Source organism: Rhodococcus zopfii NBRC 100606 = JCM 9919 (genome assembly GCF_001895025.1).
Lineage (GTDB): Bacteria > Actinomycetota > Actinomycetes > Mycobacteriales > Mycobacteriaceae > Rhodococcus > Rhodococcus zopfii.
Map to the genome: position 1 here is coordinate 115,344 of NZ_BCXI01000001.1, position 115,343 is coordinate 230,686.

Consider the following 115,343-nt stretch of genomic DNA (forward strand, 5'->3'; position numbering starts at 1 on the left):
GCTGGGCGGGATGATCACCAGCGTCGCGCCGGCGCAGAACGCCTTGGTCAGCTCGAAGATCGACGCGTCGAAACTCGGCGAGGCCAGATGGGAGACCCGCGCCCCGTGCGTGATCGAGAAATGATGGCGCACTTCGGCATTGAGATTGGTCATGCCGCGGTGGGCGACAACGACGCCCTTGGGGCGGCCGGTGGATCCGGACGTGTAGATCAGGTAGGCGGGGTGGTCGAAGTGCAGGGCCGTGATGCGGTCGGCGTCGGTGACCGGATCCGCCGAGACGGCGGACAGCCGCGCGCGGACCTCCGGGTCGTCGAGCACCAGCCACGGCACCGTGTCGGGCAGCCCGTCGCGGTGCGCGGCGGTGGTCAACCCGATGGTGGCGTGGCAGTCGGTGAGCATGTAGCCGATGCGCTCGGCCGGATAGGTCGGGTCGACGGGCACGAAGGCGGCACCGGACTTGGTGACCGCCCACACCGCGGCGACCGACTCGACCGACCGGGAGATGCCGAGCGCGACGAAGGTTTCCGGCCCGGCCCCCGCGTCGATCAGCACCCGGGCGACCCGGTTGGACCAGGCGTCGAGTTCGCCGTAGGTGACGTTGCGGCCCGCATAGGACAACGCCACCGCGGCCGGCACGATCGCGGCGACCGAGGACAGCAGTTCCGGCCACAGCTGCGGGGACACCGGCGGCAGGCCCCGTGCGGGCGCGAGCGTGGCCAATTCGGTGGGGGTGACGATCTCGATGTCGCCGATCGGGCGGTCCGGTTCCGCGACGATCGCGGTGAGGATCCGCCGGAAGCGGTCGGCGAAGGAGACGACGGTATCCGCGTCGAACAGGTCGGTGGCGTAGGTGAACGCCGCCCGTAGCCCGGCCGGTCCGTCCCCGCCGGTGGTCTCGGCGATCGCCAGTTGCAGGTCGAAGTGCGACAGGGCGGGCTCGAGGTCGAGGACCGTGGCGGTGAGGCCGGGCAGGATCACCTCGGGACGGGCGATGTCCTGGAACTCGAGCAGCACCTGGAACAACGGTGAGTAGGCAGTGGAACGGGGCGGGTCGAGAACCTCGACGAGCCGCTCGAACGGGATGTCGGCGTGGGTGAAGGCGGACAGGTCGCTGCCGCGGACGCGGTGCAGCAGATTCGTGAACGACTCCCGGTCGTCGACGCCGGTGCGCAGTACCACGGTGTTGACGAACATGCCGACCATGTCGTCGAGGGCACGGTCGCCGCGGCCGGCGACCGGGGTGCCGACGACGATGTCGGTGGAGGTGGACAACCGCGCCAGCAGCACCGACAGCGCCGCGTGCACGACCATGAACAGCGACGCGTCGTGGGTGCGGGCCAGGGTCAGCAGCGCGCGATGCGTGTCGGCGTCGACGGTGAACGGGATGCGGGCGCCGCGTTGGCTCTGCTGCACCGGCCGCGGCCGGTCCAGGGGCAGCTCCAGCAGTTCGGGGACCGCCTCGAGGTTCTCGCGCCAGAACGCGAGCTGTCGTCCGGCGGTGGAGTCGGGGTCGCTGTCGTTGCCGAGCACCGCGTGCTGCCACATCGTGTAGTCGGGATACTGCACCGGCAGCGGCGTCCACTGCGGGGCCTCGCCGCTGCTACGGGCGGTGTAGGCGGCGATGACATCGCGGGCCAGCGGCAGCATCGAGAAGCCGTCGGCGGCGATGTGATGGACGACGAGCACCAGAATGTGTTTGCGCTCGTCGACGGCGAACAGCTGCAACCGCACCGGGACCTCGGCGGCGACGTCGAAGCCGGCGGACACCACGGCGTGGATGTCCGGGGTCGGGTCGGCCGGGTCGGTGACGGCGGTGACGGTCAGCTCGGGCAGGGCCGCGGTCGCGGGCACCACCACCTGGGTGGGGCCGTCGTCGGTGAGCGGGTAGCGGGTGCGCAGCGAATCGTGGCGCAGAGCGACGTCGGCGAGCGCGTGACGCATCGCGGACAGATCGACGGTGCCGCTCAGGCGCAGCGCGACGGCGATGTTGTACGCCGGGGATGTGGTGTCGAACTGGTTGATGAACCACATGCGCTGCTGGGCCGGGGACAGCGGAATCTTCTCGGGCAGGTCGACCGGGTGCAGCGGCGGCCGCGCCGGACGCAGCGCGGTGTCCGCGCCGAGCTCGAGGCGGTCGGCGAGCGCGGCGACGGTGGGGCTGTCGAACAGGTCGCGCACCCCGATGTCGGTGCCGAAGGCGGCGGAGATCCGCGCGGCCAGCCGCATGGCGAGCAGGGAGTTGCCGCCGAGATCGAGAAAGTTGTCGTGGACGCCGACGCGGTCGGTGCCGAGCAGATCCGCGAAGATCGACGCGAGCAGTTCCTCGACGGTGCTGCGCGGTGCGGTGCGGTCGGCGGGCGCGGTCGGCTCCGGGACCGGCAGTGCGCGGCGGTCCAGTTTCCCCGTGGGGCCGGTCGGCATCCGCTCCAGCACCGTGATGTGGGCGGGCACCATGTAGTCGGGCAGGCGCGCGGCGACGAACGCGGTCACCGCGGCGGGATCGAGACGCTGCCCGGCGGCTGGCACAACATACCCGACGAGCCGGTCGTCGGCACCGTGATGGACGAGGACCGCGGCCTGCGCGATGTGTTCGTGGGCGCGCAGCGCCTGTTCGATCTCACCGAGTTCGATGCGTTGCCCGCGGAGTTTGACCTGGAAGTCGCTGCGGCCGAGGTAACGCAGCGCCCCGTCCGCGCGCCACGACACGAGGTCGCCGGTGCGGTACATGCGTTGACCGCCGCCGTGCGGGTCGGCGACGAACCGGTCGGCGGTCAGGTCCGGGCGGGCCAGATAGCCGCGGGCCAGTTGGATGCCGGACAGATACAGTTCGCCGACTGCGCCGACCGGCACCGGTTGCAGGCGCGTGTCGAGGACGTGGACGCGGGTGTTCCACACCGGGGTGCCGATGGGGACGTCGCCGGTATCGGCCGCGGTGACGCGCCAGGCGGTGACGTCGACGGCCGCCTCCGTCGGCCCGTACAGGTTGTGCAGTGCCGCGCCGGGCAGCGCGCCGCGGGCGGCGGCGGCGGTCTCGGCGGGCAGCGTCTCGCCGCTGCAGAACACCAGCCGCAGCGAGGTGCAGCGCTGCGGGTCGGTGGCGGCGACGAACACCGCGAGCATCGACGGCACGAAGTGCGCGACGGTGACGCCGGTGGCCTCGATCAGCCGCGCCAGGTAGGCGGGGTCGCGATGCCCGTCGGGGGCGGCGACGACCAGCCGCGCGCCGGTCTGCAGGGGCCAGAAGAACTCCCACACCGACACGTCGAACGTGGCGGGGGTCTTCTGCAGCACGGTGTCGGCGGCGGTCAGCGGGTAGGTGTGCTGCATCCAGCGCAACCGGTTGACGATGGCGGCGTGGGCGACGGCCACGCCCTTGGGCCGGCCGGTGGAACCGGAGGTGTACAGGACGTAGGCCAGGTCGGTGGGGCGTAGCGGCGCGGTGCGCTCGGCGTCGGTGACCGGGGTGTCCGCGTAACCGCGGGTGTCGAGCCGATCCAGGTACACGATGTCGGACCCGTCCGGCAGGTCGGCGTGGTCGGCGGTGGTGGTGAGCACGCAGACCGGGGCGGCGTCGGCCAGCACATAGTCGAGTCGGTCGGCGGGATGCTCGGGGTCGAGGGGCAGGTGGGCGGCGCCGGCTTTGGTGGCGGCGTACATGCCGACGAGCAAGTCGATCGACCGGTGCATGGCCAGTCCCACGATGCTGCCGGGTCCGGCCCCGAGGCCGGTGAGGTGGCGGGCGAGGCGGTTGGCGCGGGCGTCGAACTCGGCGTACGTGAGGGTGGTGTCGCCGAAGGTCACGGCCGGGCTGTCGGGGCTGCGGCGGACCTGGGCGTCGAACAGGTCGGCGAGGGTGCCGCCGATGCGGGGGGCGTCGGTGGCGTTCCACTCGTCGAGGATGCGGCTGCGTTCGGTGGGGGTGAGCAGGTCGAGGTCGCCGATCGGGGCGTCGGGGGTGTCGACGGCAGCGGTGAGCAGCCGCACGAACCGGTCCGCGAACGCGGCGGCGGTGGCACGGTCGAACAGGTCGGTGGCGTAGGACAGGGCCCCGCTGAGCGCGACCGGGCTGCCGTCGTCGCCGGGCACCTCGGTGAGCAGCAGATGCAGGTCGAACTTGGTGGTGGCGGTGCCGATCTCGGCGACGTCGACGGACAGTCCCGGCAGTGTCAGGTGGGCGGCCTCGTTGTTCTGGAAGGCGAGCATCACCTGGAACAGCGGTGAGTACGCGGCGGAGCGGCCCGCGGCGAGGGTGTCGACGACCAGCTCGAACGGCACGTCGGTGTGGTCGAAGCTGTCGAGATCGACGGCGCGGACCGCCTGCAGGTGTTCGGTGAAGGAGGTCGCGCCGGACACGGGGGTGCGCAGGACGACGGTGCCGACGAACATGCCGACCAGGTCGTCGAGGGCGCGGTCGCCGCGGCCGGAGACGGGGCTGCCGATGCTGATGTCGTCGCTGCCGGTCAGGCGGGCGAGCAGCGCCGCGAGCGCGGCGTGCACCGTCATGAAGGGGGTCGCGGCGTGGGTCTGTGCGGTCGCGGTGATGCGCCGGTACAGGTCCGGTTCGATGTCGAAACGAACCGTGTCGCCACGGAAGGACTGCTGCGGGGGCCGTGGCCGGTCGGTGGGCAGCGACAGCAGTTCGGGGGCGCCGGCGAGGCGGTCGCGCCAGAAGGCGAGCTGGCGGGCCGCCACCGATTCGGGGTCGTCGGGGTCGCCGAGCCAGTCGCGCTGCCACAGCGCGAAGTCCGCGTACTGCACCGGCAGCGGCTCCCACGCCGGCGCGTTGCCGGCGCTGCGTGCCAGGTAGGCGGACATCACGTCGCGGGCCAGCGGCGCCAGGGAGGCACCGTCGGCCGCGATGTGGTGGGCGACCACCGCCAGGACGTGCTCGTCGGGTCCGAGCTCGAACAGCGCGACCCGCAGGGGCAGTTCGGTGGAGACATCGAATCCCGTTGCCGCGCAGGTCGTGACGGCGGTCTCGATCCGGTCGGCGGCGACCGGGACGGGAACCAGGCCGGGCATCGCTTCCGGGGACCGGACGACCTGGACCGGGCCGTCGGCGGTGGCGGGGAACACTGTGCGCAGCGACTCGTGACGGGTCACCACGTCGCGGACGGCGGCCGAGAGGGCAGCGACGTCGAGCCGGCCGGTCAACCGGATCGCCATCGGGATGTTGTAGGCGGCCGAGGCGGTGTCGAGCTGGTTGACGAACCACATGCGCTGCTGCGCCGCGGACACGGGAATCGGGTCCGGGCGCGGCCCGGCGACCAGCGGGGGCCGGTCGACGGCGCCGGCGGCGTGCAGTGCCGCCGACAAGGTCCGGACCGTGGGCGCCTCGAACAGGGCCCGCACACCCACGTCGGTGCCGAGCGCGGTGTTGATGCGCGCCAGCACCCGGGTGGCGACCAGCGAGTTGCCCCCCAGGTCGAAGAAGCTGTCGTCGATCCCGACCCGGTCGATGCCGAGCTGATCGGCGAACACCTCGGCGACGGCACGTTCGGTGTCGGTGGTGGGGGCGGTGAACTCGGCGGCGGAGGTGAACACCGGCTCGGGCAGGGCACGACGGTCGAGTTTGCCGACCGGGGTCAGCGGGATCTCGTCGAGCACCGTCACCGCGGCGGGCAGCATGTGCGCCGGTAACCGGCTGCCGACGTGGGCGAGCAGGTCGGCGACGTCGACGGTGTGCCCGGATTCGGGCAGCACGTAGGCGGCGAGCAGGGTGTCGCCGGACGGCGCGGTGTGCCCGAGGGTGACGGCGAACGCGACGTCGTCGTGGTCGGTGAGCACCGCGTCGATCTCGCCGAGTTCGATGCGGAATCCGCGGATCTTCACCTGGAAGTCGGAGCGGCCCAGGTATTCGGCGTTCGCCCGGTCGCCGTTGGATCGCCACCGCACCACGTCGCCGGTGCGGTACATGCGGGTGCCCGGGGCGCCGTAGGGGTCGGCGACGAACCGGGTGGCGGTCAGTCCCGGCTTGTGGCAATAGCCGCGGGTCACGCCCGGTCCCCCGATGTACAGTTCGCCCGCGACCGTGGACGGCAGCGGATGCAGCCGCGCGTCGAGGACGACCTCGTTGACCCCGCACACCGGGGTGCCGATGGTGATCGGCGCGCCCGGGGTCATCGGGGCGGTGATGTTGACGACGATGGTCGTCTCGGTCGGTCCGTACCCGTTGTACATGCGGCAGTGGGGCGCCCAGCGGGCCACCAGCTCCGGTGGGCACGCCTCCCCCGCGACCGTCACGACCTCCAGGTCGACCGCCGCCGGGTCGACCGAGGCCAGCGCGGCGGGGGTCGCGAACGCGTGGGTGACGTGTTCGTCGCGCCAGATCCGGGCGAGTTCGTCGCCGCCGTACACGGTGGCCGGCACGATGACGAGGGTCGCGCCGATGCTGAACGCGGTCATGTACTCGAAGATCGAGGCGTCGAAGCTCGGCGACGAGAAATGCGAGACCCGGGCGGTCGGGGGCGGCGCCAGCCGGTTGTGCAGCGAGGCGGACAGGTTGGCCAGCCCCCGGTGGGGGACGACGACGCCCTTGGGTCGGCCGGTGGAACCGGAGGTGTAGATCACGTAGGCGGGGTGGTCGACGTGCAGGGCCGCGCGGCGATCGAGGTCGGTCAGCGGCAGCGGGGAGGCCGCGGCGACCCGCTCCCGGAATTCGGGGCCGTCCATCACCAGCCACGGCACGGCGTCCGGCAGGTTCTCGCGGTGCGCGGCCGATGTCACGCCGAGGACCGCACCGGAGTCGGTGAGCATGTACTCGATGCGGTCGTTCGGGTAGGCGGGATCGACGGGGACGAACGCCGCACCGGATTTGGCGACCGCCCAGATCGCGGCGACCGATTCGATCGACCGTGCCATGCCGAGGGCGACGAAGGTGTCTGGCCCCAGACCGGCGTCGATGAGGACCCGGGCCGCACGGTTGGACCATTCGTCGAGTTCGCCGTAGGTGACGGTGCGGTCCAGGCAGGACAGTGCCACGGTGTCCGGCACGATCGCCGCCACCGACGAGAGCAGCTCGTGCCACAGCTGTGGCGACATCGTCGGCCGTCCGCGCGCCGGGACCAGCCCGGCCAGCTCGGCGGGGGCGACGAAGTCGATGTCCCCCACCGGGGCGTCCGGATCGGTGGTGACCGCGGCCAGGACCCGGGACCAGCGGTCGACGAGTTCGCGGATGTTCTCGGCGTCGAACACCTCATCGGCATAGGTGCACTGCACCCGCAGGCCGGCGTCGGCGGGGGTGACGTGCAGGGCGACGTCGACCGGTGCCGACGCGGGAGCGGCCGGGTCGTCCCGGTCGGCGACACTCAACAGCACCGGGAGCACGAGATCCCCGGCCCGGGCCAGGGCGTCCGCGGTCACGTCGGCGTGGGCGAAGGCCTCCGCATCGGCGGCCTGAACCCGCGCGAGGACGGTGCCGAACGACTCGGCGCCGGACAGCGGAACCCGCAGGGGCAGCACAGCAGTCTCGGAGGGCATCCCGACGACGGTGTCCTCGGTGCCCGTCAGCCGGGCGAGGAGCACCGCCAGCGCGGCGTGCAGCACCCGGGGCAGGTGCTCCCGGCCCCCGGCCAGGTCGGCGAGGGCGGCCGGGTCGGCGGGCATCGTCACGTCGAGCCGGGCGGTGCCGGACCGATGCGCGGCACGGCGCCGCAGCGAGGGCAGTTCCAGGCGTTCCGGGGCGCCGGCGAGGGTGCGGTCCCAGAACGCGGCGGTCGCGGCGGTGCGGCGCACCTGCCGGCCGATCCCGGCGGAGTCCGCGTGGATCGCGTCGATCGCGGTGTCGGGTGCGGCCCGGACGAATTCGTCGAGCAGGTTCACGAACCGCCCGTGGTGCACCTCCAGCTCGTCCTCGTCGTACTGGTTCGGGTTGCCGCGGAAGTCGACGAACGTCCGGGCCGGGGTTCCGGACTGGTAGATGTTCACCAGCAGGTCCTCGACGGGACCGGAGGTCATGATGTGGAACTCGCCGCGGACCGGGCCGAGCTGGATCTGCTGATGGAACAGCATGATGTTGATCTGCGGCCCGGCGTATCGGCGGCCGTCGCCGGCCGCGCCGGTTTCGCGGCGCACGTCCTCGAGGCTGCAGCGCTGGTGTCGCAGCGCGCCGGTCAGTTCGAGTTGAACCCGCCCGACGAGGGTTTCGCGGGTGTCGTCGGGTTCGATGCGGATGCGCAGCGGCACCGTGTTGACGACCATGCCGCCGGAACGCCGCACCAGCGCGGTGGTGCGCGCCGACACCGGCAGGTTCACCACCACGTCGTCGTGGCCGGTCATCCGGGAGAGATAGGTGGCGAACGCGGCGGTCACCACGGCGGTGGGCGACGAACCGGCGGTGTCGTCGGTGACGGTCAGATGCCGCACCAGATCGTCGGGCAGGGCGGTTCCGGTCAGGGTGCTGCGCGCGGCGGTCGGTGCGGTGCGCCGGGCCAGGGTGGTGCCGTCGTCCATGCCGGCGACCCGGCCCACCCAGTAGTCGCGGTCGGCACCGAATCGGCTCGACTCGCGGTAGTCGCGATCCCATTCGTAGAGGGTCCGCAGGTCCGCGGCGCGGGACGGTTCCGGATCGCGGCCCTCGACCGCCGCGGTGTACAACTCGGCGATGCGGTTGACCATCGTCATCGCCGCGTAACCGTCGAGGGCGACGTGGTGAATCCTGCTGTACCACAGGTTGTGCCGGTCACCGACCTGCAGAATGGTCATGTTCACGAGCGGGTCGCGGGCCAGGTCCACCGGGGTGGCGTAGTCGGCGTTCATCCAGGCCTGTGCCGCGGCGAGCGGGTCGGGTTCGTCGCGGAAGTCGAGCAGCGGGATGTCGGTACTCCCGAGGGTGGGGTCGACGAACTGGTAGGGCTCGCCGTCGACCTCGATCACCCGGAGGAAGGCGGATTGGAACTCGCCGCCGGCGGTGTAGCCGGCGCGGCGCAACAGCTCGAGATCGAGGTCGCCGTGGAGATCGACGTACTGGGCGATGCAGATCGGGACGTCGGGTGCCAGTTGCTGAGCGAACCAGATCGAGCGTTGCGCGGAGGAGAGGGGGAAGGCTTCCGACGGCATCTGCTGAGCGTCATGCAACAGAATTCTCCCCTTCAAGAAAGCGATTCCGGAACGGGCCTGCTCGTCCCCCGACAAGTGGCAGGTCCGACCTCGTCGAATCGACGGTGGTGCTGCTCTCTCTGGTTTCGATCGTCCGCGCCCGCTGGTGGCTGTCAAGCCATTACCGCCGGGGACGCTCCCTCAAGCTAGACCATTGCCGGACTGCACGACGCAAAACCGGCACCGGAATTCACCCCCCACACGAGGACCGAAACCCAATCGATATTGGACCCGACATACCGGGTGCATTTTCCGTCACGTCTCCCGATTGATATCTCTATTCGGTAGCGATCGGATCACCGGATGATCTCGGAATTTCGAATTGTCGGTTTTGTGACGGAATGTAACGCGAATTTCCGTAGTGACAGCTCCCGCGGCACTATTCTCGGGCGCACCGGACCAGCCCCGCACGCGCGACCCGAAGGAGCACGAGATGCCGCGTCGATGGACCGTTCGATCGCTCTGCACCCTGTTCGCCGCGACCGTCGCCGTCGCTCTGCCCGCGCACGCGAGCGCGGAACCGGCGCCCCCCGGACTGGCACCCGACGCGCTGCGCGTGGCCGCCGCTACCGATTCCCCCGACTCCGCCGCGGCCGTCGACGCCCTGCTGGACGCGGCGAAGAATCCCGCCGGCCTCCTGGAAGACCTCCTCTACCCGCCGCGCAACACGCCCCAGCCGTTCATGGAAGCGGCCCCGACGGTGGGCCTCGGCTGCGGCGGAGGCTTCGTCCCCTTCGCGCAAACCGTCGGATGGGCGCAACCCGGCCCGAACGTCAACCCCGACGTCGCGATCGGTCAGCTCAAGATCTTCGTCTCCCCCACCATTCCGGTGCAGCCCGCCCGCTCCGACCTGACGTTCGTGTGGCTCAACATGGACAACTTCCGCGGCGGCATCGAAAAGCTCGACGACGCGATCGGCGGCGTACCCCAACTGTCGAAGACCGTGAACACCGGAACCGGCCCGGTGCTGTCCGCGCTGTTCGGTTCCGTCGAGTACGTCAACGGCACCTTCTGCCAGGTGATCTACACGATGGGTGGTTTCTTCGCCTGACGGCGAAAGCCGAGGCGGTTTCCTCGTGTGACGGGCGGCCTCCGCGTCCGGCGGCGACTAGCGCGGTCAGCGGATCCGCTCGGCGGCGCGGGCCACCCGCAACAGCTCGGCACACAGTTCGGTCAGTTCGTCGGTGCCCGCACCCTCGGCGACCGCGGTCGCGACGTCCTCGGCGGCGCAGCGCACCTCGAACGCCCGATCGGCCAGCGCCACGGCCTCCTCGGCCGAGAGCACCACCGCGTCCTCCGGCAGGCCCGTGCCGCGGGTCAGCGCGCGCTGCTCGTAGGCCCGCTGCCGGCACGAGCGGCGGCAGTACCGGCGCCGACGGCCCACCCCGGCGTCCGGGACCGGTCGTCCGCACCAGAGGCAACTCTCCGGTTTGCGCTCACGTCCGGTCATGGGCCGACACCTTACCGGCGCCGGCGAGCGGACCGGTAAAATGGTGCATCCCCGCTGCGCCGCGGGCTGCGGGAACGGATTCGGTCGCGTCGACGTTGTGCATACAGGACGCACCGACGCCCGGTCGTTCGTTTGCCGTCCGACGGCGAACCCCGGGCGGAGCACACAAGAGAGGACACCACCATGGCAGATCGTGTACTGCGAGGCAGCCGGCTCGGAGCGGTGAGCTACGAAACCGATCGGGACCACGATCTGGCGCCACGCCGCATCGCGCGGTACCGCTGCGACAACGGCGAGGAATTCGACGTCCCGTTCGCCGACGAAGCCGAGATCCCCGGCACCTGGATCTGCAAGAACGGTCTCGAAGGCACCCTCGTCGAGGGTGCCGCGCCCGAACCGAAGAAGGTCAAGCCGCCGCGCACACACTGGGACATGCTGCTCGAACGCCGTTCGATCGAAGAGCTCGACGAACTACTCAAGGAACGCCTCGAACTGCTCAAGACCAAGCGTCGCGGAGCCTGACCGCCGGTCTCGACCGAGCCGTCCGAAACCTCCTCCGAATGCCGCCCCCTGGAACCTCCCACGGGGCGGCATTCGTCGTCTTTCCCGGCGGTGTGTGAAGGCCACGACGCGGGCACGCCACAATACGATCAATCGAGGGCATCATGATCGTTTCGCGTGTAATTATGAGCGCACTCCGATCGATATTCGAAAGCGACGACACGTACCGTGCGAATCGGAAACTCCCGAGGGAATTCCCCGATTCGCGGCACCAGGGGGTGACGGCCGATGAACGACAGCCACGCACCGGAACCGGAAGCGGAACTCGCCAGGCTGCGCGCCGAATTGGACCACGTGGACGGGAGGTTGCTCGACGACGTGCGCGACCGATTGGACGTCATCTCCCGGATCGCCGATCTCAAACAGCGCCACGCCATCCCCGTGATGCAACCCGCCCGGATGCAGCAGGTTCACGAGCGCGCCGCGGATTACGCCCACCGCAACGGTCTGTCCACCGAATTTCTGCACGATCTCTACGCGTTGCTGATCGGTGAGGCCTGCCGCGTCGAGGACCGCCTCGTCGACGGCGACGACCCGTCCGAGCACCAGGACCTCGCCGACATCGGCGAGAACCGGAACTGAGGCCGCCATGCCCATCGACGCACGGCCCACCCGTACCCTGCTCGTCGACAACTACGATTCCTTCACCTACAACCTCTACAGCCTGCTGTCCGAGGTCAACGGCCTGCCGCCGACCGTGGTCACCAACGACACACCGTGGGATCACATCGACCCGGCACGATTCGACAACATCGTCGTCTCGCCCGGGCCCGGCCGCCCCGACCGGGCACGCGATTTCGGGATCAGCGCCCGCGCGCTGCTCGACGGCGGGCTCCCGGCGCTCGGGGTCTGCCTCGGCCACCAGGGTCTGTGCCACCTGTTCGGCGCACCGGTCGTGCAGGCACCCGAACCCGTGCACGGTCGCCTGGCCACCATCGTCCACACCGGGACCGGGCTGTTCGCCGGTCTGCCGCCGCGGTTCGCGGCGGTGCGCTACCACTCGCTGATCGTCGAGCACGTCCCCGACGAACTCGACGCGGTCGCGTGGACCGACGACGGTCTGCTCATGGGGGTGGCCCACCGCACCAGGCCGTTGTGGGGCGTCCAGTTCCATCCCGAGTCGATCTGCACCGAGCACGGCCGCGACCTGCTGGTGAACTTCCGCAACGCGACCCCCACCCGGGGCCCGATCGTCGTCGCCGGCCCGCAGGACCCGTCGCCGCCGGAACCCCGATATCTGATCGAAAGCCGTCGTCTCGACCGCAATCTCGACCCGCAGGCGGTGTTCGAGCGGCTCTTCGCCGACGGTCCGCACGGTTTCTGGCTCGACGGCAGCGCGGCGACCGAACCCGGATCGCGATTCACCGTGCTCGGCGACGGCTCCGGGCCCCGCTCCGAGTTCGTCACCTACAGCGTCGCCGAGACCCTCGTGCGCGAACACGCCCTCGACGGCACCGTCACCGAACACCACAGCACGTTCTTCGACCACCTCGACCGTCGACTCGCCGAGCGTCCGGTCGCGCGACGCGAGGATCTGCCGTTCGACTTCGGTCTCGGCTATGTCGGCTATCTCGGCTACGAGCTGAAGGCCGACGCCGGCGCCCAGCTCGTCCACACCTCTCCGACCGCGGACGCGGCGATGGTGTTCGCGGACCGGGCCGTGGTCCTCGACCACGAGGCCGGACACTGCTACCTGATCGCGCTGAGCGAGCAGCCCGGCGACGCCGCGACCCGCGCCTGGTTCGACCGAACCGCCGCCGCGCTCGCCGAACTCGCCGACGTGACCGAACCGGCCCCCGCCCCGCCGCCGCTGCTGCGACTGGACCGGGACCAGCCGATGCGGCTACGCCACGACGGCGGGCGCTACCTGGACCTGATCGCCCAGTGCATCGCCGAGATCCGCAGCGGCGAAACCTACGAGGTGTGCCTGACCAACATGGCCACCGTCGAGCGCAGCATCGATCCGCTGCGTACCTACGAATGCCTGCGCGAGATCAGCCCCACCCCCTACAGTGCGCTGCTGCAGTTCCCGGGACTGTCGGTGCTCAGCGCGTCGCCCGAGCGGTTCCTGCGGATCGGCGCGGACCGCGTCGTCGAGTCCAAACCGATCAAGGGCACCCGGCCGCGCGGTGCGACCGCCGCCGAGGACGGGATGCTGCGCCGGGATCTACGTGCGAGCGAGAAGGACCGTTCCGAGAACCTGATGATCGTCGACCTGGTGCGCAACGACCTGTCACGGGTGTGCGTGCCGGGATCGGTGCACGTGCCGAAGCTGTTCGACGTCGAAACCTACGCCGCGGTGCATCAACTGGTGTCCACCGTGCGCGGCACGTTGCGTCCGGACGTGTCCGCCGTGGACTGTGTGCGCGCGGCGTTTCCCGGGGGATCGATGACCGGTGCACCGAAACTGCGCACCATGGAGATCATCGACAAACTCGAGGACGGTCCTCGCGGCGTGTACTCCGGTGCCTTGGGATACCTGTCGCCCACCGGCGCCGCCGACCTGTCGATCGTCATTCGCACCATGGTCGCCACCGACCACGAGGTGAGCTTCGGGATCGGCGGCGCCATCGTCGCCCTGTCCGACCCCGGCGACGAACTCGACGAAACCCTGGTCAAGGCGGTGGCGATGCGACGCACCCTGTCCGAGACCCCGCCTGTGCCCGAAGATTCCGGCCGATGACCAGGGGTCCGGTGGTTGTGGCCGGCGGCGCGGGCGCGGTCGGGGAACTGCTGGTGACGGCGCTGCGCGCCGACGGCACCGAGGTGCTGGTCCTGGATCCGATGCCCCCACCGCACGACGACACCGCCCTGGCCGCGGACATCACCGCCCCCACCGGTCGAGCCGCCACCGCGCTGCGCGCCGCGCCCACCGTGGTGCTGGCCGTCCCCGAACCGGTGGCGCTCGAGGCGATCCCGGTGCTGGGCGAGCTGCTCACGCCCGGCACGCTGCTCGTCGAAACCCTGTCGGTGAAATCGGCGGTGCCCGCCGCATTGCACGCCCACGCCCCGCACGTGCAGGCGCTCGGCGTCAATCCGATGTTCGCGCCGTCGCTGGGGCTGGCCGGCCGGCCGGTCGTCGCGGTCGCGCACCAGCGGGGACCGGCCGTGGCCGGGTTCGTCGCCGATCTGACCCGCTGGGGCGCGCAGGTGGTGGAACTGTCGGCCGACGAACACGATCGGGTGACCGCGGCGACGCAGGCGCTCACCCATGCCGCGGTGCTGGCGTTCGGGTTGGCACTGGATCGGCTGCGGGTTCCGGACGTGGCCGCAGCGACCGCGCCGCCTCCGCACGTGTTGATGCGGTCGTTGCTGGCCCGGGTGGGCACCGGGGCGCCGGAGGTGTATCGGGACGTGCAAACCGGCAACCCCTACGCCGGCGCGGCGCGACAGGCCCTGCGCGCCGGGCTCGACGCACTCGACGCGGCCGTCGCCGCCGACCCTGCCGCGTTCGGAAAGCTGATGGACCGAGCGCGGCGACCCCTGGGCGACCGTATCGAGCGGTACCGTGAAACGTGCGCGCAGGTGTTCGCCGACCTGCCGCAGACGACGGACCGTCCGCCGCCCGGGGAGACAGGGGTGCCGTGATGGCAGAACCCGACATCACCTCGCTGCGCGCCCGGCTGGGCCCACCGTTGCTGCCCGACCACGACCCCGCCGATCCCGTCGAGAGCAGCGTGATCCGTGCCCTGACCAGGTCCTGGGGACTGCGTGCGACCGTCAAGAAACGGGAGCCCGCCCTCGACGACCTGTTCGACCCCGCGCTCCGCGACTATCCGGAGGTGCTGATTCCGTTTCACGCCCACCGCCGCTACCGGGACCTCGACGAACGGCGCCGTGCCCGGCTGCGTGCCTGGGCGTGGATCGCCTACAACAAGAACGTCGTCGACATCGAGCAGTTTGTCGTCAACCCCGGGTTCGCGTCCGTCACCGGCGACGCGCTCGGGATCGGACCGCACGACACCGTCGTGGTCGGGGTGATGCAGGCGATGGTCGACGAGCAGTACCACACGCTGATGCACCACAATGCGAGCGCGGTGACCCGCCGGCGGCGCGGCTGGGTGCTGCCGGAGTCGGTGCTGCCCGCCTCCCGGACCGTGCGCGCCCATCGGGAGGCGGTGGCCCGGGCGGAATCACCCCGCGCCGAAGTGTTGGTGCGGCTCGCCTTCACCACGGTGGCGGAAACCTCGATCAGCGCCTATCTCGGGTTGCTCACCGAGGACGACACGCTGCAACCGGTCAACCGCGCCACCGTCGCGCTGCATCGACGGGACGAATTGTGCCACTCGTCGCTCGCGGCGGAACTGCTCAAGATCGTCTTTGCCGACCTGGGAAGCACCGATCGGCGGGTGCTGCTCGACGCGCTCGCCGCCGGCATCGTCGCGTTCACCGGGAGCGACACCGCGACCTGGGCGGCGATCGTCGAACACGAAGGCATCCCCGGTGCCCAGGAGCTGATCGCCGAGACCTCCCGCGGTGGCGGCCGGGTGGTGCAGGACTGCAGCGCCATCCGGTCGCTGTGCACCGAACTCGGTGTCGCCGACGACCTGCGCGTCGACTGGTAACCTTCGCGCGTTCGGTGAACGCGACGCCGCGAACGATCGTTCGCGGTCGAGCAGGAGCTGCATCGAACGTTCGAGTGGTGAGAAAGGTCGTCAGTGAGCGAAACCCCGATCGGTCGGAGCCCGTCGACCGGTGGCCGCCCCAAGCAGTACGCGAACAGCGCCGAGCGGGCCCGGGCTTGGCGGGAACGCCAGAAGCAGCAGAAAGGCGGGTCCCCGGCGAGCCGGCCCACCGCGACGAGCGCGGGCGCCCCCGACACCGCCCGGAAGCCGACCGGAGAACCCCCGGCCGCCGTCCCACCGGAACGAACCCCCACCCCGCCGGTTCGGGTGCCCGACCCGGCTCCCTCACTGCCCCGGTCCGGGGACAGCGTTCTCCGCGCCGAGCGCGACGCCGCCCGGGAAGCCGCGGCCGAAGCCTGGAAGCGGGTCGGTGAGCTCGAAGCCGAGCTGCGGGAAGTGCGTGCGGAGCTGGCCGAGGAACGGGCCACCCACCTGGTCGATGCGCGTGCGCACATCGCTGAGCTGCAGCGGCAGCTCGAAGAACTCCGCCGCGAACGTTCGTGACGAGGTTGCAAACGATCGTTCGGCACCCGGTGATGCGAACGATCGTTTGCCGAGTAGGAACGTACGTACGTTTCGTTCGAACCTGATCGACCGCTCGCATCCGGTGCGGAGTCGAACGTTCGGGTTGGTCTGGTCCCCTCGGACCGCCGCCCGTCCGGTCGGTATACGCCGAACGCTCGTGGGGAGATGTCGCGGTCATGTCCTCCGAGGCGCCCCGGGCCCGGGTTTGCGGCAAACGGCACCGCGACAACGATCTCGACCGGCCCGGACGGTCCTCCGTCCGGAAACCCGTGCTGCGCATGTCGCCGGTGCGGCAGGCGCAGCGTTCCGAAGGCAGACCGTGCGGCCGGCCTGGCCCTGGAGATCCCCCGTGTCAACGGCAGCTGAATATCGGTTCTGGTCCACCCTTGCGTGGTGGCGCGACAGCACGGCGACGCGCGGGGCCCTGCCGGTTCCGCCTGGCAGACTGCGACTATGGATCGGAACCGAGGCACCGGAAACAACGGTCGCCACGAGTACTACAGCACCAGCGACATCGGTGAGGGATCATCGGCCGTCCGGCACGGTGACTTCGAACAAGCGGACTGGGACATGCGCTTCCTGTCCGCGGTCACCAGATATCTGTCGGCACGACCCTGGGACACCGGGGTGTACGAGATCGAACAGCTGAGCTGGGCGGATTCGATCATGACGTTGGTGGTGCGGGTCTGGGGTCGCGACGACTCCGGCTTGGTCGGCTGGCGCGAACACCTGCCCACAGTACGAGCAGGATTCGGATCCGCCGATCCGGAGATGGTCGCCGGAGCCTGGCACACCGGCGAGTTCTGTCCCTGCTACCTGCCGCAACCGTACTTGCCTGGTCCCGATGGTATTCACTGGATCGGCACGGGACGACCGTCTCATCGAGGTAGCCGGTAACGCTGACCGCACCGCTGGATCGTCACGGAACGTGGGTCGGAACCCCATCACGATGGCCATTGACAGGTCGGAGGTGGCGGAACTCGGTCCGGCACCTCCCACTCGATGCCACGGGTGACGAGCCGTGCTCCGGATGTCGGCGCACCGACAGCAGTCGAGTCGTCGTGTGCCCGGCCGGCGTCGGCCGGGCACACGCACGGACGGTCCCTCGCCCGGCTCGAACCGGTCAGTGGCGGCCGACGAGCCCGCGCAGCCTGACCCACCGGTTGCGCAGACCCCACACGGTGACCTTGAACAGGGCCTCCTGCACGATGTTGCCGCTCATCTTCGAGTCTCCGATGACGCGTTCGGTGAAGGTGATCGGCACCTCGTCGACGGTGAACCCGGCCTGCAGGGTCCGCCACGCCAGATCGACCTGGAAGCAATAGCCGTGCGATTCGATCGCGTCGAGGTCGAGGGTCTCGAGCACTTCGCGCCGGTAGGCGCGGTAGCCACCGGTGATGTCGCGGACCTTCACCCCGAGCGCGAGCCGCGAGTAGATGTTGCCGCCGCGGGAGAGCACCTCGCGGTGCCACGGCCAGTTCACGACGGTGCCGCCGGGCACGTACCGGGAGCCGAGAACCAGGTCGGCGCCGCCGTCGACCTTCTCGAGCAGCAGGTGCAGCTGCTCCGGGGCGTGGCTGCCGTCGGCGTCCATCTCCACCAGGACCGTGTAGTCCCGCTCGAGACCCCACCGGAACCCGGCGATGTAGGCGGCGCCGAGGCCGTTCTTCTCGGTGCGGTGCATGACGTGGATGCGGCCGTCGCTCGCGGCGGCCAGCTCGTCGGCGACCGCGCCGGTGCCGTCCGGGCTGCCGTCGTCGGCGATGAGCACGTGCACGTCCGGCAGCGCCGCATGCAACCGGCCGACGATCAGGCGAATGTTCTCCCGCTCGTTGTACGTCGGAATGATGACCAGGGTCCGGGCGCTCGGCGCGCTGTGATCCCCGGCCGGCGTCGCCGCTGCCATCAATGGTCCTCCCTGTCGAAACCGGCCTGGGCCGGTGATCCTGCGGTGCCGGACTCGGCCGGCTCGGTGTCGCGGCCGGGCTGTGGCCGTGACACCGTGGTGTGGTTTCGCCGGGCCCGCACGAGGGCGGCACCGGCGGCGGCGACGGCCCCGACACACAGAACGAGCTCTGGGATCGGGCCGAGCCGACTAGCCAGCGTAGTCGCCGTGCGCAACGGCACCTGCGCCACCAGCGCCGCCGGCTCGAACAGCGGGGTCTGTTCGAGCACCGAACCATCGGCCGCGACGATCGCGCTGACGCCGCTGGTGGCGGCCACGACGACGGCGCGGCCGTGTTCGACGGCCCGCATCCGCGACATCGCCAGCTGCTGATACGTCATCTCGGTGTCGCCGAAGGTCGCGTTGTTGGTGGGTACGGCCAACAGCTGCGCGCCCGCGTCGACCGCCTGGCGAAACGCCCGGTCGAACGCGACCTCGTAGCAGGTCGCGACGCCGATGGGGATGCCCGCGGCGCGCACAACGCCGTCGCCGTGGCCGGGCACGAAGTGGCCGGCGCGATCCGCGTACTCGGAGAACAACCGGAAGAACGACCGGTACGGCAGGTACTCCCCGAACGGCTGGATGATCTTCTTGTCGTGTCGTTCTCCGGGCCCGGTCTCCGCGCCCCACACGATCACCGAGTTGGTGGTGGTGCCGTCACCGTTGACGAGGACCGCGCCGACGGCGATGGGGGCGCCGATCGCCGCGGCGGCGGCGGTGATGTCGGCGGCCGCGTCGGTGTTGCGTAGCGGATCGATGTCCGAGGCGTTCTCGGGCCAGATCACCACGTCCGGACGCGGCGCGGTGCCGGCGCTCACGTCGGCGGCCAGTTCCAAGGTGCGGGCGACGTGGTTGTCGAGGACCGCCTTGCGCTGGGCGTTGAAGTCCAGACCCAGCCGCGGCACGCTGCCCTGGATCGCGGCGACCGTGATCGTGCGATCCCCGTCGCCGTGGGCGGGCAGCAGTGGCCACGCCGCCGCGGCGCACAGCGGTGCCAGGGCCGTCACGGCGGCGGCCCGCAGCAGCGGCCCGCGCCGCGGGGTGCGGCGGCACGCGGTGACGAGCGCGGCCAGGCCGGCGCCGATCAGCGCGACTGCGAAGGACACGAGCGGAGCCCCACCGACCGCGGCGAGGGAGACCAGCAGCCCGTCGGGTTGGCCGAAGGCCAGGCGTCCCCACGGGAAACCCCCGAACGGCACGGTGGCGCGCAGGTACTCGGTCAGCGACCAGCACGCGGCGATCCACAGCGGTGTCGCGGGCAGGGACCGCACGTGCACGGTCAGCGCCCCGAACAGCCCGACGAACAGGGCCTCGACCGCGGCCAGCGCCAGCCACGGCAGCGGCCCGACATACACCCCGATCCAGGGCAGCAGCGGCACCAGAAAGCCCAGGCCGGCGAGGTATCCATAGCAGAACCCCGCACGTCGATGCATTGGCCGTGTAATCAATACAGTGATGAGCAAGCCGATGCCGACGGGTGCGAGAAACCACAAGGGGCGCGGCGGGAAGCTCGCGAAGAGCAGCAGTCCGGCGACCACCGACAGCAGTGCTCGCACCGCCACCGTCCGCGCGGTCTGCCCGATCACCGGTCGTACACGATCCGGCCGCGGTGCACGCTGCGCACCAGCACCGGATCGTCCGTGCCCGGCTCGAGGTCCGGCAGCGGCGCCACCCGCGACCGCGGATCCGTCGACCACCGCTGCACGCTGTCCTTCGGGGCGCTGATCACCAACTCCCCCGCTTCCCACACCGCATACGACGCCGGCGCCCCCGGATCCAGGGTGCCCGCCAGACCGTCCCGGACCCCCCCGGCCCGCCACGCCCCGCGGGTGGCGGCGGCGAATGCGGCGCGCGGCGAGATGCCGCTGCCCGCGGTGTGGTGGTGGACGGCGGCGCGCAACATCGACCACGGCCGGGCCGCGGTCACCGGCGAGTCGGAACCGAACGCGAGGGACATCCCGGTGGAGGCGATACCCGCGAAGTTGTTCAACCCGGCCGCCCGGTCCGCGCCGAGCCGCGTCACATACATCCCGTCCGGGCCGCCCCACAGTGCGTCGAACACCGGCTGCATGCTCGCGATCACCCCCCACCGCCCCAGCTGCGCCGCCTGCGCCACGGTGAGTGTTTCGGCATGTTCGAGCCGATGCCCGCGCGCGGCGACAGCGGGCCCACCCAGGTCGTCGGCGACGGCCGCGAACGCGGCGGTCACGGCCGCGGCGGCTGCGTCTCCGATGACATGGAAACCGGCCTGGACACCGGCGATGGTGCACGCCCGCACGTGCGCGGTAATCTCCTCGACGGTCAGGTACGAGGTTCCGCAGCAGTCCCGACGATCGGTATAGGGGGCGGTCAGCCACGCCGTGTGGGAGCCGAACGCGCCGTCGACGAACAGGTCGCCGCCGAGGCCGTGCGCGCCGGTCACCGCGAGCAGTGCGCCGGCCTGCTCGGCGGTCGCAACCGCCTCACCCCAATAGCCACGCACCTGCACACCGTGATCGGTGCCGAGCAGTTCGGTGAAGTCGTCGCGGCCGGAAATGTCCGGGCCGCCGCACTCGTGGACGGCGACGATGCCGTGCGCGGCGTAGTCGTCGAGGGCGGCGGCCCGTGCCCGGGCCCGCTGCGCGGGGGTGAGCAACGCCCGCGCAGCGCCGCGCACCGCGTGGTGCGCGGCCGCGGTGAGCGGTTGCTGAGGGTGGTAGCCGGGAAGATCGGCCGGGTCGGCGGCGGCGCGCAGCGCGGTGGACGCGGCCGCCGAATGCGCGTCGACGCGGGTCAGGTACACGGCGCGGCCGGGGGCGGCGGCGTCGAGGTCGGCGGTGGTCGGCGCGGTCTCGTCGGCCCAGCGGGTCGGGTCCCAGCCGTGCCCCCACAGCACCGGGTCGTCGCACCCGGCGGCGTGCTCGCGCAGCCGCTGCAACGTCTCCTCCCGGCTGGCGGTGCCGGTCAGGTCCAGGCCGGTCAGTGCCAGGCCGTGGGCGGTGACGTGCACGTGGGTGTCGACGAATGCGGGCGCGACGAACGCGCCGTGCAGGTCGACGATCTCGGCGTCGGGGTGCAGCGCGCGGCCGGGCCGTTCGGCCCCGACCCACACGATCTGCCCGTCGGTGACGGCCATCGAGGTGGCGTCGGGGGCGCTGGCGCTGTAGATGCGCCCGCCGACGAGAAGCTGTGTGTGCGGTGCTGGACTCACGAGCGTCCAGTCTGCCCCGTCAGGGCCGCGGCGGCCGCTGCGGGGTGTCGACGATCTCGCCGTCGAGGATCGGGGCCGACGTCAGGCGGGGGGCGGAGTCGACGACGGTGTGTTCGACGACCTGCCCGTCGACGACGGTGATGCGCTCACCGCGCCAGGCGCCGCGGGCCGCGAGGGTCGCGACCTTGCGGGCGGCGACGACCTTGACCACCGGACGCAGCAACGCGCGGGCCGGCGGCAACAACAACAGGATGCCCAGGATGCTGGTCAGCAGACCGGGCACCAGGACCAGGCCCGCACCGAGTCCGACGAGTGCACCGTCGGTCAGCGCCCGATCCGGGGAGACACCGGCCCGGACCTTGCCGAGGTTCTGCAGCGCGCGGCGGCCCTGCGCCCCGAGGATCAGATAGCCCAGGACGCTGACACCGAGGAACAGCAACACGGTGTAGCCGGCCCCGATGGCGGAGCCGAGCACAGCCAGCACCGCGATCTCGGCGACGACGTAGACGAGGAACAGCAGGGGCAACATCAGGGCTCCTTCCGGGCGGCCACACCGATGCAACGAACGCGCCGGTGATTTTGCTCCCGGTGCGCCGGGATTGTGGCCCCATGATCGAATCACGATCATGGATGCGGCGGACTGGGCGGTGCTGCTGTCCGCAGCGACCGCGGCCGGATGGGTCGATGCGGTGGTCGGCGGCGGCGGTTTGATCCTGCTGCCGGCGCTGCTGCTGGTGGCGCCGCAACTGGCCCCGCAGGCCGCGTTGGCGACGAACAAGCTCACTGCGATCTGCGGCACCAGCGCCGCGGTGGTGACGTTCGCGCGGCGCATCCGGCTGCAATGGAAGGTGCTGATCCCGGCGGCGGTGCTGGCCGCGGTCCTCGCGGCGTGCGGTGCGGCGGCGGTGTCGCTGATCGACAAGTCGCTGTTCATTCCGATCGCGATGGTCGCGCTGGTCGCGGTCGCGATGACGGTGACGCTGCGCCCGCAGGTCGGCACCACCCTGGCCCAACACCGGCCGGGCGCCCGCCGCACCATGATCGTCGTGCTGGGTTCGGCCGCGGTGATCGGGTTCTACGACGGCATTCTCGGCCCCGGCACCGGCACGTTCCTGATCATCTCGTTCGCGACGCTGCTGGGCACCGGGTTCGTGCGGTCCGCGGCCATGGCGAAGGTCATCAACCTCGGTTCGAACCTGGGCGCGCTGGCGTTCTTCGCCGCGACCGGGCACGTGTGGTGGTCGCTCGGGTTGACGATGGCGGTGTGCAACGTCGCCGGTGCGGTGCTCGGGTCGCGGACCGCGCTCGCGCGCGGCGCCGGATTCGTGCGGGCCGTGCTGCTGATCGTGGTGCTGGTGATGGTGGTGCGGCTCGGTTGGCAACAATTCGGTTGATCGGGCCCTACGGTGAGCGGGTGAACACCGTCGACGCCGATTTTCTCGCCCTGCCGTTGCGCGCCCTCGCCGACGCGGCCTTGTCGGTGGCCCGCGCCGCCGGGGCCACCCACGCGGATCTGCGGGTGCACCGGGTGCGCACCCATGCGCTGGCGTTGCGGGACGGTGGGGTGCAGGCCGCGGTGGACGGGGTCGATGCCGGGTTCGCGGTGCGGGTCCTGCTCGACGGCACCTGGGGATTCGCCTCGCACGCCGAGCTGACCGTGGACACGGCGGCGGCGACGGCCCGGCAGGCGATCGAGGTGGCGCGGGCGCTGCGGCCGCTCAACCGGGATCCGGTGCGGTGGGCCGACGAACCGGCCTACCCGGACGCGGTGTGGGTGTCGCACTACGACCTCGATCCGTTCGCGGTGCCGGCCGCCGACAAGGTCGCGATCCTGACCGACCTGTCGCAGCGGTTGCTCGCCGCCGACGGTGTCGATCACGTGACGGCGAACTGTGTGCAGGTCAAGGAGCAGACGTTCTACGCGGATCTGGCCGGCTCCGCGATCACACAGCAGCGGGTGCGGATCCACCCGCAGCTCGAGGCGACCACCGTCGACCAGGCGACCGGGGTGTTCGAGACGATGCGCACCCTCGCTCCCCCGACCGGGCGCGGTTGGGAGTATCTCGCCTCCGACGATCACTGGGACTGGACCGGTGAGCTGGCGGCGATACCGCATTGGTTGGCGGAGAAGGCGGCGGCGCCGTCGGTGACCGCGGGCCCGACGGACCTGGTGATCGATCCGACGAACCTGTGGCTGACCATCCACGAATCGGTGGGGCACGCCACCGAGTACGACCGGGCGGTCGGCTACGAGGCGGCGTATGCGGGCACCTCGTTCGCGACCCCGGATCTGCTCGGTTCGCTGCGTTACGGCAGCGCGGCGATGCACGTGACCGCGGATCGCACCGACCCGCACGGCCTGGCGACCGTCGGGTTCGACGACGACGGGGTCGCCGCGCAGTCCTGGGATCTGGTCCGCGACGGTGTGCTCGTCGGGTTCCAGGTGGACCGGGCGTTCGCGCCGCGACTCGGATTGCCGCGGTCGAACGGCTGCGCCTATGCCGACTCGGCGCATCACGTGCCGATCCAGCGGATGCCGAACGTGTCGCTGCAACCGGATCCGCGGGTGGATCGGTCCACCGCGGACCTGGTCGCCGGTGTGCAGGACGGGTTGTACGTCGTCGGGGACAAGTCCTGGTCGATCGACATGCAGCGCTACAACTTCCAGTTCACCGGCCAACGCTTCTACCGGATCCGCGACGGCGAACTGGCCGGGCAGGTGCGCGACGTCGCCTATCAGGGCACGACCACCGAGTTCTGGGGCGCGCTCGAGGCGGTCGGCGGGCCGTCGACGTGGCGGCTCGGTGGCGCCCTGAACTGCGGCAAGGCGCAACCCGGGCAGGTCGCGGCGGTGAGCCACGGCTGCCCGTCGGCGCTGCTGCGCGGCATCAACGTGCTCAACACCCGGTCGGAGGGCGGACGATGATCGAGGCGCAGGAACTGGTGGAACGGGCGCTGCGCGCCTCGACGGCCGACGAGACGATCGTGCTCGTCACCGAGGTGTCGGAGGCGGCGCTGCGGTGGGCGGGCAACTCGATGACCACCAACGGGGTGTCCCGCTCGCGGAGCTGGACGGTGCTGGCGATCCGCCGCGAACCGGTGACCCGCGTCGGCATCGTCACCTCGAGCAGCGTCGATGCCGCCGACATCGACGCGGTGGTCACCGCGGCACGGACCGCCGCCGACGCGGCGGCACCGGCGACCGACGCGATGCCGCTGCTCGAGGGCACCGGCAGTCCGGGCGACTGGGCCGGCGGGTTCACCGGCACCGGCATCGGGGTGTTCGACGAGGTGATCGACGCGCTGACCGACGGGTTCGGCGGCACCGACCGGCTCTACGGGTTCGCGCACCACCAGGTGCGCACCACGTGGCTGGGCACCTCCACCGGGGTGCGGCGGCGGTACACGCAGCCGGAGGGGTCGATCGAGGTGCACGGCAAACGGGGCGGGCTGGACGGTCCCGGCGCGTGGGCCGGTGCCGGCACCCGCGATTTCCGGGACGTCGACACCACGGCACTGCTCGGGGAGCTGGACCGGCGCCTGGACTGGGCGGGCACCGCCGTGGAGCTGCCGGCCGGACGGTACGAGACGCTGCTGCCGCCGTCCGCGGTGGCCGACCTGATGATCTACCTGATGTGGTCGATGGAGGGGCGCGGCGCCGAGGAGGGGCACACCGCGCTGTCGCGGCCGGGCGGCACCCGGGTCGGCGAGGTCCTGACCGCGCTGCCGCTGACTCTGTCGTCGGATCCGGCCGCGCCGGGTCTCGAGTACGCGCCGTTCGTGACGGCGACCGCGTCGACGGACGCGGTGTCGGTGTTCGACAACGGACTCGACGCCGGGCGCGTCGACTGGATCCGGGACGGTGCCGTGCACGCGCTGACGTATCCGCGGGCCGCGGCCGCCGAGTTCGGGGCGCCGGTCACCGCGCCCGGCGAGAACCTGCTGCTCACGGGCGGGTCGTCGGCGAGCATCGACGATCTGGTGGCCTGCACCGAACGCGGTCTGCTGCTGACCACCCTGTGGTATCTGCGGGAGGTCGATCCGGCGACGCTGCTGCTGACCGGCCTCACCCGCGACGGGGTGTACCTGGTGGAGGACGGGGAGGTGGTCGCGGCGGTGAACAATTTCCGCTTCAACGAATCACCGCTGGATCTGGTGCGCCGCGCCACCGAGGTCGGCGCGACCGAACGCACCCTGCCGCGGGAATGGAAGGACTGGTTCACGCGCACCGCGATGCCGCCGATGCGCATCCCGGACTTCCACATGTCGTCGGTCAGCGCGGCCCGCTGACCGCGGGGCTCGGGAACCGGACGTCCCGAGCCCCGCGGTGTCAGGCCAGGTCGGCGAGCTGCCGGGCGATCTCGTCGGGAGTGACGGTCGGCTCGAAACGGCGCACGACCGCGCCGTCCGGGTCGACGAGGAACTTGGTGAAGTTCCACTTCACGGCGTCGGTGCCGATCGACTCGGGCATCGTCTTGCTGACGTGCTCGTACAGGAATCCGTGGTCGGGACCGAAGTCGCCGGGGGCCTCGCCGCGCAGGTGCCGGTACAGCGGGTGCGCGTCGTCACCGTTGACGTCGATCTTCCCGTACACCGGGAACGTCACGTCGTAGGTGAGGCGGCAGAACTCCTGGATCTCGGCGTCGGTGCCGGGTTCCTGACCGGCGAACTGGTTGCACGGGAACCCGATGACCTGCAGCGTCTCGCCGGTCTGCCGGTGCAGTGCCTCGAGGCCCTCGTACTGCGGGGTCAGGCCGCACTTGCTGGCGACGTTGACGATCAGCAGGTATTTGCCGGCGTAGCCGCTCAGGTCCTCGGGGGTGCCGTCGGCGGTGTCGACGGTGAAGCTGTGCACGCTCATGGAGTGGCGTCCTCGTTCTCGGGTCAGGGTTTTCGGGTCGGGTGGGCGAGCGAACCGGGATGCTCACCCCGAGCGACATTACGGTTCGTCGACGCAGCAGGCGAGACCGATCGTGCCGGACCGGCCGCGGCGCAGCACGCTCGCCTTGACGGTGAGCCATCCGAAGATCCCGTATTTGCCGATGATCGCGGCCCGGGTCTGTTCGGTCCCGGCGTCGTCGAGCACGGTGGCGGTGCCCGGCACCGCGCCGCTGCGCGGCTTTCCCCGTGCGTCGCACACCGCCAGCGTGATGCGCGGGTCGCGGCGCAACCGGGTGACCTTGTGCGAACCGGTCGCGGTCCACACCAGCAAGCGGTCGTCGTCGGCGACGGCCCACACGGCCGTGGGCACGGCGGTGCCGTTCTTGCGGAAGGTGCTCAGCAGCACGTACTTGGCGGCGGCGAAGTCGGCGAACGACGGCCGCGGGAGATCCCCATCAGACATGGGCCCACCCTACGCAGCGATGCCGCCGACGTCCCGTTCTAACCTGGCAGCATGTCCGAGTCCCGCTCCCCCGCCGTCGATGTGCACCTGCCGGGCGGTGCCCTCACCGCCGCGCAACTGCAGGCTCTCGCCGTACTCGCCCACGCGCACGGCGACGCGGAACTACTGCTCACCGACCACGCCGGGCTGCGGATGCACGGCAACCGGGACACCCTGACCGAGTCGCTCACCGCGATCGGGCTCACGGTGCACGGCACGTATCGGCGCAGTGTCGTCGCATCCCCGCTGTCCGGCCGAATCGGTGGGATCGCCGACGTGCGGGAAATCGCCGTCGCGCTGCACCGGCGGCTGGACGGGACCACCGCGACCGCGACCGCGGACACGGTGCTCGGGCTCGACGACGGCAGCGGCGACATCGTGGCGCTCACCCCCGACGTCGCGGTGTGCGCGCGGCCCGACGGGTCGTGGATGCTGACGCGCAGCGGCCGCGACACCGGGGTACGGGTCGACACCGGCGATGTCGTCGAGGCGGTGCTCGATGCCGCGGCCGCGGCGGTGCCCGACGCCGACGTCTCACCGCTGCCGACCCCACCGCCGCATCCCATCGGGTGGCTGGACCGCCCGGACGGCACGGTCGTGCTGGCAGGCGCCCTCCCCGACGGGGTGCTGCCGGCCCGCACCGCCGAATTCCTCGCCGCCGTCGACCGACCGGTGGTGATCACCCCGTGGCGGTCGGTGCTGCTGTGCGACCTCGACGAATGGGCCGCCGAACAGGTCGTGCGGGTCCTGGCGCCGATGGGTCTGATCTTCGACGCGGACTCCCCGCACGTGGAGTGAACCGGCCGAACCGGTCCTCGGCGGCGCCGCATCCGCCTACCGTGGGACAGGTGAGTTCCGATACCGTCGGCTCCGACCACGACACCTTCGATGTGATCGTGATCGGCGGTGGCCCTGCCGGTGAGAACGCCGCGCACTACGCCATCGCCGGCAGCGACCGCACCGCCGCCCTGATCGAACACGAACTCGTCGGCGGCGAATGCTCCTATTGGGCGTGCATGCCGAGCAAGGCACTGCTGCGGCCCGCACAGATCCTCGGCGCCGCCCGTCACATGCCCGGGGTCGAAGAGAAGATCACCGCGTACGGCGTCCACGTCGCCGACGTACTGGCCCGCCGCGACGCGTTCACCCACCGCCGCGACGACAGCTCGCAGGTGCTGTGGGCCGACGCGATCGGCATCGACGTGCTGCGCGGGCACGCCCGGATCACCGGCCGATGCGCGGTCTCCGTCGACGGCGACCGGCCGCGGACCCTCCGCGCCCGGCACGCGGTGGTGCTGGCGACCGGCACCGTCGCGACCGTCCCCGACGCCCCGGGGCTGCGCGCCGCGCTGCCGTGGACGTCGCGGGACGCGACGAACCTGGTGGAGATCCCGCGGCGGGTGCTGCTCGTCGGCGGCGGGGTCGTCGCCTGCGAAACCGCGACCTGGCTGCGTCAGCTCGGCGTCGAGGAGCTCACCGTCGTGGTGCGCGGCGCGCGACTGCTGCCCCGCGTCGAACCGTTCGCGGCCGCCGCCGTCACCGACATGTTCGGCCGTCACGGCATCGACGTCCGGTTCCGCACCGAGATCCGCAACGTCGCCCGCGACGACACCCGCGACACCGGGATCGGTCGCATCCACGGCGGCCCGGCGACGGTCGACCTCGACGACGGCAGCACCGTCGAAGTCGACGAGATCGTGGTTGCCGCCGGTCGCCGCCCCGCCACCGAGGGCCTCGGCCTCGGCGCGGTGGGACTCGAGGCGGGCGCGGCAACGAGCGTCGACGATCACCTGAACGTCACCGGCGCCGACGGCACGTGGTTGTACGCGGTCGGGGACGTCGCCGGCCGGGCCGCACTGACCCACATGGGCAAATATCAGGCGCGGGTGTGCGGCGACGTGATCGCCGCCCGCGCCGAGGGCCGCGACCTCGACCATCCCCGCTACCGCGCGACCGCGGACCACGACCAGGTGCCGCAGGTGATCTTCACCGAACCGGAGATCGCCTCCGTCGGGCACACCGCCGCCTCGGCCCGCGCCGCCGGAATCGACGTCGAGGTGCTCGAGGTGGACCTGGCGGTCGCCGGATCGGCACTGGCCCGCGACGACTTCACCGGCCACGCCGCGCTCGTCGTCGACCGCGCCACCGACACCCTCGCCGGCGCCACCTTCGCCGGCACCGAGGTCGCCGAACTCGTGCACGCCGCCACCGTCGCGCTCGTCGGGAAGGTGCCCCTGGACACGCTGTGGCACGCGGTCCCGGCGTATCCGACGGTCAGCGAGGTGTGGTTGCGGCTGCTCGAAACCCGCCGCCCCTGACCCGAAACCCGAAGGAGGCACCCGTGGAACTGAGCGTCGTCACGATCGACAAACCCGAGGACACGAACGTGATCGTCGGCCAGTCCCACTTCGTCAAGACCGTCGAGGATCTGCACGAAACGCTCGCCGGATCGAGCCCGCACCTGCGGTTCGGTATCGCCTTCTGCGAAGCGTCCGGGCCGCGTCTGGTGCGCCACTCCGGCAACGACGACACGCTCGTGGAACTGGCCACCCGCAATGCCCTCGCGGTCGCGGCCGGACACTGCTTCGTCGTGTTCGTGGACAACGGCTACCCGGTGAACGTCCTCAACGCCATCAAGCAGGTCCCGGAGGTGTGCGGCATCTACTGCGCCACCGCCAACCCCGTCGAGATCGTGATCGCCGAAACCGGCCTCGGCCGCGGCATCGTCGGAGTGATCGACGGCAGCCCACCGCTCGGCGTGGAATCCGACGGGGACGTCGCCGACCGCAAGGCGCTGCTGCGCACCATCGGCTACAAACTGTGACGGCCGCTCAGCGCGGCAGCCGCCGCCACACCGCGCGCGGCAGCAACCGCATCGCGAAGAACACCGGCCGAAGCCGACCCGGCACCGCCACCTCCCCGCGGCCCCGACTCAACGCCCGCACGGTCGCGTCGGCCACCTGATCGGGGGTGCTCGACAACGGGGCCGCACTCATGCCCGCGGTCATCCGGCCGATCACGAAACCGGGTCGCACCAGCAGCAACGACACCCCGCTGCCGTGCAGGGCGTCCGCGAGCCCGGACGCGAACCCGTCCAGCCCGGCCTTCGCCGACCCGTACACGTAGTTGGCGCGCCGCACCCGCACACCCGCCACCGACGAGAACACCACGAGCCGTCCCGAGCCCTGCGCGCGCAGCAGCGTCGCCAGCCGGGTCAGCAACGCGACCTGCGCGACATAGTCGGTGTGCACGACCGCGACCGCATGCTCGGCGTCGGTTTCGGCGCGGGCCTGGTCGCCGAGGATCCCGAACGCGAGCACGGCCACGTCGATCGGCCCGTGCGCCGCGGTGATCTGCTCGAGCACCGCCGGGTGGGTGTCGAGAGCGTCGGCGTCGAATTCGACGGTGTGCACCGCGCTCGCCCCCGCACCCAGGACCGCCTCGCGCGGTTCGTGCAGGTCGTCGGCGCGGCGCGCGGCGAGGATCACGGTGCGTCCGGGGGCGAGCCGGCGGGCCACCTCGACCCCGATCTCGCTGCGGCCCCCGAAGATCACGATGCTTCCCTGCGCGATGGTCATGACTGCCAGTGTTCCGCGACCGGTCTGTGCGGGTGTGGTCGGGTCCCGTCGCCGGTGCCGCCGTTGACCCCGCTCTCGTCGTCGGGGCGGGCGCTCTAGGCTCGCGGGTATGGCCCGCACCCCGGACGCGCTCGGCGAGCGCGCACTGCAGTTCCTGTCCGAATATCACCTCGGCACCCTCACCACCTTGCGCAAGGACGGCACCCCGCACGTTGTCGCGGTCGGGTTCACGTGGGATCCGCAGGCACGGGTGGCGCGGGTGATCACCAACGCGGGCTCACAGAAGGCGCTGAACGCCGACCGGGGCGGCTACGCGGCGGTGTCGCAGGTCGAGGGCGGTCGCTGGCTCACCCTCGAAGGCGCGGCGCGGGTGTGCGCCGACGCCGCCTCGGTGGCCGAGGGTGTCGACCGCTACACCCGGCGGTACCGGCCGCCGCGGGTGAATCCGACGCGCGTGGTCGTCGAGATCGCCGTGGACCGGGTGATGGGGTCGGTGCTGGACTGACACACGGCGTTCCGGCCCGGTCCTCCCCTCGTCTTCCGAGCGGACGGTACAGTCGGTCGATCCGAGGAGGCGAACGGTACATTCGCTCGGGGAACGAGCGGACACCCCGCGGCTGCGGTCAGCCCGGAAGCACCGTCAACCCGTGCGGCCGGCGGTTGACCGCTTCGCACCCGTCGGCGGTGACGACCACGATGTCCTCGATACGGGCGCCCCACTGTCCGCGGAAGTAGATGCCCGGTTCGATGCTGAAGGCCATGCCCGGGCGCAGTTCGTCGGTGTTCCCGCCGACGATGTACGGCTCCTCGTGCACCGACAAGCCGATGCCGTGCCCGGTGCGGTGCACGAACACCTCCCCCAGCCCCTGCGCCGCGAGCAGATTACGCGCCGCGGCATCCACCGATTCGGCGGTCACACCGGGCTTCACCGCGTCGACCGCGGCCTGCTGTGCCGCCTCGAGCAGCGCGATCTTCGCGGCCACGTCGGGATCGGGCTCGCCGAGGCTGTAGGTACGTGTCGAATCGGAGTTGTAGCCCGGTTCGACAGGACCGCCGATGTCGATCACTACGATGTCCCCGGACTCGAGCACCCGCTCGGACACCTCATGATGCGGGTCGGCACCGTGCGGACCCGACCCGACGATGACGAATGCCGCCTCGGTGTGCCCCTCCTCGAGGATTGCCGCGGAGATGTCCGCGGCCACCTCGGATTCGGTGCGACCCGGCCGCAACCACTCGCCCATCCGGGCGTGGACCCGGTCGATCGCGGCACCGGCACGCCGCAGTGCCTCGATCTCGTCGTCGTCCTTGACCATCCGCAGCTCCCGCAACACATCGGTGGCCAGCGCCGGAACCGCCCCGAACAACCCCGCCAACGGCACCAGATGCAGTGCCGGCATCGCATCGGTCACCGCGGTGCGCGCGGCGCCCGGCAGCAGCGCCGCCACCAGCTCGTACGGGTTCTGCCCGTCCACCCAGTCCCGCACCGGCACCGCCAGTTCCGCGACGGCCGAGTCGTTCAGCGAGGCCAGCTCGAGCCGCGGCACCACCACCGTCGCCGCGCTGCCGTCGGTGGGCACGACCAGGCAGGTGAGCCGTTCGAAGGACTCGGCGCGGGACCCGAGCAGGTAACGCAGATCCGGGCCGGGCGTGACGAGCAGCGCATCGAGGCCGGCGGCGGCACCGAGCTCGGCTGCGCGGGTGAGTCGTTCGGCGTAGCGGGCGGCGGGGAATCGGGATGCGGCAGTACTCATGGGCCTCAGCGTAGTGCGACGGCGGGATGGCAGGATGAGGACCGTGACGACTCCTGTGACCACCCCGATCGGCGACACCGGGCAGCGTCCGCTGCTGCTGCTCGACGGGGCGAGCCTGTGGTTCCGCGCCTACCATGCGCTGCCCGACTCGATCACCGCACCCGACGGGCGTCCGGTCAACGCAGTGCGCGGCTTCACCGACATGGTGGCCTCGCTGATCACCCGGCACCGGCCCCTCCGCCTGGTGGTGTGCCTGGATCTGGACTGGCGTCCGGCGTTCCGCGTCGCCGCGGTCCCCAGCTACAAGGCGCACCGGGTCGCGGTGGGCTCGGACGGCACCGTCGAGGAGGTCCCCGACACCCTGACCCCGCAGGTACCGATGATTCTCGAGGTGCTGGCCGCAGCGGGAATCGCCACCGGCGGCGCCGCCGGTTTCGAGGCCGACGACGTACTCGGAACCCTCGCCGCCCGCGAAACCACCGACCCGGTGGTGGTGGTCAGCGGCGACCGCGACCTGCTGCAGGTCGTCACCGACGAGCCGGTTCCGGTGCGGGTGCTCTATGCCGGTCGAGGCCTGGCGAAGGCCGAGCTGTTCGGGCCCGCCGAGGTCGCCGCCCGATACGCGGTGCCCGCGGACCGGGCCGGGGCCGCGTACGCCGAGCTGGCGTTGCTGCGCGGGGACCCGTCCGACGGCTTGCCCGGCGTCAAGGGCGTCGGTGAGAAGATCGCGTCGAGTCTGCTGTTGCAGTACGGATCGCTGGAGGCGTTGCGGGCGGCCGCGGTCGATCCGGACTCGGGCATGGCCAAGGGCATGCGCGCCAAGCTCGACGCGGCGGCCGGTTACCTGGACGCGGCGCTTCCGGTGGTGCAGGTCGCGCGCGACGCCCCGGTGACGCTGTCCCGCGACGACGCCCTGCCCGACCGCCCCGCCGACGCTGAGGCGCTGGCGGCGCTGGTGGACACTCTCGGGATCGGGCGGTCCGTCACGGCGTTGACCACGGCGCTGGCCGCGGTCGCCGGCTGACGGGACCGCCCGTGCTCGTCAGTTGGGACGACTGACCTCGTAGGTTCCCTGGTCGTCGGTGAAGGTCAGGGTGACCGACCGGTGCTGGCCGTCGACGGTGACGGTGCAGTCGAAACTGTTGCCCGGTTCCACCTTCTGCCCGTCGGGGCAGGACACGTCGCCGACCTCGGTGGCGCCGTAGGACTGGGTCAGCACCTTCGCCACCCCGGCCTCGGCCGCCGCGGCGTCCAGGGTCTTCGAGCCGAGGGAGGTCACCACGAGGACACCGATGATCCCGAGGATCACCACCAATGCCAGCGCCCCGAGACCGAGGATCAGCGGTTTCTTCGACTTCGGCTGCTGCGGACCGGCCGGCGGCTGAGCCCACGGCTGGCCCGGCTGGGGTTGACCGGGCTGGGGCTGTCCCCAGGGCTGCGGCCCGGCCTGCGGCCCGGCCTGCGGCTGTGCCCATTGCTGCTGCCCGGGCGCCGGGCGGCCCCACTGCCCGGCGGGAGGTTGGCCCGCCTGCCCCCATGGCTGACCTGCGGCGGGGGCGCCCTGCCCCCACTGCGGGCCCGGTTGAGCCTGACCCCACTGCTGCTGGGCCGGGGCGGGCTGCTGACCCCACTGCTGCTGCGGCTGCGCCCACTGCTGCTGGCCGCCCGGGGGCTGTTGTCCCCACTGCTGCCCCGGTTGGCCCCACTGCTGCTGAACCTGACCCCCTTGCGGATCGGCGCCGCCACCCGGGCCGGGCTGCTGCCCCCACTGTGGGGCCTGACCGGCAGCCGACGCGTCGAACGCCTGGGTCGGAGCGGCACCCTCCGCCGCGCTCCCCGGACGCGCCCACTGCTGGGTCGGTTCCTGACCGGCCGCGTTACCGGACTGGTCCTGCGGTTCGTTCGGCCCGTTCATCGTCGCCTCCCACTCACTTCACTCTGTTGATCGAACAGTAGCGCCCATCCACCACGCGAAAGCCGTGCCGCGGCGCGAATCAAACCACATCGGACCGTGGCGGTGCCCGCCGAACCCGGCCGCACCCGTGCCGCGGTCACACCGCGTCGACGTCGACGACACCGCGCCGGATCGCCGCGACGGCCCGCCCCGCTGTCTTCACGATCTCCGGGTCCTGCGCGCACGTGCGGATCTGATCGAGCAGATCGATCACCTGACGGCACCACCGCACGAAATCCCCCGCCGACAGGTCGCGGCTGCCGCCCCCGGCCGCCAGCAACGCCTCGGCCAGCGACTGCGTGCCCACCCACGTGTACAGGGCCGCCACGAACCCGAGATCCGGTTCGCGCGTCGGCGGCAGCTTGTGCCGCACCTCGTCGGCGCGCAACCCGTCGCACAACCGCACGGTCTCGGCGAGCGCGCGGCGCACCGGTTCGGTCGGGCCGCGCAGCGCGACCGCGCCTTCGACCCGCGACTCGTACACCACCGACGACACCACGGCAGCGAGCTCCGCGGGCGACAACCCCGCCCACACCCGCTGCCGCAGGCATTCGGCGACGAGCAGATCGGCCTCGCCGTAGATGCGGGCCAGACGCTCCCCCGCCTCGGTCGTCGACGGATCCGGCCCCTCGGTGAGGTATCCGCGTTCGGTGAGCAGCGCGACGATCCGCTCGAACGTGCGGGCCAGTGAGTTCGTCGTCGCCGCGACCTTCTGTCGTTGCTGCGAGATCTCCCGCGCCAGCCGGTTGTAGCGGTCGCCGACCCGGGCGAGCTTCTCGAGCTCCGGGTCCTTGCGCGCCGGATGCTGCCGCAGCCGGCGCCGCAACGCGTCGATGTCGCGGGTGTCGCCGCCGGTCTTGGCGCGCTTCGGGCGGCGTGGCACGGGAATTCCCGTGGACCGCAACGACGACGCGATATCACGTCGCCCCCGCCCGGTGCGATGGTCGACGTGCCGCGGCAACCGCAACCTGCCCACCACCTGCGCCGGCGCCGGGAAATCCGCCGCCGACAACCGGCCGGACCACGCGTCGGCGGTCACCACCAGCGGTCGCGGCTCGTCGACGGTGGAGTCCGACTCGATCACCACCGCCAGGCCCGCGCGGCGCCCACCGGGCACCGCGACGATGTCGCCGCGCCGCAACCCGAGCAACGATTCGACGGCCGCACGGCGACGGTCCTGGCGGCCCTGCCGTTCCCGGGCCCGCTCCAGGTCGGTCAGCTCCGCCCGCAATCGCAGATAGTCCAGGATGTCGCTGTCGTCGCCGCCGAGCCGGTCCCGCAGCTCCACCAGGGCCGCCTCGTTGCGTTCGATGCCGCGGGTCAGGCCGACCACCGACTTGTCGGCCTGGAACTGCGCGAACGACATCTCCAGCAACGCCCGCGACCGGACGACCCCGACCGCGTCGATGAGGTTGACGGCCATGTTGTAGGACGGGCGGAACGAACTGCGCAGCGGGAACGTCCGGGTCGAGGCGAGTCCGGCCACCGCGGCCGGTTCCACCCCGGGCTGCCACAGCACCACCGCGTGCCCCTCGACGTCGATGCCGCGACGCCCGGCCCGGCCGGTGAGCTGCGTGTATTCGCCGGGTGTCAGTTCGGCGTGGGTTTCCCCGTTGTACTTGACGAGTCGTTCGAGGACGACGGTGCGGGCCGGCATGTTGATGCCCAGCGCGAGGGTTTCGGTGGCGAAGACCGCCCGGACCAGCCCGCGCACGAACAGTTCCTCGACGGTGTGCCGGAAGGCGGGCAGCATGCCCGCGTGGTGCGCGGCGATGCCGCGTTCGAGGGCGGTGCGCCACTGTGTGTATCCGAGGACCTCGAGGTCGGCGCGCGGCAGATCGCGGGTGTGCTCGTCGACGACCGCCCGGATCCGGGCGGCCTCCTCGTCGGAGGTGAGCCGGATCCCGCCGCGCAGGCACTGGGCGACCGCGGCGTCGCAGCCGGCGCGGCTGAAGACGAACGTGATCGCCGGCAGCAGGCCGTCGCGGTCCAGGCGGGTGATGACCTCGGGTCGCGGCAACGGCCGGAACCCCCCGTTGCGGCGGCCCCGGTCCCACGCGTCGGCGCGATCCAGTGCCGTCCGGCGATGCACCTGTGAGAGCAGTTCGGGATTGACCACGACACCCCGCCGCCCCCCGCCGTCGGGATGGGCGCGGCTGTCGAACAGATCGTGGATGCGGGGCCCGACCATCATGTGCTGGTGCAGCGGAATCGGCCGCACCTCGTCGACGACGACGGTGGTGTCGCCGCGCACCGTGGTGATCCAGTCCCCGAACTCCTCGGCGTTGGACACGGTCGCGGACAGGCTGACCAGCCGGACGTCCTCGGGCAGATGCAGGATGACCTCTTCCCACACCGCGCCGCGGAAGCGGTCGGCGAGGAAGTGCACCTCGTCCATCACCACGTACGTCAGACCGATCAGGCTGGTCGACGACGCGTAGATCATGTTGCGCAGCACCTCGGTGGTCATCACCACCACCGGCGCGTCCGCGTTGACGGACTGGTCGCCGGTGAGCAAGCCGACCGCGTCCTTGCCGTGCCGGGCACACAGGTCCGCGTACTTCTGGTTGCTCAGCGCCTTGATCGGCGTCGTGTAGAAGCACTTGCCGCCGGCGTGCAACGCCAGGTACACCGCGAACTCGCCGACGACGGTTTTGCCGGCCCCGGTGGGCGCGCACACCAGCACCGAGTGACCGCCGTCGAGGGCGCGGCAGGCCTGCACCTGGAACGGGTCGAGGGCAAACGGCAACGCCGCGGCGAAGGCGGTGAGCCGATCGGGGGCGGCTGCCGGGGACGGCTGATCGGTCACAGCGTGTCGGAGTAGTCGGGGTGCGTCGAGGAGGGGCGTTCGACGGGGGCGGGCGCGGCGATCGGGGAGCTCTCGTCGTCGTCGAGATCACCCCAGCCGTCCTCCCGGGCGCGGCGGGCGCGCCGCTTGTCGTTGATTCGGGTGATCTGGATGGCGATCTCGAGCAGCAGCGTCAACGCCCCGGCCAGCGCGATCATCGAGAACGGATCCTGGCCGGGCGTGGCGATGGCGGCGAACACGAACATCGCCATGATCAGCCCGCGCCGCCACGACGCGAGTTTCGCGTACGACAGGACACCGACGGCGTTGAGCGCGACGATCACCAGCGGAATCTCGAACGACACCCCGAAGATGATCAGCAGATTGATCATGAACCCGAAGTACTCGGATCCGGACAGGGCGGTGACCTGCACGTCGTTGCCGACGGTGAGCAGGAACGACAGGGCGTGGGTGACCACCAGGTACGCCAAGACGGCACCGGCGACGAACAGCACCGCGCCGGAGGCGACGAACCCGACGGCGTAGCGGCGTTCCTTCGAATACAGGCCGGGGGTGATGAACGCCCACAGTTGGTACAGCCACACCGGGCAGGCCAACACGACACCCGCGGTCGCGGCGACCTTCAGGCGCAGCATGAACTGTTCGAACGGGCCGGTCGCGAGGAGGTGGCAGCCGCCGTCGGCGCTGATGTCGGCGCGGGAGGACGCCGGCAGCGAACAGTAGGGGTCGAGCAGGATCGACCCGAGGCTGGGCAGACCGAAGAGGTTGCGGCTGTACCAGACGAACCCGAGGACGGTGGTGAGCACCACCGCGGCGATCGCGATCAGCAGGCGGGTGCGCAGTTCGTACAGATGCTCGACCAGCGACATGGTGCCGTCGGGATTGGTCTTGCGCCGGCTTCGACGCGGATCGAACGGGATGCGCACGTGCGGTTCTCAGCTCCTGTCGAGGCCCCCGGGATCAGCGGAGGACCGGGACATCCGTCGTGGATGCCCCGGTGGGATGGTCGGGGGTCAGGCCGACCGCGGTTCGGTGTGCTTCGCCTCGGTGACGGTCGGATCGGTGGTCTGACCGGCGGGCAGCGGGTTCGGAGCCGGCTGCGGCGGCGACGCCGGCCGAGCATCGTCGTTCTGCATCTCCTTGACCTCGCTCTTGAAGATGCGCAGCGACCGGCCCAGACCGCGGGCGGCGTCGGGAAGCTTCTTCGAGCCGAACAGGATCACGACGACGATCGCGACGATGGCCCAGTGCCACGGGCTCATTGCACCCATTATCTACCTCCACTGATGGTGTCCTGCCGATGCTACCGGACCCGGACACGCCCGAGTCCGGCCGACAGCCGATTGACCGGGAGTTCCCGGAAGGTTCACAGTTCCGTCACACGACCCGGGTCCGGTTCGTCGACTGCGAGAGCGTCGTACGCGTCGAGCGCGGCCGCGGCGCGGGCCCGCACCGCCGCCACCAGATCCGCCGGCCCCAGCACCGTCACCCCGGCACCGAGACCGACCACCAGCCGGGTCATCCACTCCGGCGACGCGAACCGCAGCACCGCGGTGCACGACCCGTCGGGCTGCAGTTGCACCTCGGTGAGGGGGTAGTAGTCGATCAGCCAGCTGTAGCCGGGATCGATGCGCAACCGGGCCGCCGGCAGCGTCGGGTCCCCCTCGAACAACTCGAAGCTGTCCTCGTCGTCGACCGCGGCCGGCGGCCGTGCCGGCTCGGGCAGTTCCGCGGCCGCATCGATCCGGTCGAACCGGAACAACCGCACCCCTTCCGCGGCGCGGCACCACGCCTGCAGGTAGGTGTGCTCGTCGATGAGCACCACCCGGATCGGATCGACATCCCGCTCCGAGACGGTGTCCCGCGACGCCGAATAATAGGTCAGGTGCAGGGCCCGGCCGTGGTGCACCGCGGCCCGCACGGTCGCCGCGACCGGATCGTCGGACACCGCCGGCGGGGCATCGTGGTCGGCGGCGGCGCTGCCCGCGGCCGCTTCGATCTTCGCGATCGCGCCCTGCGCCGCCGACGGATCGACCACGCCGGGCATCTCCAGCAGCGACCGCAGCGCCACCAGCAGCGCCGTTGCCTCCGTCGAGGTCAGCCGCAGCGGCCGGTCGATGCCCGCGGTGAACGTCACCACGATGCTGTCCTCCGACAACGACAGGTCGATCAGGTCGCCGGGCCCGTAGCCGGGCAGGCCGCACACCCAAAGCTGGTTCAGATCGTCCATGATCTGCTTCGGGGTCACCCCCAGGTCGCGGGCCGCCTCGGCCGCGCTGATCCCGGGGTTCGCCGTGAAGTACGGCACCAGATTGAGCAGCCGCGTCAGCCGCCCCGACAGTCGTGTGCTCAACGTTCGCCCTCTCCGGCCGTGCCGGCGACCACCCGGGTCAGGATGTGCCGCACCTGGTCACGCAACTCGTTCGGCGCCAGCACCAGGGCGTCGGCGCCCTGCCCGGCGATCACCCGCGCGATCCAGCTCCACGAGCGCACCGGCACCTCGAGCACCGTGCCGTCGCGCTCCCCGATCCGGCGGCGTTCGGTTTCGGTGCCGAGCCGGCGCAGCTCGGTGGCCCGCCCGTCCGGCACCCACACCCGGGCCGCGCCGGTGACGTCGCCGGTGCTGGTCGCCGCCAGCACCCGCGCCCGCAGATCCACCCCCTCCGGAATGGTGACCGCACCGGCCGGACCGAGCGCGGTGACCTCGTCGCCGATGCGCGAGAGCCGGAAGGTGCGGGTCGCGTCGCGGTCGCGGTCGTGCCCGACCAGATACCAGCGGCCGTGCACCGTGACGATGCCCCACGGTTCGACGGTGCGCCGGGTCCACGGGTCGGTCGGTGACCCGCGATGGTCGAACTGCACGACGCGGCGCGCGTCGATCGCGGCCAGCAGCGCGTGCAGCGCCGGTTCGGATCCGCGGGCCCGCGCCGGCAGCGAGGTCACCGTGCCGGTCGGGTCGGCGTCGACCTGCACCCCGGCCGCCCGCAGCTTCAGCACCGCGCTCTGCGCCGCCGAGGTCAGCTCCGGGGACGACCACAGGGCCGCCGCCACCGCGACCGCCGCGGTCTCGGCGCTGGTCAGCTCGATGTCGGGCAGCTCGTACGCGTCCCGGTTGATGCGATAGCCCTCGACCGTCGAGTACCGCGACGGCATGCCCGTCTCCAACGGAATGCCCAGGTCGCGCAGCTCGTTCTTGTCGCGCTCGAACATCCGGCTGAACGCCTCGTCGCTCGCCGAGTCCGCGTATCCCGCAACCGACGCGCGGATCTTCTCCGCCGTCAGGAACTGGCGGGTGGACAGCAACGCGATGACCAGGTTGACCAGCCGTTCGACTTTCGAGATCGCCACGCCGGCAAGCCTAGTGCCACGCCCGCCACGGGCCGCAGGCTCGGTCGCCCGACCTGCGTCACATCGAGGCGATCAGCCGCTCCACGCGTTCGTCGACGGACCGGAACGGGTCCTTGCACAGCACGGTGCGCTGCGCCTGATCGTTGAGCTTGAGGTGCACCCAGTCGACGGTGAAGTCCCGGCCCGCGGCCTGCGCCGCGGCGATGAAGTCGCCGCGCAGCTTCGCGCGGGTGGTCTGCGGCGGCGTGTTCACGGCGGCGTCGACGGCCTCGTCGTCGGTGGCGCGGGCCGCCAGCCCCTTGCGCTGCAGCAGATCGAACACGCCACGACCGCGTTTGATGTCGTGGTACGCCAGATCCAGCTGCGCGATCTTCGGGTCGGACAGTTCCATGCTGTAGCGGTCCTGGTAGCGCTGGAACAGTTTGCGCTTGATCACCCAGTCGACCTCGGTGTCGACCTTCGCGAAGTCCTGCGACTCGACCGCATCGAGGACCCGGCCCCACAGGTCCACCACCTGCGCCACGTGCGGGTCCGGTTCGCGGCTGCGCAGATAGTCGACGGCCCGCGCGTGGTACTCGCGCTGGATGTCGAGGGCGCTGGCCTGCCGTCCCCCGGCCAGCCGCACGGGGCGCCGCCCGGTCAGGTCGTGACTGACCTCGCGGATCGCGCGGATCGGATTGTCCAACGCGAAATCCCGGAACGCGACACCGGCCTCGATCATCTCGAGCACCAGCGACGCCGACCCCACCTTGAGCATCGTGGTGGTCTCGGACATGTTCGAATCGCCGACGATCACATGCAGGCGCCGGTACTTCTCGGCGTCGGCGTGTGGTTCGTCGCGGGTGTTGATGATCGGGCGGGACCGGGTCGTCGCGGACGAGACACCCTCCCAGATGTGTTCGGCGCGCTGCGACAGGCAGAACGTCGCGGCCTTCGGGGTCTGCAGCACCTTCCCGGCTCCGCAGATCAACTGCCGGGTCACCAGGAACGGCAGCAGCACATCGGAGATCCGGGAGAACTCCCCCACCCGCGCCACCAGATAGTTTTCGTGGCAGCCGTACGAGTTGCCGGCCGAGTCGGTGTTGTTCTTGAACAGGTAGATGTCGCCGCCGATGCCCTCCTCGGCGAGACGCTGTTCGGCGTCGACGAGCAGATCCTCGAGGACCCGCTCCCCGGCGTGGTCGTGCTCGACCAGCTGCAACAGGTCGTCGCACTCGGCGGTCGCGTACTCCGGGTGCGATCCCACGTCGAGGTACAACCGCGCGCCGTTGCGCAGGAACACATTGGAGCTGCGGCCCCACGACACGACCCGGCGGAACAGGTAGCGCGCCACCTCGTCCGGGCTCAGTCGGCGATGCCCGTGGAAGGTACACGTGACGCCGAATTCCGTCTCGATACCCATGATTCGTCGCTGCACACTTCGACAGTACCGCTCCGAAGATGCGACCATCGGCTGCAACGGCATCTACGGTCAACCTGTGATGTTCGATTCCGCCCGGTGGATCCGCGCCGACCGTGTCCTGTTCGAACGCAGCGGGGCGCTGCGCCCGTCCCCCGCCGACCCGGGGCTGCGGATTCTCAGCCGCCTCGCCGACCACAGCGTGCTGTGGATGGGGTGCGCGGCGGTCGGGATCGCCGTCGGCGGCACCCCCCGCCGTGCCGTGGTCCGCGGCCTGCTGTCGGTGGCCGGGGCCAGCGCCCTCGCCAACGGTGTCCTCAAACCGCTGCTGCCGCGTCGTCGTCCCCCGGCTCGCGTCGAACCGCAGTTCCGGCGCCGGACCGTGCCCATGCCCACCTCGTCGTCGTTCCCGTCCGGGCACGCCGCGTCCGCCGCCGCGTTCGCCACGGGTGTGGCCCTCGAATCCCCCGCGACCGCCGCGGTCGTGGCGCCGCTGGCCGCCGCCGTCGCCTACTCGCGGGTGCACACCGGGGTGCACTGGCCCAGCGACGTGCTGGTCGGCGCGGCCGTCGGTACCGCGATCGCGCTCGGCACGCGCCGGTGGTGGGCGGTGCGCGACGACGAACCCGCGGTCGCCGGGCCCGCGGCCGCGGCACCGGCGGCGCCCACCGGACGCGGGCTGCTGGTCGTCGTCAATCCCGGTTCGGGGAACGGCGACAGCGACCACGGGGAGTTGCGGGCGGCGTTGCCGGACGCCCGCATCGTCACCCTGCCCGAGGGCGGCGACCTCGCGGCCGAACTGGACCGGCTGCTCACCGAGCATGCACCCGTCGCGCTCGGCGTCGACGGCGGCGACGGCACCGTCGTCGCGGTCGCCGGGGCGGCGGTCGCCGCGGATCTGCCGCTGGCGGTGTTCCCCGGGGGGACGCTCAACCACTTCGCGCGGGACGCCGGCGCCGCCGAGCCGGGCGACACGATCCGTGCCGTCGCCGGCGGTCACGCCGTCCGCATCGACCTCGGGCGGGTCACCGTCGCCGGTGCGGCCGGCTCCGGCGGTGCCGAGCACACCTTCGTCAACACCGCCAGCCTCGGCGGCTACCCGGATTCGGTGCGGCTGCGGGAACGATGGGAACCGCGCATCGGCAAATGGCCGGCCGCGGCCGCGGCGATGGCGCGGGTCCTGGCGACCGCGTCGCCGCTGACGGTGCGGCTCGACGGCACCCCGAGGGCGGTGTGGCTGTTGTTCGTCGGCAACGGCCGGTACACCCCCACCGATCGGATACCGATGTCGCGGCCCGCGCTGACCGGCGGCACCCTCGACGTGCGGTACCTGCGTGCGGACCGGCGGTGGTCGCGGCTGCGGCTGCTCACCGCCGTCGCCACCGGCAGCTTGGACCGATCCCCCACGTACGTTCAGCAGAACGTGGCCGCCCTGGCGGTGCGGATCGACGGGCCGCCGGTGGCGCTGGCCACCGACGGCGAGGTCGTCGCCGACGGCACCGCGTTCGATTTCCGCAGTGCCCCGGCGGCGTTGACGCTCTACCGGCTACCGGATCAGGTGTCCTGACCGGACGTTCCGGTGTCGGTGTCCGAATCGGCCGGGGCCGTCGGCGTGTCCGCGGCCGGTGAAGTGTCGGATCCGGTAGCCGGCAACAACGACTCGAGCGCCGCACCGGTGATCCGCCGGAACGCGCGGCGCGGCCGCGGCTTCTCGAGCACCGCGACCTCGAGTTCCCCGATTCCCAGGGTCCGCGGCGCCGCCTCGGTCCCGGTGCCGCGTTGCAGCGCCGTCACCGCCACCGCGACCGCGGCATCGAGCTCCAGACCCGGCCGGTACGCCTCGCGCAACGCGGTCGCGATCGGCTCGGTGGTGCCGCCCATCACCACGAACTGCGGTTCGTCGACGATCGAACCGTCATAGGTGATCCGATACAGCTGCGGCGCATCGTCGGTGTCGGATCGCCCCACCTCGGCGACGCAGATCTCCACCTCGTACGGCTTGGGCTGATCGGTGAAGATCGACCCGAGCGTGGAGGCGAACGCGTTCGCCAGTGACCGTCCCGTCACGTCCCGCCGGTCGTACGCGTAGCCGCGCATGTCCGCGTGCATGATCCCGGAACGACGCAGGCTCTCGAACTCGTTGTACTTCCCGACCGCGGCGAATCCCACCCGGTCGTACAGTTCGCTGATCTTGTGCAGCGCCTTCGACGGGTTCTCCGCGACGAACAGCACCCCGTCCGCGTAGATCAGGGCGATCACGCTGCGGCCGCGGCCGATACCCTTGCGGGCCAGCTCCGAGCGATCCCGCATGATCTGCTCGGCGGACGCATAGTACGGCAGCGTCATTGCCCACCTCCTGCGGTGCGGTCGGCCACGATCGCGCGGGCCAGTTCGGACAACGTCGTTTCCGGCACCATCGTCGCGCCCGCGGTGGTGATCACCGCCGCGGTCGGATAGATACCACGGGTCGTGTCGGGGCCACCGGTGCCGCTGTCGTCGTCGGCCGCGTCGTACAGCGCCTCCACCGCGCTGCGCAGCGCGTACTGCTCGTCCGCGTCCGCCCGGAACAGCTTCTTCAGCGACGACTTCGCGAACAACGAGCCCGAACCGACGGCGTGATACCCGGCGCGCTCCTCGTATCGCCCGCCGACCACGTCGTACGAAACGATGCGGCCCGCGCGGCCCGGATCGGTGGCGTCGAGGTCGAACCCCACCAACAGCGGCACCACGGCCAGACCCTGCATGGCCGCGCCGAGGTTGCCGCGCACCATCGAGGAGAGCCGGTTGGCCTTGCCGTCGAACGTCAACGGCACACCCTCGATCTTCTCGTAGTGCTCGAGTTCGACCGCGAACAGCCGCACCATCTCCACGGCCAGACCCGCGGTCCCGGCGATGCCGGCCGCGGAGTAGTCGTCGGTGATGTGCACCTTGTCCACGTCGCGGCTCGCGATGAGGCTGCCCATCGTGGCGCGCCGGTCACCGGCGAGCAGCACCCCACCGTCGAAGGTCACCGCCACGATGGTCGTCCCGTGCGGTGCCATGTCACCGAGTGTTCCGAGCTGACCGGCGAACCGGTTCTCCGGCAACAACTCGGGGGCGTGCATCCGCAGATGATCGGTGAACGACGACATCGGAGACGCGAGGTGCAGCCGGGGCTGCACCTCGCGATACGAAAGTGGGGAACGATCCGCTGTCACTGGCCGCCCTTCTGCACATAGGCCCGCACGAAGTCCTCGGCGTTCTCCTCGAGCACGTCGTCGATCTCGTCGAGAAGATCGTCGGTTTCCGACGCCAGCTTCTCGCGCCGTTCCTGACCGGCACCACCGTCGCCGACGACCTCGTCGTCGTCGCCACCACCGCCGCGTGTGGTCTGCTCCTGCGCCATAGCCGCGACCTCCTCGATCACTGTGGTGTCCGGCTCCGGTCGACGACCGGGACGGACCACCAGCTCGCTCAGGACTCCACCCTACCGAGCCGACCCGACAGCGAGGGTGACTTGGCGTGCGGCGCGCCCGTGTGTCGGCGGCCACGCGCCCGGCCCGGTCAGTGCGTGAGCTGGTCCACCAGCTCGGCCGCCGAATCCACCGAATCGAGCAACGCCCCGACGTGCGCGCGGCTGCCCCGCAGCGGCTCGAGCGTCGGGATCCGCACCAGCGACTCGCCGCCGAGATCGAAGATCACCGAATCCCAGCTGGCCGCGGCGATGTCCGCCCCGAACCGACGCAGGCACTCACCGCGGAAGAACGCCCGGGTGTCCGCAGGCGGGGTATGCACCGCGTCGAGGACCTGCTGTTCGGTCACCAGACGTTTCATCGACCCGCGGGCCACGAGCCGGTTGTACAGGCCCTTGTCCAGGCGCACGTCCGAGTACTGCAGATCCACCAGATGCAGCCGCGGCGCGGACCACGCCAGGCCCTCCCGGTTCCGGAAACCCTCGAGCAGCCGCAGCTTCGCCGGCCAGTCCAGCAGGTCCGCGCAGTCCATCGGGTCGCGTTCGAGCAGATCCAGCACCCGCGCCCACTGATCGAGCACGTCGAGCACCCGGGCGTCGTCGGTGCCGTCGTGGAACTTCGCGACCCGCTCGTGATAGATCCGCTGCAACGCCAGACCGGTCAGCTCCCGCCCGTCGACCAACGCCACCGTCTTGCGCAGCGTCGGATCGTGGCTGATGTGGTGCACCGCGGTGACCGGCCGCGCCAACTGCAGATCCGACAGGTCGACACCCGCCTCGATCAGATCCAGCACCAGCGCCGTGGTGCCGACCTTCAGGTACGTCGCCGTCTCCGCCAGGTTCGCGTCACCGATGATCACGTGCAGCCGCCGGTACTTGTCGGCGTCGGCGTGCGGTTCGTCGCGGGTGTTGATGATGCCCCGCTTGAGGGTCGTTTCGAGCCCTACCTCGACCTCGATGTAGTCGGCGCGCTGCGACAACTGGAAGCCGGCCTCGTCCCCGGATTGGCCGATCCCCACCCGGCCGGACCCACAGATCACCTGACGGGACGCGAAGAACGGGGTCAGGCCCGCCACCACCGCCGAGAACGGGGTGTCCCGCGACATCAGGTAGTTCTCGTGGGTGCCGTACGAGGCGCCCTTGCCGTCGACGTTGTTCTTGTACAGCTGCAGGCGCGGCGCGCCGGGCACGCTCGACGCGTGCCGCGCCGCGGCCTCCATCACGCGTTCGCCGGCCTTGTCCCAGATCACCGCGTCCAGCGGGTCCGCGACCTCCGGCGCCGAATACTCCGGGTGCGCATGGTCGACGTACAGCCGCGCCCCGTTGGTGAGGATCATGTTGGCGGCGCCAACCTCGTCGGCGTCGATGATCGGGGCCGGGCCGTTGAACCGGCCCAGGTCGAATCCTCGGGCGTCCCGCAGCGGCGATTCCACCTCGTAGTCCCACCGGGTGCGCTTGGCGCGCGGCACCCCCTCGGCCGCCGCGTAGGCCAGCACCGCCTGGGTGGAGGTCAGGATCGGGTTCGCCGTGGGTTCGTTGGGTGAGGAGATCCCGTACTCGACCTCGATACCGATGATCCGCTGCATGGCATCGACATTAGGGGATCGTCGGCAGGTCGGGTGCGCGGCGGCCCGATCAGCGTGCGACGGTGCAGTCCAGGTAGTCGCCCGCGCCGAGGGTGGTGAGCACCCACCGCACCGGCGTCGGCGCCCACGCCGCGGCCGGATCGTGGCCCGGCCGCGGGTTCGTCAGGGACACCGTGCGACCGCGGGTGATCACGGTGCAGCCGCCGGCGGCCCGCACGTTGCGCAGCCAGTCCACGCCGGTGCCGTAGGTCAGCGCGAACCGGTAGCGGTCGTCGTCGACGAAGACGTTGACGGGGGTGCGGTAGAGCCGGCCGGACCGGCGACCGCGGTGTTCGACGACCGCCAGGAACGGCAGGTGTGCCGCCAGCGGTCGCATCAGGCGATTGGTGACGACCCGGTTGAACCGGGCCAGGGTGGCGGGCAGAGGCATCGGGTCTCCCTCCGGGCGGTACGCCGACCGCACCGTCCCGACGCTACGCCGCCCGGCTGCGGCCCGGGAACGGGTGGCAGCATGATCCCAATGGATGCGACTCCCTGGTTCGAGCGCGGCTCCGACGAACTCGTCGCCGTGTACGACGCCGCCGGCCGCTGCACCGGGCAGGCACCGCGCTCGCAGGTGTACGCGCAGGGGCTGTGGCACGGCAGCGCCGGGGTGCTGCTGCGCTCGCCGGACCGCACCCGGATCTACGTGCACCGTCGCAGCGTCGACAAGGCGGTGTTCGCGGCGCACCACGACTGTCTCGCCGGTGGGGTCATCGACCCGGGGGAAGCCCCGATCGACGCGGCCCGCCGGGAGCTGGCCGAGGAACTCGGCGTGACCGGGGTCGTGTTGACGCCCCTCGCCACCGTCGCGTGGGACGGCCGCTGGCAGGGGCATCCGCTGCGCTGTCACCTGTGGGCGTTCGAAGCCTGCTGGGAAGGCCCGGTGACCCACCAGGTCAGCGAGATCGCCGCCGGCTGGTGGTGGACCCTCGACGAGTTGCGCACGCATCTGCGCGACCCGGCGTGGCCGTTCGCGCCGGACACCCGGACGCTGCTGGGCGACCTGCTGCGGTGACGGGGGCCCGGAGTCGATCCCGGACCCCCGTCACCGCGGCGCGCTACAGGTACTGGCCGGTGTTCGACTCGGTGTCGATCGCCCGGCTGGTGCTGGCGTTCTTGCCGGTGACCAGGGTGCGGATGTAGACGATCCGCTCCCCCTTCTTCCCGGAGATGCGCGCCCAGTCGTCCGGGTTGGTGGTGTTGGGCAGATCCTCGTTCTCGGCGAACTCGTCGACGATCGAATCGAGCAGATGCTGCACCCGCAGGCCCGGCGCGCCGGTCTCGAGCACCGACTTGATCGCGTATTTCTTGCCCCGGTCGACGATGTTCTGGATCATCGCGCCGGAGTTGAAGTCCTTGAAGTACAGGACCTCCTTGTCGCCGTTGGCGTAGGTGACCTCCAGGAACCGGTTCTCCTCCGACTCCGCGTACATCCGGTCGACGACCCGCTCGATCATCGCCCGCACGCAGGCACCGCGCTCGCCGCCGAACTCGGCGAGATCGTCGGCGTGCACTGGCAACGCATCGGTCAGGTACTTCGAGAAGATGTCGAGCGCCGCCTCCGCGTCGGGCCGTTCGATCTTGATCTTCACGTCCAGGCGGCCCGGTCGCAGGATCGCCGGGTCGATCATGTCCTCCCGGTTGGACGCGCCGATGACGATGACGTTCTCGAGGCCTTCGACACCGTCGATCTCCGACAGCAGCTGCGGCACCACGGTGGTTTCCACGTCGGAGGACACCCCCGACCCGCGGGTCCGGAAGATCGAGTCCATCTCGTCGAAGAACACGATCACCGGGGTGCCCTCGGATGCCTTCTCCCGTGCCCGCTGGAAGATCATCCGGATGTGCCGCTCGGTCTCGCCGACGAACTTGTTGAGCAGCTCCGGGCCCTTGATGTTGAGGAAGTACGACTTGGCTTCCTTCGAATCCTCACCGCGGGCCTCGGCGATCTTCTTCGCCAGCGAGTTCGCCACCGCCTTCGCGATCAGCGTCTTACCGCACCCGGGCGGCCCGTACAGCAGCACCCCCTTGGGGGGACGCAGCGCGTACTCGCGGAACAGGTCCTTGTGCAGGAACGGCAACTCCACCGCGTCGCGGATCTGCTCGATCTGCCGGCCCAGACCACCGATGTCGCTGTAGTCGACGTCCGGAACCTCCTCGAGGACGAGGTCCTCGACCTCCGCCTTCGGGATCCGTTCGAACGCGTATCCGGCCTTGCTGTCGACCAGCAGGGAATCGCCGGGGCGCAGCTTGAAACCGTCCTCGGTGTCGGCGCTGTCGGCGTTCGCCGGGTCCAGGGTGCGTGCGGCGGCGGCGGCCAGCGGCGCGGCCAGCCACACCACACGTTCCTCGTCCGCGTGCCCGACCACCAGGGCGCGGGTGCCGTCGTCGAGCAGCTCACGCAGGGCGGTGATCTCCCCGACCCGCTCGAACCCGCCGGTTTCGACGACGGTGAGCGCTTCGTTCAGGCGCACCGACTGGCCGGGTTCGAAGTCGCCGGTGTCGAGATTCGGCGACACCGCCACCCGCATCTTGCGGCCCGACGTGAACACGTCGACGGTCTGATCCTCGAAGGTGCTCAGCAGCACCCCGTATCCGCTCGGGGGCTGCCCGAGCCGGTCCACCTCCTCCCGGAGGGTGATCAGCTGTTGACGGGCCTCTTTGAGCGTCTCCATCAGCTTGCCGTTGCGGACGGTCAGGGAGTCGAGGCGGGCCTCGAGATCGCGTACCTGGTCGGACGGCTCGGCGAGCCGGCGCCGCAACGCGGCGACCTCGGTTCGCAATTCGTCGATCTCACGGGCGGCGACCGAATCCGGGTTCTCTGACATGTGCGACTCCCTCCACTGTGGGTCTTTCCACGCTACCGGCAGTCCGGCCAAAGTGCGGGGGGACACGAAACAGCCGTGTTCCGAGCACGTGTCGCAGTACTCACACGCTCGGCACGGGAACCACCGGCACGCGATGTTAGCCTTGCCTATCTTTTCCGTTTCGACGGTTCACACGAAAGGTGTCCTCCGTGACCATCCGCAAGATCGCCGCCGTCGCCGCGTCCGCCGCCGCCCTCACGGCCCTCACCGCGTGCAGCGCCACCGACGACTCCACCGAGAACGCCGCCACCGCGACGACGAGCGCCTCGACCGACGCGGCCGCCACCGCCCCGGTCACCGCCGACGTCCTGCAGCAGCAGGTGACGATCTTCTTCGACCCGGCCGCCCCCGTCGAGGCCAAGGCCGCCGTGCTCGAGCACGGCTCCGAACGCACCGCCGTGCTCGAACAGTTCAACGGTGTGCTCGCCGGCTACCCGCTGACCGGCACCGTCGGTGAGGTCACCCCCGTCGACGACGACACGGTCACCGCCTCCACCCAGATCGCCGGTCCGCACGGCGGCGCCCCCATGCCGCTGACGTTCGAACAGGTCGACGGCCGGTGGATCATCGCCGGCGACAGCATCTGCCCGATCCTCGAGATGGGCCACCTGCCCTGCAACTGAGTCCGGCACGCCGTGGCCCGGCCCGACCGGGCCACGGGACGCTCAGCCCTTGCTGGGCCGGCGCTGCGGCTTCGGGGTCTCCACCCCGTCCTGCAACCGGCGAGCACTGACCAGAAACGCGGTGTGCCCCTGCATCCGATGTTCCGGACGCACCGCCAGGCCCACCACGTGCCAGCCGCGCACCATCGACTCCCACGACCGCGGCTCGGTCCAGCACGTCTGCTCCCGCAGCGCCTCCACCACCCGCGACAACTGCGTCGTCGTCGCCACATAGACGATGAGCACCCCGCCGGGCACCAACGCCTTCTTCACCGTCTCCAGCACATCCCACGGCGCGAGCATGTCCAGCACCACCCGATCGACCCGGCCGTCGACCTCCACGTCGTAGTCCGCCAGATCGGCCAGCCGCGTCGTCCAGTTCTCCGGGCGTTCCCCGAAGAACGTGGTCACGTTGCGCTCGGCGTGCACGAGATGATCGTCGCGCACCTCGTACGAGATCACCCTGCCACTCGACCCGACCGCCCGCAGCAGCGAACACGTCAACGCCCCCGAGCCGGCACCCGCCTCGAGCACCGTCGCCCCAGGAAAGATGTCGCCCTCCTGCACGATCTGCGCGGCGTCCTTCGGATAGATCACCTGCGCACCACGCGGCATCGACATCACGTAGTCGACCAGCAGCGGACGCAACGCCAGATACGGGGTGCCGTTCGTCGAAGTCACCACCACACCCTCGTCGGTGCCGATCAGATCGTCGTGCACGATCCCGCCACGATGGGTGTGGAACTCCTTGCCCGGCTCGAGCACCACGGTGTACTTGCGGCCCTTGGCGTCGGTCAACTGCACGCGATCACCGACCTGGAACGGTCCGCTACGCCCGAGTCCGCCTGCTGCCATCGCCGTGTCCACCCTCGTCTGCTCGCCCGTCGAAACGGCCCGGAGCACTCGCCGGACCGTCCCACAGCCTGCCAGGTCCCCGCACCGTCGCTGCACACACCCCACCCGGCACCGCCCGCGTCCGGCACGCGGTGTCATCATCGTCGGACGGCGGCCCACCCTCGGGCCCGCCGCGAAACCACGAGGAGAGAACGCAAGTGAGCGACGCGGCCTACTATGTGCCGACAACCGGCCCGGCCGGCACCACCGACAGCGCAGTCCACACCGAGTGGTTCCGCCCCACCGACCGCACCGTCAGCACCTGGGGCACCACCCTGCAGCACGGTGCTCCCCCCTCGGCGCTGCTCGCCCGCGCCCTGGACCGGTGCGGCGCCCGCCCCAACACGCGGCTGACCCGCATCACCATCGACCTGCTCGGACCCGTTCCGCTCACCGACATCGAAGTGCGGTCCTGGATCGAACGTCCCGGCCGCAAGATCGAACTCGTCGTCGCCGAACTGTGGGCCGCCGGCCCCGACGGCACCGGCCGCGCCGTGGCACGCGGCTCCGCGTGGCGACTGGAAACCGTCGACCTGCCCGCGGTCGCCAACGCCGCCGACGAACCGTTGCCCCCGGTATCCCAAGCCGCACCCGCCGAACCCGAGGGATTCTTCTGGCACACCGGCTACGTCGAAACCCTCGACTGGCGGCTCCTCACCCCGCTCGGTCGCCCCGGACCCGCCTCCGCGTGGCTACGCACCGACACCGCCCTCGTCGAAGGCGAAACCCCCACCGGACTCGAGAAAATGTTCAGCGTCGCCGACGTCGCCAACGGTGTCGGATCGAAGCTGCACCCCGGCAAATGGCTGTTCCTCAACACCGAACTGACCGTGCACCTGTTCCGCGCCCCCACCGGCGACTGGACCGGCATCCGCGCCGAAACCTCCTACGGTCCCGACGGAGTCGGCATGACCGCCGGATCGCTGTACGACGAGCACGGTGCCGTCGGCCGCATTCACCAGAACGTGCAGGTCCGCGCCCGCTGACCCTGCCCCCACGACGCCGCGGCGCCACCCCGACCAGGAGTGGCGCCGCGGAACGGTCCTCGATGTGGGTCAGTCGACGCCGCGCATCGCCCGGCACGACCGGATATCCGACGCCAGGATCGCGCGGGCCCCGATCTCGGCGAGCCGGTCCATCACCGCATTGTGCCCCTTGCGCGGCACCATCGCCCGCACCGCCACGGACGACTCGTCGGCCAGCGGCGACAGCGTCGGCGACTCCAGGCCCGGGGTGACCTGCACCGCCGCATCCAGCAGCGTCTTCGGGCAGTCGTAGTCGAGCATCACGTACTGCTGGGCGAACACGACACCCTCGATCCGGGCGATCAGCTGATTCCGGGCCGCATCGTCGTGGTTCGACCCCTCCCGCTCGATCAGCACACCCTCCGAATCGCACAGCGATTCCCCGAACGCCACCAGCTCGTGCTGGCGCAGCGTGCGACCCGAACCGACGACATCGGCGATCGCATCGGCGACACCGAGCTGAATCGAGATCTCCACCGCACCGTCGAGCCGGATCACCGTCGCCTCGAGACCCCGCGCCGCGAGATCCTTCCGCACCAGATTCGGGTACGACGTGGCGATCCGAAGGCCCGCCAGATCCTCGACCTTCCAGTCCTTGCCCTTCGGCGCGGCATACCGGAACGAGGACCGACCGAACCCGAGCGACAACCGCTCGGACACCGGAGCACCGGAATCCCCGGCCAGGTCACGGCCGGTGATCCCCAGATCCAGCTCACCGGACCCGACATAGATCGCGATGTCCTTCGGACGCAGGAAGAAGAACTCGACCTCGTTGACCGGGTCGAGCACCGTCAGATCCCGCGAATCGGTGCGACGCCGGTACCCGGCCTCACTGAGGATCTCGGCGGCGGACTCGGACAGGGAACCCTTGTTGGGGACGGCGACGCGCAGCATAGAAAACTCGGCCTCTCTGGGGAAACAGCGACAACGGGGGCGGGACGGTCGGGCAAACAGACTGGGATCGATCCACGATCACAGATGCTTGTAGACGTCCTCGAGCTTCAGACCGCGCCCCACCATCAGCACCTGCACCCAGTACAGAAGCTGCGAGATCTCCTCGGCCAGTTCCTCGTCGCTCTGGTACTCGGCGGCGATCCACACCTCGCCGGCCTCCTCGATCACCTTCTTGCCCTGCGCATGGACGCCGGCGTCCAATGCGGCGACGGTACCGGAACCCGCGGGACGGGTCACGGCACGCTCGGACAGCTCGGCGAACAGGGATTCGAAGGTCTTCACGGGAGCCCATTGTTTCATGGCCGGGCCGATGCCGTGCGCGCGGCGTCCCCGCTCAGAATTCCAGCGCCCGGCGACTGTCGAACCGCCGGGTCCGCCCGGTGATCGGATCGTCGAACTCGACGGTGCGCGCGAGCAGCCGCAGCGGATCGGTGAAATCCCCCGGCGCGCGGCGCCGGAACTGCGGATAGAAGTTGTCCCCGACGATCGGCGCCCCCAGCGAGTTCAGGTGCAGCCGCAGCTGATGGGTGCGCCCGGTGCGCGGAAACAACCGGTACCGGGCCCGGTCACCGGCGTGTTCGACCAGTTCGATGCGCGTTTCGGAGTTCGGTTCCCCCGGTATCTCGACGGCGGTGAGCTCACCGTGCCGCTTCCGGATGCGACTGCGCACCACCCGCGGGAACTCCACGCCGGGCCGGTACGGGGCGATCGCCTCGTACACCTTGCGGACGCGCTGCCGTTCGAACAACTCCTGATAGGGGCGGCGCAACGCCGGATCCGTGGTGCACAACAGCACCCCGGCGGTCATCCGATCCAGGCGATGCACCGGCACCAGATCCGGCAGGTCCAAGTCGCGGCGCAACCGCACCACCACCGACTCCCGGATGTGCGCACCCCGCGGGATCGTCGCCAGGAAATGCGGCTTGTCGACCACCACCAACCCCGCATCGTGGTGCAGCACCTCCACGGCGAACGGCACCGGCACCTCCGGCGGCGGATCCCGGTAGAAGTACACGAACCGGGTCGGCTGATACCGGGTGTCGCCGTCGACGGCCCGACCGTGCTCGTCGACCAGTTCCCCGGCCGCGATCCGCGCGGACCAGTCCTCCCCGGGGTGCGCGGTGTGCAGGAACTCGACGACGGTGCGCGCGGCCGCGCCGGCGGGCATCCGCACCCGATCCGGGCCGAGCCCGTCCCGGATCGGCAGCGGCGCGGCGGACACGGTCAGGGACCGACCGGATCGGGCACGCAGGTCTCACACACCAGCGTCTGCGCGCGCCCGTTGACATCCGGATGGTTGCGGTACCGCGAGGTCGGCGCCTCGCACAGCGAACACGTGCCCAGGGTCACCGCGTCCGAGGAGAAGTCGACGTTCACCCGGCCGTCGAACACATACAGCGAACCCTCCCAGAGGCCGCCGTCCCCGAACGTCTCCCCGTAACGGACGATGCCACCGTCGAGCTGGTACACCTCGTCGAACCCGCGGTTGCGCATCAACGCCGACAGCACCTCGCACCGCACCCCACCGGTGCAGTAGGTGACCACCGGTCGCGACTTGAGATGGTCGTAGCGGCCGCTGTCGAGTTCGGCGACGAAATCGCGGGTCGTGGCCACGTCCGGCACGATCGCATCCCGGAACCGGCCGATCCGGGCTTCGAACCGGTTACGGCCGTCGAAGAACACCACGTCGTCGCGGTCGGACATCAGCGCGTGCAACGCCAGCGGCGACAGATGCTCGCCGCCACCGACGACGCCGTGCTCGTCGACCTTGACCTCGTCCGGCACCCCGAAGGTGACGATCTCGCGGCGCACCTTCACCGACAACCGCGGGAAATCGGTGCCGGTGCCGTCCGACCACTTCACGTCGGTGTCCTTGAACGGGGCATAGCCGCGAAGCCCCCGCACGTACTTCTTGACGTCGCCGATGTCCCCGCCGACGGTGCCGTTGATGCCGTGCGCGGAGATCAGGATGCGCCCGGTCAGGTTGTGCGCCGACGCGAGGGTGTACTGCCACAACCGGATCGCCTCCGGGTCGGCCAGCGGCGTGAACTTGTAGAACAGCACGATCTTCGGGACGGCCACGTCAACGCTCCCCGGAAGCGTGCAGTTCCCGCAGATCGTCCACGCTCACCCCTTCGAGGGAGGACCGGAACACCCGCCGCGGCGATCCGGGCACCGTCGTCAGCGACGGCACCACCAGCACCGTGCAGCCCGCGGCGTCCGCCGCGGCCGCGCCGGTCGGGGAATCCTCCACCGCCAGGCACTGCGCCGGGTCGAGCCCCAACAGGTCCGCGGCCCGCAGGTACGGCGCCGGGTCCGGCTTGCCGGCCGGCACCTCGTCACCGCACACCGTGTGGTCGAAATGCGTGCCGTCGAGGGTCTCGAGCGCCACATCGCACAACCGGCGGCCGGTGTTGGTCACCAACACCTGGCCGAGCCCGGCCGCCCGCACCGCACCCAGCGCGGCGCGCGCCCCGGGCCGCCACGGCAAGCCCTTCGCGAACAACCCCGCCATGAACACGTTGAGCCAATCCTCCGCGGCGGTCTGCTCGTCCGGGGTGGGCGCCAGACCGAGACCGTCGAAGGTCCGCCACACCGACAGGTCCAACGGCCCACCGATCGTCGCGATCCGCGTTTCCTCGGACATCGGTCCCCCGAGATGCAGCGACAACTCGCGCATCCCGACGTCCCACAACTGTTCCGACTCGAGCAGCGTGCCATCCATGTCCCACAGCACCGCCTGCAGCGCGCCGCCCTGCGCTGCCGCACCGACGGCGGGTTCGATCAACTCAGACATTGAAGTACTTGGCCTCCGGATGGTGCAGAACGAACGCGTCGGTGGACTGCTCGGGATGCAACTGCAACTCTTCGGACAGCTCCACCCCGATCCGACCCGGCTCGAGCAGCTCGACGAGCTTGATGCGGTCCTCGAGGTTCGGGCACGCCCCGTACCCGAACGCGAACCGCGCCCCCCGATACGCGAGCTTGAAATATTCGGCCACCTCGGCCGGATCGTCGTCGGCGGCGGTACCGCCCCCGGCGAACGCCAGCTCCTGCCGCACCCGCCGGTGCCAGTACTCGGCCAGCGCCTCGGTCAACTGCACACCGAGACCGTGCACCTCCAGATAGTCGCGGTACGCGTTCGCGGCGAACAACTCGTTCGCGAAGTCCGCGATCGGCTGGCCCATCGTCACCAGCTGGAACGGCCACACATCGACCTGCCCGGTGCGCTGCGCCTCCTCCCGCGACCGCACGAAATCGGCGATGCACAGGAACCGGGGCCGCTGCTGCCGCGGGAACGTGAACCGGTACCGCTCCGGGGCATCCGGGCGCGGCTCGGTGAGCACCACCACGTCGTCGCCCTCGGACACCGCCGGAAAATACCCGTACACCACCGCGGCGTGCGCCAGGATGCCCTCGGTCGACAACCGGTCCAGCCAGTACCGCAACCGCGGCCTGCCGTCGGTCTCCACCAGCTCCTCGTAGGACGGGCCGTCCCCGCCGCGCTGCCCGCGCAGACCCCACTGGCCCAGGAACAGCGCCCGCTCGTCGATCAGGCCCGCATAGTCGGCGACCGCGATGCCCTTGACGACGCGACTGCCCCAGAACGGGGGCGTCGGCACCGGCAGATCCGCCGCGACATCGCTGCGTGCGGGGATCTCCACGGGGGTCTCCGTCGCCTTGCGCTTCTCGGCGATGCGCTTGCTGCGTTCGTGCCGGGCCTTGCGTTCGGCGGCCTTCTCCCGCGCGGCGATCGCCTCCGGGCTGTCCGGCGCCGGGCCCTCCCCGCGCTTGACGGCCATGATGCGATCCATCAACGCCAGCCCCTCGAACGCGTCCCGCGCGTACGAGACCTCACCCTCGTAGATCCCCGCCAGATCGTCCTCCACGTAGCCACGGGTCAAGGCGGCACCACCGAGCAGGACCGGGAACTGCTCCGAGACCCCGCGGGCGTTGAGCTCCTCGAGGTTCTCCTTCATCACCACCGTCGACTTCACCAGCAGCCCCGACATCCCGATCACGTCGGCGCGCTTGTCGACCGCGGCGTCGAGGATCGTCGCGATCGGCTGCTTGATGCCGAGGTTGACGACCTCGTAGCCGTTGTTGGACAAGATGATGTCCACCAGGTTCTTGCCGATGTCGTGCACATCGCCCTTGACGGTCGCCAGCACGATGCGGCCCTTGCCGTCGTCGCCGGTCGACTCCATGTGCGGCTCGAGATACGCGACCGCCGCCTTCATCACCTCGGCCGACTGCAGCACGAACGGCAACTGCATCTGCCCGGACCCGAACAGCTCACCGACCGTCTTCATCCCCGACAGCAGCGTGTCGTTGATGATCGACAACGGCGGCACCTGCGTCATCGCCGCATCCAGATCCGCCTCGAGACCGTTGCGCTCGCCGTCGACGATGCGCCGCTCGAGCCGCTCGAACAACGGCAGTGCCGCCAGCTCCTGCGCGCGGGACTCGCGCGCCGACGCCGCCGACACCCCCTCGAACAGCTCCATCAGCTTCTGCAGCGGGTCGTAACCCTCCCGGCGCCGGTCGTACACCAGATCAAGCGCGACCTGCCGCTGCTCGTCGGGGATCCGCGCCATCGGCAGGATCTTCGACGCGTGCACGATCGCGGTGTCCATGCCGGCCTCGACACACTCGTGCAGAAACACCGAGTTCAGCACCTGCCGCGCGGCCGGGTTCAGACCGAACGACACGTTCGAGATGCCCAGCGTGAAATGCACCTGCGGGTAGCGGCGGTGAAGCTCGCGGATCGCCTCTATCGTCTCGATGCCGTCGCGGCGCACCTCCTCCTGACCGGTCGAGATCGGGAACGTCAGCGCATCGACGATGATGTCGTCCTGCCCCAGCCCCCAGTTCTCGGTCAGATCGGTGATCAGGCGCTCGGCGATACGCACCTTGTGCTCGGCGGTGCGCGCCTGCCCCTCCTCGTCGATCGTCAGCGCCACCACCGCGGCACCGTGCTCGACGACGTGCTCCATGATGCGCTGGAACCGCGATCCGGGGCCGTCCCCGTCCTCGTAGTTCACCGAATTCACCGCGCAGCGGCCCCCGAGATGCTCGAGACCCGCCTTGATCACGTCCGGCTCCGTCGAGTCGATCATGATCGGCAACGTCGACGCCGTCGCGAACCGCGACGCCAACTGCGCCATGTCCGCCGCACCGTCACGGCCGACATAGTCGACGTTCAGATCCAGCATGTTCGCGCCGTCGCGGATCTGATCCTTCGCGATGTCCAGGCACTTGTCGTAGTCGGCCGACAGCATCGCCTCCCGGAACGCCTTCGAACCGTTCGAATTGGTGCGCTCGCCGATCATCAGGATCGACGACTCCTGCTCGAACGGCACCGCCGAATACAGCGACGACACACCCGGCTCCGACACCGGCCGACGCTCGGCCGGCTGCAGCTCACGCACCGCCTCGGCAACCTGCCGGATATGCTCGGGGGTCGTACCGCAGCAACCACCGACCAGCGACAACCCGTACTCGGTGACGAAACCGGTCAACGCCTCGGCGAGCTCCTCCGGCGACAACGGGTACTCGGCACCGTTCGCGCCCAGCACCGGCAGGCCCGCGTTCGGCATCACCGACACCGGTACCTCGGAATGCTGCGACAGATATCGCAGGTGCTCGGTCATCTCCGCCGGACCCGTCGCACAGTTCAACCCGATCAGGTCGACACCCAGCGGGGCGAGCGCATTCAGGGCCGCACCGATCTCCGAGCCCAGCAGCATCGTGCCGGTCGTCTCCATCGTCACGTGCGTGATGATCGGCACCCGCCGGCCGGCACGCTCCATCGCGCGGCGGCTCCCGACAATCGCCGCCTTCGCCTGCAGCAGGTCCTGGCAGGTTTCGACGAGGATCGCGTCGGCCCCGCCCTCGATCATCCCGAGCGCAGCCTCGACATACGCGTCACGCAGTACCTCGAACGGCGCATGCCCCAGCGTCGGCAGCTTGGTACCCGGACCCATCGAGCCGAGCACGAAACGGCCCACGCCGTCGGCGCCCGGACCCATCTCGTCCGCCACCTCCCGGGCCAGCCGGGTACCGCGTTCGGACAGGTCACGGATACGGTCGGCGATGTCGTAGTCGGCGAGATTGGGCAGGTTGCAGCCGAAGGTGTTCGTCGAGACAGCGTCTGCGCCCGCCTCGAAATACGCACGGTGAATACCGCGGATCACATCCGGCCGGGAGTCGTTGAGAATCTCGTTGCACCCCTCGAGGCCACGGAAGTCGTCCAGCGACAGATCCGCGGCCTGCAACATGGTGCCCATCGCCCCGTCTCCGACGACAACGCGCCGCGACAGCGCATCGAGCAAGGCAGAGTGCAATGGGGTGGACATGGCCACCAGACTAGTGGGCGCCCGATCGCGCCCTGGCCGTAGGCTGGACAGGTGAGCGAAAGTGAATCCGCCGACGACACCGGAACGGATATCCCTGTCCTACGCAACCCGGTGCTCGTCGCTGCGTTCGAAGGCTGGAACGATGCCGGCGACGCCGCCAGCGGCGCCGTCGAACACCTCGAGCTGATCTGGGACGCCGAACCGTTCGCCGAACTCGACTCCGAAGAGTTCTACGACTACCAGGTCAACCGGCCGCAGGTGCGACTCGTCGACGGCGTCACCCGCGAGATCGACTGGCCGGCCACTCGCCTGTCCGTATGCTCGCCACCCGGCAGCGATCGCGACATCGTGCTGCTGCGCGGCATCGAACCCAACATGCGCTGGCGCAGCTTCTGCGACGCCATCCTCGAACTCGTCGAGGAAATCGGCGCACACACCGTCGTCATCCTCGGTGCCCTGCTCGCCGACACCCCGCACACCCGGCCCGTCCCGGTCACCGGCACCGCCTACAGTTCCGAGGCCGCCAAGAAGTTCAACCTCGAGAAATCCCGCTACGAGGGTCCCACCGGCATCACCGGAGTCCTACAGGACGCCTGCGTCCGCGCGGGCATCCCCGCCGTCTCGTTCTGGGCGGCGGTCCCCCACTACGTGTCCCAGCCGCCGAACCCCAAGGCCACCGTCGCGCTGCTGCGCCGCGTCGAGGACGTCCTCGACATCGAAGTGCCCCTCGGGGAACTGCCCACCCTCGCCGAAGAATGGGAACAGACCGTCACCGAGATGACCGAGGACGACGAAGACATCACCGAATACGTCCGCACCCTCGAAGAACGCGGCGACGCCGAAACCGACCTCGACGACACGATCTCCACCATCGACGGCGACGCGATCGCCGCCGAATTCGAGAAGTACCTGCGCCGGAGGGGACCGGGCGGCCTCTCCCAGTGAGCGCCGCACTGCAACGCGCGGCGCTGTACGTCGGCGGGTTTCTCGGCCCCTTCGGCGGCGGTGTCGTCATCTCGATGCTGCCCGAGATCGGCGCCGACACCGGCGTGAGCACCGGCGACGCCGCCCTCACCATCACCGCCTACCTCGGCCCGTTCGCCCTCGCGATGCTCGTCTCGGGCACGCTCGGCGCCCGGTGGGGCCGCGAACGGACCGTGCGCACCGCCTACGCCGTGTATGCCCTCGCGGCGCTGGCCTCTGCGCTCGCGCCCACCATGACGCTGCTGCTCGGCACCCGGGTCCTCCAAGGCGTCGCCAACGCGTTCACCACCCCACTGCTGCTCGCGGCGCTCGCGGTGATCACCCCGAAAGACCAACTCGGACGCGCACTCGGCCTGTTCGGCGCCATGCAGGCCGCCGGGCAGACCATCGCACCACTCGTCGGCGGGCTCGCCGCCGAAGTGGGCTGGCGGTGGGCGTTCGTAGTGCTCGCGGCCGCCGCCGCCGTCCTCGCCGTGATCGGCCTTCCCAGCGGTATCGGCGGCCCACCCGACGCCGCTCCCGCCCGGCTGCGAGACGCCCTGCGACCCCGGGTGTTGCGGATCGGCCTCGTCGCGCTGCTCGGGTGGGGTGCGCTCGGCGGACTGAGCTTCCTGCTGGCCTTCCGCGCCCAGGACTTCTTCGGACTCACCCCCGCCCAGCGCGGCGCCCTGCTCACCGGATTCGGCATCGCCGGCATCCTCAGCGCGCGACGTGTCGGCGCCCTCGTCGACCGCATCGGCGCGACCGCGACCGTGCTGATCGGCTCGCTCGCCGGGGCGGCACTGGTGGTCGTCGTGGGTCTGGCACCGATGCTGTGGCTCGCCGCGATCGCCTGGTTCGTCGCCGGTGTCGCGTCGCAGTGCGTGCTCGTCGGGGTCAATGCCGCGGTGCTCGGCGGCGAGGGTCGTAACCGGGGCGGAGCTGTGTCTGTCGTGCAGGCCTTCCGGTTCGGCGGCGGCGCGGCCGCGCCGATGGCCCTGACCCCGTTGTACGCGGCGGCACCGGTCGCGAGCTTCGTGCTGCCCGCCCTGCTCCTGGCGATCGTCGCGCCCGTGGCGATGCCCAGGGACACTGCGACGCCCAGGGACGACCCGGCCTAGTTCGCCCGGCCGCCTGCCCGCTCGCCGCGTATTCGTGCACGGCCCCGACGATCCGTCCTCGCCGTACGACACCCCGGCACCCCTGACACCACCGACCTCGCACATGTGAGGTCTTCCTGATCACCGCGTAACCCCCGTGCCGCCGATCCGTCACCGGTGCATCCCACCCTCGACGCATGACACCGACACCGCCCACCTCGGAGACCCCGCGCCGGCGGCTGCTCGTCGTCGGAAACGGCATGGCCGGCGCACGCACCGTCGAGGAAATCCTTGCGCGCGGCGGTCGCGAGCAGTTCGACATCACCATGATCGGCGACGAGCCGTACGGCAACTACAACCGGATCATGCTCTCGCACGTGCTCGCCGGTGAGGCGGACGTGGACGACGACGAACTCGTCCTCAACCCCATGAGCTGGTACCGCGAGAACGGCGTCACTCTCTACGCCGGCGACCGCGCGATCCACCTCGACCGGTTCGCCAAGACCGTCACCTGCGAATCGGGCCGCGAAGTCGGCTACGACCTGCTGATCGTGGCGACCGGATCGAACACCTTCTTCCCGAACATGGACGGCCTGCGCGAGTCCGACGGCCGCCTCGGCCGCGGGATCTTCGGGTTCCGCACCATCGCCGACACCAACGGCATGCTGCAGATGGCCGACGCCCACGACGACGTATCTGCCGTCGTCATCGGCGGTGGCCTCCTCGGCCTCGAGGCCGCCTACGGGCTGCGCACCCAGGGACTGGCCGTCACCGTCGTGCATTCCCCCGACCACCTGATGAATCAGCAGCTCGACGAGCGCGGCGGGCGTGTGCTGCGCACCGAGATCGAGAAGCGCGGGATCACCGTCCGCACCGGCGCCCGCACCACCGCGATCCTGCGCGACGACCGCGACGCCGTGACGGGCGTGCGCTTCGCCGACGGGGACACCGTCGAGACCGACATGGTCGTCGTCGCCGCCGGGATCCGCCCCAACACCGAATTCGCCCGCAGCGGTGGCCTCGTCGTCGAACGCGGCATCGTCGTCGACGACCAGATGCGCTGCGAGGACGAATCCAGCGTCTACGCCGTCGGCGAATGCGCGCAGCACCGCGGCGAGGTGTACGGCCTCGTGGCACCGGTATGGGAACAGGCCGTCGTCCTCGCCGAACACCTCACCGGCACGAACCCCGACGCCGCCTACTGCGGCTCCCGCACCACCACCAAACTGAAGGTCGCGGGAATCGACGTCGCCGCGATGGGCGTCAAGGGACCGGAACGCGAAGACGACGAGTTCGTCCAGTTCTACGATCCGCGCAGCGGCGTGTACAAGGCCGTCGTCGTACGCGACGGCGCCCTCGTCGGCGCGACCCTGCTCGGCGACATCGGCAAGGCCTCGATGCTCGCCCAGGCCTTCGACGGCAGGATCGACCTCCCCGAGGACCGCGCGGCACTGCTCTTCGACATCGGCGAACCCCAGGGACCCGACGTGGCCGCCGATCTGCCCGACGACACCCAGGTCTGCAACTGCAACGGCGTCACCAAAGGCGACCTCGTCGCCTGCGTTCACAGTGGCGCCGCCACCCTCGCCGAGGTGTGCGCGAAGACCCGCGCCGGCAAAGGATGCGGATCCTGCAAGGGCTTGGTCGCCGACATCGTCGCGTGCGCGGCCGGCGGCGAACTCGCCGACGATCCCGCCGCGAACTGGTACGTGCCGTGTATCCCGCTGCGCAAGCCCGACCTGATCACCGCAATCCGCGCGCGGGATCTGCGCTCGGTGTCACAGGTGTTCGCCGCGCTCGCCCCCGCCGGCGAGGACGCGGCCGCGAAGATGCCGCTGGCTTCGCTGCTGCGCGTGGTGTGGGGACCCGACTGGATCGACGAACGCGGTGCCCTGTTCATCAACGACCGCGTGCACGCCAACATCCAGCGCGACGGCACCTTCTCGGTGGTCCCCCAGATGAAGGGCGGCGTGACCACCCCGGACCAGCTCCGACGCATCGCCGACGTCGCCGACCGGTACTCGGTGCCGCTGGTCAAGGTGACCGGCGGCCAACGCATCGACCTGCTCGGCATCCGCAAGGAAGACCTCCCGAAGGTGTGGGCAGATCTGGGCATGCCGTCCGGTTACGCCTACGGCAAGTCCGTGCGCACCGTGAAGACCTGCGTCGGCAGCGACTACTGCCGCTACGGGCTCGGTGACTCCACATCGCTCGGCATCGCGATCGAGGACCGCTTCCAGGGCCTCGAAACCCCGGCGAAGCTGAAGTTCGCGGTCGCGGGCTGCCCCCGCAACTGCTCCGAGGCGCTGTGCAAGGACTTCGGCGGCGTCGCGGTCGGTGACGGTCGCTGGGAGATCTACGTCGGTGGGGCCGCAGGCGCGCACATCCGCAAGGGCGACCTCCTCGCCACCGTCGACTCCGGTGAGGAGGTACTGACCATCGCGGGACGGTTCATCCAGTACTACCGCGAGAACGCTCGGTGGCTCGAACGCACCTACGACTTCGTACCGCGCCTGGGCATCGACCGCCTGCAGGCATTGCTGCTCCACGACGAGGAGAACATCGTGACCGGCTTGGACGAACGGATCGCCGCCGCGGTCGCCGGCTACCGCGACCCTTGGCTCGAACGCACCACACCGAAATCGCCGGCGCAGTTCGTCCCGTCGTTGCCGCTGCTCCCGCTCCCCCAGGTTCCGGCCCGATGACCGCCCTGCACGACGCCGTGACGACCGACGTCGGAGCGATCACCGACCTCACCGCCGGAGAGGGTCGCGCCTATGTGGTCGACGGCCGGCAGATCGCCGTGTACCTGCTGGCCGACGGCACGGTCCGCGCCACGGACGCGATGTGCCCACACCGGGCCGGACCGCTCGCCGACGGCCAGATCGACGACGCGGTCGTGGTGTGCCCACTACACCAGTACGCATTCTCGTTCGAGACAGGTGCCTGCACCACTGCCGGAATCGGTTCCGTCCGGACGTACCCGGCGCACGTGGTCGACGGGCGGATCCACCTGGTACTGGGGTAGCTGCATGCGGTGATCGCGGTGGCTACGGTGGGCGAAACCGACGAAGGGATCTTCCTGTGAGCCACCTCGTCATCGTCGAATACGACGCGCTCACCATCGCCGAACTCGCACCCGGCAGACGCTTCCTCGAGAAGTCATCGATGCTGACGATGCGCCGCTGGGAGCACGAACGCACTCTCACTCCTGCCGGTCCCGGTCGTACCCGCGTGCACGACCGGCTCACGATGGAGCTGCGTGTTCCACTCTCGCGACTCCCCTACGGGAACGAGCTCGCCCGGCAAATCGTCACGAGACTCTTCGCGCATCGCCATCGACGCCTTGCTCGCGGATTCGTAGGCCGACGCGTGGCGTAGAGGTTGGGTGAGTTGTCGTGAACGGGAGTGGTTTGTATTGGTGGTGGGTTCGAGAGTGGGGCGATTTCGGTATATTGTGAATTTCCGTATAGTTCGGAATTATCTCCTTGATACAGAGTTGATCGAGACGGCAACCAGGTCTCGCCTCCGTCATTATCCGAGCCTTTACAGGCGGCGTCCTTTGGAGGGCCTCGCCCCGACAGCACCTCGCTACTCGCCACCGCCGGCGGCTTGCCGCTGCGGTTCCCTTCGGCGCTCCCCTCCCCCGCCGGGTGGCGTCGTACCTTGCGCCCTCGGAACGGCAACCGAACCCTGGGAACCGCCGGTCGGTGCCCGCGCAGTCCCCTACGGTGGGGTGATGGCCGGATCGATCCGTTCCACCCGCCCACGCAATTCCCGGGCGGTCCACAGCGGATTGATGAGTTCCAGGTAATCGTCCGCTCGCAACGGCGTAAACAGATGTCGCATCGCCCGTAACAGCCGTCTCCGCGCCTTCGGGACGTTCGGACGCGCACCCCGCTCCGCGGCGATTCGGCGGCCACGGTGGTGATCCGGCCGGGCCACGAATGGCCGGGGCACCGGGCGGGCCAGTATGTGCGGCTCAGCGTGATGATCGACGGCGTCTACCACTGGCGCGCGTACTCGTTGACCTCGGACCCGCACTCCGACGACGGCCTGATCAGCGTCACCCCGAAGGTGGTGCCCACCGGCACGGTCTCGCCTTTCCTGGTCCGCGAGATCGCCCCCACGACATCGTCCGGCTCAGCGAGGTCGAGGGCGTGTTCGCCCTGCCCGATCCACTCCCGGACAAGCTACTGTTCGTCAGCGCAGGCAGCGGAATCACCGCGATCGTGAGCATGTTGCGCCATCTCGACCACTGCAACGGCCTCGACGACGTGGTTGCGCATCAGAAGTGGAACCCCGGTGTACCTGGCACAACCCTTCTACAACGTGCTGCTCATGGCGTTCTTCGAATGGGGAGTTGCGCTACACGACGTCGACCTCGAGGCGGTACGGGCCGGCGAGAAGTCCTGGTCGGAGGTCATGGACGATCTCCACGGCATCGCCGGCAAGGCCCGTGCACAGATCGTCAACGACTACGGCGGCTGGCCGTTGATCAGTGCCGGCGCGTTCGGTCTGACCCAGCTTGCCTTCCGGGGCCGGCTCGGCCAACCGAAATCGTCCCGCATCGGAGATCTGCTGCGGACCCTACGACCCACCGGTCGACTGTCAACCGTCGCAGACGTACTCGATCGCATCATCCCGGGCGTCGAACGCACGTTCTGGACCACTCTGATGGCGGACGCCACCGCGAACGTCATCCGCAACGTGTGGGCGCACGGAATCATCTTCTGCGGACATTTCCCGGACCAGACCTACACCTTCAGCCAGGAGGAGGTCGAACGCGAGACCCGCGGTGGCTGGTATGTGCACCAACTCGTCGGTGCAGCGAACATCGAGGGAAGCCCCCTGTTCCACATCATCAGCGGAAACCTGGGATACCAGGTCGAGCATCACCTGTACCCGGACATGCCGAGCAGCCGCTACGCGCAGATCGCACCCCGGGTGCGCGAGATCTGCGAACGGTACGAACTGCCGTACAACTCCGGAGGGTTGGTACACCAGTGGTCCACAGTGCACCGCACCATCCTGCGGCTCGCGCTCCCCGGCGGAGAACCCCGCCCGAAGCCGGGCCCGTATCGCGGTGAACTCGACCCGCACGGCACAACCGGACCGAGCGAGGCAGCACGAGTCCGGCAACGCGTTCCGGTCGGCAGCGCGGCCGCGGGCCCCGAACACGACACCGGCGGAGTAGACGTTTCCCCACCCCCGCGCCGGGCACGACTAGCACTTCGTCCGCTCACCGGCTTCGTTACCGGGCAGCTGTGCGATATCCGGCGATTCTCGGGCCGCAATCCGACCAGTGACCCGCAGGGCGATCCCGAGAAGGTCTTCGACCTGCGCGCCGCTACTCCCCCGGACGGGTTTTGGTTCGAGGATGATGGTGCGTGAGTCTGTCGATATTCAGTATATATTGCTATTCCGTCCTATCCAGAATTTCCTGGCACCCTCGTATGGGAACCACGATCAGGTTTCGGTGCTCCCGCCGCTCTCCGAACCGTTGCGATCGCCGTCCGGACGACCCCTCACCCAACTGATCCCTGCCCCCAACGCCACAATCGCCGTCCCTGTCACCACCGTCGATACGAGTCCCGTCGATCCGATCCGCTCCCCCGGTAGCGGCGTGTAGGCCGTCCAGCCGTATTCAGCCGACAAGGGAACGAGGATCGCTGCTGGTGCCGCGAGCGCCGTCACCGTGATCGCCGGCTCCGACGGCAGACAGGAGGCGATGAGGAACGCGGCTGCGAGCGGGAATACACCGAGCACCGCGATGAGCTGCACGCTGTCCCACGGTGGACTGTCGACCAGTGCCGTTGCGATCACGACGACGAGTCCGGCGATGCCGAACCCCGGGCGCCGAATCCGGGTGCCCGCCACCGAACCGAAAGCGACCAGCGCCACCGGAATCAGCAGCGCCCACCACTGCTCCGTGTACCACGCGAGTTCACTCGGAGCGACGAACGCAACCGCGGTCCCGGCCAGCAGCACCGCAGCCGCCGGACCGGGAATCCACGCCGCCATGGCGACCGTGACCGGGATCAGAGCGAGGCCGCCCCACCACCAGCCGGGTAACGCCGTACCCCCGTACAGGCCGGTCACCGACCCGACGAATCGCCAGTGCAGGATCAGCCAGGCCGCGGGAAGGATGATCCCGACGAGCAGTCCCCTCCCCCGCAACCGCACGTCTTCCGGGGCGGCAGTCCCGGTGTCCGCCTGCAGCATCAGCACGAGCACTGCGAGCGCGGCCGCGACGACGAAGACCAGAGGGAGCGCATCGACGGGCTCGGCCGAGGAGGGCAGATAGTCGGCGTACCGGCGCGGTGACGACTCGCGCCGCAGTCGCACGAGGGATTCTGCGCACAGGATTCCCGCGATGGCTCCTGCCGCGAGGGCAGTCTGACCGTGCACGACACCGAGAGGCGGAACGGTCGCGGCCAGAGAACCCAGAAGCATGCCGGCGCCGGACGCGGCCGCGTACACCGCGAGCTCCCCGCCCGACGGGGCCACCGAGAAGGCCACCAGGGCAAGGCCGACCACGGCCGCAAATGCCCGATACGACCGGACCCGCGCTCCCCAGGCCACACCCGCGGCCAGGCTCACACCCAGAGTCACGCGGCCGGCGCCACCGGAGAACAACAGGCCTACCCTGCCGTCCCCGATGGTCAACACGAACGAGCTCGTGGTGCTCGAGGTCAGGGTCGATCCCGCCGTGAACCCTCCGACGGCGAGGGCGAGACAGAGAACGGAACTGTGGTGCCGCATGTCGCACACGGTTCCGGAAGGAGGGTGTTCCGGACGCACGGCGCGCCGAGTGAGGAGAATTCTAAATATTCTGAATTTCCGTTCCGTCCGGATTTAGCTCGGACGGAACGGAATGGGAGCCGGTCCGATGCTACTCGGTCGGCAGTGAACGCAAGGATTTCACGGTCGCATCGACGGCCTGCGCCGCCTCGGCGCCCTTCTTCACGAAGTGCCGGGTGAAGTACTCGATGTGCTCATCGTGCTCGTGGAAGTGATGCGGGGTGAGCACCACAGAGAAGACCGGAACGTCCGTATCGAGCTGAACGCGCATCAGACCGTCGATCACCGCGGTCGCGACGAAGTCATGGCGGTAGATGCCGCCGTCCACCACCAGTCCGGCCGCGACGATTCCGTCGTAGCGCCCGGTCTGCGCAAGCCGGCGGGCGTGCAGAGGAATCTCGAAAGCGCCCGGCACCTCGAAGAATTCCAGGGAGTCCTTGGAATGCCCCAGCGCAACCATCTCGTCGGTGAAACCCTCACGAGCCTGATCGACGATGCTGCGATGCCATGTGGCCTGGATGAACGCATACCGGCCGAGACTGTCACTCATGGCGTTGAAACTAGCGCATCGCAGGGCCCCTCCTCGCGCCGGCAGGCACGCGGTGCGTCGGGCAGCTCCCCGGACCTGCGATTCTGCAATTCTGTTGGTTCCGTTATAGACAGAGCGAGTACCGTGATGGATGTGACTGTTGCGGATGATTCCAGTGGGTCGATGGAGGTCACCGGGCCGCGCCCCGAACGCCACATCGACATCTATCGCCGCGCGGTGGCGAGCCTCGAGGCATGTCTGCCCCTGGGCTGGTCGGTGACCTCCGACCGTGCCCGCTCCCCCGAGGCGCCCAAACGCATCCTCGTCACCGCTCCCGACGGCGACTCGGTCTCCTACGCCGTCATCACCTCCCGGGGCGTACTCAGCGGCGACGTCGCGCGGATCTCGGCCGATCTCACCGAGTCCGACCGCGGGTTCGTGTGCGCCCACTACCTGTCCGATCCCGTGCGTCGCCAACTCGACCAGCACGGCATCTCCTACGCCGACGCCACCGGCAACCTGACTCTCGTCGCGGCCCGCCCGGCGATCTGGGTGCGCAACCGCGGTGCCGACGCGGACCCGTGGCGTGGGCCCGGCCGGCCGTCGGGCGTGCTGACCGGCGAACCGTCGGAGCGTGTCGTGCGGGCGCTCGCCGACCATGTCGGCGACATCTCCGTCCCCGAGCTCATCAAGCTGTCGGGCGCCTCCACCGGCGCCACGTACCGCGTGGTCGAGGTCCTCGCCGAACGTGAGCTGATCCGCCGGATTCCCCGCGGCCCCGTCACCTCCGTGCAGTGGGAACCCATGCTGCGCGGTTGGTCCGCCGACCGAAAGCCCTGTGCCACACGTAGTTTCGCCGCTCCGGACGGCCTCGACGCGGTGCGGGCCCAGCTCGCCGAGCGGGTGGATCCGGGATACGCAGTGACCGGCGTGGGTGCTACGGACTACGCGGCGACGGATGTTCTCGAGGTGTATGCGGACGATCCGGACGAGTTCGCCGCCGCGCTGGGTCTGCGTCCGGTCGACCGCGCCGCCGACGTGGTGGTGGCGATCCCCTGGACGCCGGTGGTGTTCGACCGGATGGAGCGGCGGGAAGGGTTGCGGTTCGTCGCACCCGCGCACGTCTACGCGGATCTGCTGGCGGGACCGTTCCGCAACGCGGACGCGGCCGACCACCTGCGGTCGCGGATGGAGGCGGACGAGTCGTGGTGGCGGCGACCTCTCGGACGCGGTCTGTGACGGTTCCGCTCAGAGTCCCAGCTCGGTGACGGCATTGCCGACGAGTCCGGCATGGTGCCGGCTGTAGATCGCGACCATCCGTTCGTCGGCGTGCCCGGTCTGCGTCATGATCGTCTGGGTCGTGGCGCCGTTGCGCACGGCCTGGGTGACGAACCCGGCCCGCAGACTGTGCCCACCGAGCGTGGCCACGAGTTCCGGGCTGAACCCGGCCTGTCGGGCCCGACGCTGGATCATCGAGTGCACCGATTGACCGGCCAGCACACCGGATCCGATCGAACCGGTTCGATGAACCGGCCGGAACAACGAGCGGTCCGGATCGGCGGTCTTCAGGGACAGGCCGCGGCAGTGATGATCGCCGAGGTCGTCCGTCGTGTCCGCGAGGAGCGCCGCGGCGGCCGCGCGACCACCCTCGTCCCACACGTCGAGCACCTCGCGCCACCGCCGGTACGCGCACACCGGGCACGTCTGGGGGTCGCGGCCGTACGGCAGCGTCACGACGCGACCATGGGCGTCGCGGTCGGTTTTGGAACGACGGATCGTGACGTAGAGCCCGTCCGCGCGGTGCGCGGTCACGTCGGAGATCGCCAGGCCGCACAGTTCGGAGCGCCGCAACGCGCCGGCGAGTCCCATGAGCAGCAGCGCCGAATCCCGGCGTTCGGAGATGCGGTCCGCCAACCCGGTTGCGGCGGTGCGCATCGTTCCCACAATCGCCCGGACGTCTTCGGTCAACAGCGGGGTGCGCCGGGCGGTGGGCGTCGCGCGGGTGCGCCGGATTCCTCGCAGGAGGTCGCGGACGGTCTCGTTCCGGCCCGGTGCGGGCAGGCCCGCGAGGGAGTGCACCTTGTTGATCGTCGCGACCCACCGCGCCATCGTGGCCGGCGCATACGCCCAGCGGCCGTCGGGGCGGAGCTCACCGGATTTCTCGGTGAGGTACCAGCCGAGCAGTTCCGGCGCTGCGGGAAGCGGCGTGTTCCCACACCCTTCACACCAGCGGACGAACTTCTCCCAGTCTGCGGTGTGCGCGGCGCGGGTGTTGTCGGAGGCCGCCTTGTCCCGCAGCCGACGCATCGCGTCGTCGGCGCCGTCCGGGAGATTCGGTGGCAGGCCGGACAGTGCGGGTCGCGAGTCATCGCGGGAAACGAGTTGTGCGCCACCGACCTCTTCCGTCACTGTGACACTCCCCTTCCGTGACCGGACTACGGCCATCCGATTCCCGCACCGTATCCAGCCCGGCGAGGCGCGGTCGGATGCGACGATGAATCGGCGTGTCGGCGGGGAACGACGAAATCTTCGAGGGGTTGCGCGATGAACATCCGGACAGTGACCGATCCCCATCGAGCCGGCGTGGCTTCCGTCTACGGCGAACCGCACGAAACAACGGACGGCACCACGATCATCACCGTGACCGGCTTCCATCGACCCTGGTTCCGACGTAACGATGCGACGCCGGTTCAGAAACCGATCGGGGTGTTCGTCGTCCGCGGCGGCGAGGTCCGCTGGGAACCCGTGGTCGATGCCACGCGCATCGCACTGCTCGGCGAACTGATCGGGCTGGTCGCCGCCACGCTCGGAACCCTCGCCATTCTCCGCCGGCCGCCGTGGCCGGACCTGCACCTGCATTGATCCGCCGCCCGGCAGCAGCCGGGCCACGGTGTGGGCGGTCCGTCCCGGCACCGCCGGGGCATCGATACGGTCGTTCTTTGCGGTCTGCCCCGCGGGAAGAGTCCCCGCACCCGGGCGGTGGCGGGGTCGAGGGCGGTGGCTCGGGTCACGATGCGCGGCGCGCCAACCCGGTGGCATCGAGGACGTCGACGGCCCCGTACCGGATCGTGACCAGCCCGGCTCGTTCGAAGTCCTTGAGAATCTTGTTGAGCGACGGTCGTTGCACACCGAGCATCGCGGCGAGGGTGCGCTGGGCCAGTTCGACCGATCCATCGCCGGCCTCGTCCAGGAGCAGCTGGGCGACCTGCGCGGTCAGGGTGCGGCCGAGGAGTCCGAGGATCCGGGCCTGGCTGGCAGCGAGGCGTTGGGCGACGCTCGAGAGCCAGCGACGGGCGATCGCCGGATGCGTGGCAAGCAGCGATTCGAAGGCCGCGCGGTCGAGGAACAGGCAGACCGAGTCGGTGAGGGCGCGGGCGGTGTAGGGCATCCGCATGTCCAGAAGCAGAGGCAGGTCGCCGTCGACGTCGCCGGGGCGCAGGACGTGGATCACCGCGCGGTGGCGCCCGGCCCCGACGGACAGCTCGATCTGTCCGTGCCGCACGATCCACACGCCACCCGGCGGTTTGTCGGCGTCGAACACCACCGTCCCTGCCGATACCGACTGGGTACGCAGAGTGTTCGCCAGTGCGGTGAGATCGCCGGGAAGTAGCGGGGCGGAGTCCCCCCGGCCGACGCAGCGCGCGATCCATGCGGCGTTCCGCACCTTCATGTCCTCGGGCCTGTGACCGCCGCCGAGCAGTCGGATCGCGTGCCCGATGGCCCCCATCGTCTCACTGTCCATCTGGCCATCGTGTCACCTCGCTGACACTTTGCGGGTGCCGACCGGCGTCGATCGACTTGACTGCGGGGCGACTCAGTTCACGTTCGATCGAAGGGAACCATCATGGCCACTTCAACTTCCGGCAGTACGAACTCGTCGAGTGGTTTGGGCTCCGCCGCGGCCCGCGGTGTCGGCGCCGCGGCCACCTGGGGTGCACTGGCGGGTGTGGGCGCCTCGATGACGATGGCAGCCTACGCGATGCTTGCCGCCGCGACCTATCAGCATTCCGGGTTCTTCACTCCGCTCTATCACATCGCGTCCGTGTTCGCCTCGCCCCAGACGATGATGACCTCGATGCAGCAGGCGATGATGGGTGACTCGTTCTACTTCACCCTCGCACCCGCCGCGGCGGGTGCGGTAATCCACATGATGGTCGGCGCCGTGTTCGGGGCGTTGTTCGGGATCGGCGCGGCACTGCTGCGGCTGCGGCTGCGCGGAACGATTCTCGTCGCCGCGGCGCTGGTGTGGGGCGTGGTCGTCTTCGCGGTGAGCACCTGGGTGGGCCTGCCGCTCGCGGCAGCGATCTTCGGCAGCGGCGATCAGATCCGCAACATGACTTCGATGGTCGGCTTCGGCACGTTCCTGATCGAGCATCTGCTGTTCGGTCTGATGCTGGGACTGCTGCTGCTCCTGGAGCACCGGTCGCACCGGCACTGACCGGTCACCCGACATCGAGGCCCGGAACGAGTTGGTGAGCGCCGAGACCCCCCGCACGGACCGGGTGGAGGGAACCAGCCGCCGGTGTGTGGCGGGTGTGCAGGCAGTCGTTGGGCCGCCGTGGCCGACGCGGCCGTCGGCCACGGCGCCTGGTGCCTGGTGCCTGGTGCCTGTACGCGGCGTCCACTCCGCTAGCGGTGCTGCGATGAGCGCGGCCCGGCCCGTCGAAGTGATGGTGCGCCGGCGGGCCGGACCGGCCGTTCTGGGCGCGCCTGCTCCGAACCGCCGAGCGGGCTGGGCTCCACGTCGGGGCCGCGGCTTCTGGGACGATCCCCGGCCGCGGCCACCGGCCGCTCGATCGCTCAGGCAACGAGAGGGTGGTACCCACTGGGATCCTGCGGCCCGCGGCGACGGTAGACCCTAGCGTCACGCAGATCGTGGCGGCGGTGCGCGAGCATGCGGCGAACCTGCTTGCGGGGACCGGCGCACTCACCCGAGCCGACCGGGGCCATCACCCGCATGCGACGGGCTCCCTGATCCACGCTCCGACACCGACCGCACTCCGCTGCTGCGAGGAATAGCCTTGCAGCTCAACCAGTTTCGCTGCACCGGCGCTCGCACCGCGTGGCGGATCTTGCGCGCGGCGGCGACGGTGACCACCTGCGGGCCGAGCGGTCGCCCCGGCGCCTGACACAAAGGGCGACCGGCACCGACCGGGTCAGCCACGGGAGAGCGCCACCCCTACCCAGTTTTCGATCCGCTCGGCGGCTCTGATCGTCATAAGTGGGGATTATGACGATTGGCGAATTTACATTCGGCTATGCGCATGTCCGCATGCAATGAGTCGAACTTTCCCGAACTGGCAGAACATGATCTCGCCGGTGCCATCTGCACATCCTCCACCTGCGATTTCGCTGGCAAACCCCCGTCTTTTCCGTTTCGTGTCTCGTTACGTTTCGCGTAATGTAATGATATAAGGATCATTCCGGAGCTGAAAGGGTCAGAATGAACACAGACAACGGTGTCGAAGAGTCGAAGCCGCGCGTCGGCAGGCCGCGCAAGTACGCCTCCCCCGCCGACCGGGTGCGCGCACACCGCGAACGAGAACGACAGCGCAAGGAAGCGGCACAGCTCGCCGAGCTCACCTCCCCCGCAGACCCGGGCGAAGGCGCCGCCAACCTTGCCGCAGCGGTGTCGTCGCTGCGCACGCTGACCGCGGCGAGCCTCGAGCAGTACAGCGCGGTCGCGGCGCAGATCACCGCCGCCGTCGACAAACTCACCGATCCGGCGGCGCTCGAAGCGCAGCTGACCAGAGCGTCGACGGAACTTGCCAAGGTCAAGGCCGACGCGGACGCCAGGATCGTCCGCCTGCGCGAGCAGCTGGCGCAGGCGACCGAGGACCGGGAGAACGCCGATGCCGCGGTGGACGCGGTCGACGCGGAACTCGCCGACGCCCGCGCAGCACACACCGAGCGGGTGCAACAACTGAACGTCGCGCACGAGGAGGAGCTGACCCGACTCAAGCAGGACCACGCGCAGACACTGAGCCAATGGCGCGAACAACTCGACGCCGCCGCAGCCGAGCACACGCGTATCACCACCGAACTACAGGAAACGATCACCGCGCAGCAGCAGCACCTGACCGATGCCATTGCGGAGCGGGACGCCCTGCGCACCGAACTCGCCCGCGCCCACGGCGACCTTGCACGAGCTCAGGCCGACGCCGACCAGCACACCGCCACCGAGACCCGGATCCGCACGGATCTCGAAGCCGAACGCACCCGAGTCGCCGAGCTACGCGATGCCCTCGAACAGGCCCGCATCACCGCCGCCACCGCGCAGGCCGCCGAGTCCGCCGCCCGCGACCGCGGCGACGAGCTGCGGGCCGAACTCACCGATCTGCGCGCCGAAGTAGCCGGTCTGCGTGCCGAGCTCGCGGCCGTCCGAGCCGCCCAGGCCACCGAGGTCACCGAGGTCACCGATCCGGAGCAGCAGCCCCCGGCGCCATGAACGGTGCCGCCGACGAGCGCCGGGGAGGTCAGCGACGTCGCGTCGACGCGGATACGAGCCACACGTGGGTGTTCGCCGATCCGTAGCCGTCGTACCCGCCGCGACGTTCCAGGATCTCGACCTGGAACCCGCCCTCCACGGGGACGGTGTAGGCGTGCAGCAACTCTCCCCTGTCGTGCCGGTCGTAGAGCAGGTCGTGCTGCCGGAGCAGGGCGAGCAAACCGGGGTCGAGCGCGAAACGCGCATCGAGATCCGCGTAATAGTTGTCGGGCGGGCTCAGCAGTTCGACGCCGCGGGAGCGCATGCGCCGCACCGCGTCGACGACATCGGAGGTCGCGAACGCCAGCTGCGTGATGCCGTGCTGCTGCGAGCCACCACCGCTGTCGGAAACGGTGAGAGCGATACGCAGATCGCCCTTCTCCGCGCGCAGCGCACGGATGCGCAGCCGCCCCTCGGGTCGGATGTACTCCTCGGAACTCGCCGGATGCAATCCGAACAGGGTGCGGAAGAACGAGAGTTCCTCGTTGAGCTGGTCGGCGGAGACGGCGACATCGATGTGGTCGACGCCGAGCCATCCGTCGTCCGGTGCGCCTGCATCTGCGGCGACGAAGTCGGTGCGCCAGTCGTCGCTCTCGCCGGGTTCGGCACTGACGAACACGTGCAGCCCGGACGGCGACGTGATCCCCGGCAGGTCGGCCTCGCCGTCACCGCGGGTCTTGTCGACCGCGGGCCACAGCAGCGCCGCGGCACGGTCGGCGACATCCGCGGCCGGCGGGGCGATCAGCCCGAACGCGGTCGCGGCGGGGCAAGGCGCGGGTGCTTCGTTGAGCACCACGTGCGCGCCGCCGTTGCGCCACCACACGACGGGCTTGGACCGATGACGGCCCGCGACATGAAATCCCAATCCGGACAACAGCTCCGGATATGCCGATCCGGTGGGAGCTGTGAGCTCCACGAAAGCGATGTCGGTACGGCGCGGGACCGGAGGTGCGACGGCGACCTGCTCGCGGGCGGATCCGGCCAGCCGGGCTCCCAGCTGGTCCTCGAGGAACACCAGCGACCGCATACCGTCGCGGGCGGTGACGAACGGATCGGCCTCGCGCACGACGTCACTGAAGATCTCGAGGGACAGCGGCCCGCGGTAGCCGGCCGCGACCGCCGCCGCGACGACCCCGGCGACGTCGAGTGTGCCCTGGCCGGGGAAGCACCGGAAGTGCCGGCTCCACTCGAGCACGTTCATGTCGAGCAGGGGTGCGTCGGCCACCTGCAGGAATCCGATGCGGTCACCGGGGATCCCGGCGAGGGCCGAGCCGTCGTCGCCGCGCGCGAGCATGTGGAAGGTGTCCACCGCGAGGGTGATTGCCGGGTGGCCGGCGCGGACCACCGCCGCCCACGCCTCACCGACCCGATTCACGTGCTGGCCCCAGGCGAGCGCTTCGTAGGCCACCGTGACACCGAAGGACGCGGCGAGCTCGCCGACCGCGTGCAGTTGCTCGGCCGACAGGTCCGGATCGTCGACGGCGTCGGGCAGAGCGTTGGAACACGCGAGCATCGTGCGAGCGCCGAGCGCGGTGGCAACCTCGAGCTTGCGGCGCACCCGGTGCAGCACGGCCGGGAAACGCGCGGGATCGACACCTTCGACGTCCCGCAGCGGCTGGAACAGGTCGATCGTCAGGCCCAGGTCCGCGCACCTGTGGGCGACCTCCTGCGGCGGAAGTGGCGACGCCACGAGATCGTTGTCGAAGATTTCGACGCCGTCGAACCCGGCGGCGGCGATCGCCTCGAGTTTCTCCTCGAGAATTCCGGACAAGGACACGGTCGCGATTCCACGGTGCATCAGCGGGTCAACTCCTCGAAATGACGCAGCATCCGGTCCGGGTCGGGTCGGCGGCCGGTGAAGTACTCGAATGCCCCGACTGCCTGGAAGACCGCCATCCCGCCTCCGGGCACGACACGGCATCCCTGTGCGCGGGCCAGCCGGACGAGTTCGGTCTCGAGTGGGAAGTAGACGACGTCCGACACCCACAGGTCGCCTCGGACGAGGTTGGCGGGCACGGGGAGTCCCGGGTGCCCGGTCATGCCGGTCGGGGTCGCGTTGATCAATCCCTGGGCGCCGGCCAGTGCGCCGGCGAGATCGGTGGTCGCGGTGATGCGGTCGTCGCCGAATCGTTTGGCGAGGCGGGTCGCACACTGCTGTGCCTTCTCGGTGTCGACGTCGACGATCGACACGTGCGCCGCGCCCTGTTCGAGCAGCGCGTAGCCGACGGCGGAGCCGGCTCCCCCCGCCCCGACGAGCACAGCGCGGTCCGACACCGCGTCGGGCAGCACGCGACGGAACGCGCGTCCCCACCCCGACCAGTCGGTGTTGCGGCCGAGTGCGCGACCGTCCCGGAAGACCACGGTGTTGACCGCGCCCAGGTCCTCGGCGTCCTCGCTCAGTTCGTCGAGGAGCTCGATCACGCGCTGCTTGAACGGGTGCGTGATGTTGAGTCCGTCGAACCCGAGGCGGCGAGCCCACGCGAGAACCCGCGGCAGATCGTCGGCACCGAAGCCGAGACGTTCGGCGTCGATCAGCCGGTAGGCGAGGCCGCAGCCGGACTCGCGTCCTTCTCGTTCCTGCATCGCGGGGGTCAGTGAGCCGCCGATGCCGGCGCCGACGAGGCCGAGGACGAAGGTGGGGTGTTCAGTGGTGGGCATCGTGCTGTTCCTCGATCGGGCCGTCCAGGGCTTCCGGGCTGTTCAGGGTCGCGACGTGCCGGAGCGCGTACTCGTAGCCGGCGGGTCCGAATCCTGCGACGACGCCGGTCGCGACCGCCGCGATGTACGACACGTGCCGGAACGGCTCCCGGGTGTGGACGTTGGTCAGGTGCACCTCGATCACGGGTGCGGCGACGGTCGCGAGCGCATCGCGCACGGCGACCGAGGTGTGGGTGTAGGCCGCCGCGTTGATCACGATTCCGCGGGCCCGGTCGCGGACGTCGTGGATGTGGTCGACGAGGGTGCCCTCGTGGTTGGTCTGGCGGAAGTCGAGGTCGTAGCCGAGCTCGATTGCGGTGCGGTCGCAGAGTTTCTCGAGGTCGGCCAGGGTCGCGGTGCCGTAGAGCGCGGGTTCGCGTCGGCCGAGCAGGTTGAGGTTGGGTCCGTTGAGGACCGCGATGGTGGGGCGTGTGGTCATCGCGGTGCTCCGACCGGAACCGGGGAGGTGTGCGCCTCGGGCATCGAGCCGAGATCGGGGGTCGCGACCTTGTGGGTTCCGTTCGGTCCGGTGGCGACCGCGCCGGCGGAGACGACGACCGCTCCGGCGGCGAACAGGGCCACGCGGTACCAGTTGCCCGCGTCGCCGTTCATGAGCGAACCGGCGATGGCCGGGGTGAACCCGGCGAGGGCGAAACCGAACTGGGTTCCGATCGCCATCCCGGACAGGCGGACGCTCGTCGGGAAGTACTCGGCATATGTCGCCGGCCAGCAGGCGTTGGGCATGCTGTAGACGACGCCGGCGAGCAGGATTCCGGTGACCAGGACGAGGGGCACGTCGCCGCGGGAGATCGACCACAGGAACGCCGCGACCAGAACGGCGCTGCCGGCCAGGCCCGACAGGAACACCGGTTTGCGGCCGATTCGGTCCGAGAGCATGGCCCACAGGGGGATCGTGCCGACGGCGATCACGTTCGCGACGATCGCGAGCCACAGCATCGTGCTGGAGGCGATACCGATGCCGTACTCGTCGTCGGTTGCGAAATTGAGGGCGAAGACCTGGAAGGCGGTGTTGACCATCGCGATGAAGGACGCGAAGAACACGCGGAGCACGCCGCGCCGGTGGTCGCGCAGGAGGAGGGACAGCGGTGCGCGGGGTACGCCTGCGTGTTCCTTTTCCGAGTGGAATTCGGGGGTCTCGTCGAGGGTGCGCCGGATGACGAATCCGACGAGGACCACGACCGCGCTGAGCCAGAACGGGATTCGCCAGCCCCAGGCGTGCAGTTGCTCGTCCGACAGCAGTGCCGCGAGCGGAAGGAACACCGCGGGCGCCAGGACCTGTCCGCCTTGTGTGCCGCTGAGTGTCCAGCTCGTGAAGAAGCCCCGCCGGTGGTCGGGTGCATGCTCGAACGACATCGAGTTGGCTCCGGCCTGCTCGCCGGCAGCCGAGATTCCCTGGAGGAGCCGGAGGACGACGAGCATCGCCGGGGCGAGCAGGCCGACCTGACCGTAGGTGGGCAGACACCCGACGAGGAAGGTCGACACACCCATCAGCAGGAGGGTGCCGATGAGAATCTTCTTCCGTCCGTAGCGGTCGCCGACATGTCCCATCAGGAAGGAACCGAACGGCCGGGCGACGTATGCGACGCCGAAGGTGGCCAGCGACGCGACCGTGGCGGCGGCGCGGTTGCCTTCGGGGAAGAAGATCGTGGGGAACACGAGTGCGGCCGCGGTGCCGTAGATCGCAAGGTCGTAGTACTCCAGTGCGCTGCCGCTCCACGCGGCGAGCGCCGCCTTGCGCGGCGTCCGCTGCACACTCGTTGTTTCTGTCATGGGACTTCTTCCGTCGGTCGCGTCGTCATCGGTCGTTGTCGACGGTAGGGGTGGCCGAGGTCACACGGCAATCGTTTGCCATCCTTTGCCATACTTCTCGTCATGGCTTCAGATCCGTTCGGTCCGCACCCCCGCAAACGCGCCACCATCACCGATGTCGCGCGGGCGGCCGGGGTCGCGGCGTCGACCGTCTCCCGGTCGTTCACGAACCCGGACCGGGTCAACTCCAGGACCCGCGAGCACGTGCACGAAGTCGCCGCCGAGCTCGGCTATTCACCGAACCCGATGGCGCGTGCCCTCGAATCGGGGCGCACCAACACCCTCGCCCTGCTGGTACCGGACATCACCAACCCCTATTTCGCCGGCGTGATCAAAGGCGCCGAACGCGCGGCCGCGGCGGCGGGACGCACCCTGGTTCTCGGGGACACCCAGGAGAGCGCGGCAATCGAAGAGCGGTTGGTGCAACGCCTCGGGCCGGCCGTCGACGGGTTCGTTCTCAGCGCCTCGCGCATGCCCGACGACGAACTCCGGCGCGTCGGCGAGCTGAACGCGATCACACTGGTCAATCGGGCAGTACGCGGATTTTCTTGTGTAGTTGCCGATTACGAATCCGGAACCCGGCAGATCGTCGACCACCTCGCGTCGTTCGGCCATCGGTCCTTCATCTTTCTGGGCGGCCCGCCGGAATCGTGGTCGGGTGCCCGGCGCTGGCTCGGTCTTCGCGCGGCAGCGCACGCGCGCGACATGGACGTGCGCCGTTTCGGACCGTACTCCCCGACCCTGGGCGGCGGTGCGGCTGCGGCCGACGCAGCGATGGCCGCCGGCGCCACGGCGATCGTGTGCCACAACGACATGCTCGCGATCGGTGTGCTGCGCCGGCTCCGGGAACGGGAAATCGTTGTCCCGGACCACATGAGCGTGGTCGGCTTCGACAATATCTTCGGCTCCGACCTGTGCACCCCGACCCTGACCACACTCGCCGAGCGAACAGAGGATGCGGGGTCCCGGGCGATCGAGATGCTCGGTCGGCAGGCCTACGAGCGGGTGGCGGACCCGGCCGCGAGCGTGCTGCCGACCCAGTTGGTGGTCCGGGGGTCCACGGGCGCGGTCCCGCACTGATTTCGGTTGGGACACCCGGCGATTCAGCGACCGGGTTCGGTCCTGGCCCGGTGCCGGCGGACGGCGGCGCGGTTCGCGCACCGCACGGAGCAGTAGCGCTGACGACCGTTGCGAGTGATGTCGACGACCACCGCGGAGCATGGATCGCCCGGCACCTGCCCCGCGGCGCATCGGCGGAGTCGGTGCATGCCCCGGGTGGTGAGGTGGAGCGCCGTGCCGACGCTGATCACAGCCCGGAGGACGTCCGGCAGCGATTGCTCCTCGTCGCGATAGTGCAGGTGCCATCCTTCGTCGTCGTGATCGGTCAACCGGGGGTAGGCGGTCGCCGCCGCCATCTGCGCATTGAGCAGTCGCGCACGATGCTTCGGGTCGATGGCGTCGACGACGGTGAGCCAGTCGTCGATCACGCGCCGGGTCCTCGGGTGGTCGTCGGGCGCCTCCGGAAAGCCCATCGTCATCCCCACGTCCCGGGTGCGCGCGACGATGGCGGCACGGTCGCCGGGCCAGTCGTTGGCCAGCGACGCCGCCAGCAGGACCGCGTACTCGCCGTAAGGGTTGAGATGCACAAGGGCATTACATCATGGTGGAGCTCATGATCACCCCCCAAGATCTGAACCAGACCGGACTCCCCCGGCGGGACCCTCCGCACGAGCACGGCTGGTGCGTGGAGTCGAGCCACCCGACTTCGATCGGACGGGTTCTCTACGTTCGCTGCATCGTGTGCGGCACGCGGCGCGTGGATCTCGAAGCCCGCGATCAGGATGTGCCCGCGGCGATCAGCAAGGAGGCACAGGATCAATGTCGCGGCGGCGCAACAAAAATCGGATGAAAGCACCGAATCGGGCCGATCCGACCCATCGGTTTGCCGAAACCCTTTCGGATCGCGTACAAATTGTGTCGTGTCACATATCTGTGACGTGAGCCATAGGGTGTGGTCACATCCCGGTGGGGTCGCAGGGGACTCCGCCACGACCTGCTCGTCCGCAAGCGGAGGACAACACACTTCATGCGCATGCCCATGTCGCCGACCGATTCGATGTTCCTCCTCGGAGAGTCCCGTGACCGCCCCATGCATGTGGGCGGCCTGATCCTTCTACAGCCCCGCGAGGGCACGACCGTCGCCGATCTGGTCGCGCTGTTCACCGCCTCGGTCCGCGACGGGAACACCGATCCGCTGTGGCGTAAACGAGCGGTGCGGTCACTCGGGACGCTCGGCCAGTGGGCCTGGGAGGAAGACCGGGACTTCACGCTGTCCTACCACGTGCGCCGCAATGCGCTGCCGCGACCCGGCGGCCTCGACGAGCTGTGGGATCTGGTTTCCCGGCTTCACAGCACACCACTCGACCGGAACCGGCCCCTGTGGCAGATGCACGTCATCGAGGGCCTCGCCGACGGTCGCCTGGCCGTCTACACCAAGATCCATCACGCGCTCGCCGACGGAGTCGGCGCAATGAAGCTGCTGCGCCGGGCCCTGAGCCCGGACCCGGCGCGCACCGGCATGCCCGCGCCGTGGGAATCGATCGATATCCCGAGCCGCACGCACACCGCCGAGACCGCGCTCGGGCTCCCAGAGGCGGCGCTGCAGACCGTGCGAGCAGCCGCCGGGGAGGCGCTCGGTCTCGTTCCCGCCCTCGTCGGCACGGTGGACCGTGCGCTGCACGGCCGGGGCGGATCGCTGTCGCTCGCCGCACCCAACACCATGATCAACGTGCCCATCACCGGAACCCGCCGGTTCGCCGCCCGGTCGTGGCCGCTCGAACGGCTGCGCGCGGTTGCGAAAGCAGCCGACGTCACCGTCAACGATGTCGTGCTCGCCATGTCGTCGGGGACCCTCCGTGCGTTTCTGAACGATCACCACGAACTGCCCGACAAGCCGCTCGTCGCCATGGTGCCGGTGTGCCTGCGTCGCGACAAGGACTGCTCGGGCAACGAACTCGGCGTCCTGATGTGCAATCTGGCCACCGACGTCGCGAACCCGGCGGACCGGCTCGCGGCGGTGTCCGCGTCGATGGTTCAGGGCAAGGATGCGATGCACGGCATGTCCACGCTGTCCCGGCTCGCGACCAGCGCACTCGGCGTCGCCCCGCTCGCGGTGGGAATGCTCACCAGGAACCGGGCCCTGCCGCGACCACCGTTCAATGTGATCGTCTCGAACGTGCCGGGACCGGCGCACCCGCTGTACTGGAACGGCGCGCGCGTGGACGCGGTCTATCCGCTGTCCGTTCCCGTCGACGGCCAAGCCCTGAACATCACCTGCACGAGCACCGACGACGCCATCGCCTTCGGTCTGACCTCGTGCAGCCGGAGTCTGCCGGACCTGCAACCGCTGCTCGATCACCTCGACGACGCCCTCGGCGCCCTCGAATGCGCCTACGATCTGGCACCTCGGCCGAGCGCGGCCACGGCCACCGTCGACCACCTGCCCGGCCGCGGGAACCCGGCGGGGAACCGACCCGCGCGAGGCGTGCCGGCAGCGGCACCCGCGCACGCGGGTTAGCCCCGACGCCGGCGAGTTCGCGAACGATCGTGCCGCGGCCGGAGCTTCGCGACGCCGGGAGCGGGCACCCGCATGGGCCCCTGCTGTGGAATCGGTGGGACGAGCCGGCCGCGATGTGCGGGTGCGTCGACCGGGACCACTGCCGGATCGGGAATGCGCGCCGGCGCCGAATCTGTGCCGGCGCGTCGGGTTCGTGACGGCGCCCCGCCGCGGCGCGCTCGTACGCGGGGGCCGTGGCTGATCGGGCGGCGGTTTCGTGGTCCCCCGGCTCGACACGGCCGGCGGGTGATGCGGGTGCGGTGCCTCGGTCCGCCTACCCTGTCACGGTGAGTGAAACAGTGCAGTCCCACCCCGGCAGGGTCGAGGACCCGAGCGCGCGGGGTGAGCGGCTGCGGCTGTTCTCGTTCGCGACCGCGGAGAAGCGCACCGAATATCTGTGGGTGCTGCGGGCGTTCGACCATGCCCGCGCCAACTATGTGGTGTTGCTGCATGCCGGGGAGGTCGCATCGATCCTGGGGCGGATCGGCGGGGACGATCCGGCGGCGTCGTTGTCGGCGCAGGAGGTCACGCCGCTGCTCGAACAGCTGCACGTGTGGGGTCTGCTCGAGCGGAGCTACGACGGGACGCGGGCGGCGACACTCGCCGAATACCGGAACCGGCATTTTGTGTATCAGTTCACCCGGCCTGGCTATCACGCGTTCCGCGCGGTGGAGGACGTGCTGAGCAGCCGCGGGGAGGATGCGTCGCTTTCGCGCCTGGCGTTGGCGGATCTGCTGGCGGATCTGACCGATCTGGCCGCGGCGAACGCGGCCGGGGACGGCGAGCTGATCATCCGGAAGCTGATGCGGCTCGACGCGACGTTGTCGGACATGGCGGAGCGGGCGGCCCGGTTCTATCTCGTGCTCGGTGACCTGGTGCGGACCACGGAGATCACCCCCGAGACGTTCCTCGCGCACAAGGATGCGTTGCTGTCGCACATGCGCGAATTCAGTTCGGATCTGGCGCGGTTCGCGCCGAAGCTGACCGCCGCGCTCGAGCACGTGCAGGGCACCGGCGTCGAGCGATTGCTGGCGCGGGCCGCGGCGCACGACGAACGGGTCCTGTTGCCGATCGCGGAGCGGGAGGCGGACTGGCGGTCGCGGTGGCGCGGCATCGAGCACTGGTTCGTCGGGGTGGGGTCGGCGCCGAGCGAAGCCGATCGGCTGCGGGAGGGCACGATGAGCGCGATCGCGGCGGTGCTGGCGTTGTTGCGGCGGGTCACCGAGACCCGCAAGGGCGGGGTGAGCCGGGAGTCGCAGCTGCGGCATCTGGCGGGCTGGTTCGCGGCGGCCCCGAGTGAGGAGGCCGCGCACGCCCTGTTCGGGGCGGTGTTCGATCTCGGCCGGCCGCGGCATTTCGCGATGCCGCACGCGGATGCGGAGGCCGTGCCGATCGGACTGTCGTGGTGGGAGGCCCCGCCCGTGGAGATCTCCCGGACCCTCGCGGAGACCGGCCGCGCCCCGTCGGCGGGTGCGCCGGGCAAGGTGGTCCGCAACGAGTCCGGAATCCGCCGGTTGCGGGAGGTGCAGCTGGAGGCGCAGCGTCGGCGTGCGGAGGCCGCGGCGTCGCTGGCCGCCGGTGGGGTGTGGGAGCGGGAATTGTCGGAGTCGGAGACCGAGGTGTTGTTGGGCCTGCTGGATGCGGCGCTGTCGGCGCGGGTGCCCGTCAGTGCGCAGGTGCGCGGTCCGGCGACGGGGTCGGGGAACGGGGTGACGTTGACGTTGACACCGAGCGCGGAGTCGATGGTGGTGCACACGGCGCGGGGCCGGTTGCATCTGGACGGGCTGTCGGTGGACGTGCGGTGAGGGCGCGGAGTATTCCGTCGCTCGAGTTGGATTCGTTCCAGCGGGCGGTGCGGTTGATTCTCACGCATCATCTGGTGACGGTGTCGTATCCGGATCCGAATGCGCTGCCGTTGGTGCGGCGGTGGGCGACGGAGTTGCGCACGGATCTGCTCGAGGCGTTCGGATACCGCCTCGAGGTGACCGAGACGACGGCCCGGTTGTTCACCGTCGCCGATCGGCTCGACCCGGGGGCGGGCACGTCGACGGTGTCGGACCGGCCGTTCGATCGGCGCCGGTACGCGTATCTCGCGTTGGCGCTGGCGGCGTTGGGGCGGGCCGGCAACCAGATCAGCCTCTCCGAGCTGGCCGAGCATGTGGCGGCGGAGGCGACGCAGGTCGACGGGGTGGAGCTGGCGGCGGATCGGGCCGCGGATCGGGACGCGTTCGTCGATGCGGTGGCGTGGTTGTGTGCGCGGGGTGCGATCACCCTGGCCGACGGGGATGCCGGCCGGTGGGCGTCGGATCCGGAGGTCGGTGAGGCGCTGTACGACATCGACCGGGCGGTGGTGACGGCGCTGTTCCGGCCGCCGCGGGTGCTGCAGCATCTGCGGTCGGTGCGCGGGCTGCTGGCCGCCGGTGACGGCGTTGGCGATCCGGAGCGCACGGTCGGGACCGCGGAGATCGCGCGGCGGGTCCGGCGGGCGCTGGTGCAGCGGCCGGTGCTGTACGCGGAGGAGCTGGACGACGCGGAGGCGTTGCAGTTGGCGTTGCCGCGCACCGCGGCGGACGTCGAGTTGCTGACCGGTCTGGTCGCCGAACGCCGCGCCGAGGGTGTGGCGCTGGTGGATTCGTCGGGCCGCCTGTCGGATGTGCGGTTCCCCGGCACCGGGTCGGTGGCGCAGTTGGCGCTGCTGCTGGCCGGGGAAATCAGTGCCCGGGTGCTCGAGGCAGGGGTGCTCGAGGCAGGGGTGCTCGAGGCCGGTGGCGCCGGGTTGCTGCAGGTGCCGTTGCCGCCGGATCGGCACGATGCGCTGGTGACGGCGGTGGACGCCGCGATCCCGGAGGCGGGGGTGTTCGCGGCGCTCGCCGTCGAGGACCCGGCGGTTCCCGAGCCTGCAGGGGTGGACCGGGCCGAGGAGCGGCCGGCGGCACTGCATCCATTGATCGAGGACGGGTGGCTGGCCTCGACGGTCGGGCAGCTCGTCGACGCGTACGGGCGGACGTTCGCGGCGCAGTGGCAGGCCGATCCGGCCGGGTTGGCGGCGGCCGCGCTGGATCTGCTGGAGAAGCTGCGGCTGGTGGTGCGGGTGCCCGGTGGGGTGCTGGTGTTGCCGGCGTTGGCGCGGTTCCGCGGGGTGACGGTCACCGTCCGGGAGCGGGACCCGCAGATCGATCTGTATCCGGGAGACTCGAGCGAGGCGGAGTTGTCATGAGCAGTGCCCGTTTCCGGCCGACACGGGCCGGGATCATCAACCTGTGGGACTACCGGGACCAGGAGTTCTCGTTCGCCGACGGACGGCTGGTGCTGCGCGGCCCGAACGGGTCGGGCAAGACGAAGGCGCTCGAGGTGCTGTTCCCGTTCGTGTTCGACGGCCGGATCGAGCCGCGCCGGTTGAATCCGTTCGCCGGTGAGGAACGCACCATGCGCTCGAACCTGCTCTATCGCGGGCAGGACAGCGCGTATTCGTATGTATGGATGGAGTTCTGCCGCGGCGACCGCGACGATCCGGAGGCCGTGACAGTCGGGATCGGGATGCGCGCGACGCGCGGCAACGACAAGGTCACCCGCTGGTATTTCGTCGTCGACGGCCGGGTGGGTGTCGACTTCTCGCTGCTCGACGCCGAGGATCGGCCGCTGACGCGCAGGCAGTTGATCGACGAGGTCGGCGCGGATGCGGTGGTGGATCGGCCGGTGGACTACCGGGCGGCAATCGATGCGCGGCTGTTCGGGCTCGGCGCGCAGCGCTACGACCAATTGATCAATCTGATCCTGACGTTGCGGCGGCCGCAGCTCGCGAAGAATCTCGACCCGAAGGGGTTGTCGCAGGCGTTGACCGACGGGCTGCGGCCCCTCGACGACCAGCTGGTGCTCGAGGCGGCCCGCTCGTTCTCCGACATGGAGGAGGTCGCGCGGGTCCTCGAGTCACTGTCGGCGGCGGACGAGGCGGCGCAGCGTTTCGTCACCGTGTATGGGAAGTATCTGCGGCAGCAGGCCCGCGCGGACGTCGAGCAGGTCGCGACGCGGCTGGCGGCGGTCGACGCCGGGATCGAGGCGCTGCACGGCGCGGCGGCGGATCGGCTGCACGCCGGGACCGATCGCGCCGCCGTCGAGCAGCAGCTCGCCGACACCGAGCGGGAACTCGAGCAGGCCCGCGCGAATCTCGAGGCGCTGCAACGGTCCAGCGCCTACGAGGGCAAGCAGCAGCTCGACGATCTCGCGCAGGCCGTCGCAAACCTCGAGCGCACCACGATCGCGCAGGCCGAGCAGGCCCGTCGGGCGCAGGCCACGCTCGCGCAGCGCACCGAGGAGACCGAACGGGCGTCGGCGGCGGTGACGACGGCGGTGGCGACGCTCGCGCGCGGCGAGGCGGTGCTCGCCGCGGCCGCGGAGGATGCCGGGATCGTCTGGGCGGCACCGCAACCGGACGCGCGCCCGGAGCAGGTGGCGACGGTGATCGACGCGCACGTGACCGAACGGGAAGCCGACGTGCAGGCGGTGCGCTCGGCGCTGTCGCGGGTCGAGGGTGCCGCGTCGGCGCGGAGCCGGGCCGAGTCGTCGGCGCAGCGTGGCCGTGCCCAGCTCGACACCGCGCGGGCCGCGGTGGAGGCGTCGGAGACGATGGTCGAGCTCGCTCGCGCCGAGACGGCGAACCAGCTGCGCGCGTGGTGGGGTGAGCACGGCGACGAGTACTCGGCAGCCGGTGTCGCGGGCGGTCTGCTCAGCGTGCTCGACGCGGCGATCGCGCGGGCCGGGGACGACGATGCGCCGGCGCCGGCGGTGGTGCTCACCGCGCACGCCGGGTCCGCGGTGGAGGAATTGAGGTTCCGGCGGCGGTCGTGCGCGGCGGACGCGGAGGCGCTCGAGGCGCGGATCGTCGAACTCGAGTCGGAGCGGGCGGCGATCGCGGCCGAACACGACGACGCTCCCCCGCCGTTCGCGGCCCGGACCGGTGACCGCACGGAATTGCCCGGGGCACCATTGTGGCGGCTGGTGCGGTTCGCGGACGACATCAGGCCGGAGGCCGCTGCCGGGATCGAGGCGGCGTTGGAGGCGGCGAACCTGCTGGACGGCTGGGTGCTCGACGCACCGGCGTGCGAGATGTCGTTGCCGAACACCGAATCGGAGCAGTTCCTCGAGCCGCTTCCGGCGCAGCAGCGTCCCACCGGTCCGACCTTGGCCGACCTGCTGGTCGCCGAACCGGACGCCGGTGTCGCCGAGCAGCGGGTGCGGGATCTGCTCGCGTCGATCGCGTCGACCCCGGCGGACGCGTCGGTCACTGTGGCCGTCGACACCGAGGGCCGGTTCCGGCAGGGCGTGCAGGTGGGGCGCCATGTCAAGGCCCAGGCGGAGTTCATCGGGACGACCGCACGCGCGCGGCGCCGGCAGAGCCGGATCGCCGACCTGGACGCGATGATCGCCGAGGCCCGCGCCGCGGTGGAGGCGCTGGGCGCGGACCGGCAGCGGCTCGGGGACCAGTTGACGCGGCTCGAGCGGGCGGCTGCGGCGTTGCCGCGCACCGGCACCGTGTCGGCGGCGTTGCGGAAGGTCACCGAGTGCGCCGGCGCGTTGCGGACCGCGACGGACTCGGCCGCGGCGGCGGACCGCGACCTCGATCAGGCGTTGGCCGAGTATGCGGCGCGGGAGCAGCAGGTGCGGGCCGCGGCGGCCGCGCACCGCGCCCCGCACACCGCGCGGGAACTCGATGCGGTGGCCGCGGCGATCCGGCATTTCCAGTCGCAGGGTCAGGCGCTGCTGCGGGCCCGGCGGGAGCACACCGCCGAACTCGAGCGGGCGCGGGACGCGGCGGTCCGACGGGACGAGGCACGCCGCGCCGCCGAGGAGTCGGCGGAGCAGGCGGCGGTCGCCGAGGAGTCGCTGACGACGCAGCAGCAGCGCCTCGAGACGCTGCGGGATGCCCTCGGCGCCTCGGCCGAACAGATCGACGAGCAGCTCGAGCAGGCGCGGGAGCGGATCGAGGCGGCGAAGGCGGCGCAGCGCACCGCCCGCAAGTCCTACGACGGGGCGATCGAGCGGATCGGCAAGGCGGAGGCGGCGCACACGGCGGCCGAGCAGGCGCTGCGCTCGGCGCTGGTGGAGGCCCTGGCCGATGCCGAGCACCTGGCCCCGTATGCGCGGCCGGAACTGTTGGGCCTGTTGAGGATCGAGCAGCCGCACGCGTGGCCGGCGGGGCCCGCGGCGTGGCTCGGCGCCGACCAGTTGGTGTATCGGATCCAACGCGACACCGGCGGTGACGTGCCGGTGCTGCCGCCGGAGGTGTCGGCGCTGTTCGCGTCGCTGCTGGCGGCGACGGAGTCGGTGACGGTGTCCGAGTCGGCGCGCAAGTCGACGCGCACCGCGCTGACAACGGCGTTGCAGGAGTTCGATGCGCAGCTGGCGGCGGCCGGGCAGGACTACCGGCTGCAGTGGGACGCCCCGGACGGGGTGACCGTGGTGCGGGTGCAGGACGAGCGGGGATTCTCGTCGGTCGGGCAGTTCGCAACCCGGATCGCCGCCGCGCGCCGCGAGCAGGAACTGCTGCTCACCGACGCCGAGCGTCGCATCCTCGAGGACGCGTTGCTGACCGGGCTGGCGCAGCAGATCCACGAACGCACCGTCGACGCCCGCGCCCTGATCGCCCGGATGGCCACCGAGATGCGCAAGCGGCACATGTCGTCGGGCAACACGATCGGGGTGCACTGGGCGCTGGCTGATCACCTCGACGACAGGTCGCGGGCGGTGTGCCGGTTGCTGGATCGGGATGCGTCGGCGTTGGGTGCGGACGAACTCGCCGACGTGCGAGCGCATTTCGCGGCGCAGATCCGCGCCGAGCGGGCGGCGCACCCGGAGCGGTCGTACCCGGAGATCCTCGCGACCACGCTGGACTACCGCCGCTGGCGGGTGTTCTCGTTCAGCCTGATCTCCGCGGACGGCACCGAGGACCGGTTGACGGTCGCGCGGCATTCGGCGTTGTCCGGTGGTGAGCAGTCGGTGTCGCTGCACCTGCCGTTGTTCGCCGCCGCGCACGTGATGCTGGACTCGGCGGATCCGCACGCGCCGCGGCTGCTGGCGTTGGACGAGGCGTTCGCCGGTGTCGACGACACCGGCCGCAGCGAGCTGCTGAGCCTGTGTGTGCAGTTCGACCTGGATCTGTTCATGACCGGGTTCGACCTGTGGATCACCTACGCCGGGGTGCCGGGGTGCGCGCACTACGACCTGGCGCATTCGGTGGCCGAGCACACGGTCGCGGCGACGCTGCTGGTGTGGTCGAGCGGGGATCTGCTGGCCGAGCACAGCGGCTCGGATCTGGCCGCGGCCCTGGGGTCGCCGGGCACGCGGCGGGTGCTCGCGCCGGTGGAGGGGTCGCTCGAGTTCGCCTGACCCTCGAGTTCACCCGGCCACTGCACCCGCTCTCCCCCGCTCTCCGCACCGGCAACCCCAGCCCGCCGATGGTCCACACCCTTCGGGTGATGGCGGCCATCACCCGGCCTGACCGGGCGTTGCCTCGGCTCACCCGGGTCAGGGGACGTTGGGGGTTCCCGGGGTCGCGGAAATCGGGAGGCCCGGCCGGTTTCCGCGGTCGATGAACACCTCCGGTTCCGCGGCCGATCCGGCGTCGAGCGCCGCGGTGCCGGCCCGTCCGAGATCGCGGGCGGAGGCACGCACGTCCGCGGAGATCCGCATCGAGCAGAACTTCGGGCCGCACATCGAGCAGAAGTGCGCGGTCTTCGCCGGTTCGGCGGGCAGGGTTTCGTCGTGGTATTCGCGGGCGGTGTCCGGATCCAGGGACAACGCGAATTGGTCGCGCCAGCGGAAGTCGAAGCGGGCGCGCGACAGTGCGTCGTCGCGCTGCTGCGCCCGCGGATGGCCTTTGGCCAGGTCCGCGGCGTGTGCGGCGATCCGGTAGGCGATGACACCGGTCTTGACGTCGTCGCGGTTCGGCAGTCCCAGATGCTCTTTCGGCGTCACATAGCAGAGCATGGCGGTGCCGGCCTGCGCGATCATCGCGGCGCCGATCGCGGAGGTGATGTGGTCGTAGGCGGGCGCGATGTCCGTCGCCAGCGGCCCGAGGGTGTAGAACGGGGCCTCGTCGCACCACAGCTCTTCGAGCCGCACGTTCTCGGCGATCTTGTCCATCGGCACGTGCCCGGGACCTTCGATCATCACCTGCACCCCGTGGGCGCGTGCCATGCTGGTGAGTTCGCCGAGGGTGCGTAGTTCGGCGAACTGGGCCTCGTCGTTGGCGTCGGCGATGGAACCGGGGCGCAGCCCGTCGCCGAGGGAGAACGTCACGTCGTAGCGGGCGAGGATCTCGCACAGGTCCGCGAAGTGGGTGTAGAGGAACGATTCGGTGTGGTGCGCCAGGCACCAGGCGGCCATGATCGATCCGCCGCGCGAGACGATGCCGGTGACCCGGTTCATCGTCAGCGGGATGTGACGCAGCAGGACACCGGCGTGCACGGTCATGTAGTCGACGCCCTGCTCGCATTGTTCGATCACGGTGTCGCGGTACAACTCCCATGTCAGCCGCGTCGGATCACCGCCGACCTTCCCGAGTGCCTGATACAGCGGCACGGTCCCGACCGGGACCGGTGCGTTGCGCAGGATCCATTCGCGGGTTTCGTGGATGTCCTTGCCGGTGGACAGGTCCATGATCTTGTCGGCGCCCCACCGGGTCGCCCACACCATCTTCTCGACTTCCTCGGCGATCGACGATGTGACCGCCGAGTTCCCGATGTTCGCGTTGATCTTCACCGCGAAGCGCTTCCCGATGATCATCGGTTCGAGTTCGGGGTGGTGACGATTCGCGGGGATCACGGCCCGGCCGGCGGCGACCTCGTCGCGCACAATCTCCGCGTCGACACCCTCGCGGGCAGCGCAGAAACGCATCTCCTCGGTGACGACACCCGCGCGAGCCCACCCGTATTGGGTGGTGGCACCGGCCGGGCGCGACCATCCGGTCCGCACCGGCGGCAGACCGGCATCGAGGTCGATCCGGGCGTTCTCATCGGTGTACGGGCCGGACGAGTCGTACAGGTCGAGGTGGTCACCGGTGCTCAGGTGGACACGCCGGAAGGGCACGGACAGCCCGTCGACGTCCACATAGCGTTTGCTGCTGCCGTCGATCGGTCCGGTGGTGACGGCAGCCGGCAAGGCAGAGGTGTCCCTCATGGTTCGCTCCCTACGCCGGCATTACCCGGTCAGGTTCGTACGGTCGACGGCCCTGCCGCTCGAAACGAGCTAGCCGTCCTCTCAGCCCGCTGGCGCGAGCTCCCGTGGTTGTCGAGTTGTCGCGTGGAACCGTATCAGCGTCGGCAGTTTTCGCAACCCGAGCGCATCGGCCCCGGGGAACCGGCGCCGATCGAACGCCGGTCACCGGCCGATATTCGATTGTCGGGCGACAGTGGCGGCTGCTTGGATCGGGCCATGAGTGAACGCACACGTATCACCCGCAAGCCGGACCGAGGCACCGACGATTCGACGGTCCTGAACAGCCTCCTCGACGACGCGCGGGTGGCGCATGTGGCGTTCGTCCGTCACGGATATCCGGTGGTGTTGCCGATGGCGTTCGGGCGCGACGGAAATCGTCTGTTCCTGCACGGGTCGACGGGGGCCGGCGCGTTCCTCGCCGCCCGCAGCGGACTCGAGGTCTCGGTCGCCGTCACCCACCTCGACGGTCTGGTGTTCGCCCGATCGACGTTCGACAGCAGCATGAACTATCGCAGCGCGGTCATCTTCGGGGTCGCGACCCCGGTCCCGGACGACGAGAAGCACGATGCGTTGTGGACGGTCACCGAACATCTCATGCCCGGCAGGTGGAACGAGGTTCGTCCCCCGTCCGCGAAGGAGCTCGCCGCGACGGCGGTGCTCGAACTTCCGTTGGACGAGGTGAGCGTGAAGATCCGCGCGGCCGGACCCGGCGAGGCACCGGACGACGGTGAGGACCACGGTGTGTGGGCCGGGGTCGTCCCGCTGCGCACCGTCGCGGGTGCTCCGGAGCGGTCCCGGCTCACTGATTCCGCTGTGCCGCTGCCGCGCTCGGTCCGCTCACTGAGCTGACCGAGTCGGCGAACCGACTCGAATGCGCAGTTCCGATTGCCGCCGCTCCGGGCGAACACCCGAGCAATAGCGCATCCGACCCCGGCCGGTGCGGGCGCCTCCACACCGGGTGCCTCAGCGAGTGTTGGTAGCGTCGCGGCCGGACATTCGGGGGAATGTCCGGCCGAGGGGGGCGAATGGCGGTTGCGCAGGTCGATTCCGGGCTGTTGGTTTCGAAGATCGCGGCGTTCTGCGCGGGGTTCGGGCAGCCGGCGGAACTGTGTGCGGCGCTGCGGGACTCGACGGTGGTCGTGCCGCTGGTCGGCGACGACCGCGTCCTGAAGCTACCTCTCGGCGGTCTCGACTTGGTGTGCGCATTCACCGGAATTGCCGAGTGGGCGCGGAACCGAGAGCGATTCGACTGGACGCAACCGTGCCTGCGTGGAAGGGCCCTACTACCCGGTACTGACAGTCCGAGGCCCACACCACACCGTGTGATCTACCGGGGAAGCTCGCTTCCACGCTCAGTGACTGTGATCGCTCCGCCGCCCGCTACCGGCGGCATGTCGTTCGGGTTTTGTCCAGCCGCAGCGTCCCCTGCAAATTCCTCGTATGTTTCAGGTTCGCCATCTTCGGTGAACGGATCCTCAACCGACGGATCGTAGTCGCCCTCGATCAAAGGCTCGTCGCCCGGAGCGGGATCCTGCGAACTGAACACGGTAGTTCCCTCCTGACTGGCAGAGTCGCTGGTGCCGGTGGAGTTGCGATGTACCACAACCGCGCCGCCCATGATCGACGTGACAACCAGTACAGCACCACCAGGTATGCGGACGTCAGCTTCACATTCTCTTCCGACATCGTTGTCAATCTATGCGAGCAAGCTTGTCGATCTTCGATGCACCTCAACAACTACGTCCGCCGGGTCGTTCTTCCGATCCCCGAAGTGGAGAGAGTCCTGTTTGACGATCGGCGAACGGGGCGTTTTCACCTGGAGACGACGGCGGTCCTTTGCGCTGCGGACAGTCCTCTCTCGTGAACGAGCTGGAAGCCTTCTGACGGGACTTCATGGATGAGGACATCGTCGGCTACGCCGGTGGCGATCGTCAGGAACATCTTGGACTCTGAGTCGATGGGGACGAAGAAGTTCACATTTACCCCACGTCGGCGGGGCACACGCTGATACACCGCGGTGGCAGGTCCGATGATGGAGTTCGGGTATTGAGAGATGGCGAACTCCACGACGTTTCGGCGGACGGTCTCAAGGTCCAGGAACTCGTCGGTCGGCTCGACCTCAGACGGCGCGAAATCAACGACGGGGAACGGAACATGCAGTAAAGCGGGCCCGGGCTGCGGCTCGACGTCGCGGCTGGACCGGTCCACGCTCCAGATCAGTGCACCGTCCTCGATCGTCGGTGTCAGAGACGAGTGTTCGGTGCCGGACTCGACGCTACGGCGAACCGACTCGATGTAGCGCGTCAACGAGGAGAACAGTGGGCCGCTCTCGTCGGATGCTTCCCAACCGAACTCGCGGATGCAGCCTCGATACTCGCCCTGACGAGTATCGACGTAGAGGAAGTCCCCGTCGGCATACTGTGCGAACGGGACATAGGAGTCGAGGAACCGGTTTGCGGATTCGCCGGCGAGCTGCCCCCGGATGACCTCGGGCCAGTCCAGACCGAGATCGTCGATGTCGTGCAGGGACTCCCTGGACGATCGGTGTGCGGCGAGTATCGCATCGAATCCGTAGAGCTCGAGATCCGGCAGGACCGTCCCGATCGTGCGATCGCTGATTCCGGGAAGCTCGACTCCATCGTGAAGGCTGTAGAACTCCCTCAGTTCCTCGGTCCAGGGTGCGGTCGAGTCTTCGGCGGCGCGGCGATCCGCCAGGCTCCGTGGGGGCCGGACCGCGGCAGCAGTGATCGGGGCGACATCGCGCAGAACCGACATGTATCCGTGCCACACCTCGGTGAGAGTCATCGCTCGAATCTATAGACCCGGTCCACTCATAGCCCGTATCTCCAACCACCCAATTTGAAGAACCACCGGTGACTGCCGAAGGCCACAACGGTGCGGATTCGGGCCCACACAGCCGCCCCTCTCGCTGTCTCCTGCCCTGTTTGGCGACCGCCCAAACAGGACAGAATCTGAGAAGTGCTCGCGGGCTCCCACAGCGGGCCGGAGAGGACCTGGAAATCGAGCCACCCGAAGGTGTTCGTCTGCCCGTATCCGATCCGGAGCCGTGGAGAGGCACGGTTCGCTGACACCAGACTTACGTACCTAACGGTGCGGGCTCGCAGGGCAGCAAATCTCCCCGAATTACCGGGACAGGCCAGGGAGAATAACCCGGTGGCGCTCAGGAGCGAAGCGGGGCGAGAATTTTCGGAGCCGTAGGCCGCGAAGCGCCGGCGGTTGCGCGGAGGTCACCGCCGGTCACAATCGGAAAGCCACGCAGCGCGGCCATCGAGGAGATGTTCACGATCCGGCCGCCGCCGCGCTCGATCATGTTCGGGATGACGGCCCGCATGCCGAGCCACACGCCTTTGAGGTCGGTGCCGATGACGTGGTCCCACGCCTCCTCGGTGAGTCCGACGACGCTGTCCTCGCTGAGCATGTTGACCACCCCGGCCACGTTGGCGAGCAGATCGACGCGGCCGTGACGCTCGATCACTTCGCGGACGGTGTCGGCCCAGTTCGCGGGGACGCGCACATCGAGCAGGTGGGCCTCGGCCTTGCCGCCGGCCGCGAGGATGGCGTCGACCGTCGCCCCGGCGTCCTGGATGTCCGCCGTGATCACCGTTGCGCCGTCGGCTGCCAACCGCTGGGCGGTGGCCGCGCCGATTCCCTGCGCGGCGCCGGTGACGATCGCGATCTTCCCGTTCAGTGTCATCGTCGACTTCCTTCCGTTCAGTGGAGGTCCGACGCTCTCGATGTGATACAGAGCACGTCGGTGAGGTCGACGGCAGGGAGGCGTTACGTCTCGCGACAGTGCCGCGCGGGACGTGTTTGGAGCCGCGCACAACGGAGTGCCGGCTGCCGTGCGGCGACATCGTGGGATGGCAGCGGAGTTCCTTCACTGATTCGAGCGGGGCGTTGTGTGCGACTTCCTCGTGAAAGTCGCACACCACCTCCCCGTCACCGAACGGGAGTGCGCCTACGGCAGTCCCGTCCGGATCACGGTCAGGTGCCGCAGAACGTTCGGAAGGTGTCGCTGAATCCCCGTGGCGCCGGGAGGGCGTACTCGGCCCACTCGTCGCGGCGGTCGAAGGGATGCGTGACGACCTCGAGCAGCTCCTCGAAGGGTGCGAGGTCCCCGGCGGTGCCGGCACGCAGGGCCGCATCGACCTGATGGTTCCGCGGGATGTACAGGGGGTTGACGCGGTCCATCGCGTCCGCCGTCTCCGCTGACCCGCTCCCCTGCTGCTGCAGGGCATTTCGCCAGCGCATCAGCCACGGCCCGATGTGCTCGCGCGGCACGAGTTCGTCGAGCGGCGCCGCATTTCCGCGAAGTTCGTCGGCGAGCGCCCGGAAGCTCCCCGTCCAGTCGGCACCGTGCTCGGCCATCAGGGCCAGCAGGTCGTCGATCAGCGACCGCTCGAGCGACGCACCGGAGAGACCGAGCTTCGCCGCCATCCCGGCTGTGTAGTGGTTTTCGTAGCGCTCCTCGAAGCTGCCGAGGACGGCGGTGACCGCGGTGATCGCGTCGTCGGGCGTCGAATCGACCAGCCGCAACAGGGTTTCCGCGAACCGCGCAAGATTCCACTTCAGCACGGCGGGCTGGTTGCCGAACGCGTAGCGGCCGCTGTGGTCGATGGAACTGAATACCGCCGCCGGGTCGAACGCGTCGAGGAAGGCGCACGGACCGTAGTCGATGGTCTCGCCCGAGATGGTGGTGTTGTCGGTGTTCATCACCCCGTGTACGAATCCGGTGAGCATCCATCGCGCCACCAGCGAGGCCTGCGCCTCCAGTACCGCCTCGAAGAAGGCCAGGTAGCGATTGTCCTTCCCCGTCGCGGGCAGGTCGGTCAGCCCCGGATAGTGGCGGGCGATCGTGTAGTCGGCCAGCGACTTCAGGATCTCGCCCCGCCGGACCGCGAACTCGAAGGTGCCCACCCGCAGGTGACTGGACGCGACCCGCGCGAGCACGGCACCGGGTTCGAAGCCGTTGCGGTGGACCGGCCGACCGGTCGCCACCACCGCCAGCGCGCGGGTGGTGGGGATGCCGAGCGCGTGCATGGCCTCGCTGACGAGGTATTCGCGCAGCATCGGTCCGACGACCGCGAAGCCGTCGCCGCCACGGGAGAACGGGGTGGGCCCCGAGCCCTTGAGATGCAGGTCCACGCGCCCGCCGGCACCGTCCCCGAGTTCGCCGAGCAGCAACGCCCGACCGTCCCCGAGGAGCGGGGCGTACCCACCGAACTGGTGACCTGCGTACGCCATCGCGACCGGCTTCGATCCGACCGGCACCGCCGAGCCGGTCAGGACGGCGACGCCGTCGTCGCTGCGCAGCGAGGCCGCGTCCAACCCCAGCGACCCTGCGAGCTCCTCATTGAGCACGAGCAGTTTCGGGTCCGGCACCTCGGCACCCTGCCACGGCACCGACAACCCGCCCATCTCGTCGACGAAGGTGCTCTCGAGACCGGACACCGCGGTACTCGTGCCTACTGGGACATCCGGAATTGCAGCCATCACTCGAGAGTAACCACCGCGGCAGGCATCCCTCCCGCGCACGCTCGCCGGGCATCGTCGAGAACCCCGACGACCTGCGTTGTCCTGGACCTCGGATCAACTGAACGTGGACTTCAGGTAGGTGGTGACACCGTCGGCGTCGGGCTCACCCTGCCGGAATCCGAGATAGCCGTCGGGCCGCACCACGAACACGCTGCTGTGACCGCTCATCCCGTAGGCCTGCGCGAACTCGCCGTCCCGGTCCCGGACGAGCGGCAGAACGGTGTCGTCGACCGCCGCCTCGGGGGACGCGACGAGGTAGGTGTCGAGGTGTCCGTGTGCGGCCGCGGCGGCCGCGGCAGCGACCGCTTCGAGATGCGCCAGCTCCTCAGGGCCGACGGACCGATCGGCGTACAGCACGAGCGTGTGACGTTCCCCGCCGAGGAGGGTGAACAGCCGGAACGGGAACGACACGGCGTCGCGGGTGAGGCCGCGCGCGTCGGGTGCCCGCGACCCCGGTGCGGCCGAGGAGCCGTCGTCGTCGCCTGCGACGAGCGGACTGTCCGCGTAGCGGATGAGCAGCTGCGCCTCCCGGCGGATCACGTAGCCGGGATCGGTCTCCCCCGCGCCGATGCCTTCGCGTGCGCTGCGCACAGTCCGGCCCACGACCTCCTCACCGACCGGGCGTCGTTCCGCGTCGTAGGTGTCGGTCAGTCCGGGCGCGCCGACGCCGGCCACCGCGAGCGCGAGTTTCCATGCCAGGTTGTGCGCGTCCTGGATGCCGGTGTTCATGCCCTGCGCGCCGGTCGGCGGATGAATGTGTGCGGCGTCGCCCGCCACGAACACCCGCCCGCGCCCGTAGGAATCGACGATGCGGTGGTTGATCTTGAATACCGACGACCAGCGCAGGTTCGACGCGCGGACCGGTTCGGGCGAGAGACGATCGAGAACGGCCTGGATGTGGTGCAATTCGGGCTTGCGGCCACCTTCGAATCCGTGCTCGACGTTGTCGGCGGACGCGGTACCTGCCGCGAGTTCGTCGGGCACCAGCATCGACATGCGGTAGCGGCGCCTGCCGGGCAACGGGATGCACACCAGCAGGTCGTCGGTGACGCCGTCGGTGACGTGCATCGACCGGATGCCCCATCCGTGGGGCTGCGACCAGTCGACCTCGACATCACCGAGCATGTACTGCTCGGTGAACGCCGCGCCCTCGAAGGTCAGGCCCAGGGTCTTGCGCACCACACTGTGCGCGCCGTCGCACCCGGCGAGGTACTGTGCGCGGACCGTCTCGTCGCCGTCCGGTCCGGTGAGCACGGCAGTCACACCGTCGTGGTCCTGCTCGAACGACGTCAGCCGCGTTCCCCGCTCGACCCGGGTGCCGAGCGACCGCAACCGTTCGGCGAGGACACGTTCGGTCTCGTACTGCGGGATACCGACGAAGCCGAAGGGCACGTCCGGCGGCAGCGACAGCTCGAGTCGCATCTGCTCGGCCCCGTTCACGTAGACGATCTGACCCCGCATCCGGATGGCGGCATCGAGGATGGGGCGGAGCACACCCATGGCCTCGAACACCTCCAGGGTGCGGGGCTGCACACCGACCGCCTTCGCGTACCGCGGTGGCTCCAGGAGCGGGTCGACGATACGGCAGTCGACGCCCCGCCTGCGCAATTCGATTGCCGCGGTGAGACCTATCGGGCCTGCGCCCACCACCAACACGTCGGGATCGGACACGGGCACCGCCTCACCACGAGAAAGTTCATCGCCCAGTATGCGCAGGGGGCGCGGGGCCGGTGGCACGATTCGTCCGAATCCCGGAATCGGTGTCGTCAGCACGTTTCGCGACGGCCGTGCAGGTCACCTCAGGTCGGGACGTGTGCTCCGAGGAAGTCGTCGATCGCCTGCACGACCTCCGCGGTCTGTTCGTCGTGTGGGTTGTGCCCGGCGTGATCGATGATCCGCAGTGACGAGCCGGGAATGCCGGCCGCCAGCTCATGCTGGCATTGCGGTGGGAAGACGAAGTCGTCGCGGCCGCCGAGAACCAGGGTGGGGACTGCGATCTCGCCGAGACGGTCGACGATCGACCAGCCCTTCAGCAGGTGGCGACCGGCGAAGATGAGCGGCTCGGGCCTCGGTCTCGAACGCCACGCGCCGGTTGCGAGTTCGCGGGCCAGCACCCCGAGGCTGTAGTGGTGAAAGTATGCGCGCCCGATCCGGGCGAAGATCGGGTAGTACTCGCGGGGAGTGAACTCGCCGGTGAACCAGCGCCGGACCAACTCGGCGTCCGCGCGACCGAAGCCGCGTTCGAGGACGACCTCGGCCGCGTTGTGCCGTTGCCAGCGACTGTCGGCGCCGACATCGAGCAGGACGAGGTTCGTGACGCGGTCGGGGTGGCGCAACGCGTACTCGAGCGCGACCTGCCCGCCGAACGAGTGCCCGAGCACCGCCCACCGCTCGAAACCGAGATGTTCACGCAGAGCGTCGGCGTCCGCAGTCAGGTTCTCCCAGGTCATCGACTCGACGGGCGCCCCGACCGAGCGTCCGTTGCAGCGATGGTCGTAGAAGACGAGGGTGTATCGATCCGCGAACGTGCGCAGGGACTGCATCGTCCACAAGTCGGCGGACGGTCCGCCGTGCATGATCACCAGCGGCGGACCCTGCCCGACGACATCGACGTAGAGGTGGGTGTCCCGAATCGCAATGCGGCCGGGTCGAACGCGGCGCAGGCCGGCTCGTGAGGTGGCCCGCCGCCCGGCCGAGTCCGTCGCCGGTGCGGTCGTCGGCTCCGGTGTTCGACAGGCTCGTTCGATGTTGCGTTTGAGAACACTCAACATGCGCGCCTGCATGATCCACACGACCGGGGGGAAGAGCCAGAAATACACGAACTGTGCCACCCGGCGCGGACGGCCTGCCTGATACCCGCTGACGAGAAGGCGCGTGCGCCGGCCGGGCAACTCCGTCAGCTGAAAGCCCCACCATCCTTCGAGATAGGCGGGCGGGCGAGGTCGCCGGGGATCGAGGGTTTGTCCCCGCAGATCGCTCAGTCCGTGGAGACCGAGAAAACGGTTCTCTTCCAGCGTCGCAACGGTATACGCGTTTCGGGGCCCCGCACCGGGCAGCCAGTACTCGAGGGTGTCTCCGCACCGGAGGTCCTGCCACTCCGGATGAACCCGCCGCGCGCTGGAACGGCCCGCGTTGTCCAGGTGATCCCACGAGTACCAGCCGCCCCGGTTCCAGCCCATCTGCACCAACCACGGCCAGACCTGCTCGGGCGGTGCGTCGATGGTCACGGCCATGGCTCCCGATCTGTCGCCGTCGGGCACCATCTCGGCGCCGGGAAACGGTCCCGTGAGTTCGTTGCCGGTGGCTCCCCATCGCACGAGCCGGGGGCGTATCAGGCCTGCGTAGATCGCGGCCGCCGCGGCGCCCGTGATCGCAACGGCCGGTGCGATTGCCATGAGTTCAGCGTGCGCGCGTTCGTCGAGAGTGCGCAAGGGTGCGGTGGTCCCGTGGTCGTCGACACCGATTCCGATTCCCGATCGGCGGCGCCGAGTACGTTGGAAATATGGATGTGGCTACGGACCCCGGGCACGCTTCTGGCAGCGACGACGTGTCGCAAGCGCGAGTGGTGGTCGGCGTCGACGGATCGGACTCGTCGATCGACGCGCTGCGTTGGGCGGCCCGGCTGGCGCCTTCGCTCGGTGCCACAATCGACGCGACTATCGCGTGGCACCCTGCACACACCTACGGCTTCTACCCGTATCCGGCCGACTACCGCCCCGATCAGGAGGCCGCCGAGATGCTCTCGGACGCGATTGCCGGCGCATTCGATGGCGTCCCACCGGCCGGGATTGTCGAATCGGTGCGCGAAGGGCACCCCTCGCAGGTGCTGATCGATGCCGCCCGCCACGCGCAGATGCTCGTCCTCGGCAGTCGTGGCCACGGCGGGTTCTCCGGTCTGCTGCTGGGCTCGGTCAGCGCCTACTGCGCCGAACACGCCCCCTGTCCGGTTCTGGTGGTGCGCGCGGAAGCCGGAACCTCCGAGCAGTGACGGGAACCGGGACCATGCCGTAGCTGCGGATCCTGCGTCGAAGGCCCGGGCCGATGGTTCGCTACGGTCGATGATCGGTTCGCTACGGTCGATGATCGCGGTGGGGAGTGCGACAGATCAGAACCGGGCAGGGACAGTGATGGGCCAGCGCACGGCTGACCGAGCCGTAGAGTGCCCCCGCGATCCGACCTCGGCCGTGGCTGCCCACGACGATCAGCTGCGCGCCCTCGGCGCTCGCGCGCAGAACGTGCACCGGTGCCCCCTCCACCACGGCCTCGGTGGTCGGTACCTCGGGGAACCGGCGGCGGGCGAAGGAAAGCCGCTGCTCGAGCAGCCGATGGGCGTCCCGGGCGAGGGCATCGCGGTCAACGAGGTATTCGACGGTCACGTCCCCGACCTCATGATGGACGGACCAGACGCGGACGGCGTGCACCGGCGCCTGCCACAACTGGGCCAGTTCGAATGCTCCGAGTACGGCGGCGTCGCTGAGCTCGCTGCCGTCGATCCCCACCACCACCGCCCGCCGGTCGGGAACCTGTCCTGCTCGCCCGTGCCAGATCACAGCCGGGCACACCGATCGCTCGGCGATGTCGAGATAACTTGATGCGAGGAACGCTGCGAGAGCACCTCCGCCGCTGCCGGGCAGCACAAGCATTCGGGAGTCGATGCTTGCGGCGGTCACCACCTCCGCGGCGCGAGACCGGCGGGCCATTCCTCGTCGATGTCCAGATCCGGGTACCGGGCTCGGACGGCAGCGGCATGGTCGGGTGTCGAGGTAGCTGCCTCCAGGTTCGGGACGTCCGCAGCCGGCAAGGAGGAAATCCCACCGGAGGTGGTTTCGCGACACAGTTCAGGACGGAGGTGCACCAGGCGCAGCGTCCACCGTCTCCGCTCCGCTGTGGCCGCGGCCCACATCGAGGCGTTGCCGGCGTCGCCGGAACAGTCCATTGTCACGGTGACCACAGGATTCGCGCTGCTCATCTCCGCTCTCCCGTTCGTCGGTGCAGCGACCAGTCCTCTCCCATCGAGGGCGGAACGGACCACATGCTGCGCTCGGTCAGGTGGGTCAGATCGTCGAGATGCTCGCTGGTTGTCAGCGATAGTCCGCGGGCGATCCGCGAGAACCGCACCCGGCGGCGCCGGCTCAGCGTGATCGGTCAGCCGCGGACGGTGTCGGGGGCCAGTTCGGCGATCAGCGCCTCGACGCGGGTTCTGATGTTGTCGCGGATCGGGCGCACCGACTCGACGCCCTTGCCGGCGGGGTCCTCGAGTACCCAGTCGCGGTAGCTCTTGCCGGGAAAGACCGGGCAGGTGTCCCCGCAGCCCATGGTGATCACCACGTCGGAGGCTTCCACGGCGTCGGTGGTGAGGATCTTCGGGGATTGGGTGGAGATGTCGATGCCGACCTCGGCCATGGCCTGCACGGCGGCAGGGTTGACCTGATCGGCCGGTGCGCTTCCGGCGGAGCGGACCTCGATCGCGTCGCCGGCGAGGGCGGCGAGGAATCCGGCGGCCATTTGGGAGCGGCCGGCGTTGTGCACGCAGACGAACAGCACGGACGGTTTGGTGGTCATCGAAGAACCTTTCGGGCGTCAGGCGGTGGGAATGTCGGTGGAGTGGGCGGGCAGATCGGCGGCTATCCCGGGGTGGAGACGGCGAAGCGTTTGCGCAGGGCGAGCGAAACGTAGACCAGGCCGACGAGGACGGGCACCTCGATGAGCGGCCCGACGACGCCCGCGAGGGCCTGCCCGGAGGTGACGCCGAAGGTGGCGATGGCCACGGCGATGGCGAGTTCGAAGTTGTTGCCGGCCGCGGTGAACGCGAGGGTGGTGGTGCGTTCGTAGCTCAGCCCGGCGAGCTTGCCGAGGACGAATCCGCCGCCCCACATGAGCGCGAAGTACGCGAGCAGCGGCAGGGCGATGCGGGCAACGTCGAGCGGTTGCGAGGTGATCCGATCGCCTTGCAGGGCGAACAGGATCACGATGGTGAACAGCAGCCCGTACAGCGCCCACGGGCCGATGCGCGGCAGGAAGGTCTGTTCGTACCAGGTGCGGCCCTTGGCCTTCTCGCCGAACCGGCGGGTGAGGTATCCGGCGAGCAGGGGGATGCCGAGGAAGATCAGCACCGACTTGGCGATCTGCCACGGCGAGACGTCGAGTGTGGTCTGTTCGAGGCCGAGCCAGCCGGGTAGCACCGACAGGTAGAACCAGCCGAGGACGGCGAACATGAGCACCTGGAACACCGAGTTGATCGCCACCAGGACCGCGGCGGCTTCGCGGTCACCGCAGGCGAGGTCGTTCCAGATGATCACCATCGCGATGCAGCGGGCCAGACCGACGATGATCAGGCCGGTGCGGTACTCGGGCAGATCCGGCAGCAGCAGCCAGGCCAGGGCGAACATCAGCGCCGGGCCGACGATCCAGTTCAGCACCAGGGAGGTGACCAGCAGCCGGCGGTCGCCGGTGACGGTGTCCAGCCGGTCGTACCGGACCTTGGCCAGCACCGGATACATCATGATCAGCAGGCCGAGCGCGATCGGCAGGGAGATCCCGTCGACCTCGATGAAACTCAAAGCCTCGCCCAGGCCTGGGATCAGCCGGCCCAGCAGCAGACCGGCAGCCATCGCCACACCGATACAAGCCGGCAGGAACCGGTCGAGGGTGGAGAGTCCGGCGACGACGGGATTGTGGGTCGCGGTGCTCACGAGACGGTCTTTTCGAGACGAGCGGGCGGGACGGTAGCGCAGGCAGAGTCGGACAGCACGCCGGATTCGACGGCCAACACGGCCGAGAGCCGGTCGAGCGCCGACGGGATGACCCGGTAGTACACCCAGGTGCCGCGGCGCTCGCAGTCCAGAAGCCCGGCCTCGCGCAGCACCTTCAGGTGGTGGGAGATGGTCGGTTGGGACAGGTCGAACGCCGGGGAGATGTCGCACACGCAGCTCTCGCCGCCGGTGTGGCTGGCGATCAGGCTCAGCATCCGCAGGCGAACGGGATCACCCAGGGCCTTGAACATCCGCGCCAGATCACCTGCCCAGTCGGAGGTGAGGGGTGCACGGGCCAGCGGCGGGCAGCACGGTTCGCCCCGGTTCGACGATTGATTCGGCATGCGTCTATATTGACGGTTGTCGAACTACAGCGTCAAACGAACAGCCGGTGAACCGGCCGGATATGAAAGGACTCGCCCCTGTGCCCACCCCCTCGGTGCTGTTCGTCTGCGTGAAGAACGGCGGAAAGTCCCAGATGGCCGCAGCGTTGATGCGTAAAGCAGCCGGCAACCGCATCGCCGTGTACTCGGCCGGGACCGACCCGGGAACCGCACTCAACGCCCTGTCCGTGAAGGTCCTCGACGAGGTCGGCGCCCCCGTTGCCGGCGAACACCCGAAACCGATCGATCCGCAGCGACTGCGCACCGTCGACCTGATCGTCACCCTGGGCCGCGAAGCCCACCTCGACGCCCCCGCCGGCGCGGTCGTGGAGAACTGGGACACCGACGAACCGTCCGACCGCGGCATCGACGGGATCGAACGCATGCGCCTGGTCCGCGACGACATCGCCGCCCGTGTCCACACCCTGGCCGCCCGCCTGCTCGACCCTATCCCCGCCCCCAACCGACATCCCTCCAGGAGGAACCCCGTGCCCACCATCGCGGTCTTCGAACCCGCCCTCTGCTGCAACACCGGCGTGTGCGGCGACGACGTCGACCAGAACCTGGTGACCTTCACCGCCGACCTGGCCTGGCTGACCGACCGGGGTGCGGCCATCACGCGCCACAACCTCGCCAACGATCCGCTCGCCTTCGCTCATCACCCGATCGTGAAGCGGTTTCTGGAACTGTCCGGCTCGGCCGGGCTGCCGCTGGTCCTCGTCGACGACGTCACCGTGCTCACCGGCCGCTACCCGGACCGGGCCGAACTCGTCTCGTGGGCCGGCCTCGACATCCCGGCCGCCCCGACCGGTGCCACGATCCTGGCCCTCGACGACACCACCGACGCCGGCTCCTGCTGCGGCCCCACCGGATGCTGCTGACCGACCCCCTTCCGTCACCGATTCGCCCGCGCTCGAGGAGTCTTCACCCATGGCAGCTTCCGACACGAAATTCCTGACCGATCTGCCCCGGTTCGTGTTCTTCACCGGCAAGGGTGGTGTCGGCAAGACCTCCATCGCGTGTGCCTCCGCACTCGCACTCACGCGCGTCGGGAAAACGGTGCTGCTGGTCTCCACCGATCCGGCCTCGAACGTCGGGCAGGTCTTCGGCCTGACGATCGGCAACACGATCACCGCGATCGAGTCGGTGCCGGGGCTGTCGGCTCTGGAAATCGATCCCGAACAGGCCGCCGAGGCGTATCGCGACCGTATCGTCGGCCCGGTGCGCGGGCTGCTACCCGAGGCGGAGATCGCCTCGATCACCGAACAGCTCTCCGGCTCGTGCACCACCGAGGTCGCCTCCTTCGACGAATTCACCGCCCTGCTCACCGATCCCGACGAACAGCTCTCCCAGTTCGATCACGTGCTGTTCGACACCGCCCCCACCGGCCACACCATCCGGCTGCTGCAACTGCCCGGCAACTGGACCGACTTCCTCGCCGCGGGCAAGGGCGACGCCTCATGCCTGGGACCGCTGGCCGGGCTCGACAAGCAGAAGGCCATGTATGCCGCTGCCGTGGCCGCCCTCGCAGATCCGGATCGCACCCGCCTGGTGCTCGTCGCCCGCCCGTCCCGCTCGGCTCTGAACGAGATCGACCGCACTCACACCGAGCTGGCCGCCCTCGGCCTCGGCCGGCAGTACGTCGTCGTCAACGCGGTGCTCCCCGCACCGGTCGACGACACCGACCCCCTCGCCGCCGCGGTCCATCGCCGCGAGCAGGCCGCGCTGGCCGCCCTGCCCGCCCCGCTGGCGGCGCTGCCGCAGGATCGGCTCGAGCTCAAGGCCGCCAACATGGTCGGTCTCGACGCGCTCGCGCGCCTGTTCGACACCGCTTCGGGCGCCGTCGATAGCGCGCCGGCCCGCGATATCGGTGAGATGCCGGACCTGGCCGACGCGCCGCTGCGCGCCCTGATCGACGAGATCGAGGTGGACGGGCACGGATTGGTGATGTGCATGGGCAAGGGCGGGGTCGGCAAGACCACCGTCGCCGCCGCGATCGCCGTGGCTCTGGCCGAACGTGGCCATCCGGTGCACCTGACCACCACCGATCCGGCCGCACACCTGACCGATACCCTCCGCGGTGGCATCGAACACCTCCACGTCTCGCGCATCGATCCGGCCGAGGCCGCCCGCGCCTACCAGGACCGGGTGATGGCCACCAAGGGCGCGCACCTCGACGAGGCGGGCCGCGCAACCCTCGCCGAGGATCTGCGCTCGCCGTGCACCGAGGAAGTTGCCGTCTTCCAAGCATTTTCGAAGGTGATTCAGGAGTCGCGTCACACGTTCGTCGTCGTCGACACCGCCCCCACCGGGCACACCCTGTTGCTGCTCGACGCCACCGGCTCCTACCACCGCGAGATCACCCGTCAGATGGGCCAGGGCCTGCACTACACCACCCCGCTGATGCGGCTGCAGGACCCCGACTCCACCAAGGTCCTGCTGATCACCCTCGCCGAAACCACTCCCGTGCTCGAAGCGGCCGCACTGCAGGACGACCTGCAGCGCGCCGACATCCATCCCTGGGCGTGGGTGATCAACAACTGCGTCGCCGCGGCCGCGCCCATCTCGCCGCTGCTGCGCCGACGCGCCGACGCCGAACTCGAGCAGATCGAGACCGTCCGTACCCGCCTGTCCGACCGCTGTACCGTCATTCCCCTGCTGCCCACGGAACCGGTCGGTGTGCCCGCCCTTGCGGCTCTCACTGCGGCCACCGCGGCGGTCCCGCTGCCGTAGCGAGGGCCGCGCCGGATGTGGTTGCGTCCGTGCACCGGTACCGTCGTCTGTGGAAGAGACCCCGCGCCTCGCGCGCCCCCCCCTTTTCCGAAGGACCAACCATGACCAGCGCCTCGAACACCTCGACGGTCGCCGCGCCCGCCCTCACCACCGAAGAGGTGTGGCGCGAGTTCGGCACGCAGCTGCGTGCGTTCGTGCACCGCCGCATCGCCGATCCGGACCGCGCCGACGACGTGCTCGGTGAGATCCTGCTGCGCATCCACACCCACCTCGGTCACGTCGAGGACCGCGACCATCTGCTGCGCTGGATGTATCGGATCGCCCGCACGACCATCGTCGACCACTACCGCCGCAGCGCCCGCGAACGCAACCGGTTCGTGCCCCTGACCGGTGACGAGCCCAACCCCACCGCCCCGGACTCGGACGACGACCCGGACGATGCGTTGCGCGAACTCGCCGTCTGTGTCCGGCCGCTGCTGACCGGATTGTCGCCCGAGCAGCGACGCGCCGTCGAACTGACCGACCTCGACGGACTGACGCAGGCGCGCGCCGCCGACCTCGAACACGTGTCACTGTCCGGGATGAAATCGCGCGTCCAGCGCGGCCGGCGCAAGCTGGCCGAGTTGCTCGGCCGCTGCTGCGAACTGAACCTCGACGCCCACGGGATGCCGATGGACTACTCCGCACCGGCCGGCTGCCGCTGCGCCGGGAACCCCGACTGAATCTCGAGCCACGCCGGTGTGGGGCGCCGTCATCTTGCGGCGTCCCACACCGCTGAGGTCATCCGCAGCAGACGCTGCCGGCCGAGATGTCCTGGGCGGTGGCGTCCTGCTCGGCGGCGTCCTGACCGTTGCACGCGACCTCACACGCCGAGGTCGTCAGGCCGTCGGGGTTCGCGGGGGCGTCGTCGGTCACGACATAGAACTCCCACCATCCGTTGGGCACGTCCGGTGCCTCGACGAACACCTTGTCCTGCACCGCGTGGCAGCACAGATCCTTCTCGGCCACCGTCGCGGTGAGTCCCGCATCCCGGAACCGGGCCAACGCTGCGGAGACGTCGTCGGAACTCTGCGCCTCGACACCGAGATGATTCAGGTGCTCCCCTGCACCGGGGTTTTCGATCAGGACCAGTTTCAGTGGCGGATCCTCGACCAGGAAGTTGGCGTATCCGGCGCGCTGCTTGTGCGGCGGCACCCCGAACAGAGTCGAGTAGAACGCGGTCGCCGATGCCACATCCTCGACGTTGAGGGCGAGTTGAACTCGGGTGGTAGGGCTTGTCGATTTCGGCATTGTCGTCACCTCTCGGGATTCGGACACCGGCCCGCTCGTCCCCGTCGGACGGTCGTCACCGCGTGTCCCCCCCTACTGACGCCGGCCGGCCCCCGAGGACGCAGCTCGGCCGCGGTGACGAAAGCGGTGACGAAAGCGGTGACACCGCCGGTGGGTGTACCCCTCTTGTCGCTACACCCCCCGGGGTGGCCTCGGTTTCGGTAGGTACCCCGAACCCCTTCTTCTGCAGCACCGTTCCCGTCAGGAAGTGTGTGCGCCGGCCGGCGGGATACGGCAACTCGCCCGCCCCAGACCGGCCTTCTCCATGATCAGGCTCGCGGGGCACCATCCGACCGCGGAGTAGAAGAGCAGGTTGGCGCCCACGAATCCGGTGAGGAGGAGCCACCAGGGCGAGAACACCAACGTCAGTCCCACACTCAGCAGGACCATCACGCCGGCCATGAGTGGAACAACGCGTTCGACTGTCCAACTCTCTTGACGAGGCAGACTTTTCACGGGCATCTCCCCTTCTTGCGGAACAACGAACACCCAATATACCCCCTGGGGTATGCATGGTGAGGTGATCCCCACCATGCATACCCCATCGCATCAGCCGTGCGAGAAGCTGATGTTCGGCAGGATCCGGCGGAGCCAGGCCGGTGACCACCAGGCCGCGTGGCCGGTCAGGCGCAGCAGCACCGGGAGCAGCACGAGGCGGATGAAGACCGCGTCGAGCAGGACGGCAACACCGAGGATGATGCCCATCTCCTTCGGCGGCAGCGGTTCGGCGAGAGCGAAGGTGAAGAACACCGCCACCATGACCGCCGCCGCGGCAGCGATGACCCGGCCGGAGTGCGCGAGACCCATGACGTGCGCGACCTTCGGGTCACCCGATTCCTCGTAGTGTTCCTTGGCGGTCGAGAGCAGGAACACCGTGTAGTCCATCGCGATGGCGAAGATCATCGCGAAGAAGAACACCGGGCCCCAGCCGTCGAGGAAGCCCTGCGGGGTGAAGCCGAGGAGACCGGCGCCGTGTCCGTCCTGGAAGATCAGCTTGGCGACTCCGAACGCAGCCGCGGTAGAGAGCAGGCTGACCACCGTGCCGAGGATGGCAATCAGCGGAGCCTGCAGCGCGACCAGCAGCAACAGGAACCCGAGTGCGAGAATGACGCCGACGATCACGGGCAGATAGTCGTTGAGCGCCTGCTGCAGGTCGAGGTTCTCTGCGGGTGCGCCGCCGACCAGGGCCTGCGATGGCAGGTCGGAACGCAACCGGTCCAGGATCGAGCCCATCGCATTGTCCGACGGGTCGACGTTCGGGACGGCCTGCAGCATCACAAAGTCGGAGCCGTCCATGGCCGGCATCGGCGGGGTGACCATCGCGATGCCTTCGGTCGCCCGCGCCGCGGCCGCAGTCGAGTCGGCCTCGGACGTCGGAGCGATGATCTGGAGCATGCCCGGTGCGCCCTCGCCCATCTGAGCCTGGACGAGTTCATAGCCCTGACGGACAGGGGCATCGGTCGGCACGACCTGGATCGAGGGCATTGCAACCTTGAGCCCCAACGCCGGAACCGACAGCGCGATCAGCACCACGAGCGATCCGATGGCGAACGGCCAGGGATGCTTGTGCAGCAGGTTGCCCCACGCCTCGAACTTCGGGGACCGGTGCTGCTGCCGCTTGGCGAACGGGAGCGAGCCGGCGTTGACCTTGGGGCCGAGCTTGCCCAGCACCGCCGGGAGCAGCGTCAGGGTCGCAGCAAGAACGAACGTCACCGCGAGCATGATCCCGACAGCCATGGTCCGGACCGCGGGGGCGGGCACCAGCAGCACGGCGGACAGGCTCACCAGCACCGTCAGGCCCGACAACACGACAGCCTTGCCGGCGGTGTCCATCGTCTCGGCGACCGCCGCGCGCGGATCACCCCCCTTGCTCAGTGCGTCTCGGAACCGCGCAACGATGAACAGGGCGTAGTCGATACCGAGCGCGAGCGCAAACATCATCGCAAAGTTCATGGCCCACACCGAGATCGGCGTGACCGTGTTGAGCAGGACCAACCCACCGGCCGAGGCGACCAGTCCCGCCAAGGTGAGCAGCAACGGCAATCCGGCGGCGACGAGGGAGCCGAAGGCGAGCACCATGATCGCGAGCGTCACGGGCCAGGAGAACATCTCGGCCTTGATCATCGCGTCGTGGTTGGCCTTGTTGAAGTCGCTCCACAGCGCGGACGCCCCGGTTGGGTAGACCCCGATGCCATCCCCGGACAGGGCGGTGAGCTCGCCCTTGAGTTCGTCGACGGCCTTGACCATATCGTCGGTGCTCGCGTTCGCACCGGCGATCAGGATTCCGGTGTGGCCGTCCGGGCTGATCGACATGCCGGGCACAGGCGCGATGACCTCACCGAACCGTGGGTCGGCCGTGAACACCGCGGTGGCCTCGCCGAGGACTTGCTGCACCGCAGGATCGGAGACATCCCTGGTGTCCGAGTGCACGACGACCTGGACCGCGGCGGAGGAATTTCCGCCGAAGTGCTCCTGGGCGAGCTCGCGGACCTGCACGGATTCCGAGCCGTTCGCCTGCCAGCCGGCGCCGGCGAGTGAACTGAACACGGTGGGTGCGGCAGCCCCGAGCGCCACCAGGGCGATCAGCCACGCGCCGAAAACCCACCTCGCGTGCGTGGCCATGATCGCGCCCATGCGGGCCAGTACGCCGCCCACCACGATTGGCGGGGCGGTTCCAGGTTTCTGCCTCGTCGTCCCCGACGACTGATCGCCGAGGACAGCGTTCTTGCTGCTCAAATCCGAGCTCCTTATACGGATGGGGGTATTTGAAGGGGCGCAGTGCGTCCCGGAGAATTCACACGGCCCCGTCATGGAACCGCCCTCGGGCGGCCGGAATCGCGCGCCGTCGATCCTTACGATATACCCATGGGGGTATCTGATTCCGACGTGGCGGCCGGGTGACGCGAAGGTTCACCGGCGTTCACCAGCGGTGCGGTTCACTCAAAAGGGCGGCGGGCCCGCGACGGGCCCGCCGCATTGGCGAAAACTTCCCGAACGGCAGCCAGGGCTGAGAACGACAGTGCGTCGTGGATGTCAACCCATCTGTCGCCGCGCCTACCCGGCCCACTCTTCCGGTCGAACGGTTACGACCGGCCCTGCGCTCACGGAGTCAGCGGCCGAAGAGTCGCCCGAAGAACCCGGAGGCGCCGCCCGACTTGGAGTCCTTCTTGCATTCGCAGCGGCGAGACGCGGGAACGGACTTCATGACGCTGTCGACATGCGCGCCGCAGCCGCCCCAGGTCGTCTTCTTACAGGTCGAGCAGGTGACCGGGTAGCACATAGGTTCTCCTTCGAGGTTAGAAATCAGCCTTCATAATACCCATGGGGGTATATGGTCCGAGGTGTTGGTGATCACACGACTTCTTGGCAGGTCTCCTACATGCGGACCACACGACGCCCTGATGCTGGGGTGCGAGCCGCGACCGTCCATACTCCGCGAGCCGGGCCGACCAGGTCGATCTTCATCGGCCCTGACCTCCGACGACCGCGCCAGCTCAGATTCCCGGCTGCGCATTCACTGCTGCATCGGCCTTCACGGCCGGTAGATCCGCCTCGGCGCCTCCACGGCAGCACGGGCACCGGCCTCATCACCGAGCCGCTCGGCCAGGGTGCGGCGAGCCAGACCCGGCGACAGGGCCGCGGAGAACTTCAGCCCGGACACCGCGGTCGCCGCGACCTCCGGCCCCCGCCAGATGACGTTCGCGACCGCGGCGGCCACGTCGCGCGGACCGATGCCCGGCAACAAGCGCAAGGACTTCTCGTCGATGCGTTGTCGGCGATCGATCAGCGTCGGCAGGGACGCCTGCAGCGTCCGGTTCGCGGCGGTCCCGGCCCAGGTCCACCACCGTCCGCTGCCCTCGGACGGCAGCACGACGACGGACCCGTCCGGATCGATCGCGGGCTCGTACCCGGACCGCAACTCCGCGAGGGTGGCCTGAGCTCGGCGGGTCAGGGTGACGCCGGGCGGTGTCTCCCCGAGCAGCACCGCCCGCATGCCGCGCGTGATCGCGTAGGGCAGGCCCCCGCCGAGCCCCGACCACATGGCTTTGCCGCCGGAGTCGACGGGTTCGACGAAGCAGCGCCGCCGCGGCCAGTCCACGTGGGTGACCTTCCACGATCGACCGCCGAGCAGGAGCACGCGCGGACCCTCGACCTCCTCGACCAGCAGGTCGGTGCCGATGGTGCCGACCTCGTTGCGTCCGGCGAGCACGGTGAATTCCGGTGGTGCGCTGAACACGGCGGTCAGGCCGGAGAAGTAGCGGCGGCCGAACCGCCGTTCGGCTTCCGGTCCGATGCGCAGGAATCCGCCGTCGCGTTCGAAATAGCCTTCGGCACAAAGGAACTGCAAGATGTCCTCGGCGGTGTCGTCGAAGATCGGCAGACTCCCCCACCAGGAGCGCCACGTCGCGGCGCCGATCAGGTGTTCCTGCAGGCACAGTGCCATCAACTGCTGCGCGGCGATGTGCCGTGGCGAGGGCGGCGGGACGATCGGTTCAACCCAGCCGCGCGCCCAGCGGTCCAGCATGCCGAGCGCGAGCAGTTCCTGTTCGTCGTCGAGGCACAGGAACAGGCAGTTGCGGGTCGTGCCCGCGCGACGGCCGGTGCCGCCGAGTCGTTGCAGGAGCGACGCGACGGTGCGGGGGCGCACCGATCTGGACTACGCGGTCGAGATCTCCGACGTCGATGCCGAGCTCGAGGCTGGAGGTCGCGACGATGACGGTGACGCGGGCTTCGGCGAAGGCTGCTTCCGACTGGCGGCGTTCGGCGGCGGACAGCGACGGGTGGGAGAGGAAGGTGCTCACGCCGCGCTCACGCAATGCGGCGCCGAGTTCTTCGGCGCGGCGGCGGGAGTCGACGAACACCAGGCGCTTCCCCCTGGTGAAGGGACGCGATCACGGTTGCTGCGTTGGTGACGGATCCGACGTAGGCGACGGTGATGTCCGTCGCGGTCGCGGGACCGTCCACCGACGGCGCGACGACCCGACCCAGCGGTCGCTGTGCACCGCGTTTCACCCCTCTTCCGTCCGGTCGTTCACGTCCGTCACAACGTACCCGGCCACGCATCGGCCGATGCGTGGCCGTGCGCATACACTGCTCACCTATGTCCACGCGCCCCGCGTACGAGCATCTCGTCCAGTCCATGATCGCGGCGGTGGGGCCGACCACGTACTCCCGCGGCGAGCGTTACGCCGAGTCGGGTGCGGTTCTGGACTGCGGCTTCGACGAGGACGAGCTGATCGGTGTCGGCACGATCGCCGGCACCGAGATGTACCGGACGTTCATCCAGCTTCGGCCAGGCCCTCGCGGTCTCGAGTTCGAGTACGGCGAATGCTCGTGCCCCGTCGGAGTCGACTGCAAACACGCGGTGGCGCTTCTGCTCACGCTCGTCACACCGACAAGCGCCGCGGAACCTGCCGAACCGAACTGGGACGACCTGTTCGAGGCACACTTCGGTGGCGAGGAGGCCGACAGCGGCGTCCCCCTGGGTCTGCAGTTGGCGCTGTCACAGCCGGCGCACGTTCCGGCACCGAAGCTCACGGCCCGGGTGGTGCGTCCGGGTCGCACCGGATGGGTGTCCGGAAACATCTCGTGGTCGAACTTGGGCTACGCCTACGACGTGAACAAGCAGCACAAGCAGCTGCTGCTCGAACTCGCCGCGCTGGCGCAGGCGTCCACGCGAAGCTACTACGTTTCCTCACAGAACACGCTCGACCTGTCGGCGGTATCGCCGCGGCTGTGGTCACTGCTCGACGATGCGCTCACCCTCGGCATCGAGTTGCGCTACGCGAAGAAGAAGCTAGGCGCGGTCCCGAAACCGGGAACCGCCGAGCTGTGCGTCGATGTGGCCGACACCGGAACTGGCCTGACCGTCACGCCCACACTGAGGGTGGGCG

Annotated in this window: 97 protein-coding genes and 5 pseudogenes (2 of these 102 cut by a window edge); 44 read left to right on the forward strand and 58 right to left on the reverse strand. The window is 69.9% G+C overall.

Annotation, left to right across the window (positions count from 1 at the left end; all coding sequences use genetic code 11):
- Positions 1-9,057, reverse strand: the 5' portion of a protein-coding gene (locus RZ1_RS00495) for a non-ribosomal peptide synthase/polyketide synthase (protein WP_072808183.1). Its footprint begins 12,912 nt before the window's first position; only the first 9,057 of its 21,969 coding nucleotides appear in the window; it begins with the start codon at positions 9,055-9,057; the stop codon falls past the left edge of the window.
- Positions 9,058-9,529: 472 nt separating this feature from the next.
- Between RZ1_RS00495 and RZ1_RS00500 the strand changes: the two genes are divergently transcribed.
- Entirely contained in the window at positions 9,530-10,147 is a 618-nt protein-coding gene (locus RZ1_RS00500; RefSeq protein WP_072808717.1) for a hypothetical protein, read from the forward strand.
- Between the two features lie 66 nt (positions 10,148-10,213).
- Here RZ1_RS00500 and RZ1_RS00505 read toward each other — a convergent pair whose 3' ends face one another.
- Positions 10,214-10,546, reverse strand: a complete 333-nt coding sequence (locus tag RZ1_RS00505) for a hypothetical protein (RefSeq protein WP_072808185.1) — start codon at positions 10,544-10,546, stop codon at positions 10,214-10,216.
- Between the two features lie 183 nt (positions 10,547-10,729).
- Between RZ1_RS00505 and RZ1_RS00510 the strand changes: the two genes are divergently transcribed.
- From RZ1_RS00510 to RZ1_RS00540, 7 genes are all read left to right on the forward strand, one after another.
- Complete coding sequence (locus RZ1_RS00510; protein ID WP_072808186.1) at positions 10,730-11,068, forward strand: RNA polymerase-binding protein RbpA; 339 nt, start codon at positions 10,730-10,732, stop codon at positions 11,066-11,068.
- A gap of 267 nt (positions 11,069-11,335) precedes the next feature.
- A complete protein-coding gene (locus RZ1_RS00515) occupies positions 11,336-11,689 on the forward strand; it encodes a chorismate mutase family protein (RefSeq protein WP_072808188.1) in 354 nt (117 codons plus the stop codon).
- A gap of 7 nt (positions 11,690-11,696) precedes the next feature.
- The gene (pabB, locus tag RZ1_RS00520) at positions 11,697-13,790 is read left to right on the forward strand and encodes an aminodeoxychorismate synthase component I (RefSeq protein ID WP_072808190.1); all 2,094 of its coding nucleotides are present in this window, start codon (positions 11,697-11,699) and stop codon (positions 13,788-13,790) included.
- Entirely contained in the window at positions 13,787-14,695 is a 909-nt protein-coding gene (locus RZ1_RS00525; RefSeq protein ID WP_072808192.1) for a prephenate dehydrogenase dimerization domain-containing protein, read from the forward strand. Before pabB ends, RZ1_RS00525 begins: the two co-directional genes overlap by 4 nt.
- Positions 14,695-15,672 carry a diiron oxygenase gene (locus tag RZ1_RS00530; RefSeq protein ID WP_072808194.1) on the forward strand — a complete coding sequence of 326 codons (978 nt, stop codon included), beginning with the start codon at positions 14,695-14,697 and terminating at the stop codon, positions 15,670-15,672. Before RZ1_RS00525 ends, RZ1_RS00530 begins: the two co-directional genes overlap by 1 nt.
- A 93-nt stretch (positions 15,673-15,765) precedes the next feature.
- Positions 15,766-16,236 (forward strand): hypothetical protein, encoded by a 471-nt coding sequence (locus tag RZ1_RS00535; RefSeq protein ID WP_072808196.1) that lies wholly within the window; start codon positions 15,766-15,768, stop codon positions 16,234-16,236.
- A gap of 474 nt (positions 16,237-16,710) precedes the next feature.
- The gene (locus RZ1_RS00540; protein WP_072808198.1) at positions 16,711-17,154 is read left to right on the forward strand and encodes a hypothetical protein; all 444 of its coding nucleotides are present in this window, start codon (positions 16,711-16,713) and stop codon (positions 17,152-17,154) included.
- Between the two features lie 226 nt (positions 17,155-17,380).
- On the opposite strand, the gene RZ1_RS00545 is transcribed toward RZ1_RS00540, so the two are convergent.
- Genes RZ1_RS00545 through RZ1_RS00560 form a run of 4 tightly spaced genes read right to left on the reverse strand, consistent with a single transcriptional unit; the run spans position 17,381 to position 21,921 of the window.
- A complete protein-coding gene (locus tag RZ1_RS00545) occupies positions 17,381-18,163 on the reverse strand; it encodes a polyprenol monophosphomannose synthase (protein WP_072808200.1) in 783 nt (260 codons plus the stop codon).
- Positions 18,163-19,788 (reverse strand): apolipoprotein N-acyltransferase, encoded by a 1,626-nt coding sequence (lnt, locus tag RZ1_RS00550; protein ID WP_072808718.1) that lies wholly within the window; start codon positions 19,786-19,788, stop codon positions 18,163-18,165. The genes RZ1_RS00545 and lnt overlap by 1 nt, the downstream gene beginning before the upstream one ends.
- Complete coding sequence (locus RZ1_RS00555; RefSeq protein ID WP_072808202.1) at positions 19,785-21,392, reverse strand: amidohydrolase; 1,608 nt, start codon at positions 21,390-21,392, stop codon at positions 19,785-19,787. The genes lnt and RZ1_RS00555 overlap by 4 nt, the downstream gene beginning before the upstream one ends.
- Positions 21,393-21,411: 19 nt before the next feature.
- On the reverse strand, positions 21,412-21,921 hold the full coding sequence (locus RZ1_RS00560) for an FxsA family protein (RefSeq protein ID WP_072808205.1): 510 nt from the start codon (positions 21,919-21,921) through the stop codon (positions 21,412-21,414).
- A 97-nt stretch (positions 21,922-22,018) separates the two neighbouring features.
- Between RZ1_RS00560 and RZ1_RS00565 the strand changes: the two genes are divergently transcribed.
- The 3 genes from RZ1_RS00565 to RZ1_RS00575 are packed head-to-tail and all read left to right on the forward strand — an operon-like array spanning position 22,019 to position 25,682.
- Positions 22,019-22,786 (forward strand): TSUP family transporter, encoded by a 768-nt coding sequence (locus tag RZ1_RS00565; protein ID WP_072808208.1) that lies wholly within the window; start codon positions 22,019-22,021, stop codon positions 22,784-22,786.
- 20 nt (positions 22,787-22,806) lie between these two features.
- Positions 22,807-24,318: a TldD/PmbA family protein gene (locus RZ1_RS00570; protein ID WP_072808211.1), complete on the forward strand. Its 1,512-nt coding sequence runs from the start codon at positions 22,807-22,809 to the stop codon at positions 24,316-24,318.
- Positions 24,315-25,682: a metallopeptidase TldD-related protein gene (locus RZ1_RS00575; protein ID WP_072808214.1), complete on the forward strand. Its 1,368-nt coding sequence runs from the start codon at positions 24,315-24,317 to the stop codon at positions 25,680-25,682. Before RZ1_RS00570 ends, RZ1_RS00575 begins: the two co-directional genes overlap by 4 nt.
- A gap of 40 nt (positions 25,683-25,722) precedes the next feature.
- On the opposite strand, the gene RZ1_RS00580 is transcribed toward RZ1_RS00575, so the two are convergent.
- Complete coding sequence (locus RZ1_RS00580; protein ID WP_072808217.1) at positions 25,723-26,253, reverse strand: glutathione peroxidase; 531 nt, start codon at positions 26,251-26,253, stop codon at positions 25,723-25,725.
- Positions 26,254-26,331: 78 nt separating this feature from the next.
- Positions 26,332-26,736, reverse strand: coding sequence for a PPOX class F420-dependent oxidoreductase (locus tag RZ1_RS00585; RefSeq protein ID WP_072808219.1), 405 nt, complete (start codon positions 26,734-26,736; stop codon positions 26,332-26,334).
- Positions 26,737-26,787: 51 nt separating this feature from the next.
- Here RZ1_RS00585 and RZ1_RS00590 point away from each other — a divergent pair, with 51 nt between their 5' ends.
- Genes RZ1_RS00590 through RZ1_RS00600 form a run of 3 tightly spaced genes read left to right on the forward strand, consistent with a single transcriptional unit; the run spans position 26,788 to position 29,599 of the window.
- Positions 26,788-27,573, forward strand: coding sequence for a ferredoxin-like domain-containing protein (locus RZ1_RS00590; RefSeq protein ID WP_072808222.1), 786 nt, complete (start codon positions 26,788-26,790; stop codon positions 27,571-27,573).
- A gap of 50 nt (positions 27,574-27,623) precedes the next feature.
- Complete coding sequence (locus RZ1_RS00595; protein ID WP_072808719.1) at positions 27,624-29,093, forward strand: dihydrolipoyl dehydrogenase family protein; 1,470 nt, start codon at positions 27,624-27,626, stop codon at positions 29,091-29,093.
- A gap of 23 nt (positions 29,094-29,116) precedes the next feature.
- Entirely contained in the window at positions 29,117-29,599 is a 483-nt protein-coding gene (locus RZ1_RS00600) for an adenosine-specific kinase (RefSeq protein ID WP_072808225.1), read from the forward strand.
- Between the two features lie 7 nt (positions 29,600-29,606).
- On the opposite strand, the gene dprE2 is transcribed toward RZ1_RS00600, so the two are convergent.
- Complete coding sequence (gene dprE2 / locus RZ1_RS00605) at positions 29,607-30,353, reverse strand: decaprenylphospho-beta-D-erythro-pentofuranosid-2-ulose 2-reductase (RefSeq protein ID WP_072808227.1); 747 nt, start codon at positions 30,351-30,353, stop codon at positions 29,607-29,609.
- 109 nt (positions 30,354-30,462) lie between these two features.
- Here dprE2 and RZ1_RS00610 point away from each other — a divergent pair, with 109 nt between their 5' ends.
- Entirely contained in the window at positions 30,463-30,858 is a 396-nt protein-coding gene (locus RZ1_RS00610; RefSeq protein WP_072808230.1) for a TIGR03618 family F420-dependent PPOX class oxidoreductase, read from the forward strand.
- Between the two features lie 118 nt (positions 30,859-30,976).
- Here RZ1_RS00610 and RZ1_RS00615 read toward each other — a convergent pair whose 3' ends face one another.
- Positions 30,977-32,107: a M24 family metallopeptidase gene (locus RZ1_RS00615; RefSeq protein WP_072808233.1), complete on the reverse strand. Its 1,131-nt coding sequence runs from the start codon at positions 32,105-32,107 to the stop codon at positions 30,977-30,979.
- A gap of 34 nt (positions 32,108-32,141) precedes the next feature.
- Between RZ1_RS00615 and RZ1_RS00620 the strand changes: the two genes are divergently transcribed.
- A complete protein-coding gene (locus RZ1_RS00620) occupies positions 32,142-33,131 on the forward strand; it encodes a 5'-3' exonuclease (protein WP_072808235.1) in 990 nt (329 codons plus the stop codon).
- An 18-nt stretch (positions 33,132-33,149) separates the two neighbouring features.
- Here RZ1_RS00620 and RZ1_RS00625 read toward each other — a convergent pair whose 3' ends face one another.
- From RZ1_RS00625 to pafA, 7 genes are all read right to left on the reverse strand, one after another.
- Complete coding sequence (locus tag RZ1_RS00625; RefSeq protein ID WP_072808238.1) at positions 33,150-34,022, reverse strand: DUF4333 domain-containing protein; 873 nt, start codon at positions 34,020-34,022, stop codon at positions 33,150-33,152.
- A gap of 136 nt (positions 34,023-34,158) precedes the next feature.
- Positions 34,159-36,870, reverse strand: a complete 2,712-nt coding sequence (locus tag RZ1_RS00630; protein ID WP_072808241.1) for a DEAD/DEAH box helicase — start codon at positions 36,868-36,870, stop codon at positions 34,159-34,161.
- The gene (gene tatC / locus RZ1_RS00635) at positions 36,867-37,796 is read right to left on the reverse strand and encodes a twin-arginine translocase subunit TatC (RefSeq protein ID WP_072808244.1); all 930 of its coding nucleotides are present in this window, start codon (positions 37,794-37,796) and stop codon (positions 36,867-36,869) included. The genes RZ1_RS00630 and tatC overlap by 4 nt, the downstream gene beginning before the upstream one ends.
- 87 nt (positions 37,797-37,883) lie before the next feature.
- Positions 37,884-38,141 carry a Sec-independent protein translocase subunit TatA gene (gene tatA / locus RZ1_RS00640; RefSeq protein ID WP_072808247.1) on the reverse strand — a complete coding sequence of 86 codons (258 nt, stop codon included), beginning with the start codon at positions 38,139-38,141 and terminating at the stop codon, positions 37,884-37,886.
- A gap of 95 nt (positions 38,142-38,236) precedes the next feature.
- Positions 38,237-39,223, reverse strand: coding sequence for a helix-turn-helix transcriptional regulator (locus tag RZ1_RS00645; protein WP_072808250.1), 987 nt, complete (start codon positions 39,221-39,223; stop codon positions 38,237-38,239).
- Complete coding sequence (locus tag RZ1_RS00650) at positions 39,220-40,218, reverse strand: helix-turn-helix transcriptional regulator (RefSeq protein WP_072808253.1); 999 nt, start codon at positions 40,216-40,218, stop codon at positions 39,220-39,222. Before RZ1_RS00650 ends, RZ1_RS00645 begins: the two co-directional genes overlap by 4 nt.
- Before the next feature lie 58 nt (positions 40,219-40,276).
- Entirely contained in the window at positions 40,277-41,635 is a 1,359-nt protein-coding gene (pafA, locus tag RZ1_RS00655) for a Pup--protein ligase (RefSeq protein ID WP_218020423.1), read from the reverse strand.
- Positions 41,636-41,699: 64 nt separating this feature from the next.
- On the opposite strand from pafA, the gene RZ1_RS00660 reads away from it, so the two are divergent.
- The gene (locus tag RZ1_RS00660; protein WP_072808720.1) at positions 41,700-43,184 is read left to right on the forward strand and encodes a bifunctional phosphatase PAP2/diacylglycerol kinase family protein; all 1,485 of its coding nucleotides are present in this window, start codon (positions 41,700-41,702) and stop codon (positions 43,182-43,184) included.
- Here RZ1_RS00660 and prcA read toward each other — a convergent pair.
- The 5 genes from prcA to RZ1_RS00685 form a co-directional block, all read right to left on the reverse strand.
- Complete coding sequence (gene prcA, locus RZ1_RS00665) at positions 43,172-43,963, reverse strand: proteasome subunit alpha (RefSeq protein WP_072808259.1); 792 nt, start codon at positions 43,961-43,963, stop codon at positions 43,172-43,174. The two genes, RZ1_RS00660 and prcA, sit on opposite strands and share 13 nt — an antisense overlap.
- Positions 43,960-44,814, reverse strand: a complete 855-nt coding sequence (prcB, locus tag RZ1_RS00670) for a proteasome subunit beta (RefSeq protein WP_072808262.1) — start codon at positions 44,812-44,814, stop codon at positions 43,960-43,962. Before prcB ends, prcA begins: the two co-directional genes overlap by 4 nt.
- Positions 44,811-45,002: a ubiquitin-like protein Pup gene (locus RZ1_RS00675; protein ID WP_059384481.1), complete on the reverse strand. Its 192-nt coding sequence runs from the start codon at positions 45,000-45,002 to the stop codon at positions 44,811-44,813. The genes prcB and RZ1_RS00675 overlap by 4 nt, the downstream gene beginning before the upstream one ends.
- 158 nt (positions 45,003-45,160) lie before the next feature.
- Entirely contained in the window at positions 45,161-46,654 is a 1,494-nt protein-coding gene (gene dop / locus RZ1_RS00680; RefSeq protein WP_072808265.1) for a depupylase/deamidase Dop, read from the reverse strand.
- 49 nt (positions 46,655-46,703) lie between these two features.
- Positions 46,704-47,084, reverse strand: coding sequence for a nitroreductase family deazaflavin-dependent oxidoreductase (locus tag RZ1_RS00685; protein WP_072808267.1), 381 nt, complete (start codon positions 47,082-47,084; stop codon positions 46,704-46,706).
- Between the two features lie 90 nt (positions 47,085-47,174).
- Here RZ1_RS00685 and RZ1_RS00690 point away from each other — a divergent pair, with 90 nt between their 5' ends.
- Positions 47,175-47,711 carry an NUDIX domain-containing protein gene (locus RZ1_RS00690; RefSeq protein ID WP_072808270.1) on the forward strand — a complete coding sequence of 179 codons (537 nt, stop codon included), beginning with the start codon at positions 47,175-47,177 and terminating at the stop codon, positions 47,709-47,711.
- Between the two features lie 43 nt (positions 47,712-47,754).
- Here RZ1_RS00690 and arc read toward each other — a convergent pair whose 3' ends face one another.
- Entirely contained in the window at positions 47,755-49,524 is a 1,770-nt protein-coding gene (arc, locus tag RZ1_RS00695) for a proteasome ATPase (RefSeq protein ID WP_072808272.1), read from the reverse strand.
- 188 nt (positions 49,525-49,712) lie between these two features.
- On the opposite strand from arc, the gene RZ1_RS00700 reads away from it, so the two are divergent.
- Complete coding sequence (locus tag RZ1_RS00700) at positions 49,713-50,186, forward strand: MTB12 C-terminal domain-containing protein (RefSeq protein WP_072808275.1); 474 nt, start codon at positions 49,713-49,715, stop codon at positions 50,184-50,186.
- Between the two features lie 42 nt (positions 50,187-50,228).
- On the opposite strand, the gene RZ1_RS00705 is transcribed toward RZ1_RS00700, so the two are convergent.
- Complete coding sequence (locus tag RZ1_RS00705; protein WP_072808722.1) at positions 50,229-51,080, reverse strand: tRNA (adenine-N1)-methyltransferase; 852 nt, start codon at positions 51,078-51,080, stop codon at positions 50,229-50,231.
- A gap of 197 nt (positions 51,081-51,277) precedes the next feature.
- Here RZ1_RS00705 and RZ1_RS00710 point away from each other — a divergent pair, with 197 nt between their 5' ends.
- Positions 51,278-52,105: a thioesterase family protein gene (locus RZ1_RS00710; RefSeq protein WP_072808278.1), complete on the forward strand. Its 828-nt coding sequence runs from the start codon at positions 51,278-51,280 to the stop codon at positions 52,103-52,105.
- Positions 52,106-52,174: 69 nt separating this feature from the next.
- On the opposite strand, the gene hisG is transcribed toward RZ1_RS00710, so the two are convergent.
- The 6 genes from hisG to metH form a co-directional block, all read right to left on the reverse strand.
- Positions 52,175-53,038, reverse strand: coding sequence for an ATP phosphoribosyltransferase (gene hisG / locus RZ1_RS00715; protein WP_072808281.1), 864 nt, complete (start codon positions 53,036-53,038; stop codon positions 52,175-52,177).
- A 78-nt stretch (positions 53,039-53,116) separates the two neighbouring features.
- Positions 53,117-53,398: a phosphoribosyl-ATP diphosphatase gene (locus RZ1_RS00720; RefSeq protein ID WP_171061469.1), complete on the reverse strand. Its 282-nt coding sequence runs from the start codon at positions 53,396-53,398 to the stop codon at positions 53,117-53,119.
- 34 nt (positions 53,399-53,432) lie between these two features.
- Complete coding sequence (locus RZ1_RS00725) at positions 53,433-54,320, reverse strand: pseudouridine synthase (protein WP_072808287.1); 888 nt, start codon at positions 54,318-54,320, stop codon at positions 53,433-53,435.
- A 2-nt stretch (positions 54,321-54,322) separates the two neighbouring features.
- Positions 54,323-55,180, reverse strand: coding sequence for an oxygen-dependent tRNA uridine(34) hydroxylase TrhO (gene trhO / locus RZ1_RS00730; RefSeq protein WP_072808290.1), 858 nt, complete (start codon positions 55,178-55,180; stop codon positions 54,323-54,325).
- Between the two features lies 1 nt (position 55,181).
- The gene (locus RZ1_RS00735) at positions 55,182-55,895 is read right to left on the reverse strand and encodes an HAD family hydrolase (RefSeq protein WP_072808293.1); all 714 of its coding nucleotides are present in this window, start codon (positions 55,893-55,895) and stop codon (positions 55,182-55,184) included.
- Positions 55,888-59,457: a methionine synthase gene (gene metH / locus RZ1_RS00740; protein WP_072808296.1), complete on the reverse strand. Its 3,570-nt coding sequence runs from the start codon at positions 59,455-59,457 to the stop codon at positions 55,888-55,890. Before metH ends, RZ1_RS00735 begins: the two co-directional genes overlap by 8 nt.
- 51 nt (positions 59,458-59,508) lie before the next feature.
- Here metH and RZ1_RS00745 point away from each other — a divergent pair, with 51 nt between their 5' ends.
- From RZ1_RS00745 to RZ1_RS00765, 5 genes are all read left to right on the forward strand, one after another.
- Entirely contained in the window at positions 59,509-60,402 is an 894-nt protein-coding gene (locus RZ1_RS00745) for a PAC2 family protein (protein ID WP_072808299.1), read from the forward strand.
- The gene (locus tag RZ1_RS00750; RefSeq protein ID WP_072808302.1) at positions 60,399-61,541 is read left to right on the forward strand and encodes an MFS transporter; all 1,143 of its coding nucleotides are present in this window, start codon (positions 60,399-60,401) and stop codon (positions 61,539-61,541) included. Before RZ1_RS00745 ends, RZ1_RS00750 begins: the two co-directional genes overlap by 4 nt.
- Positions 61,542-61,717: 176 nt before the next feature.
- Positions 61,718-64,225 (forward strand): nitrite reductase large subunit NirB, encoded by a 2,508-nt coding sequence (nirB, locus tag RZ1_RS00755; protein WP_072808304.1) that lies wholly within the window; start codon positions 61,718-61,720, stop codon positions 64,223-64,225.
- Positions 64,222-64,548, forward strand: a complete 327-nt coding sequence (locus RZ1_RS00760) for a Rieske (2Fe-2S) protein (RefSeq protein ID WP_072808306.1) — start codon at positions 64,222-64,224, stop codon at positions 64,546-64,548. Before nirB ends, RZ1_RS00760 begins: the two co-directional genes overlap by 4 nt.
- A gap of 56 nt (positions 64,549-64,604) precedes the next feature.
- Positions 64,605-64,901: an Rv1443c family protein gene (locus RZ1_RS00765; protein ID WP_072808309.1), complete on the forward strand. Its 297-nt coding sequence runs from the start codon at positions 64,605-64,607 to the stop codon at positions 64,899-64,901.
- A gap of 363 nt (positions 64,902-65,264) precedes the next feature.
- Here the strand turns inward: RZ1_RS00765 and RZ1_RS31085 are convergent.
- Positions 65,265-65,381 (reverse strand): annotated as a pseudogene (locus tag RZ1_RS31085) (ferredoxin reductase); the annotation flags it as partial.
- 45 nt (positions 65,382-65,426) lie between these two features.
- Between RZ1_RS31085 and RZ1_RS31090 the strand changes: the two are divergent.
- Together RZ1_RS31090 and RZ1_RS00775 are read left to right on the forward strand one after the other, a co-directional pair.
- Positions 65,427-65,803, forward strand: a pseudogene (locus tag RZ1_RS31090) (FAD-binding oxidoreductase); the annotation flags it as partial.
- 19 nt (positions 65,804-65,822) lie between these two features.
- Positions 65,823-66,737 (forward strand): annotated as a pseudogene (locus RZ1_RS00775) (fatty acid desaturase family protein); the annotation flags it as partial.
- A gap of 252 nt (positions 66,738-66,989) precedes the next feature.
- On the opposite strand, the gene RZ1_RS00780 reads toward RZ1_RS00775, so the two are convergent.
- Both RZ1_RS00780 and RZ1_RS00785 read right to left on the reverse strand, forming a co-directional pair.
- Positions 66,990-68,285, reverse strand: a complete 1,296-nt coding sequence (locus RZ1_RS00780) for a hypothetical protein (protein ID WP_072808315.1) — start codon at positions 68,283-68,285, stop codon at positions 66,990-66,992.
- A 130-nt stretch (positions 68,286-68,415) separates the two neighbouring features.
- The gene (locus RZ1_RS00785; RefSeq protein ID WP_072808317.1) at positions 68,416-68,874 is read right to left on the reverse strand and encodes a 6,7-dimethyl-8-ribityllumazine synthase; all 459 of its coding nucleotides are present in this window, start codon (positions 68,872-68,874) and stop codon (positions 68,416-68,418) included.
- Between the two features lie 162 nt (positions 68,875-69,036).
- Between RZ1_RS00785 and RZ1_RS00790 the strand changes: the two genes are divergently transcribed.
- Positions 69,037-70,092 carry a hypothetical protein gene (locus RZ1_RS00790; protein ID WP_072808319.1) on the forward strand — a complete coding sequence of 352 codons (1,056 nt, stop codon included), beginning with the start codon at positions 69,037-69,039 and terminating at the stop codon, positions 70,090-70,092.
- Between the two features lie 9 nt (positions 70,093-70,101).
- On the opposite strand, the gene RZ1_RS00795 is transcribed toward RZ1_RS00790, so the two are convergent.
- On the reverse strand, positions 70,102-71,160 hold the full coding sequence (locus RZ1_RS00795) for a tyrosine-type recombinase/integrase (RefSeq protein WP_083583460.1): 1,059 nt from the start codon (positions 71,158-71,160) through the stop codon (positions 70,102-70,104).
- A gap of 237 nt (positions 71,161-71,397) precedes the next feature.
- On the opposite strand from RZ1_RS00795, the gene RZ1_RS00800 reads away from it, so the two are divergent.
- On the forward strand, positions 71,398-71,715 hold the full coding sequence (locus RZ1_RS00800) for a hypothetical protein (protein WP_072808325.1): 318 nt from the start codon (positions 71,398-71,400) through the stop codon (positions 71,713-71,715).
- A 145-nt stretch (positions 71,716-71,860) separates the two neighbouring features.
- Here RZ1_RS00800 and RZ1_RS00805 read toward each other — a convergent pair whose 3' ends face one another.
- Positions 71,861-72,595, reverse strand: coding sequence for a Crp/Fnr family transcriptional regulator (locus tag RZ1_RS00805; protein ID WP_072808328.1), 735 nt, complete (start codon positions 72,593-72,595; stop codon positions 71,861-71,863).
- Positions 72,596-72,697: 102 nt separating this feature from the next.
- Here RZ1_RS00805 and RZ1_RS00810 point away from each other — a divergent pair, with 102 nt between their 5' ends.
- Complete coding sequence (locus RZ1_RS00810) at positions 72,698-73,291, forward strand: hypothetical protein (protein WP_238072157.1); 594 nt, start codon at positions 72,698-72,700, stop codon at positions 73,289-73,291.
- Positions 73,292-74,296: 1,005 nt separating this feature from the next.
- The gene (locus tag RZ1_RS00815; RefSeq protein ID WP_072808331.1) at positions 74,297-75,301 is read left to right on the forward strand and encodes a coiled-coil domain-containing protein; all 1,005 of its coding nucleotides are present in this window, start codon (positions 74,297-74,299) and stop codon (positions 75,299-75,301) included.
- Positions 75,302-75,329: 28 nt separating this feature from the next.
- On the opposite strand, the gene RZ1_RS00820 is transcribed toward RZ1_RS00815, so the two are convergent.
- Genes RZ1_RS00820 through RZ1_RS00835 form a run of 4 tightly spaced genes read right to left on the reverse strand, consistent with a single transcriptional unit; the run spans position 75,330 to position 79,828 of the window.
- Positions 75,330-77,138: a sugar phosphate isomerase/epimerase and 4-hydroxyphenylpyruvate domain-containing protein gene (locus RZ1_RS00820; RefSeq protein WP_072808333.1), complete on the reverse strand. Its 1,809-nt coding sequence runs from the start codon at positions 77,136-77,138 to the stop codon at positions 75,330-75,332.
- The gene (locus RZ1_RS00825) at positions 77,138-77,998 is read right to left on the reverse strand and encodes a shikimate dehydrogenase (protein WP_072808335.1); all 861 of its coding nucleotides are present in this window, start codon (positions 77,996-77,998) and stop codon (positions 77,138-77,140) included. The genes RZ1_RS00820 and RZ1_RS00825 overlap by 1 nt, the downstream gene beginning before the upstream one ends.
- A complete protein-coding gene (gene aroQ / locus RZ1_RS00830; protein ID WP_072808337.1) occupies positions 77,985-78,476 on the reverse strand; it encodes a type II 3-dehydroquinate dehydratase in 492 nt (163 codons plus the stop codon). The genes RZ1_RS00825 and aroQ overlap by 14 nt, the downstream gene beginning before the upstream one ends.
- The gene (locus tag RZ1_RS00835) at positions 78,473-79,828 is read right to left on the reverse strand and encodes an MFS transporter (protein WP_072808339.1); all 1,356 of its coding nucleotides are present in this window, start codon (positions 79,826-79,828) and stop codon (positions 78,473-78,475) included. The genes aroQ and RZ1_RS00835 overlap by 4 nt, the downstream gene beginning before the upstream one ends.
- A 102-nt stretch (positions 79,829-79,930) precedes the next feature.
- On the opposite strand from RZ1_RS00835, the gene RZ1_RS00840 reads away from it, so the two are divergent.
- Positions 79,931-80,947 (forward strand): LacI family DNA-binding transcriptional regulator, encoded by a 1,017-nt coding sequence (locus tag RZ1_RS00840; protein WP_072808340.1) that lies wholly within the window; start codon positions 79,931-79,933, stop codon positions 80,945-80,947.
- A gap of 23 nt (positions 80,948-80,970) precedes the next feature.
- Here the strand turns inward: RZ1_RS00840 and RZ1_RS00845 are convergent, their stop codons facing one another.
- Positions 80,971-81,513, reverse strand: coding sequence for a CGNR zinc finger domain-containing protein (locus RZ1_RS00845; protein WP_072808342.1), 543 nt, complete (start codon positions 81,511-81,513; stop codon positions 80,971-80,973).
- A 26-nt stretch (positions 81,514-81,539) separates the two neighbouring features.
- Between RZ1_RS00845 and RZ1_RS00850 the strand changes: the two genes are divergently transcribed.
- From RZ1_RS00850 to RZ1_RS00870, 5 genes are all read left to right on the forward strand, one after another.
- Entirely contained in the window at positions 81,540-81,776 is a 237-nt protein-coding gene (locus RZ1_RS00850; protein WP_072808726.1) for a hypothetical protein, read from the forward strand.
- A 177-nt stretch (positions 81,777-81,953) separates the two neighbouring features.
- Complete coding sequence (locus RZ1_RS00855) at positions 81,954-83,444, forward strand: WS/DGAT/MGAT family O-acyltransferase (protein WP_174565143.1); 1,491 nt, start codon at positions 81,954-81,956, stop codon at positions 83,442-83,444.
- A gap of 389 nt (positions 83,445-83,833) precedes the next feature.
- Complete coding sequence (locus RZ1_RS00860) at positions 83,834-85,288, forward strand: TIGR02677 family protein (protein WP_072808728.1); 1,455 nt, start codon at positions 83,834-83,836, stop codon at positions 85,286-85,288.
- Positions 85,285-86,700, forward strand: a complete 1,416-nt coding sequence (locus RZ1_RS00865; RefSeq protein WP_072808344.1) for a DUF2398 family protein — start codon at positions 85,285-85,287, stop codon at positions 86,698-86,700. The genes RZ1_RS00860 and RZ1_RS00865 overlap by 4 nt, the downstream gene beginning before the upstream one ends.
- Positions 86,697-90,866 carry a TIGR02680 family protein gene (locus RZ1_RS00870; protein ID WP_072808346.1) on the forward strand — a complete coding sequence of 1,390 codons (4,170 nt, stop codon included), beginning with the start codon at positions 86,697-86,699 and terminating at the stop codon, positions 90,864-90,866. The genes RZ1_RS00865 and RZ1_RS00870 overlap by 4 nt, the downstream gene beginning before the upstream one ends.
- A gap of 138 nt (positions 90,867-91,004) precedes the next feature.
- Here RZ1_RS00870 and thiC read toward each other — a convergent pair whose 3' ends face one another.
- Positions 91,005-92,657, reverse strand: a complete 1,653-nt coding sequence (gene thiC, locus RZ1_RS00875; protein ID WP_072808730.1) for a phosphomethylpyrimidine synthase ThiC — start codon at positions 92,655-92,657, stop codon at positions 91,005-91,007.
- Between the two features lie 255 nt (positions 92,658-92,912).
- On the opposite strand from thiC, the gene RZ1_RS00880 reads away from it, so the two are divergent.
- Positions 92,913-93,545 carry a pyridoxamine 5'-phosphate oxidase family protein gene (locus RZ1_RS00880; RefSeq protein WP_072808732.1) on the forward strand — a complete coding sequence of 211 codons (633 nt, stop codon included), beginning with the start codon at positions 92,913-92,915 and terminating at the stop codon, positions 93,543-93,545.
- Positions 93,546-94,023: 478 nt separating this feature from the next.
- On the opposite strand, the gene RZ1_RS29855 is transcribed toward RZ1_RS00880, so the two are convergent.
- The 6 genes from RZ1_RS29855 to RZ1_RS00905 all read right to left on the reverse strand — a co-directional run bounded on the left by RZ1_RS29855 (position 94,024) and on the right by RZ1_RS00905 (position 101,647).
- Entirely contained in the window at positions 94,024-94,242 is a 219-nt protein-coding gene (locus tag RZ1_RS29855) for a hypothetical protein (protein WP_139281735.1), read from the reverse strand.
- A gap of 266 nt (positions 94,243-94,508) precedes the next feature.
- Entirely contained in the window at positions 94,509-95,501 is a 993-nt protein-coding gene (locus RZ1_RS00885) for an SMI1/KNR4 family protein (RefSeq protein ID WP_072808348.1), read from the reverse strand.
- Between the two features lie 376 nt (positions 95,502-95,877).
- A complete protein-coding gene (locus RZ1_RS00890; RefSeq protein ID WP_238071689.1) occupies positions 95,878-96,411 on the reverse strand; it encodes an SDR family NAD(P)-dependent oxidoreductase in 534 nt (177 codons plus the stop codon).
- Between the two features lie 290 nt (positions 96,412-96,701).
- On the reverse strand, positions 96,702-98,210 hold the full coding sequence (locus RZ1_RS00895; protein ID WP_072808350.1) for a protein adenylyltransferase SelO: 1,509 nt from the start codon (positions 98,208-98,210) through the stop codon (positions 96,702-96,704).
- Between the two features lie 96 nt (positions 98,211-98,306).
- Complete coding sequence (locus RZ1_RS00900; RefSeq protein WP_139281736.1) at positions 98,307-99,923, reverse strand: FAD-dependent monooxygenase; 1,617 nt, start codon at positions 99,921-99,923, stop codon at positions 98,307-98,309.
- Positions 99,924-100,051: 128 nt separating this feature from the next.
- Positions 100,052-101,647 (reverse strand): alpha/beta fold hydrolase, encoded by a 1,596-nt coding sequence (locus RZ1_RS00905; protein WP_072808734.1) that lies wholly within the window; start codon positions 101,645-101,647, stop codon positions 100,052-100,054.
- A 107-nt stretch (positions 101,648-101,754) separates the two neighbouring features.
- Between RZ1_RS00905 and RZ1_RS00910 the strand changes: the two genes are divergently transcribed.
- Positions 101,755-102,240 carry a universal stress protein gene (locus RZ1_RS00910; protein ID WP_072808354.1) on the forward strand — a complete coding sequence of 162 codons (486 nt, stop codon included), beginning with the start codon at positions 101,755-101,757 and terminating at the stop codon, positions 102,238-102,240.
- 82 nt (positions 102,241-102,322) lie between these two features.
- On the opposite strand, the gene RZ1_RS00915 is transcribed toward RZ1_RS00910, so the two are convergent.
- The 5 genes from RZ1_RS00915 to RZ1_RS00935 all read right to left on the reverse strand — a co-directional run bounded on the left by RZ1_RS00915 (position 102,323) and on the right by RZ1_RS00935 (position 105,348).
- Positions 102,323-102,922 (reverse strand): universal stress protein, encoded by a 600-nt coding sequence (locus RZ1_RS00915; RefSeq protein ID WP_169917820.1) that lies wholly within the window; start codon positions 102,920-102,922, stop codon positions 102,323-102,325.
- Positions 102,919-103,221: a hypothetical protein gene (locus tag RZ1_RS00920; protein WP_072808358.1), complete on the reverse strand. Its 303-nt coding sequence runs from the start codon at positions 103,219-103,221 to the stop codon at positions 102,919-102,921. The genes RZ1_RS00915 and RZ1_RS00920 overlap by 4 nt, the downstream gene beginning before the upstream one ends.
- Positions 103,222-103,397: 176 nt before the next feature.
- Positions 103,398-103,814, reverse strand: coding sequence for an arsenate reductase ArsC (locus RZ1_RS00925; RefSeq protein ID WP_072808360.1), 417 nt, complete (start codon positions 103,812-103,814; stop codon positions 103,398-103,400).
- A gap of 62 nt (positions 103,815-103,876) precedes the next feature.
- Positions 103,877-104,944, reverse strand: a complete 1,068-nt coding sequence (gene arsB / locus RZ1_RS00930; protein WP_072808362.1) for an ACR3 family arsenite efflux transporter — start codon at positions 104,942-104,944, stop codon at positions 103,877-103,879.
- Positions 104,941-105,348, reverse strand: coding sequence for an ArsR/SmtB family transcription factor (locus RZ1_RS00935; RefSeq protein WP_072808364.1), 408 nt, complete (start codon positions 105,346-105,348; stop codon positions 104,941-104,943). Before RZ1_RS00935 ends, arsB begins: the two co-directional genes overlap by 4 nt.
- An 80-nt stretch (positions 105,349-105,428) precedes the next feature.
- Here RZ1_RS00935 and RZ1_RS00940 point away from each other — a divergent pair.
- From RZ1_RS00940 to RZ1_RS00955, 4 genes and pseudogenes are all read left to right on the forward strand, one after another.
- A pseudogene (locus RZ1_RS00940) lies at positions 105,429-105,833 on the forward strand (arsenate-mycothiol transferase ArsC); the annotation flags it as partial.
- 42 nt (positions 105,834-105,875) lie between these two features.
- Positions 105,876-106,268 carry an arsenite efflux transporter metallochaperone ArsD gene (arsD, locus tag RZ1_RS00945; RefSeq protein ID WP_072808736.1) on the forward strand — a complete coding sequence of 131 codons (393 nt, stop codon included), beginning with the start codon at positions 105,876-105,878 and terminating at the stop codon, positions 106,266-106,268.
- Between the two features lie 49 nt (positions 106,269-106,317).
- A complete protein-coding gene (gene arsA, locus RZ1_RS00950) occupies positions 106,318-108,120 on the forward strand; it encodes an arsenical pump-driving ATPase (RefSeq protein ID WP_072808366.1) in 1,803 nt (600 codons plus the stop codon).
- A 101-nt stretch (positions 108,121-108,221) separates the two neighbouring features.
- Positions 108,222-108,842 (forward strand): sigma-70 family RNA polymerase sigma factor, encoded by a 621-nt coding sequence (locus RZ1_RS00955; RefSeq protein ID WP_072808368.1) that lies wholly within the window; start codon positions 108,222-108,224, stop codon positions 108,840-108,842.
- A gap of 58 nt (positions 108,843-108,900) precedes the next feature.
- Here the strand turns inward: RZ1_RS00955 and RZ1_RS00960 are convergent, their stop codons facing one another.
- From RZ1_RS00960 to RZ1_RS31095, 6 genes and pseudogenes are all read right to left on the reverse strand, one after another.
- Complete coding sequence (locus RZ1_RS00960) at positions 108,901-109,410, reverse strand: ArsI/CadI family heavy metal resistance metalloenzyme (protein WP_072808370.1); 510 nt, start codon at positions 109,408-109,410, stop codon at positions 108,901-108,903.
- A 240-nt stretch (positions 109,411-109,650) separates the two neighbouring features.
- Positions 109,651-109,911: a YgaP family membrane protein gene (locus RZ1_RS00965; RefSeq protein ID WP_072808372.1), complete on the reverse strand. Its 261-nt coding sequence runs from the start codon at positions 109,909-109,911 to the stop codon at positions 109,651-109,653.
- A gap of 87 nt (positions 109,912-109,998) precedes the next feature.
- Positions 109,999-112,185: an MMPL family transporter gene (locus RZ1_RS00970; protein WP_372481604.1), complete on the reverse strand. Its 2,187-nt coding sequence runs from the start codon at positions 112,183-112,185 to the stop codon at positions 109,999-110,001.
- 373 nt (positions 112,186-112,558) lie between these two features.
- Positions 112,559-112,729 carry a DUF8730 family Cys-rich protein gene (locus RZ1_RS31955; protein WP_505358098.1) on the reverse strand — a complete coding sequence of 57 codons (171 nt, stop codon included), beginning with the start codon at positions 112,727-112,729 and terminating at the stop codon, positions 112,559-112,561.
- A 252-nt stretch (positions 112,730-112,981) separates the two neighbouring features.
- Complete coding sequence (locus tag RZ1_RS00975; RefSeq protein ID WP_238071688.1) at positions 112,982-114,097, reverse strand: DEAD/DEAH box helicase; 1,116 nt, start codon at positions 114,095-114,097, stop codon at positions 112,982-112,984.
- A 43-nt stretch (positions 114,098-114,140) separates the two neighbouring features.
- Positions 114,141-114,311, reverse strand: a pseudogene (locus tag RZ1_RS31095) (P-loop NTPase family protein); the annotation flags it as partial.
- Positions 114,312-114,550: 239 nt separating this feature from the next.
- On the opposite strand from RZ1_RS31095, the gene RZ1_RS00980 reads away from it, so the two are divergent.
- Positions 114,551-115,343, forward strand: the 5' portion of a protein-coding gene (locus RZ1_RS00980) for a DEAD/DEAH box helicase (protein ID WP_072808374.1). The gene runs 2,420 nt beyond the window's last position; only the first 793 of its 3,213 coding nucleotides appear in the window; it begins with the start codon at positions 114,551-114,553; its stop codon lies beyond the right edge, outside the window.

What these genes read in the sequence shown, in the direction of transcription:
- RZ1_RS00820 (WP_072808333.1), bottom strand. Translation starts at nt 77,138, where the DNA reads ATGCACCGTGGAATCGCGACCGTGTCCTTGTCCGGAATTCTCGAGGAG.
- RZ1_RS31955 (WP_505358098.1), bottom strand. Translation starts at nt 112,729, where the DNA reads ATGTGCTACCCGGTCACCTGCTCGACCTGTAAGAAGACGACCTGGGGC.
- RZ1_RS00850 (WP_072808726.1), top strand. Translation starts at nt 81,540, where the DNA reads ATGATCACCCCCCAAGATCTGAACCAGACCGGACTCCCCCGGCGGGAC.
- RZ1_RS00615 (WP_072808233.1), bottom strand. Translation starts at nt 32,107, where the DNA reads ATGAGTACTGCCGCATCCCGATTCCCCGCCGCCCGCTACGCCGAACGA.
- RZ1_RS00560 (WP_072808205.1), bottom strand. Translation starts at nt 21,921, where the DNA reads ATGTTGCCCCTGCTGTTCCTCGTCTACGTCGTCGCCGAGATCGCGGTG.
- arsA (WP_072808366.1), top strand. Translation starts at nt 106,318, where the DNA reads ATGGCAGCTTCCGACACGAAATTCCTGACCGATCTGCCCCGGTTCGTG.
- RZ1_RS00660 (WP_072808720.1), top strand. Translation starts at nt 41,700, where the DNA reads ATGTTCGATTCCGCCCGGTGGATCCGCGCCGACCGTGTCCTGTTCGAA.
- RZ1_RS00960 (WP_072808370.1), bottom strand. Translation starts at nt 109,410, where the DNA reads ATGCCGAAATCGACAAGCCCTACCACCCGAGTTCAACTCGCCCTCAAC.
- RZ1_RS00510 (WP_072808186.1), top strand. Translation starts at nt 10,730, where the DNA reads ATGGCAGATCGTGTACTGCGAGGCAGCCGGCTCGGAGCGGTGAGCTAC.
- RZ1_RS00720 (WP_171061469.1), bottom strand. Translation starts at nt 53,398, where the DNA reads ATGAAACAATGGGCTCCCGTGAAGACCTTCGAATCCCTGTTCGCCGAG.
- RZ1_RS00585 (WP_072808219.1), bottom strand. Translation starts at nt 26,736, where the DNA reads ATGTCTGATGGGGATCTCCCGCGGCCGTCGTTCGCCGACTTCGCCGCC.
- hisG (WP_072808281.1), bottom strand. Translation starts at nt 53,038, where the DNA reads ATGCTGCGCGTCGCCGTCCCCAACAAGGGTTCCCTGTCCGAGTCCGCC.
- RZ1_RS00870 (WP_072808346.1), top strand. Translation starts at nt 86,697, where the DNA reads ATGAGCAGTGCCCGTTTCCGGCCGACACGGGCCGGGATCATCAACCTG.
- RZ1_RS00885 (WP_072808348.1), bottom strand. Translation starts at nt 95,501, where the DNA reads ATGACTCTCACCGAGGTGTGGCACGGATACATGTCGGTTCTGCGCGAT.
- RZ1_RS00800 (WP_072808325.1), top strand. Translation starts at nt 71,398, where the DNA reads ATGAACATCCGGACAGTGACCGATCCCCATCGAGCCGGCGTGGCTTCC.
- RZ1_RS00790 (WP_072808319.1), top strand. Translation starts at nt 69,037, where the DNA reads ATGGAGGTCACCGGGCCGCGCCCCGAACGCCACATCGACATCTATCGC.
- RZ1_RS00815 (WP_072808331.1), top strand. Translation starts at nt 74,297, where the DNA reads ATGAACACAGACAACGGTGTCGAAGAGTCGAAGCCGCGCGTCGGCAGG.
- tatA (WP_072808247.1), bottom strand. Translation starts at nt 38,141, where the DNA reads ATGGGTGCAATGAGCCCGTGGCACTGGGCCATCGTCGCGATCGTCGTC.
- RZ1_RS00895 (WP_072808350.1), bottom strand. Translation starts at nt 98,210, where the DNA reads ATGGCTGCAATTCCGGATGTCCCAGTAGGCACGAGTACCGCGGTGTCC.
- prcA (WP_072808259.1), bottom strand. Translation starts at nt 43,963, where the DNA reads ATGACGCTGCCGTACTATGCGTCCGCCGAGCAGATCATGCGGGATCGC.
- RZ1_RS00810 (WP_238072157.1), top strand. Translation starts at nt 72,698, where the DNA reads ATGGCCACTTCAACTTCCGGCAGTACGAACTCGTCGAGTGGTTTGGGC.
- RZ1_RS00610 (WP_072808230.1), top strand. Translation starts at nt 30,463, where the DNA reads ATGGCCCGCACCCCGGACGCGCTCGGCGAGCGCGCACTGCAGTTCCTG.
- RZ1_RS00785 (WP_072808317.1), bottom strand. Translation starts at nt 68,874, where the DNA reads ATGAGTGACAGTCTCGGCCGGTATGCGTTCATCCAGGCCACATGGCAT.
- RZ1_RS00805 (WP_072808328.1), bottom strand. Translation starts at nt 72,595, where the DNA reads ATGGACAGTGAGACGATGGGGGCCATCGGGCACGCGATCCGACTGCTC.
- RZ1_RS00685 (WP_072808267.1), bottom strand. Translation starts at nt 47,084, where the DNA reads ATGCCTCTGCCCGCCACCCTGGCCCGGTTCAACCGGGTCGTCACCAAT.
- RZ1_RS00530 (WP_072808194.1), top strand. Translation starts at nt 14,695, where the DNA reads ATGGCAGAACCCGACATCACCTCGCTGCGCGCCCGGCTGGGCCCACCG.
- RZ1_RS00855 (WP_174565143.1), top strand. Translation starts at nt 81,954, where the DNA reads ATGCGCATGCCCATGTCGCCGACCGATTCGATGTTCCTCCTCGGAGAG.
- RZ1_RS00935 (WP_072808364.1), bottom strand. Translation starts at nt 105,348, where the DNA reads ATGCCGAATCAATCGTCGAACCGGGGCGAACCGTGCTGCCCGCCGCTG.
- RZ1_RS00690 (WP_072808270.1), top strand. Translation starts at nt 47,175, where the DNA reads ATGGATGCGACTCCCTGGTTCGAGCGCGGCTCCGACGAACTCGTCGCC.
- RZ1_RS00925 (WP_072808360.1), bottom strand. Translation starts at nt 103,814, where the DNA reads ATGACCACCAAACCGTCCGTGCTGTTCGTCTGCGTGCACAACGCCGGC.
- RZ1_RS00705 (WP_072808722.1), bottom strand. Translation starts at nt 51,080, where the DNA reads ATGGCAGCAGGCGGACTCGGGCGTAGCGGACCGTTCCAGGTCGGTGAT.
- RZ1_RS00825 (WP_072808335.1), bottom strand. Translation starts at nt 77,998, where the DNA reads ATGCCCACCACTGAACACCCCACCTTCGTCCTCGGCCTCGTCGGCGCC.
- RZ1_RS00780 (WP_072808315.1), bottom strand. Translation starts at nt 68,285, where the DNA reads ATGCGGCACCACAGTTCCGTTCTCTGTCTCGCCCTCGCCGTCGGAGGG.
- dprE2 (WP_072808227.1), bottom strand. Translation starts at nt 30,353, where the DNA reads ATGACCATCGCGCAGGGAAGCATCGTGATCTTCGGGGGCCGCAGCGAG.
- RZ1_RS00500 (WP_072808717.1), top strand. Translation starts at nt 9,530, where the DNA reads ATGCCGCGTCGATGGACCGTTCGATCGCTCTGCACCCTGTTCGCCGCG.
- RZ1_RS00505 (WP_072808185.1), bottom strand. Translation starts at nt 10,546, where the DNA reads ATGACCGGACGTGAGCGCAAACCGGAGAGTTGCCTCTGGTGCGGACGA.
- aroQ (WP_072808337.1), bottom strand. Translation starts at nt 78,476, where the DNA reads ATGACCACACGCCCCACCATCGCGGTCCTCAACGGACCCAACCTCAAC.
- RZ1_RS00890 (WP_238071689.1), bottom strand. Translation starts at nt 96,411, where the DNA reads ATGACACTGAACGGGAAGATCGCGATCGTCACCGGCGCCGCGCAGGGA.
- RZ1_RS00840 (WP_072808340.1), top strand. Translation starts at nt 79,931, where the DNA reads ATGGCTTCAGATCCGTTCGGTCCGCACCCCCGCAAACGCGCCACCATC.
- RZ1_RS00620 (WP_072808235.1), top strand. Translation starts at nt 32,142, where the DNA reads ATGAGGACCGTGACGACTCCTGTGACCACCCCGATCGGCGACACCGGG.
- RZ1_RS00625 (WP_072808238.1), bottom strand. Translation starts at nt 34,022, where the DNA reads ATGAACGGGCCGAACGAACCGCAGGACCAGTCCGGTAACGCGGCCGGT.
- RZ1_RS00735 (WP_072808293.1), bottom strand. Translation starts at nt 55,895, where the DNA reads ATGTCTGAGTTGATCGAACCCGCCGTCGGTGCGGCAGCGCAGGGCGGC.
- RZ1_RS00565 (WP_072808208.1), top strand. Translation starts at nt 22,019, where the DNA reads ATGGATGCGGCGGACTGGGCGGTGCTGCTGTCCGCAGCGACCGCGGCC.
- dop (WP_072808265.1), bottom strand. Translation starts at nt 46,654, where the DNA reads ATGCAGCGGATCATCGGTATCGAGGTCGAGTACGGGATCTCCTCACCC.
- RZ1_RS00575 (WP_072808214.1), top strand. Translation starts at nt 24,315, where the DNA reads ATGATCGAGGCGCAGGAACTGGTGGAACGGGCGCTGCGCGCCTCGACG.
- RZ1_RS00525 (WP_072808192.1), top strand. Translation starts at nt 13,787, where the DNA reads ATGACCAGGGGTCCGGTGGTTGTGGCCGGCGGCGCGGGCGCGGTCGGG.
- RZ1_RS00965 (WP_072808372.1), bottom strand. Translation starts at nt 109,911, where the DNA reads ATGCCCGTGAAAAGTCTGCCTCGTCAAGAGAGTTGGACAGTCGAACGC.
- pabB (WP_072808190.1), top strand. Translation starts at nt 11,697, where the DNA reads ATGCCCATCGACGCACGGCCCACCCGTACCCTGCTCGTCGACAACTAC.
- RZ1_RS00795 (WP_083583460.1), bottom strand. Translation starts at nt 71,160, where the DNA reads ATGCGTCGGCTGCGGGACAAGGCGGCCTCCGACAACACCCGCGCCGCG.
- RZ1_RS00540 (WP_072808198.1), top strand. Translation starts at nt 16,711, where the DNA reads ATGGATCGGAACCGAGGCACCGGAAACAACGGTCGCCACGAGTACTAC.
- nirB (WP_072808304.1), top strand. Translation starts at nt 61,718, where the DNA reads ATGACACCGACACCGCCCACCTCGGAGACCCCGCGCCGGCGGCTGCTC.
- RZ1_RS00580 (WP_072808217.1), bottom strand. Translation starts at nt 26,253, where the DNA reads ATGAGCGTGCACAGCTTCACCGTCGACACCGCCGACGGCACCCCCGAG.
- RZ1_RS00955 (WP_072808368.1), top strand. Translation starts at nt 108,222, where the DNA reads ATGACCAGCGCCTCGAACACCTCGACGGTCGCCGCGCCCGCCCTCACC.
- thiC (WP_072808730.1), bottom strand. Translation starts at nt 92,657, where the DNA reads ATGAGGGACACCTCTGCCTTGCCGGCTGCCGTCACCACCGGACCGATC.
- RZ1_RS00910 (WP_072808354.1), top strand. Translation starts at nt 101,755, where the DNA reads ATGGATGTGGCTACGGACCCCGGGCACGCTTCTGGCAGCGACGACGTG.
- RZ1_RS00590 (WP_072808222.1), top strand. Translation starts at nt 26,788, where the DNA reads ATGTCCGAGTCCCGCTCCCCCGCCGTCGATGTGCACCTGCCGGGCGGT.
- RZ1_RS00545 (WP_072808200.1), bottom strand. Translation starts at nt 18,163, where the DNA reads ATGGCAGCGGCGACGCCGGCCGGGGATCACAGCGCGCCGAGCGCCCGG.
- metH (WP_072808296.1), bottom strand. Translation starts at nt 59,457, where the DNA reads ATGTCCACCCCATTGCACTCTGCCTTGCTCGATGCGCTGTCGCGGCGC.
- RZ1_RS00835 (WP_072808339.1), bottom strand. Translation starts at nt 79,828, where the DNA reads ATGACAGAAACAACGAGTGTGCAGCGGACGCCGCGCAAGGCGGCGCTC.
- RZ1_RS00515 (WP_072808188.1), top strand. Translation starts at nt 11,336, where the DNA reads ATGAACGACAGCCACGCACCGGAACCGGAAGCGGAACTCGCCAGGCTG.
- RZ1_RS00905 (WP_072808734.1), bottom strand. Translation starts at nt 101,647, where the DNA reads ATGGCAATCGCACCGGCCGTTGCGATCACGGGCGCCGCGGCGGCCGCG.
- RZ1_RS00920 (WP_072808358.1), bottom strand. Translation starts at nt 103,221, where the DNA reads ATGAGCAGCGCGAATCCTGTGGTCACCGTGACAATGGACTGTTCCGGC.
- RZ1_RS00880 (WP_072808732.1), top strand. Translation starts at nt 92,913, where the DNA reads ATGAGTGAACGCACACGTATCACCCGCAAGCCGGACCGAGGCACCGAC.
- RZ1_RS00675 (WP_059384481.1), bottom strand. Translation starts at nt 45,002, where the DNA reads ATGGCGCAGGAGCAGACCACACGCGGCGGTGGTGGCGACGACGACGAG.
- arc (WP_072808272.1), bottom strand. Translation starts at nt 49,524, where the DNA reads ATGTCAGAGAACCCGGATTCGGTCGCCGCCCGTGAGATCGACGAATTG.
- RZ1_RS00760 (WP_072808306.1), top strand. Translation starts at nt 64,222, where the DNA reads ATGACCGCCCTGCACGACGCCGTGACGACCGACGTCGGAGCGATCACC.